We start from the raw sequence: 115,343 nt of genomic DNA, 5'->3' as shown, positions 1-115,343 counted from the left end.
TTCGTGGCGATCATGAACTGAACGAAGTGAAAGCAGAGAACCTTCCTCAGGTTGCAGCTCCACTGGAAATGGCATCTGAAGAAGAAATTCGTGAGCTTATCGGTGCTGGTCCTGGTTCTCTAGGCCCTGTTGGTCTTAAACTGCCGTTCATCGTTGACCGCAGCGTAGCGGTAATGAGTGATTTCGGTGCGGGCGCGAACATCGATGGCAAACACTACTTCGGCATTAACTGGGGTCGTGACACAGAGCTTGGTCAAGTTGAAGACCTACGCAACGTGGTTGAAGGCGATCCAAGCCCATGTGGTAAAGGCACTATCCAGCTTAAGCGTGGTATCGAAGTTGGCCATATCTTCCAACTTGGCAACGCTTACTCGGCAGCGATGAACTGTGGTGTACTTGGTCCTGATGGTAAGAACGTCATTCTAGAAATGGGCTGTTACGGCATCGGTATCACTCGTGTCGTAGCGGCTGCTATTGAGCAAAACCATGACAAATACGGCATCATCTGGCCAGATGCAATCGCACCATTCCAGGTTGCGATCGTTCCAATGAACATGCACAAGTCAGAAGAAGTAAAAGAAGCCGCTGAGAAGTTGTACGCTGAGCTAACGGCAATGGGCATCGAAGTCCTATTTGACGACCGTAAAGAACGCCCAGGTGTAATGTTCTCTGACATGGAGCTTATTGGTGTACCGCATACCATTATTATCGGTGACCGCTCAATGAAAGAAGGCAACTTCGAATACAAGAACCGTGCTACTGGTGAGAAAACGCCAGTCGCAATGACTGATATTATCGAGCACGTAAAGGCTCAACTAAAGTAAGCGCTCGACGGTTCTCATTTGAAGTAATTTCAAAATAATTAGTAAGGGTTGACTTCGGTCAGCCCTTTTTTATTACTGGGCAACCTTACTACTCCCCTTTAGATCTATTCACTTTGTTAATCTTTGGTTCAGCTTCTTGCTATTAAACTGATTTCATCATCTAAAGGAGGTCAGTTATGGATTTAAAAAGTCTTCTAAACCAAGCACTCAAATCAGACTTACTCAAGCAAGGGGCTGATGCGTTAGGTAAACAAACTAACAACATCAAATCCTCATCAAACTCAAGTAGCCTGAAAACGCTAGGAGCAGGCGCCGTTGGCGGAGGCCTTATCGGCATGCTGATGGGCTCGAAGAAAAGTAAAAAAATGACCAAGAAAATAGGCTCGGGCGCATTAAAAGTCGGTGGCGCTGCTGCGCTTGGAGCATTAGCCTACAAAGTTTATAACGACTGGCAAGCCAAACAGTCCGGTCAAGGTGTTCATGAGACCTTTGACCCCGATGACAGCAAACACAGTGTACTAATTTTAAAAGCAATGATTGGAGCCGCAAAAGCCGATGGCCATGTCGATGAAGAGGAAATGGCCCGCATCGAGCAAGCCCTCGCAGATATGGGCGCAGATGAGCACGTACGTCAGCTCGTTCAGCAAGAACTAAACAAACCGCTCGATCCTGCTGAAATTGCTAATCAGGCGACCTCTCCCCAGCAAGCGTCAGAAATTTATCTCGCATCTTTGATTGTTGCTGATGAGCAAAACTTCATGGAAAAAGCGTATTTGCAAGAACTGGCAAAACAGCTTCAGCTTTCACCAGAAGTCACTCAGCAGTTAGAAGTACAAATGCAGTGATTAAATCTCGCTCAAGCAACTCCTCAACTTGAGCCAAAACAACTCTGCACTTTGAGTTTCAAATCTGCTGTGTGTATATTGAGATAAGTTATCATTTAGTGGAAAGAAAACATGCAAGTATACGGCTGTTGTGAACTGGTTCGTGAGCTTTATGCTCAAATTGGTAGTGGCGATCAAGCTTACATTCCTCAGGCAATTTCATGTGCTGTTAAAGCGCTGAACGATGTTGCGGCGGATGAGTCTCTGCCTAAAGAAGTGCGTGAAAAAGCGGCATTTGCTGCAGCAAACCTACTGATTTCAGATTTTGAGGATAAGTAATGAATCTAGCTAACTTTGAATCCATGGATCCTGTCATGCTCATGAGCATTGTAAATATGAAGCTACGCGACGACTTCGGTGGTGACTTAGATAAACTGGTAGCTTTCTTCGATATCGATCGCACAGCACTAGAAGCAAAACTGGCTTCTGCTGGTTTTGACTTTCTTCCAGAAGCAGGACAATTCCGTTAACCCGCTGCAATCACCGCGGGTAACTGAAACTGGGAATAACCAACATGAAAAAGGGCTTGATGATCACTCATCAAGCCCTTCTCTTTTGTCCAATAGACGTTTCGATTAGCCGAATGAAGCCCAGATGACCGTAGCCACAAGAATTGGACATACAAACTTCACATACGCTGGCCATAACTTACCAAACCAACCTTGCGTAAACTCCGGGCAACCTTGCTCAAGCTCTTTGATTTTTGAGTTGCGATTCCATACCCAACCACCAAATAAGCAGAATAAGAGCGCAGCGGTTGGTTGTAGATACTGAGTAGCAACCGTCGCGACCATACCAAATAGAGCGCCAAAGTTATAAACAATCACCACACTGAACAAGGCGATGAGACCACCTAAAACCCAGCTCGTTGCGCTACGCTTGGTGTTGAAACGCTCACTCACTAACGCCACTGGACACTCTAACATTGAAATTGAAGACGTTAGCGCCGCAATCGTCAGCAATAAAAAGAACACAATAGAGAACAATTGACCAAGCAAACCTAAGCTATCAAACATCAACGGCAATACGGTAAATACCAACGTATCAGAGCTTAATAGAGAGCCATCTTCAGCATAGATTTGAACGCCTTTTTGCATCGCAACAAACATCGCTGGCATCACCACTAACCCTGCAATGAAAGCAACGGCAGTATCTACCATGGTCACGTTCATCGCCATCTTTGGTAGGTTCTCTTTCTTACTCAAGTAAGAGCCATAAATCAGCATTGAACAGCCACCGATCGTAAGCGAGAAGAAGCCCTGCCCCATTGCAGCAAGAATCAACTTGCGGTCCCATACCTTTTCGAAATCCGGTACCAAGTAATGCTTTAGCCCTTCCATCGCACCGTTTTGCGTCATGATGTAAGCAAACAGCAGGGCAAACAGAACAAACAATGCTGGCATCAAACGTGTGGACCACTTCTCAATACCTTGTTTTACGCCACCTTGTACGATGAGAATCGTTAGCACATAAAAAGTAATGGCTCCGAACAAGTTACGTTCAACGCTAAAGCCCTTTAGCCATTGAGTTGCAGCTTCTAACCCCATTAGATCTGTGATTGCACCCAGTAAAAAGCAGATCAGCCAACCACCGACTATAGAGTAAAACGCTAAAACAGCGCTTGGTACGCTTAAACCAATCCAGCCCACAATACCGCCGAGCTTTTTACCTACCGGATGATTGGTAAGCGAACGCATACTATCTACCGGATTGGCTTGACCATGACGACCAATCGCCATTTCAACCACCAGCATAGGAAATGCGACGATAAGAATCATCACCAAATAAACCAACAGGAAAGCCCCGCCGCCATTACTGGCAGCTTGGGTTGGAAAGCCCCAAATATTGCCAAGGCCAACTGCGGCACCTGCGGCTGCTAAGATGAATCCGAGACGAGAGCCAAAATGCTCACGAGGCTGAGAAGAGGTTTGCTGTGTCATACTACTCACACAAAATATCATTGAACTAGCTAACTAGTACACTATAGCAATATTCACTATTCAACAAGAGCGCTCCGGTTAAATACTCGACAGTTGAAACAATTCACAGTCATTCAGCTTGTAAATTTTAACGTACATCTCACATTCATCATTCTAAGACCTAGCGACTTTTGTCTTTTTCACACGCCTAGAATTTGTGCTTCTTCTATCGTGAAGTGAGCCGAAAAATAATGAGCTTTGGTGTAAGGAACGAATAGTTCCTCGTGATACTGTGTCGAAAAGCAGAATATTGTGCTTCGCTTTTTCCCCCTTATGTCTATTTATCAGCTAGTTATTACTCTGTTCTCATTTATATCCATGACTCAAGGAGAGGAAAATGAAGGTCACTCTACTTCACGGAGCGATGGTTGCAGCACTCAGCGTCAGCTACCAAGCTCAAGCCTATAACTGCCAAAGCCTACCCGACTGGGACAGCACTGCGACTTATACATCGGGCACTTTAGTAAAAACGCAAGGAGCCGCTTACGAGGCCGCGTATTGGACGCAAGGCAATGACCCTGTTACCAATTCAGGGGCTTGGGAGGCATGGAAAGCGTTAGGGCAATGTGATGGTGGAAGCAACAACCTAGAGCCAACAGTGTCATTCTCCTCTCCAACAAACAACGCACAAATTCCCGAAGGCAGTGCGATCACCTTGCTAGCCAACGCAGCCGACGAAGATGGTCAAATCACACAAGTTGAGTTTGTTGCAGGCAACCAAACGGTTGCTGTGGCAACTCAAGCACCATTCGAAGCATCTTGGACCGCTATTGAAGGTGTCTCGCAATTGACCGCAATTGCGACCGATAATGAGGGAGCCGTTACCACCACGACGATTTCTATCCAAGTTCAACCACAAGTCGAATTACCGCCACCAAGCATTTCATTGACAAGCCCAGTAGGCACAGAAGTGCTTAATGTAGGCGATAACCTAACCGTAGCCGCTCAAGCTGATGATATTGATGGTGTGGTCACACAAGTTGAGTTCTTCGTGAACAATCAATCCGTTGCGATTGATACCAGCGTACCTTACGAATATCAATGGACCGCGAATGCTGGTACACATTCGTTTAAAGCACAAGCGACTGATGACACATACCTCGCAACCATGAGCCAAGAAGTAACGCTTGTTGTTAGTAATTCAGAAACAGGGACGGGCGGATGTTCAGATGCAGTGCCTTACGCGGCGGGAACGAGTTATCAAGTTGGCGACCTGGTTTCTCACTTCAACCAAAAATATCGTTGTGATGTTGCGGGTTGGTGTTCCTCGGATGCGACATGGGCTTACGAGCCAGGTGAAGGGTTATACTGGCAAGATGCTTGGAGTGGCCTAGGTGCTTGTTCGACGCCACCGCAAGTTACCATTACGGCACCAACGGATGGACAAGTCGTGCTCGCTGGCAGCAATAACGAAATCACGGCTAACGCAAGCGATGCTGATGGCACAGTCACGCAAGTTGAGTTTTTTGCGAACAACACCAGCTTAGGGGTCACCACTCAAGCACCATATTCCGTTACTTGGAACGCCACACTTATTGGCGCTAACCAGCTTAAAGCCGTCGCAACCGATAATGATAACAACACGTCAGAGTCCTTGGTTGGTGTGGAAGTCAGCGATAAAGATTTGGTCGTCTCACTGACTTCACCAAGTAGCGGTCAAACCGTCGGCTTAGGCAAAAACCTCGCATTAAGTGCCGATGCAACATCTTTAACCTCAGGCATTAAACACGTTGATTTCATGATCAACGGCTCTATTGTTGCAACCGATACCACGGCACCTTACACAGCCAACTGGACACCAACTGCACTTGGTAACTTTACAGTTAGCGCCCAAGCTGTGGATTTGTCAGGAAGCAATGCATTGTCTGACGCAGCAGCAATAACGGTGGTTGAGCAAGCAGAGAAACGTCATAAACTCATCGGTTACTGGCACAATTTTGTAAATGGGGCTGGCTGTCCAATTCGTCTAGCGGATATGGCTGATGCGTGGGATGTGATTGATATTGCCTTTGCCGAAAATGACCGCAACAGTGATGGTACCGTGCACTTTAATCTATATTCAGGCGATATTTACAGCGATTGTCCAGCGCTCGACCCAGCACAGTTCAAACAAGACATGGCAGCGCTTCAAGCTAAAGGTAAAAAGTTTGTTCTCTCTCTTGGTGGCGCAGAAGGCACGATTACGCTGAATACCGATCAAGACGAAGCCAACTTTGTCTCTAGCCTAACAGGTCTTATCGCTGAGTGGGGCTTTGATGGTCTTGATGTGGATTTAGAGAGTGGATCTAACTTGGTTCATGGCTCGCAAATTCAAGCTCGCCTTGGTCGTGCTTTGCTTCAAATAGAGCAAAACATGGGTGGCGATATGTACCTAACCATGGCACCTGAGCATCCTTATGTTCAAGGCGGCTATGTGGCTTACAGCGGTATTTGGGGAGCTTACATTCCTGTGATTAATGAGACACGCAGCACGCTCGACCTGCTTCACGTCCAGCTATATAACAACGGTGGTTTGCCAAACCCATATCTGCCAGGCAGTGCACCAGAAGGCTCTGTGGATATGATGGTAGCGCAATCTAAAATGCTGATCGAAGGCTTTGAATTGGCCGACGGCACTCAGTTTGCACCACTACGTGATGATCAAGTCGCAATCGGCTTACCTTCAGGTCCTAGCTCAGCAAATTCAGGGCAGGCTCCGACACAGAATATTATCAGCGCACTAGATTGTTTAACCAAAGGCACTTCATGTGGCACCGTTAAACCAGCGTTCATTTACCCGAATTATGCAGGGATAATGACGTGGTCTATCAACTGGGATCAGCATGATGGTTTTAACTTCTCAAAACCTGTCGGCGATAAACTCACTCAGATGAACGCGCAGTAAGTTGTTAATGAGCAAACGAATAACATCGTCTTGCTTTCATTACTTGTTCAAGTATGTAAAAAACGAAAAGAGAGCACAATAGTGCTCTCTTTCTTTATACCATTGAGTTCTACTTTTTGAAGGGTAATTAAATCGTAAATACTCGGTAATCTTTTAGCTCAGGGATTTTCTTCAACAAATCGTCTTCTTGCCCTGCCATGTCATCCAACGAGTCACACAAGTCTTCTGCTTGTTGCTCTACCTCTTTCGAATGCTCAGCTAAACGCTCTTCTACTTTCGCGCTGAGTTCAGCCATACTCTCCGATAATGCAGTGAGGTTTATTCCCCCCTCTTCCTTCATTTTTTTCGATAAAGCATCCAACGAACTCGCTAAAAACTCTTTATTGAAGATCTCTTGTGCTTTTGCAAAGTCTTCAGTCCACCCTTGTGTCATGGACTCAAAACTTTCCGCTGGTAGAATGAAATCACCATCTTTGTAGTAACGTGATTCAACATCAGCGAAAAAGTCCTGTACTGCGACTTTGACGTTATCAAACGCGCCAGGTGCGTCTAGGCTTTCCGCGACATCATCGATGATGTCATTTGCAAGCGCTAAACCATCACTCGCCAACTGCTTTGCTTGTGGAATATACGCGTTCATTTTTTCGCGATAGTCTTCAATTGCCGCTTTCTGGTCGGCATTGAGTTCAATTAGCTCACCTTTGATGAAGAGGTTGTTATCCTCATCCACAACCGCTTTGTCACCCGTCGTTTGGCGAATTTCCAAGCTTTGCCCATCCATACGGACTTCATTATTGATGTCCACACGACACTGCGCTGCATAACCAGTAGCACTGACCATCAGCAATGAGAGTGTAAAAAGCTTTTTCATGTCATTCTCTTTTATTTAACATTACTCGTGTTAAACATAACACTGAGTGATACATGAGATGTCAGCAAACCGTCACGACTTCGTAACAAGTTGTTTTATCTCCTATTTTTACATCAATCTCATCGCCTTCTTCTTTCCCGAATAACGCTCGACCAAGAGGAGATTTTGCTGTTAAGACAAAAACTTCCTGAGCCTGATATTTAACAGTCAGACCACCAGAACAAGGGCCTACAAAGAAGTGCTTTTCAAGCAAATTCTCATCTGCGAGAACGACGTAAGCACCTACACCAACAGGTGCGCCTTTAAAGTCGCGAGTCACTAGAGCGCGATATTGACGCAGCTCGTCTTCACTCTCTTGGATTCGCATAGCTTGTCCATGAGCAAGATACGCGGCTTCAAGTGCTAACGTATCGTACTTATGCTCGGGAACAGTTTCTTCATCTGTCGCGGCATCAATGGCTCGCTGAGCAGATGCATGGGCCACTTGAAGTTTTTCTTCCAGATGTTGGATGATAATTTGGACTAAGTCAGCTTTGTTCATACTTTTAGGACGCGCGTTTGGCACTCAGGGTGTGTTAATGTACCTAAGTTTACCATCAAAGAAAGGTTTCCCTATTATGCAAAGTGACTCGCTGCATCAAACACTTCAATCCGTATTTGGTTTTGACTCATTACGCCAAGGTCAACAACCTGTTATTGAAGCGGTTATGAATGGTTACTCTGCTGCGGCCATCTTTCCTACGGGTTCGGGTAAGTCTCTCTGTTACCAATTGCCAGCAACCGTATTGCCCAATCTTACGTTGGTGATCTCGCCGTTGTTGGCGCTAATGAAAGATCAGCTGAACTTTTTGCAAAGTAAAGGGATCCCAGCCGCTTCTATCGATAGCAGTCAAAGCAAAGAAGAGTCACAACGCGTCATGGCAGGGGTAAAAAATGGACAGATCAAAATATTGATGATTTCTGTTGAGCGCCTAAAGAACGAGCGTTTTCGTGAGTTCATTCGCCAAGTGCCGATCTCTTTGATGGTGGTTGATGAAGCGCACTGTATTTCCGAATGGGGACATAACTTCCGCCCTGATTATCTCAAGCTACCGCAATATCAACGTGAACTGAACATTCCACAATCTTTGCTTCTCACTGCAACAGCAACGCCCGCAGTTATTGAAGACATGAAACAAAAGTTCGATATTGCCAGTGAACATATTACCGTTACAGGCTTCTACCGCCCCAATCTGGATATCTCGGTTATCCCATGCGAGGAAGCAACGAAACAAGAAAAGCTAAGTGAAATCATCGCCTCTTCTCCTAAGCTTCCGACTATCGTATACGTGACACAACAGCAGACAGCAGAGCAAGTAGCAAAATCACTAATCCATATTGGCATTAATGCTCACGCGTACCATGCAGGTATGAAAAGCGACATCCGTGAACAAATCCAACAGCAGTTCATGGATAGCCAAATTGACTGTATTGTTGCAACGATTGCATTTGGTATGGGGGTCGATAAATCTGATATCCGCCGCGTCATTCACTTCGACTTACCCAAATCGATCGAGAACTACGCACAAGAGATTGGACGTGCAGGCAGGGACGGGCAACGTTCTGAGTGCATTCTGCTGGGCAATACGTCCGGCTTAACGGTGTTGGAAAACTTTGTCTATGGTGACACACCTGAACTAACCTCAATTAACTATGTAGTCGAGCAAGCGAAAGAACATGCTCCACAATGGGAGGTAGTGCCACTGCGTTTATCGCGTGAAAGTAATATCCGCCAATTGCCACTCAAAACCTTGTTGGTTTATTTGGAGCTACATAAACTCATTGAAGCAAAATACAGTTACTTTGCGGAATATCGCTTTAAGTTTTTGCACGATCAGCAATTTATTGTGAATCAATTTCAAGGCGAGCGACGTCAATTCGTGGAGGCTATTTTCTCCTGCTCGCAAAAAGCCAAAGTATGGTGCCAAGTTGACCTAGAAGCGTTATGGATGAACTATCAATCGGAACGCAGCCGAGTTGTCGCAGCCCTCGACTATTTTCACCAGAATGGTTGGATAGAGCTAGAGAGCAAACAACTGACCGACGTGTACTCTGTTTTGCCAACCACACATAGTTCTGATGTTTTAATCCAACAACTGTATGAACTGTTCCAATCCAAAGAAAGCAAAGATATCGAAAGAATTCACACCATGCTGCGCTTGTTCCAGTCAGAGCACTGTTTGAGCTCACAATTGGCGAACTACTTTGCTGATCACAATGCACCAGAGCAATGTGGTCACTGCTCCGTGTGTCGTGGTCAAGTCGCTTCGTTCCCAGCACCACAAGGTGAGGATATTGAGCCACCTCAAGTAGCAATGTGGGTGCAGGAATTTATTCAGCTCTCCCCTTCAGCTATCAGCAATGATGCTGTCGCCCGCTTCTTGTGTGGCATTAGTACCCCTTTAATTAGCCAGCTAAAAGCTTCAAAACTGTCAGGTTATGGTGCGATGGCCAACACAAGCTTTGAGCAAGTATTAGATCAGGTAGAAGCAGTAAGAGCCTAGAAAAAGCTCAATTGACGCGCTTGGTTCTCGGGCTTGAGCATCACGTTCAAGCCTAAAAGGCGTATTTCCCGTCCGTTTTGGCGCTTAAGAATATCTCTTAACAAGATCTTGAAGTCCTCAAGCTCTAATTGCGGATGGATATGCTCAATTGTTGTCAGTTGAAAGTCGGCAAATTTGACTTTAATACCTTGTTTAATAATCGATTTATCTGGGCTTGCACGCTCTAAGCGTTTCTCGAGTTCAGGATAAAGTTTATCCTCGATCACTTGCCAACATTCATCATAGCTCGAGATATTCTGGCTGAATGTTCGTTCCACACCGACGGATTTTCTCTCTCGCTCAACGACGACCTCTCGATTATCAATTCCATGGCTACGCTGCCATAAAGATGCTCCCTGACGACCAAACTGTCTCAGCAATTCACGATAGTCGCTGTTTTTAATATCCTCACATCGATAAAAGCCCGCTTGATGTAGCTTCTCAAGACTCACCTTCCCAACACCAGGAATGTTTTCCAGCGGAAGTGTATCGATAACTTCCTGGACCTTATCTGGCGGGATAACAAACTGACCGTTGGGTTTATTCATATCAGAGGCGACTTTGGCAAGAAACTTAATCGGTGCAATGCCCGCCGATGCCGTCAGCCCAAGCTCATTCCAAATGTCGCGTCGAATAGACTCTGCGATCAACGTTGCGGAGCCACGACAAGCTGTAGAGTCCGTGACATCGAGGTATGCTTCATCTAATGATAGAGGTTCAATGATAGGCGTATAACGCTCAAAAATAGCACGAATCTGCTGAGAGACTTGTTTGTACACGTGCATTCGACCGGGAACGACTAGTAAATGGGGGCAGAGTTGCAATGCTCGCGCCGTTGACATTGCACTACGAACGCCATATTTGCGCGCCTCATAATTACAGGTGCTAATCACGCCACGCTGTTTTTCATGACCGCCAACGGCGAGTGCAATGCCACGGTAACTAGGATTATCTCTCATCTCAACGGCAGCATAAAAACAATCCATATCGACGTGAATGATTTTTCTGATTCGGTCTGACATAGCCATTAAACACTGTTCAAAAACACAGTATAAATTAAATCTGCCTTGATAGAAATGAGAGTTTGTAAACGTGCTTTAATCTCGTAACATCACATCAAGCTGATCGACCAACTCTGCCCAGTCTGCGTCTTCTTCAATGGCTTGTTTGAGAAATGTGGCCTGCGAACTTGTCCAAAAGCTGGCTTCATGCAGAGGGGCTGAAGCTCTTTTGTGCCGATGTTCGTTAATAAAGTCCTTTATCTCTTGAGGAGAGCTGCCGAGGCCTAGTTGTTGAAACAATTCAGCCATACCGTGTTGATGCATTTCCATATTTCCTCCTAAGTTGACGCGCTTTAGTTTGAGTATATAACCAAATAACAGTTAAGTACGGTGATTAAAGGGAAACGACTTGGCTGTGAAGTCTGCACCGACTTAAGCTTCCGGTCATCCTAGATTAAACGTAGCAAGCAAAGTATAAACTCTCAGAGAAGTAGAGCGAGAAATATAAAATAACCCAGCTTTGGCTGGGTTATTTTGTATTACTATTTGGATGATCGATACTTAAGCAATTCGATCTTTTTCCCATGCAGCCAATTTCTCAGCTCGCGCCGCTTCACGTGCTTCACGTTTCTTACGCGCGTCACATGGTTCTGGACAGTTACATACTTTCTCAATACCTACTGCACCAAGACCGCCACAGCTACCCTTCACTACTTTCTTCTGGAAGATGTAGCCAACAGCCATCGCTGCGATTACCGCAACAAAAACTGCAAACGTAATTAGAAATGTACTCATAAGAACATGCTCACTTCTGTTGTTATTTCTTCATGAACGGCTTGTATGCTTCCGAAGCCAGCTCTTTAAAACCATTTTCCGTCTTCACAATCATGAAAACAGGAATATTATTTTCGTTCGCAATTGCCATGCCTTTGTCTTCACCTAGCACCATAAGACCAGTTGCAAGACCATCAGCAGTCATCGACGATTTATCTAATACCGTTACAGACACCACTTTATGATGAATAGGTTTGCCTGTTCTTGGATTAATAATATGAGAGTATCTCACACCATTACTCTCAAAGTAATTACGATAGTCACCACTTGTTGCAATTGCCATGTCCCCTGGTTCAATAATTTCTTGAATTGAGCGCTCATCAATAGTCGGCTTTTCAATCGCTATGCGCCACGGCACGCCTTCACGATTCACGCCTTTGAGGCGCATTTCGCCGCCCACTTCTACCATGAAGTTATAAACCCCTTCAGATTGAAGGTAGTCAGCAACCACGTCAACCCCCCAACCTTTAGCAATAGTTGATAAATCGACATACAAGTTAGGAATATCTTTGGACAATTTATTGCCATCAACAGATAGGTGGTGAATGCCAGTATTGGCTTTGCGTGCCGCTAGCTCTTCATCTGTAGGAACGACATCAGGGCGAGCTTCTGGGCCAAAGCCCCACAGGTTAACTAAAGGGCCGACTGTCACATCCAATGCGCCTAAAGTAAGACCGTTGAGACGAATCGCTTCTTTGACTACGGTTGCTGTTTGTATCGATACAGTAAACGGCTCACTCGTTTGATGCTGGTTAAAGCGACTTAATTCTGAATCATCACGGTAAGTCGACATTTGATCATTAACCTCTTCCAGTAAGCGATCAATTTCCGTCTGCATCGCTTTTGGCGTAGGAATACCATCTTGCTCGATATACTTGATGTTATAAGAAGTCCCCATGGTAGGGCCACTTAGATGAATTTGATCTGCTGGCTGCTCACAGCCAGCCAAAATCAATAGAGAAGCGAATGCAACAAGCCACGTTTTCACTTGTTAACTCCCAATGTTGTTGAATTGATATGGGGAATGGGACCGATTACTTAAATCCAATTACCTATATCAACTGTTGAATATTATTTTTACTTCTACAAAAAATAATGGCTAGCTCTTAGAGAGCTAGCCATAGATTCAATCACTTGGAGGGATTAACCACCGAAGTCATCTAGTAGGATGTTTTCATCCTCTACACCTAGATCTTTTAGCATGCCGATAACAGCCGCATTCATCATAGGTGGACCACACATGTAGTACTCACAGTCTTCTGGCGCTTCGTGATCACGTAGATAGTTCTCGTAAAGAACGTTGTGAATAAAGCCAGTGTAACCATCCCAGTTATCTTCTGGAAGTGGATCAGACAGTGCACAGTGCCATACGAAGTTGTCATTCTCAGCTTGTAGCATATCGAAGTCTTCTACGTAGAACATTTCACGCTTAGAACGTGCGCCGTACCAGAAAGACATCTTACGCTTAGAATGTAGACGCTTAAGTTGGTCGAAGATGTGTGAGCGCATCGGAGCCATACCAGCACCACCACCAACGAATACCATTTCTGCATCTGTATCTTTCGCAAAGAACTCACCAAATGGACCAGAAATAGTACACTTGTCGCCTTCTTTTAGAGACCAGATGTACGAAGACATGATACCTGGTGGTACGTCTGGGTTGTTCGGCGGCGGAGTTGCGATACGAACGTTAAGCATGATGATACCGTGCTCTTCTGGGTAGTTAGCCATTGAGTATGCACGGATTGTCTCTTCGTTAACTTTAGACTCGTAACGGAAAAGGTTGAACTTCTCCCAGTCTTCACGGTATTCCTCAGGAATATCGTAGTCTGCGTATTTCACGTGGTGAGCAGGTGCTTCAATCTGGATGTAACCACCAGCACGGAAAGGTACTGATTCGCCATCTGGGATTTGTAGCTTAAGCTCTTTGATGAATGTCGCTTTGTTATCGTTAGAGATAACGGTACATTCCCACTTCTTAACGCCGAAGATTTCTTCAGGAAGCTCGATGTCCATGTCAGTTTTCATAGCAACCTGACACGCTAGGCGCTCACCTTCACGCGCTTCACCTTTAGTAATATGGTCAAGCTCGGTTGGTAGGATGTCGCCACCACCTGATTTAACTTTTACGCGACACTGACCACATGAGCCACCGCCACCACAAGCAGAAGATACGAATACGCCAGCACCGGCTAGAGCACTCAGTAGCTTACCACCTGGTTGTGTAACGATCGCCAGAGAAGGGTCATCGTTCACAGAAATTGTAATGTCACCTGTTGGTACAAGCTTAGACTTAGCGAAAAGAATCACTAGTACTAGTGCAAGTACGATCAGAGTAAACATCACTACACCAAGAATAATGTCCATTGACTATTCCTTAATTGTTGCGGTTTACCCGACTTACAGTTGAACACCAGAGAAAGACATAAAGCCTAACGCCATAAGACCTACAGTGATAAATGTGATACCAAGACCACGTAGACCTGGAGGTACGTCAGAGTACTTCATCTTCTCACGGATACCTGCAAGAGCAACGATTGCCAGCATCCAGCCCACACCAGAGCCGAAACCGTAAACGATAGATTCAGCAAAGTTGTAGTCACGTTGTACCATGAAAGATACACCACCGAAGATTGCACAGTTTACTGTGATCAGCGGTAGGAAGATGCCTAGCGCGTTGTACAAAGGTGGGAAGAAACGGTCTAGAACCATCTCTAGAATCTGTACAAGTGCTGCAATTACACCGATAAAGGTGATGAAGTTTAGGAAGCTAAGGTCCACGCCCTCAACTAACGCGTTCTCTCTCAGAACTAGGTTGTATACTAGGTTGTTCACAGGAACAGCGATAGTCAGTACTACCACAACTGCAACACCTAGGCCGAAAGAGGTCTTAACCTTCTTAGATACGGCAAGGAAAGTACACATACCTAGGAAGAAAGACAGAGCCATGTTTTCGATGAAAATCGATTTAACTAACAGACTAATGTAATGTTCCATGACGTCCTTACTCCTTCGCTTCTACTTGTTCTGGTTTCAGAATACGGATTACCCAGATAAGGAAGCCGATTAGGAAGAATGCTGATGGTGCTAGTAGCATTAGGCCGTTAGGCTGGTACCAACCACCGTTGCTCACTAGAGGTAGAACTTCTAGGCCAAATAGTTTGCCTGAGCCAAATAGCTCACGGAAGAAACCTACAGTGATAAGAACGAAACCGTAACCTAGACCGTTACCAATACCGTCAATAAGAGATGGTACTGGCGCAGACTTCATTGCGAATGCTTCAGCACGACCCATTACGATACAGTTAGTGATAATCAGACCAACGAATACAGATAGCTGTTTAGAGATATCGTATAGGTAAGCTTTTAGCACCTGGTCTACCACGATTACTAGCGATGCGATAATTGCCATCTGAACGATGATACGCACACTGTTAGGAATGTGGTTACGGATCAATGAAACAGAGAAGTTAGACAACGCAGTTACAAATGTTACCGCTAGCGTCATTACAAAAGCTGTTTCTAGTTTAGTTGTTACTGCAAGAGCAGAACATACACCAAGAACTTGTAGCGCGATTGGGTTGTTATCCAATACTGGCGCTAGAATGCTCTTTTTAACGTTTTGTGCACTAGACATTAGTTAAGTTCTCCGTCACGAACTTTTGCTAGGAAAGGACCAAAGCCCTTGTCACCTAACCAGAAGTCAAATGTGTGTTGAACACCATTACTAGTGAGCGTTGCTCCTGATAGGCCATCAACACCGTGCTCAGAACCTTGCGGTGCGCCGCCTTTCACGACCTTAATCGCTGGCTGATGATCTTCATTGTACAATTTCTTGCCAATGAATTGATCGCGCCATGAAGGGTTCTCTACTTCACCACCAAGTCCAGGAGTTTCACCTTGCTCGTAGTAAGTAATAGCAGACACAGTGTTACCATCAGTTTCCACGGCTACAAAGGCATACATCATCGACCATAGTCCTTTGCCGTGCATAGGCAAGATAACTTTTTGGACTTCATCTTGGTCTTTTACTAAGTACACCACTGCTGTATTCGCACGACGACGGATATCAGCGACGTCTTCTTCTGGTGTCAATGCGATTGAACGTTCTGCATCTTTTGATGCTTCACGCTGATCGTACGTAGATGCATTACCCTCAGTAAAGTTACCTGTTTCAAGGTCTACCAGACGAGGTTCGATGTACTCAGCAAATAGCTCTGGTACTTTCTTACCGTTCGCGTCAATGCCTGCAACTTCAACGATCTTTGATTGCTTATCTAGGACAGCGTTAGCTTTTTGCTTATCACGCAGACCTACTGCTGCTGTTGATACGATGATTGAACAAACAAGGCTCAACCCGATAACAACACCCAGCGTCTTTTTAATGCTGTCGTTATTACTTGCCATAGCGTGCTAGTCTCCGCTTGATGTTCTTCTCAATCACTACATGGTCGAACAGAGGTGCGAATAGGTTCGCGAATAGAATCGCCAGCATCATACCTTCTGGGTACGCCGGGTTAACTACACGGATCATCACACACATTGCACCAATCAGGATGCCGTACCACCATTTACCTTTGTTAGTAAATGACGCTGATACTGGGTCCGTTGCCATGAAGAACATACCGAATGCAAAACCACCTAGAACTAGGTGCCAGTGCCATGGCATGTTGAACATTGGGTTAGTGTCAGAACCGATCACGTTAAACAGAGTCGATACTGCAATCATACCGATCATTACGCCCGCAATGATGCGCCATGAAGCGATTCGCATGTAAACGATCATCGCTGCACCGATCATTAGAGCTAGAGTCGATACTTCACCAATAGAGCCAGGGATGTTACCGATGAAAGCGTCCATCCAAGTGATAGGAGAACCAGTTACTGTGTTAACTAGAGCACCGTTACCACCTTGAGCCCATTGGCTAAGAGCAGTTGCACCAGAGAAGCCGTCAGCTGCAGTCCATACTACGTCACCCGAGATTTGCGCTGGGTAAGCGAAGAATAGGAATGCACGACCTGCAAGTGCAGGGTTAAGGAAGTTACGACCTGTACCACCGAAGATCTCTTTCGCAACAACAACACCAAATGTGATACCTAGTGCCGCTTGCCATAGAGGTAGCGTTGGTGGAACGATAAGTGCGAACAAGATAGAAGTAACAAAGAAGCCTTCGTTTACTTCGTGCTTACGCACCATACAGAAAAGCACTTCCCAGAAACCACCAACAAGGAATACTGTTGCGTAGATAGGTAGGAAGTAGGTCGCACCTAGTAGCATCTTACTGCCAACCCCTGCATCAGCGGCAATCGTTCCGCCCAGCATTTCAGTTAGCCAGTAGTGCCAGTTACCAGAGATAACTGTCGCTAGTTGATCACCAGCGTACATGTGGTTAAGCGCTGCAATAGCTTGGCCACCTGCGTTGTACATACCCCAGAACATTGCTGGGAATACCGCAAACCAAACCATGATCATGATACGTTTTAGGTCAACGCTATCACGAACGTGCGAGCTTTTATTTGTTACGATACCTGGAGTGTAAAAAACTGTTGCTACAGCTTCGTACAGGGCAAACCATTTTTCGTGTTTACCACCAGGCTCAAAATGATGCTCGATGTCTTCAAGAAACTTTTTAAGAGCCATGAAAATTACCCTTCCTTCTCGATAGTATCTAGGCATTCACGAAGTAACGTACCGTACTCGTACTTACCTGGACATACAAAGGTACACAATGCTAGATCTTCTTCATCCAGTTCAAGCGCACCCAGTGCTTGAGCACTGTCTGTATCACCTGCACATAGATCACGAAGCAGCAGAGTAGGCTCCATATCTAGAGGCATTACGCGTTCGTAGTTGCCAATTGGAACCATTGAACGATCACTACCATTGGTCGTCGTTGTCATATTGAACAACTGACCTTTGAATACGTGACCAAGGAAAGAGCGAGTTACCGAGAACTTATTCTTACCAGGCATTGCCCAGCCAAATAGTTCTTTCTCACGGCCTTCACGTAATACAGAAACCTGTTGATGGTAACGGCCAAGGTATGCGTGTGGACCAGTTGCATGTGTACCTGTCAGTACAGAACCAGAAATCACACGAACTTCGCCAGGCATCAGCTCGTTATCTGTTAGGTCATCTAAGCTTGCACCGATTACGGTACGAACTAGACGAGGGTTATTCACAACCGGACCAGCTAGAGACACAACACGATCTGTGTATAGCTCACCAGTTAGGAACAGCTTACCGAACGCGATAACGTCTTGGTAGTTGATGCTCCATGCCACATTTTCTGCATTCACTGGGTATAGGAAATGCATGTGGGTGCCAGCAAGACCTGCTGGGTGAGGGCCATCGAAGACGTGTTCTTCTACGTTAGACTGTGAAGAGCGTGGCAAACTAGTGCCAGATTTACATACGTAAACCTTGCCTTCTGTCAGGGCTGAAAGAATGTCTAGACCAGCAATGAATGCTTCTTGTTGCTCATTAATGATCAACTCAGGCTTAGCTGCTAGTGGATTAGTATCCATTGCAGTTACGAAAATAGCCTTAGTAGAAGACTCGATTGCAGGAACCTTGCTAAACGGACGAGTACGTAAAGCGGTCCATAGGCCAGAGTCAACCAACTGAGTCTTGATCACTTCACGATCTAGACCTGAAAGTTGAGCGGCTTCGAACTTATCAAATGTCACCTGCTCTTCACCTGCCACTTCAATCACTACAGATTGAAGGACACGTTTAGCGCCACGGTTAACTTCGATCACTTTACCGGCTGCTGGTGCAGTAAATTTCACGCCAGGGTTCTTTTTATCTTCAAAAAGAACTTGCGCTTTTTTCACTTCATCACCAACGCGGACATGCATGGTAGGACGCATGCCAACGTACTCTTCGCCAAGCAAGGCGACTTTTTTGATGGTCTTACCATCATTAATCACCTGGGATGGAGTTCCTGCGATAGGAAGATCCAAGCCCTTCTTTATTGTAATCATACGCACTTGCACTACTTTTATCGGGAAAAAGATTCTTTTGATTGCGTAACTTTTAGACACGACATCAGTGTCCGGTTTTGATGTTGTTTTAAACATCAAAATCGCAACATCCTATTAAAAATCTCGTCACAAGGAATACGCGAGATTTATCAGGTGCCGTAGTCTAGCATTTTTTAGGAACTTGATGCCATGACCAATCATTAGAATAGAGGGGTTATTTCGGTAGAATCAGGTCTAAAAGGTCAAAGAATAGTCATAACTTTGACCGATCGCACAAATGCCATATTCCATACATATCTTATGGAAAAGTCATATTCATCGCCTGAAATATCCTGCAATTTCCATTCATTTGTTGAAACACTGTTAACACATTTTTTAACCAGAATTTGTGCCACATCAATGCCCCTAAAGAATGTAAAACGAAAAAAGATGGCCTTAGCCACCTTTTCTCTGCACCTTTATATTTTGCGTCTTTAGTGACCGCCACCCATACACATAGGGCTATCAGGAGCGCCATCTTGTTCTCGCTTCCACTCTTCATCAGTGTATGTATGAATAGCTAGTGCATGAATGTGGTTATCTAGCTCATCTGCCAAAATTTGATGAACTTGGCGATGGCGTCCAATCAAACGCTGTCCCGCGAACGAATCACTCACAACAATCACTTTGAAGTGACTCTCCGAGCCTGGTGGCACATTATGCATGTAGCTCTCATTAATCACTTTGAGATAGCTTGGTTGCAGCTCACTGTGTAGTTTCTTCTCTATGATTTCTTGGATCATATTCGTTCCTCATTGATGCGAATTCCATAAGTATATACCTAAGTAAAGCAGACGTGTATCACTCAAACATCACTCTCATTATTGATGCATTTTACGTTCAACTGATTTCAAAGCGCTTGACGCTATGAACATGCCTAGAGAGCGAGCACCACTGAACACGTAAAATTTGACAGCTTTTTGTATCTCGACACGTCATCATTTGCGACAATAACACTTAATTTCTAAATCAACTTACATTTAGCTATGAAAACCGAACTGAATCTTCACGAGCGAAGCCTAACACTTTATCGTTTCCCAAAACGCAGCAATGAAACTCTACAAGCGTGGGATGCCGGTGATGAGTATCTTATTAATCATGTTGAAGAACTTGCTTTGCCAAACAATCAAAACATCCTCGTGATTAATGACAGCTTTGGTGCCCTCTCCTGCTGGTTTTCAGAAAAGCACCATGTGACGCTAATGAGTGATTCTTTCATTTCTCATAAAGGTGTGCAGCAGAACCTTGAGCAAAACCAGTGCAATAAGGTAGCGTTTGCAACCACGATGGATCCCGTACCTTCCAATACTGATCTCGTATTGCTGCAACTGCCAAAAAGTAACCGTCACCTCGTTTGGATACTCAGTCAGTTAAGAAAAGCACTGCCTGCATCCTGCCCCGTCATTGCAGTTAATAAAGCGAAAGACATTCATACTTCAACGCTAAAACTGTTTGAAAAATATTTGGGTGAGACAAAAACCTCTCTGGCCTGGAAAAAGCACCGATTGGTATTTGCTCAAGCAACGGTTGACCCAACAATTGAAGTAAGCCCTTTCACGACTTGGCGCGTTGATGGCGAAGATATCGAACTCAAGAACATGCCAAATGTCTATTCAGGAGAAAGCTTAGATTTAGGTGCGCGTTTTATGCTTCAGCACCTACCTCAAGATCCATTGGTAGATAATGTTATCGATCTCGGTTGCGGTAATGGTGTTCTGTCTGTGAAGTTTGGTCAGCTGAATCCGAATGCTCGATTAACATGTGTTGATGAAAGCTTTATGGCGCTTGAGTCCGCGAAGCAGAACCTACTAGATAACCTTGGTAAAGATAGAGACATACAGTGTGTTGCAAACAATTGTTTGGACGGTTTTAAACACAACAGCTGCTCTATGATTATGTGTAACCCACCCTTTCACCAACAGCAGGCAATCACCGATCATATTGCTTGGCAAATGTTCTGTGATGCAAAGCAAGTATTAAGTGAAGGTGGTAAGTTACTGGTGATTGGAAATCGTCATCTTGGTTACGACGCAAAACTAAAACGGCTGTTTGGCGATAAGAATGTGAAACTTATCGCTTCCAACAATAAGTTTGTGATTTTACAGGCCACAAAAAATCCTGCTAAATTAAGCGCAAAATAAGCTTTAGCAAAATAGTTAAAAGGAATAATAAAATGAGAAAATTGGTACTTGCGGCTTCGGTTGCGTTGCTTGCTGCGTGTTCAGCTCCTCAACAGCCTCAGCTGAATTTGATGCCAGAAAGCACACTGAGCACCAATCCAATTGTTCAAGGCAAGACTTACAGCTTGACCAGCAAAGATGTACGTGCAGCGCAGTACGTGGCGTTGGTGGATAACGGCCGTTCGAACATTCTTCCTCTTCATGCTAAACAGAATTTACGTATTGCGTTAGAAGAAGCATTAGAGAAGCAGTTTTCATCTCAAGGCTTCCATGCCGATCTAAACAGCAACAATGCAATTGAATTAAACGTTCAAGAAGCATTAGTTAACGTAAAACATTCGGTGATGGAAAATGAGATGGATGCGAAAGTCGTGCTTGAAATCACCGCAGAAACACCAGAAGGTAAACTGGTCAAAACTTACACAGGCACTGCGAAGCGTTCTGGCACATTGAGTGCGTCTGATGCCGACATTGAGCAAACACTGAATGATGTAGTGACATTAACACTTAAAGAAATTGCCAATGATCCTGAGCTTCGTCAGTACATGCAGGAGCGTTTCTAATGTTACGCAAGGCAATTCTTTCTCTCGCGCTACTCAGCTGCAGCGTTTGGGCTGGACCAAAAGTGGCGTTTGAAACAACATTAGGTTCATTTACTGTCGAACTGAATGAAGAGAAAGCGCCGATTACGGTAGCGAACTTCCTGAAATATGTAGAGGACGGTAGCTATGAAGGCACTATTTTTCACCGCGTTATTCCAGGCTTTATGGCGCAAGGTGGTGGCTTTAACCAAGATATGCAAATGGTGAAGACTTACGCTCCAATCAAAAACGAGGGTAATAACGGTTTAAATAACGACCGTGCGACGATTGCAATGGCACGCACCAACGCGCCTGACTCTGCTACTCGTCAGTTTTTTATCAATTTAGTCGACAATGATTTTCTAAACTACGGCGCTCGTCCACCGGGTTATGCGGTATTTGGCGAGGTCACGGAAGGATTCGACATTATCCAAAAAATGGCAAAACAGCCAACTACGACGACTCGCGGTATGCGTGATGTTCCCGAGACTCAAATCGTCATCACTAAAGCAACACTACTTAAATAGCCAAAACGATAAGCCCTTTGAATAATCGAAGGGCTTTCTCTTTCAACGGCTTCATTTTATTGGATTGATTTATGTCTTCATTACCTTCCATCACTTGGTTGGAAACGGTAAAAAGTTACCTCGATAAACGACTCATGTGGGTTTTCATGTTGGGCTGCTCTAGCGGCTTTCCGTGGGTACTTATCGGTTCAAATATGTCTGGCTGGCTAAAAGACGCTGGTTTGACCCTATCCGCAATAGGCTACTTTGGTAGTGTCTTTGCGGTTTATGCAATTAACTTTCTCTGGGCGCCACTCGTAGACCGGGTGAAGCTACCAGTGCTCTATCGACTACTTGGACAAAGGCGTAGCTGGATTTTCTTCTGTCAAAGTATTGTACTCGTCGCGACGGTATTTATTGCGGGCGTGAATCCAGCAGAGAACTTGGTGTTTGCGTCTCTACTCGCCTTGTGTATTGCAACCGCATCAGCCACACAAGACATCGCGATAGATGCTTTTCGTATTGATACTTTCCCAAAATCAGAAGAATCTAAGCTGCCACAAGCTTCTGCAATGGCGGTCATTGGCTGGTGGACAGGTTATTCACTACCGGGTTATTTAGCGTTTGTTAATGCTGATAGCGTCGGTTGGAATGGCGTGTATTACGGGATGGCGGTGATAGTCGGCATTCTAATGGTCTTTACGATTTTAGTCGGTGAACCGAAGACTCAACGCGAACAACTTCAGTCTGCCGCTGAACAACGCCACAAAGAAGTGGTTGGTTCAAAAGTCGTGGCTTGGTTTACTGTGACTGTTGTAGAACCTTTCCTTGACTTCTTTAATCGCAATGGCGTCCGTGTCGCGATTACTCTTTTACTGTTCGTTTTCCTATTCAAAATTGGCGAAGCGTTTTTGGGCAGGATGTCGATCGCGTTCTATAAAGATATTGGTTTTAGTAACGAACAAATTGGTTATTACTCCAAACTGATCGGATGGGGAGCCACTATCTTCTTTACCTTTGTCGGAAGCATGTTCAACGTCAGGTTTGGTATTGTACGTGGATTAATGATCGGCGGTATTGCTATGTCTGCCAGCAACTTGATGTTTGCTTGGATTGCATCGGTAGGCCCAAATGAGCACCTGTATTTAGCAACCATTATTGTCGATAACTTTACAACTGCTTTCTCAACCGTCGCTTTTGTTTCATTTTTGACGATTCTAACCGGACAAGCATTCTCGGCAACTCAGTATGCGTTGCTTGCCTCTTTGGGGAACTTCGGACGAACGACTCTTGCTTCTTTCAGTGGAGAACTGGTTGACTACCTCAATGACTGGAGCACGTTCTTTGTGCTTACCGCTGTTATGGTCGTGCCAAGCTTGATTATGTTGTACTCGCTACGACATTACTTTGATGCTTTATTAGAAAAAGCACGTCACAAGCACTAAGAAGCGCATCAAAAAACCACCGAATTCGGTGGTTTTTGTTTTGCGAGATATGAGATAAGAGGTCTATGGGTATAGCCCTTTGCCAAACATATTAAATATACGTGCCACACCTTGAGTAAAGATCATCGGCTCGGTCAATACGGTTAAACACAAGCAATCTTCTCCGGCTTTAGTGTAAGGGCTGTGCTTCACTGAAGCGTCTCGAATCATCAAATCGCCCTCTTCATATTGGCCATCCTCATCACTAAACCCACCATGTAGGATCAATGTAGATTCTAAGCCTTTGTGCGTATGTTGAGGGATTTGCACATCTTCTCCGATGTACATTAAGCTAACACGAGCATCTTCCCCTAGATCAATCTGAGCACTGAAAACCTTGCCTCCGTAACTTCTCCATGACCCTACAAGGTCAGAGAAACGCGCTAAGGTTTTGGGAAGCTCAAAGCTCTTTCCTGCAACATTCACTGCGGCAGGATCTCGGATAACGATGTTATCTGTCGCTGGCTCCGCATTGATAATATCATTGAACATATCGTCGAATTCAGGGACATATTCAGAGGGGATGTCGCTCACGATATTCGCTTGGCTGGCTTCGACATGGTTCACATAAGCTCGGCACTTGGTACATGTTTCTAAATGGGTTGCGACCACAAGACCAGAAACTGCATCAATGCTTCCCGAAGCGTATGCTTCTAACAAGCTGTTATCTGGGTGTTTGTTCATAGTTGCTCCGTATGCATTGAATGCCTTAGCTTTTCTACTGCAAGCCTCAGCCTGGATTTTACGGTACCGAGGGGTATATCAAATAATTCAGCGACCTGCTGATGAGGTAGCTCTTCAAGATACACCGCTTGTAAGACGTCTCTCTGATTTTTCGGTAAAATATCTAAAAATTTAACCACCTGTTCTTTCAACATGTCTTGCTCTGGTGAATAGTGATCAACAAGATCTGGTGGATAATATTCTGACGGCCAAATGTCATCAGAATGAATGTGTAACTCCTTACCTTTCTGCTTTCTCAACAGATCAAAGCATAGGTTTCGGATTATGGTGTATATCCAAGTCGATAACGCGCTCTTTTCCCCATCATAGAGGTGCGCTTTCTGCCAAACTGTCGCCATGGTCTCTTGCACCATCTCCATAGCAACTTGCTCATTACCAACATGTTTGTAAGCGAATTGCTTCAGCTTGGGTGCGTAAAAACGGAATACAAAAGCGAACGCGTCTTTATCTCGAGCCTTCACTTTGTCCATGTAATCGTTCCAATCACTGCGCCCCAGTTTTTTTGGGCTATCACTCATCATAATCGGCCTTAATTTTAGGGAGGAGTCATCTCCTCCCATTCGTCCTAATCGGTAACGTCATCAACCAACAAGTTGAAGCCACCGTTGTTCCCATCATCAATGGCAACCACCTGATACACAACACCATTCATCACATTGACTGGTGCTGAATCAACAGCAACCGTACTTGGATCGCCTGCCACTGTCACGGTTACATAATAGGTACCTTCAGCGACATATAATCCCTGAACGCTATCTTTGTACGCAAAATTAGCAATAGTTGGATCACTTCCATCTATTCCAGCGCTTGTAGTGAGATAAATATCCACCATTTCCGCTACGGGATTCGCCGCCGCATGTGTCACATTCAGCGTCGCGCTAGTTGCCACTGCACGTCTCATGTCTTCAACAACTAGAGGTTCGATATCAATCGTTGGGCTAACAACACCGACTGCGTAAACACTGTAATCCATTCCGCCCGCAACCATTAATCCGTCAACATCGATAATAGGGTTGGTTGTTGTGCCATCCACATAAACGTCAATATCGTAAGCGCCAGCATCGAGATCCAAATAACCACGAATCTCTTTGAACGCTAAGTCGGCAAGAGGACCGAAGGCCGCCCCGTTAACGTTGACATCGACGATTGGCGCTCCATCAACAAGATGTCCAACTCTTACTTCAGCTTGGCTGCCCATATCCTCGATTATAGAAGATCCTGAACCATCCAATACCAACAACTTAACTGGTGACGTGCTATTTGAATCTCCGGTACCGATAGCGGCAATCGTCAAGTTTGAATTAGCAGCAAGAGATATTGTGCCCGAATCAAAAGCAACGCTATCCCCAACAGCAAGTCGAACTTGGTACTCACCAGCGGGAATGTTCAATACGTCTGTAGATGCTTTATATGCAAGATTCATAAGCGGTGTCGCGCTAGCAAGATCAGCCCCTGGCTCGGTGACGTAGAGATCAACGGCAGGAACGCCAGACGCTGCATGAACAACTTGAACATCTAAACTATTGGCATCAGCCATTGAATCGGCGCTGCGAGTCACAACTAAAGGTTCTACTGGGTTTGGCGAACCATCGACATCACCAACAACGAACACGTTGTAATTGAGGTCTGAATCGAGATCTAATTCTGTTTTAGGTATTACAGTCGCGGTTTCATCGCCTGGAAGTTGAACATCAACTTGAATTGAGTTCATACCCTCACGTAACTTCATGTAACCAGAACCCATACCATAATCAACACCTGTCAATGATGATTTATCGTTTATCCACACATTTGCAAGCGGCGCATCAGAAGACGCATGTACTGCTTGCAAATTGGAATACTCGATGGTGTCGCTGTCGGAGCCACACGCCACCAGTCCTAATGCCGCCACCATAGTTAGCGCAGCTCTGCTAAATCCTTTCATATCCTTGCCTCTTTGTTAGTCGGGGCTTCTATGGCTTCTGTCAGAAATTGCAACGCAGGAATGCAGTTCTCTGCGCCAACCAGCTGTTCGAACAGATTGCAGTCTAAAGGAAGTAATTCAAGCCAGCGCTGGGTCACCCAAGCTGAGTCATCGTAAAAACAATGCTGGTAGAGATTTCCAAGTTGAGGAAACTCTTCATAAACATGGGATAACTGCTTGCTTAAATAGAAGAAATCTGGTGAGTTGTCTGGATGTTGCCAATTTTCTAACCATTCGACCTCTGCATGGCGTAAGCCGTCCGCATCTGCACGAACTCGTTTGACAACAAAGCGTTTCTCACCAGCGACTGTAATACCAAGAAGACCATCACTGAGTGTTTCAAAATCAACGATCCTGACCAAAGTTCCGATAGATGAAACATTTCCCACGTCTTTAGGGTCACCTTCATTACCTACTAGGCAAACTCCAAAACCCACATTTTGTAGGCTGCATTCCTTTACCATTCGCTTATATCGTGGCTCAAAAATGCGCAGATTCATTTTACCTTCAGGGAGTACAACTGAAGTGAGCGGGAATAACATGACTTCTTTCATTCAAACGTCCTCTTTGATTCACCGATACATACGAATCCCTTATCACTCCGATCACTAACGATTTATGTTGGTTAATCGACTGGCTTAAAAAGTCATAAAATCGCTTACGCAAACGATCCAAATCACATATTTATTGCAATCAAATGCAACAAACAAAAAGTTCCGTAAATAAAGATAATTTCGTGACGCAACTCACCAAAAACGTTCAATTTTGCACCCTTTATCACTTTCATTTGGGATTTTTATCGCTATTATTCCCGCCAATTGGAAAGCGCAGCACAGATTGCGTGTTCTGAATCATTACAAACATAGAGAGTCCCCTTATGCGTAAATCACTTTTAGCTCTTAGCCTTCTAGCGGCTACTTCAGCTCCAGTTATGGCGGCAGATTACTCTGACGGCGATATCCACAAAAACGATTACAAGTGGATGCAATTTAACCTAATGGGTGCATTCAACGAGAAAGGTTATGCTGAATCTTCTCATGATTACCTAGAGATGGAATTTGGCGGTCGCTCTGGTATTTTCGATCTATACGGCTACGTTGACGTATTCAACCTAGCTTCTGATCCAGGCAGCGACAAAGCTGGTGGCGAGAAAATCTTCATGAAATTTGCTCCACGTATGTCTCTAGATGCGGTAACTGGTAAAGACTTATCTTTCGGTCCAGTTCAAGAGCTATACGTTGCAACTCTAATCGAGTGGGGTGGTAACTCTGATGTTAACTCTCAAAAAATCGGTCTAGGTTCTGACGTAATGGTACCTTGGTTCGGCAAAGTTGGCCTAAACCTTTACGGTACATACGATGGCAACAAAAAAGACTGGAACGGCTTCCAAGTTTCAACTAACTGGTTCAAACCATTCTACTTCTTCGAGAACGGCTCATTCATTTCTTACCAAGGTTACATTGATTACCAATTCGGTATGGATGACGACAAAGGCAATAAGTTCAACACTACAGCATCTAACGGCGGTGCTATGTTCAACGGCATCTACTGGCACTCTGACCGCTTTGCTGTTGGCTACGGTCTGAAGCTATACAAAGACGTATACGGCTTTAAAGATGGCGAAGCTCTACCATGGGGTCATAAGCCAGAGTCTTCTGGTGTAGGTCACTATGTAGCTGTAACTTACAAGTTCTAATTGAACCACTAAGTTTCATCAAAAATGGCGCCTCTAGGCGCCATTTTTATTTGCTTTCCTTTTTTCCCTCATTATCCTTGCAGCAAACCTTTTTAATGAGAGCATTTGGTGAATATCCTTATCCTCGGTCCAGGTGCGGTGGGCTCACTCTGGGCAACAAAATTTCAGCTTGCCGGGCACAATGTTTCATTGTGGGGAAGAAGTTCAGAGAGCCAACAATCACTTCAGTTGGATGACACACCCGCAATCGTATTCAGTAATCAAGATATTTCCTCCGTAAATCAAGCGGATCTCATTTTGATCACGGTAAAAGCTTGGCAAGTGGAAGACGCCATTCAGCCTTTACTGCCTCATATCAACGCAGACACGATTATCATGCTGATGCACAATGGTATGGGTACCGCCTCTGGCGTGGAGAAGGCTCTGCCAAACAATCCGATAGTGCTCGCCACAACGACGCACGGCGCATACAAACCAGATAACCAACACGTACTGCATACTGGTCACGGAACAACGCAAGTGGGTGGTTATAATGACAAGGGAATGCAGTGCGCTTTTCTGCAAGATGTTATGCATCATGCCCTTCCAGAGGCCATTTGGAATCCACACATCCAATCTGCGTTATGGACTAAGTTAGCAATTAACTGCGCGATTAACCCACTGACTGCGATTCACCAGTGTAAGAATGGTAAGCTTGCGCAGCCCGAGTTTAAGATACAACTCGAAAGCATCACTCAAGAACTGGTTGAAGTAATGAGTAAAGAAGGTATTGCTATCGAGTTTCGCTCTCTTTTCGATACGGTAATGCAAGTGGTGAACGCCACAGCTGAGAACTATTCTTCAATGAGACAAGACGTATTCCATCAGCGTCGAACGGAAATTGATTTTATAACCGGATACTTGTTGAAGGCTGCCGAGAAACATCGCATCAATACGCCTGAGAATTTAAAACTTTACCAACGCATCAAACAAATAGAACAAAGCTGGACAGAACAATGAGTAAGAAAATCTTAGTGCCAATCGCTCCGGGCACCGAAGAAATGGAAGCCGTCACCGTTATCGACATGATGGTTCGCGCGGGTTATGACGTTACGGTAGCGAGTGCTGCTTTTGATGGCTCATTGACGATGAAAGCTTCTCGCGGAGTCACACTAACAGCCGATTGTAAGCTGGTCGATATCGCTGATGATGAGTTTGACGCCATAGCGCTTTCTGGTGGTGTTGGTGGTGCAGAAATTTTTCGTGATAGCACGGTGATGATAGAAATCCTTAAGCAGCACATCTATGAGGGAAAATTGGTCGCTGCTATCTGCGCAGCACCGGCGTTAGTATTGCAACACCATGATCTTTTCCCACAATCACTGATGACCTGTCACCCGAGCTTTCAGTCACATATCCCGGAAGAGAAGTGGCGCAGCAAACGCGTGACCTTTGATATCAATCACAACCTGATCACCAGTCAAGGTCCGGGCACTGCTTTAGAGTTCGCAATGGAAGTAATCATTCAACTCTCAGGTAAAAAACACGCATGGTCAGTTGCTGAACCAATGATCCCTCTGCCTACTCTGCATTACCATAAGCTTGGTGAAGAATAATGTTTGACGTAAATGCTGTACGTGAGCAATTTCCCGCTCTAAATCAATCCGTCAACGATACGCCCTTAGTGTATCTAGATAGCGCAGCGACAACGCAAAAACCGCAATGTGTGATTGATGTCATCAGTCATTACTACAGTGCGCAAAATGCCAATGTTCACCGTGGCAGTCATAGTTTAACGGCTAATGCCACCAGCCAATTTGAAGCGGCACGAGAACGAGTGGCAAACTTTATTGGTGCAAACAGCTCTAAAGAGATCATTTGGACACGGGGCGCAACCGAAGCATTGAACTTAATTGCTCAGACTTACGCCCGCAGCACGTTACAACCGGGTGATGAGATCTTGATTAGCGAGATGGAGCACCACGCTAACATCGTGCCTTGGCAAATCGTGGCAGAGCAAACGGGCGCCAAAGTCATAAAAGTTCCAATGACATCAGATTGCCAGTTCGACATCAGCGCATTTGAGGCGCTTCTGTCTGACCGCTGTAAAATTGTTGCTTGTGCGCAAATCACCAACGTCACGGGCACACGACAACCTATCGAAAAAATCACTGAACTAGCGCACAGCGTTGGCGCGGTTGTTGTGATTGATGGCGCTCAAGGCATCGTCCATGAGCAGCTTGATTTATCGGTATCAGATATCGATTTTTACGTTTTCTCAGGTCACAAACTTTATGCGCCAGCAGGTATTGGCGTTTTATACGGCAAGCTTGAACTTTTGGAAGCCATGCCACCATGGCACGGCGGTGGTAAAATGGTTGAACGCGTTTCGTTCGAGAAAACGACGTTTTCTGCACTTCCTGGTAAATTTGAAGCGGGCACACCAAACGTTGCGGGCGCGATTGCTCTAGCGAAAGCCATTGAGTGGTACCAAGGTTTTGACCATCACGAAGTAGAGGATCATCTCCATGTGCTTCAGGATAAGGCCTACCAAGCACTAAGCGCGTTGGATGACATTCATATTCTAGGCTACCAACCGAACGCCTCTGTACTGACATTCGTCATGGACGGCGTTCATCACCAAGACATGGCGACGCTGCTCGATCAACAAGGCATTGCGGTACGAGCAGGACACCACTGCGCTCACCCATTGATGGATGCGCTAAACGTTAAAGGCACGGTACGCGTTTCTTTTGGTATTTATAACACGGCTGAAGATGTGGATAGACTCATCGCCGCCGTAGAAAAAGCCGTCGACATGCTATAACCCCAACGGTTTGATTTGGAGTAACCAACAAGGTTACTCCATCTGCCTATCCAGAGTCGCCACGCAATTTCTGCCATTTCTTTTCGCAGCATAAAGCGCTTTATCTGCATGCGCATACAAACGTTTGGTGGTTTCATTTCTGCCTATTTCCACCACGCCTACACTCACCGTGACCGGAATTTCAATCTTTTCAAATTCGAACTGACAATTTTGAATGTGGGAACGTACTTCCTCTCCTACCTCTTTCGCCGCCGACAGAGAAGTTTCTGGCAAAATAATCGCAAACTCCTCCCCTCCGACTCTTGCGAAAATTTCGTCTTTGACGAGTAAGTGAGAAACCAAATCAGCTAACGTCTCTAAGACATAATCCCCCGCATCATGACCACGTTTATCATTGATGACTTTAAAAAAATCCAAATCAAATAATAACAACGCGGAGTGATAATCCGGAGCTTGGGATTTAATAACTTCTTCTGTGAGCTTTTCGAAAAAGACACGTCGATTGTAGATGTTGGTAAGAGCATCAATTTGGCTTTGATGGCGAAGAAGGGTTTCAACTCGGTGGCGATTGGAGATGTTGCGTGTAAGAATAAGGACAACGCGACGACCTCGGTATTTTATAGCGAGTGGGCAGATCTTGCCTTCGTAGTATAGGTCGCCTCTTGGCCCACTGTTAGCATCTATTCCCTGAATGCTGTCGGCGCACATCTTGTACTCGATCGTCACAATACTGTCTTGTTTCAGTGACCGATTTATCTGTTCGATAAACCAGTCAGCTTTATCTTTCTCAAGTACGCTGTGCAGCGTCTCACCTATCAAATTACTTCCATCGTGATAGGCTTTTTTATCTGTTCCTCCAAAAACATCAATATAGATACCATCTTCACTCAGAATAAAAGTGGGGTCTGGCATTCCGGATAACACGTCTTGCGCATGTTCCAAGGTGAATTGCATATAGGGAGGTTCCTAGCATTTGTATCTAAGTAACCCAATCGCTTCCAAGTGTGTTTCCACATTGGGGAATAGGAGCGAATGGGGCATATGTCTATTATCTAATATAGACAAATTTTAAATACAATTGAGTTTATAAAAACCAAGTGGGCAATATAATGAACCAGGATCAATAGAATGGTTAATTAACGCTAAAATAGTCGACCATTTGCATACTTTTTATCCACATGCAAAAAATATCTCAACTCAGATACAAAAAACGCCAAACAGCTAGGCTATTCGGCGTTTTTTTTAAATTGGGAAAATGACTCGTTACACGGCGGTTTGCTTAATCTGCTCTACAATAGCTTTCAAACCATTACCACGTGACGGGCTTAAATGGGAGACAAGCCCCAGTTGATCAAAATAAGCATCAATATCAAATGCTTGAATTTGATCGGCCGTTTTTCCGTCATAAGCCGCCATCACCAAGGCAATCAATCCACGGACGATACGCGCATCGGAGTCCGCACAAAAATGCCAAACGCCATCTTGATCTTGGCTCACTAACCACACCAAGCTTTCACAACCCGAAACGGTAACTTGTTCTGATTTCAGCTCTTCTGGCATTTGTGGCAGCTTTTTACCCCACTGAATAACCTGACGGTAACGATCTTCCCAGCCTTTAAATTGCTGCATAGTCGCTACAATGTCTTCGCTGGTGATATCTGTACCAAATGGAGAAACGGGAAAATCTGTCATGATGCGCTCTTCTTCTAGTTTACTTCTTATATTTTGAAATCAACTTCTCAACGATTCGCGATACCGCGACAAAGCCAAACGTTGCAGTTACGACAGTCGCCGCACCAAAACCGCTAGCGCAATCCATACGTTTTGGACCTTCCGCTGTCGACTTCACACCACACACTGAACCGTCTGCTTGAGGGTACTTCAGCTGCTCGGTTGAAAACACGCAATCAATACCAAACTTACGAGCCGGATTCTTAGGGAAGTTATGATGACGACGCAAGGTGTCTTTGATTTTCTTCGCTAGAGGATCTTGGATCGTTTTCGTTAAGTCAGCGACCATGATCTGCGTTGGGTCAACCTGACCACCAGCGCCCCCCGTAGTGATCACTTTGATCTTGTTGCTGCGGCAATACGCCAACAAAGACGCCTTCGCTTTTACGCTGTCAATCGCATCTAGCACGTAATCAAACTCTTTGCTTAAGTACTCATGTTGATTGTCTGGCGTGATGAAATCATCAATCAGGTTGACTTTACACTCTGGGTTGATCAATTTGACACGCTCGGCCATCACTTCAATTTTGCTTTGGCCAACGGTGCCCGTCATCGCATGAATTTGGCGGTTAATGTTCGTGACACAAACATCGTCCATATCAATCAGAGTTAGCTCACCGATCCCTGTACGAGCCAGCGCTTCCACCGCCCATGATCCCACGCCACCAATACCAATCACACAAACGTGTGCAGCGCGAAGAATGTCCACTTCGCTGTTGCCATAAAGACGACGAGTGCCGCCAAAGCGTTGATTGTAGCTGTCAGATGCTGGGGTATCGAGTTCACGCATATTGAAGTCCAGATGATCGATAGAAAAACAAAGAGTGCGATTTATACGCACTCTTTGATGAAATGTCTAGATAAGAGAGTGTTCCTCTCTCTTGGACGACTATTGTAGCTTTTCTGGCGGTAAAGCCCAAGGCGCTTGAGTTGGTGAGTTTTCTAACCCAAGTTTCCACACTCGACCAAAATGCTTGTAGTGCCCTGCTTCCGTTCCTGCTCTCGCACCAATGCCATGATACAGATCCAAATGGTTCTGTTTTACCGCACCACCAGTGTCTAAAACGATCAGCATTCGCAGTTGATGCGCACCACTCCACGTACCATCAGCATTCAACAGTGGCACTTCCGCCAAGATTGGCGTACCCATTGGTAAGATAGAACGGTCACCCGCGACAGCGGCCATTGGCAACAACGGAATACCAGCCGAGCCTGTTACTGGCGCTTCTGCTTTTGGCGCAAAGAAAACGTAAGAAGGGTTTTGCTCCAACAACTCGCGCACTGTCGCATCGTCGTTGTCCATCACCCACTCTTTGATTGCTTTGAGGGACATTTTTTCACGCGGGACTTCACCACGTTCAATCAAAATGCGGCCAATGCTGACGTAAGCTTTATTGTTTTTACCCGCGTACGCAAAGTACTCCAACGTATCATCATCTTCAAAATGCACGTAGCCACTGCCTTGCACTTCCATCATAAATGGGTCGATACGATTAGGCGCGTAACCTAGCACCAAACCTTGTCCATCTAGTGCTCCATTGTAGATCTCCGCGCGAGTCGGACAATCTGATGAGCAGTTTGGCTTGCCATAAACTGGGTACTTAAAAATGTCGTTTGGTGTATGACGCAGTTCCATCACGGGAGAAAAGTATCCGGTAAACAACACATTACCTTTTTTATCACCACCACCCAATTGCGCGGCTTGAATGCCAAACGCACTCAACGCACTGGTATCTCCGCTCTGTTGCGCCCACTCTCTTAATCGTTGATATAACGGTTGGTACATCTTCGCCATGGATGGTGACTTTATCACCACTTGCTCAGCTTGCTTGTTAAATTCAGTAAAATCGCGTGGTTTGTTAGACTCAACCACATCCACTTGATTGAGGATCTGAGGAAACTCACCATCAAGATATTGCTGAGCACGATCATTTTGTTGAGCACAGCCAAAGAGTAGGCTCAAAGAGATAATAGGAAGGAGTTTTTTTAACACGTGTCTTTTCCGTAAAAGAGAATAGCAAAAGGATGGCAAACAAATGCATACGACGCAATTGAAAAGCAACGACAAAATGTTTCAACGCTAAGCCAATCCGTTTACTCGTTGTGAATTCATTCAGTTAATGCAACATGATAACAGCGGAAGAATTACGGAATTGTCCGGATTATGTTTGAAAGTAAGATTTACTGATTGAGAGATGAAATTGTGATCATCCATGTGACTCACAGACGCAAGGACTCTCTGCTTAAAAGACAATGATAAAAACGACTATCTTACCGCAATCCTTGCACGCCCCTCTAAACGGAATACAGGTAGATAATGTGCATTGGCATCCAGCTTCATTTCTGCATGCTGCTTACCCACAAAATTGAAGTGCCGCTCATTTGAACCCACTCGATACGAAAACGAATCCCCATCGAATTCAAAACTGGTCGCCACTGTAGAACCATTTACAGTAACACCGTGCTCACTCAACACAAATTCTTCACGAGCATAAGGCGCAACATCTTGCTCAACCCAGCGGCCATAAATAGTCGATTTAGGAATAGGCGGATTAATGGTTCGAGTAATCAAATCACTATACAGCATGCACACGACAACGGTTCCAACTATCGCTATAAGCATAAGAGAACGCTCTAGCCACTTACGAAGCATTGATTTAGATGACGTTTTTGACAGATTTGAAGCAGTGATCGCAGCATTCTTATTAACAGCAGAAGACATGAGGTTCACGTATTGAGAAAAGACGCGCTCATTGTAACTCTCCCCTTCAACGGGACCAAGAACCTACCTCAATATGTTTGTGCTTTATTCCAAAATTTCACCTTGCCACTAAGTGAATAAAAAGGCATTATTTTAACATAATTAAACAAAGGAATGGCTGTAGTGAAAATTCGTAGTACTGCTCTCGTAAAAGGATTCCGTCAATCAACACCTTATGTCAATGCTCACCGCGGAAAAACCATGGTGATCATGCTGGGCGGAGAAGCCGTCGCACACAAAAATTTTGGCAATATTATTAATGATATCGCACTCATGCACAGCCTCGGAATCAAAGTCGTGGTGGTGTATGGTGCACGTCCTCAAATTAATCAGCTGCTAAAAAAACAAGACCTCACTACGCCTTACCACAAAAATATCCGCATTACCGATGAATCGGCTTTATCTGTTGTTATGCAAGCTGCCGGACAACTTCAGCTTGCGATTACTGCGCGCCTATCAATGAGCCTCAACAATACTCCGATGGCAGGTACCCAGCTCAATGTCGTTAGCGGCAACTACATCATTGCTCAACCACTCGGCGTTGATGATGGTGTGGACTATTGCCATAGTGGACGTATTCGCCGCATTGACACCGATGCTATCAACCGCACTCTTGATCAAGGCTCTATTGTGCTACTTGGCCCCATTGCGAGCTCTGTGACTGGCGAGTGTTTTAACTTACTTTCTGAAGAAGTTGCGACACAACTGGCGATCAAATTAGGCGCAGACAAACTGATTGGTTTCTGTTCAGAACAAGGGGTCATTGATGACAACGGTAATGCTGTCGCCGAGTTGCTGCCAATTGAGGCGGAGCATGTCATCAAAACGCTCTCTGAAAATACGTCTCCTGACCTAGATTACAACACTGGGACACTGCGCTTTCTTAAAGGGTCTATTGCCGCTTGCCGTGCCGGAGTACCTCGCAGCCACTTGATCAGTTATAAAGTAGATGGAGCCCTAATTCAGGAGTTGTTCTCTTTCGACGGTATCGGAACCCAAGTCGTTATGGCGAGCGCTGAACAAGTGAGGCAAGCCAATATTGACGATATTGGCGGTATCTTAGACCTCATTCGTCCTTTAGAAGAACAAGGTGTACTCGTTAGGCGCTCTCGAGAGCAGCTAGAGCAAGAGATTGGAAAGTTTACCATTATCGAAAAAGACGGTCTGATTATTGGCTGTGCAGCCCTTTATCCATACCCAGAAGAGCGCAAAGCAGAGATGGCTTGCGTAGCGATTCACCCTGACTATCGTGATGGGAACCGAGGTTTGTTACTGCTCAACTACATGAAACATCGTTCTAAATCCGAAACCATTGATCAAATCTTTGTCCTCACGACACACAGTCTGCATTGGTTCAGAGAGCAAGGTTTTTACGAAGTCAGTGTCGACTATTTGCCCGGAGCCAAACAAGGACTATATAACTTCCAGCGTAAGTCAAAAATCTTAGCGCTAGATTTGTAGCTTAACCTTAAATCACGAAGCAAAATTTAACGTTCCGCTATACCAACACCTCAAGGTGCGGGATTCTGCTCATTGACGCTCAATCCTGCACATCAAGTTTGTTTTGGAGTAAGGCCTCACATAAATCCTGCTTCGAGCTAGCGAGTCATCATGTAAACACCAACTTAGAAATGCGCAAACCATTGCTTAATTTTCGTTCCAATTTTATCTTTTAAATATACATTTGGTTGGCTATACTCTGCTCGCTAGTGATTGGTTTTTAACCAATACGAATGGATCTAGGTGATGAAATGTAGCCTTCACCCTAAAATACTGGGCAATTGAAAAACTAGTTAGCTCCGTATTGCGTACCAAGGACAGTTGTTAATCTGACTTTAAATAAGCCGAGACGAGCACTGTTATGAGAACAATCATTTGTAATTCGCTTCAAAGCTTCTGGGATATGGCTGACAATCAGTTTTTAGAAGGCCTAGACGTCCACTGTGTTTTCCCCGTAAATGACGCTATCCGAGATTTTATTCTTGCTTATCAACAGCAATACAAAATACGCAGCGTATCTTTTACCAATGCGTTTGCAAAACATGCATAAAAGAAGACCGAGCCATAAGCTCGGTCTTCTTGTTTTAGTTGGTAAGCCGCTTTACTAACCCACTCGCACGAGCCGTTTTCACTTTAATGCCTCGCTTCAGAACATTGAGTTCGGCGTAAAGAGCTAAGCGCTTTTTCGCGCGGGTAATGCCTGTGTAAATCAACTCACGGGTTAATATCGGGCTAAAGTCTGGTGGTAATATCATCAGAGTGTAGTCAAATTCACTGCCTTGCGATTTATGGATGGTCATGGCGTAAGCCGTTTCATGTTCAGGTACTCGGCTTGGCAAGACCGATTTCACACTGCCGTCAGGTAACTCGAAAAAGACTTTCAAACGTGGTTCTTCTTCACTGTCATCTCGCATGCAAATACCGATATCACCGTTATACAAACCTAGACCGTGATCATTACGCGTAACCATGACGGGTCTGCCGTGATACCAAATTTCATCCTGAACCTGAATTAACTTGCGCGCCGCGAGTGCTTTCTCAATACGCTGGTTTAGTCCCGCTACACCAAAGTCACCTTCACGGATCGCGCACAGCAGTCGGCATTGGTTGAAAGTATCTAACACCGCTTTGGCTTTGTGCGTTAGCGACTCTGGCTCTCCGGTTTTAGGATCGATTTCTTGTTGTCCAATGCGTTTGAGGTAACGACCGTATTCCTGCACCAACGTCTGCATCATTTGGTTGTAATGTTGGCTACTTAGCGCGAAATGTTCGATGTCAGAAAAATCTTTCGCCCAGACATTATCTACGCTCGCAGCAGAACCTGAGTTAACCGCTTTTGCCAACTGACCAATGCCTGAGCGAGCATCAAATCGGTAGCTCTTTTGCAGCATACATAAACTATCGGCAATGCTAGATGCACTGTTACCCGTATGCGCTAAAGTATCGAAACCCGTCAGTTTTGCGATGGCTGATGCCTGCTCTTTGCCATAGCCCAATGCATGGAACGAACAGATATCACCCAACACTGCCCCTGCTTCAACTGAGGCAAGTTGATCTTTATCACCTAACAAAATCAGCCGCGCATGTTTCGGTAAGGAATCGACCACTTTGTACATCATTGGTAAATCAACCATCGACGCTTCGTCGATAACTAAAATATCCAAATGCAGTGGATTTTGCTTGTTGTGACGAAATTCTGCGCTATTAGGAATCGCGCCCAGCAACCTATGTAAGGTACTCGATTCAGTCGGAATTTTAGCTTTTAGCTCCGGAGAAACTGGCAGTTCTTGCACTGCTTTACCAATGGACTCGGTTAATCGCGCCGCCGCTTTCCCCGTCGGGGCCACCAGCTTGATGGTTAGATTTTTCTCGTGCGTCGCCTGTTCAATCAAAGCGGCAAGCAATTTGGTTACCGTCGTCGTTTTACCCGTACCTGGGCCACCAGAAATCACAGCAAATCGACGAGTTAACGCAACTGCCGCCGCGACTTTTTGCCAGTTCACGCAAGCCGAGAGTGGCACAAGTTCATTCAGTGTTTGCAAGTCCTGAACCTTGCGCGCATTGCTAAGCACGGAATCAATGGCGTGCCAATCCAACGATTCGCTTGCGACCACATCAAGGTGGTCACACACCAATTGTTGACGCAACACTTGGTTGCTGTTTCCCGCTTCTACTGCTTTGCCTAACGCGTTAAACAGAAAATAGTATTGGCGTGCAAACAAATGGTTGAGCAACTCGGATAATCGCGAAAACTCTTGCGCTTGCAAGTTAACTGCGGCGCCCAACTGGTTAAGCTTTTCCGCCAGTGTCACTTCATAATGCCAATAGCGGTGCAGATACAGACGCTCGCCATCGAACATCAGCGGTAAGGCTTCTCCTTGCGCGCCGACCAAGCTGGAATTTTGTAATACTTGAATCCAGTCTATGCCTTGCAACTGTGTATTGAGCGCCAATGCCGACTCACCAAACAGCCCTAACTTACTGGCTAAATCCGCAGATTGCCCTTGCGCATCGAACAGAGACAGACAGATATGTCCTTTGCCAAGCTCACTACTGGCAACACCAGCGATAAACGCCAGTGCTTGGCTGTCCGACGATTCATCATGCGTTTGAGAATCAATAAAACAGGCGAATTGGTAGTCGAGCTGACGAATAGCACCTTTGTGCGCCAAGCGTTCCAGCACTACCAATAAACTATCTTGGCCAGAATGAAGATTGTGATTTGTAGTCATTAAAGTAGCTCCATCTGCCCGGCTTGAGTTGAGCGCGTTTCAAGTGCTTGACCATCAATCAAACGATCCACCTCTTGTAAGAACTCTAAGGTTGGTTTCGCGGCAAAAATGCCGTGGTCACTCTGCCCATCCATGCCGCGCAAGAACAAGTAATACACGCCACCGAAGTGATGATCATATTGATAATTCGCCAATCGGCTGCGTAGGAAACGATGCAGTGCTAATGCATAAATCTGGTACTGCAAATCGTAGCGGTGATCAGCCATGGCCGATTTCAGAGCCTCACCATGGTAGTGCGTCACATCGTCGCCAAGATGATTCGATTTCCAGTCAAGCACATAGTATTTACCTTGATGTTCAAACACCAAGTCGATAAAACCTTTGAGCATGCCTTGCACGGTTTGGAAACCTAAATCCCCCGCTTTCGCCGACAACGGATCGTGACGTTGAATGACTCGGTTTAACGCCGGTGCAGACAAAACTTCAATCGGCAACAAAAATTCCATCTCCACCAAACGTTGCGACGGTGCTTTTTGATTCAGCAGCAAAGACTTACCATCCAATGGCGTTGCGAGTACGGTATCAATCAATTGCTGTAAAATGGGTAACCACTCTTCATCGAGCTGTTCGCTTTCCATCAAACCAAGGATGATTTGTGTATTCTCTTCCGTCGTGGCTGGCTGAGTAAATTCAATTTCCTCAAACAGGCTGTGCAGGAACGTACCCGGACGCGCACCACGAGGGAAGATAAAAATAGAGCGCTCTGGCTCCACCAAATCCGCTTCGTCTTGCTCTTCAGATGAGTCGATATCAAAACCCGTAATCTCAATCGTGGCATCATGCTCGGCGTGATGAGAGCCTTGCTTGACCAAGCCAGAATAACTGGTGATGCGCCAGTTTCTGTCGATAGGGTTTTGCAGTTCTTTCGCGCTAAGATCGTGTATTTCTTCTTGTGGCGCTACGTACTTCTCTTCGAGTTGCTGCGGCGGATCGGCCACAACGACACAATCAAGCTCGTCTTGTTGCTTTGTTAAACCTTGGTGCAAATCGTTAATGCCACCTTCTTGACCATTCTGAATCAAATAGCCAATCGCACTGCGGTGTACGCCAGTTGGCTCTTTGGTCGAACGACCATTGCGCAAAGGCGAGGCTCCAATAAAACACGCATACACAGCTCGCGTTAGTGCCACGTATATCAAGCGTAAGTCTTCCGCCAAACGCTCTTTATCCGCTTGCTTCATGGACGCATCGTTGCCAGTGATATCCAGTACCGTGCGGTCATTGGCTGCATCGTAATATTTGGCTTCACTGGCTTCTCGATAGCTGAACACAAACGGCAGAAATACGAGGTCATACTCCAAGCCTTTTGATTTGTGAATAGTTACGATCTGCACTAAGTTACGTTCCGATTCTAAACGTTGGATTTGGTCATCACTGCCACCCAAACCGTTTTCCGCATCACTGATAGACTGAGCGAGCCAACGCAGCAGGCCGTGGTCGCTATCCAGTTCATTACTGGCTTGTTGCAGCAGTTCACCGATGTGCATTAAATCGGTAAGTACTCGCTCACCATTCTCACCCTGTGAACTCGCACCTTCTTCTAGTAATCGCTCGGCAATATGGCGTTTACTGATCACCGCGCGCAACATCGGCAGCACACCACGCTGAACCCAAAGTTTGCGATACTCTTTGAATTCGTTAACGGCGTTTTCCCACACAATTTCATCGTTATTAAGCGCATCCAAACTTGCTGCATCGAGGGCAAACAGCTCAGAGGCAAGACTTGCACGCAGCGCACGGTCATTTTCTGGAGTCAGCACTGCTTGTAGCAAACGCTGTAAATCCTGTGCCACCGAACTGGTAAACACACTGTCTCGGTTAGACAGGTACACGCTGGCAATGCCTTGATCAGCCAACGCTTGTTTGATCATTCGACCTTCACTACCTGTTCGAACCAACACCGCGATATCGCCCGCTTGAACCGCTTTCTGTTTTTCGCCATTCACCAGACACGCTTGCCCCTGTTGAGCCTGCGTCAAAATGGTTTGGATTTGGCTTGCGGTCGCCTCTGCCATTCGAGTCAAATACTCGCCTTTTGGTAGCGGTTTATCGTCCGCTTCTTGCAACCAATAAGTCAGCGCTGGTTGCTTTTGGCCACCCATAGTCCAAATGCGTTTTTCGGCATTGGGACTGTACTTAACGGGTAAGAACGGAATATCCGAATCGTAGATAAATGGACTGTCTGGCAAAGCAAATACTTGGTTTACCGCCTGCACCATATCTGCGCTAGAACGCCAGTTGGTTCCTAACGTGTAGTGGGCACTTACTTGGTTACGCGCTTTGATATAAGTGAAAATGTCTGCGCCACGAAAGCCATAAATCGCCTGCTTGGGGTCACCGATCATAAACAAACCACATTCCGGGTTGTTCAGATAAATACGGCTGAAAATACTGTATTGAAGCGGGTCGGTATCTTGGAACTCGTCAATCATTGCGACAGGATACAAAGTACGAATACGCGCCGCTAAAAGCTCGCTTTCGTCCGTATCGATAGAAGCAGAAAGTTGTGTCAGCAAATCATCGAAAGAGAGCCACTGTTTTTGATTTTTCGCGTTGGCCAGCATCACACGACAATGCTCAATCGCATGAGCAAGCAGTGGCGCTTTTAAGCTGATTGGATTGGCAAGAAATGTTTCAATGGCTTCAAATACCGCATGCTGCGGCGCACTGCCTTTCGGTGTTTTTTCCAACAAGACGTTTTGCGCGAATTTCTCCAGCTTGTCTGGATAATCGTATCCTGTGGTTTCCGTTGCTGCCCAAGCATTCACCGCCTCCAACCACGTCGGCAGAGACTTTTTGGTGTAGCTGCGCTTGTTAATATCTGAATCTGAAATCAGCGTTAAGAAGTCATCTTGGCTTTCTCGCCACTGTGCTTTTAATTCATCAATTTTTTTCAAATTTTCAGTATGAAGATCAGCCAAACTGCCTTTCATTGCAGGAACAGAAAGGCTTAAAGGCGCACCGGTTAAGTAATTGCTGATGTCAGACAACAACGCAGATGGAGAGCCCCATAGCTGGCGAATTTCTCCAGCCAAGGTAAATGGCAACGGGTAAAAGTTGCGGCGCCAGTAATCGGCTACAACTTGCGCTTTTAGGTGACTTTCATCGGTCACAAACTCGTTATTAAATCGGCTGCCAGATTCAAACGCATTTTGCGTTAGCATACGTTGGCAAAAACCGTGAATGGTGTAGACCGCCGCCTCGTCCATCTGACGCTCTGCCTGCAATAAAATTTCTGCGGCTTGCTTGTGCTCGTCAAACTCATTAAGCAAAGGTTGGATCACCGGATCGGAACTCTGTCCACGCGCAAACGCGATTCGCGCGTCATGGATCCTTGCCCTGATACGATCGCGCAATTCCGCAGTTGCCGCTTCGGTAAAGGTTACGACCAGAATTTGGTCGACCGTAAGCGGTACGCGATGTCGAGTTTCCTCGCAGCCGTGACCAAGCAAAAGGCGCAGATATAAACCTGCAATAGTGAAGGTTTTACCTGTGCCTGCTGATGCCTCGATTAACCTCGCACCATGCAGAGGAAACGTCATCGGTTCTAGTGGCGTTGGTTGAGGTTGCTCTGTGCGGTCTAACGTATGTAGAGGACACTCTGCACCTGACATTTGATCCATAACGCTGAATCTCTCCGGATTATTTACTAGGACGTATCACCTAATAAATGTGATCTATAGTTAAAAATTCTATTAATATGTTTAACAAGTTGGATAATTTAGAGCTTTGTGAGATCTTTCTCACGGTTATCCATAAGACGTACCGTTAGTATGCGCCCCACGAGATAAGCCAAACCTTTTTGGCGGCACAACTCAAATGAATTAAACAAAAGTATCATGGTCCCTCTGACCTTGTGGCCGTACAGCGAACGCCCTACAAAAAATAATGATTTTCTGGCGGCCACCCTACTCTTCCTTCTCTTTATCCAACTGTCTTTATTACGCTTTTACGTCATCAGCGTCTTGAATCGCTAAGCGCGCACCTTGCAAAACTAATGCTGTCAGCAAACGAACTTCTGAGGCCAACTCATCATTCCAAGCTGACCAAATTCGAGAGATGTACGCATTATTGCCTTCACCCGGGCTCATGAAGCCATCATTGAATGCGTCAGCCATTTTCTTCAAAGATTTCTCTTCGTCATCGACCCACTGACCGCGGCTAAAGCCCGCTTCAACACAAGCCAACGCCGTTTTCGGGAAATAAGGCAAAGGCTTAGTCATGCCTTCGAAGAATAAGCGAACTAATTCAGTCAGTAGCTGTTTGGCATACTGCGCATCGGCAATTTCTGGGTAGATCAAATGCAGCGCGCCTTCTTTACGATCGTAACCAATGATGTGGGTTTTCTTAGCATGACCCGACGCCGACATGGCAAGGTGGTCGATCCACGCAGCAAGGTAATCCTGCGAGCGAATCTTACCGCTTCTATAGCGAATCAAACCGGATTGGTAGCATTGAGTTAGCCAACCTGTTAGGCGAACGTTTTTCTCTTCGCCTTCATTTCGCTCAAACAAGGAATCAAACGTCAGGTCGATTTCCAAATCGTCTTGAGGCGCACCAGATAAAAACGCCAGTTTATCCACCAGCTCTTCCGCCTGAACTCGGTTGGTTTCAAATTCGATATCACCAAACGCTCCCACCGGCAGTTTGCCTTGCGCGCGCTGTTGACTCATAAAGTGTTTAAGCACCTCTGCTTTTTTCTCTGGCTGCATCAATGTCGTTTCAAGCAAGGTTTCTAGCAGCTCATCACGCATTTGATAGCTTTCCAAACCACCTAAAACAAAGGGTTCGTCGTCTTCCATCACCGGCAGTGGCGGTTCAAAGATTACTTTTAAGCGACGATTGAAAAAATACTGCACCGGTAAGCGCCAGAAACGTTGCAATTCGACTAAGTCGAGCTCAAGTGGGAACGTCGCTCCTAACAGATAGTCGTCTAATGCACGGTTAAAATCACGACGAACATAGCCTTGCGATTGACTACTTTGAGTCAATGCCGCTGGAATCCATTCTTTCGCGTAGCTGGCATGCATGCCTTGGAACGCACTTGGGCTAAACGGCACCATGGCGTGGGTATTCACCAACGCGTTTAACAAGTTGTCGCCAGACTCATCAACGGGCAACGCTTCATCACCACTTAAACAATAGTTTTGGTGGCAGTATTCCATCAGCTCAGAAACCAATACCGAGGGCACTCGCTCGGTGTTGTCTTGGATTGAACGGCCAACATAACTGATGTAGAGCGTTTGCTGTGCAGACAACATCGCTTCGAGGAATAGGTAACGGTCATCATCTCGGCGCGAACGATCGCCCGGTTTGGTTCTTCCCGTCATCAAGTCAAAACCTTCCGGCGGCATGGAGCGTGGGTACACGCCGTCATTCATCCCCAGTAGACAAACGGTTCTAAACGGAATAGAGCGCATCGGCATCAGGGTACAAAAGTTCACTTGACCAGCAAGGAAGCGCTGGCTGACTCGTGTGCCAGATAATTTGTTTTGAAGGTATTGGCTGATGATCGACGGCGATAACGCATCATCAAATGCGGCATCAGCTAATTGCTCTTTGACTTGGCTGAGCGTATCGCGAATGGATTTGAGCGCCATTTCGCCTTCTAACTCAACTGAGAAGAAGTCATCCAGCAGTAAAACTAAAGTCTCTCGCCAACCATCGATAGTTTGAACATGAGAAAGTTTGCTTCGATAAGTGCTAATTTGTTGGATAAAGTGTGCCAACTTGCCCGCCAGCTCTGCGCCCATGCCTTGCACTTCGTTGTACGGAGACAAACTGCCTTGCTCGGTTTCAAACAAACCTGCGGATTCTGGCATCGCGTAGCCAAGCAACATTCGTTGAATACCAAATTGCCATGTGTTTTGACGGGTTTCCGGCAGTTCAAATTCGCGTCCGGTATTGGCATCCAACCCCCAGCGAATTCCCGATTCCTCAACCCATTGTTTGGCTTGTAAGAAATCATCTTCGCTGAGTTCAAAACGCTTTAATATCGCTGGAGTTTCCAGAAGTTCGAGTAGTTCTGATGCCAAACAGCGCGTATTGGGTAAGTTCACCAACTGCATAAATGCAGCCAGAATTGGGCTCTCTTGATCGGCAGTTCGGTCAGAAATCGAATATGGAATAAAACGCTCACCCGGCGCGTTACCAAAGACCGCCTGAATCGCAGGGCTGTAAGCGTTGATGTCCGCGACCATCACGATAATATCGCGCGGTTTTAACGTTGGGTCAGCATCGAACATCGCCAACAGTTGATCATGCAGCACTTCCACTTCACGCATCGGGCTGTGACAAGCGTGTAGGCTCAGTGATTTATCACCCAAGCTAACCACTTGTTTGTGATGACTGTTTTCAATCTGTTGGTCATCTTGATGTTCTTCAAGATTGAGAATATCCGCTTGCAATTGATGGAGCAGACTGTCGCGCTCAACATCAACAAAGGCTTCAATTTCATGAGATTCCAGCTGAGACAACAGATACATATTGTCGCGCCCGAGTTTACCCATGGATGCCAACAGACTGTTTCCGACCACATCGGTGTGCAGCTCATCGATCACATTATCTTCCAGTGAACCTTTCAGTTGCTCAGTTTCACCTTGCACTTCCGAGTGATCGTCCTGCCACACAACATGCTGACGATGTTTCGCCGCCAAACGAGCCAGATATTTGCGATCTCGAACTTCACCCCAGTAATAACGACAAGGGTTGGTGAACATCAGATGCACGTCGATGTGTTCACCAATTGCTTTTAGCGCATCCATATAGCGAGGCGGCAACGAAGAAATGCCAAAAACAAACAAACGCTTGGGTAAATGGTCAAAATTGCCGTTAAAACTCGCTAACGTGTCGATAAAGTGCTCATAAAGGTTGGCGCGGTGATATGGAGACTGCCCTAACGACACAGTGTGATCGTACAACGCTTGCCATAAGATCGGCTGCCACGGATGCTCATCTTCCAGCTCTGGCACACTCTGCCCGGCTTCCCAACTTGCGATCCATTCCGGACGATACACCAAGTAACCATCGAAAATATCGGCAATTTTCTCAGCCAGCTGATACAGCTTAGAGTGATCACTGTCATCTTTGAGGTACTGCGCTAACGGCGAAAACACGTCTTGGTTGAGAAGCCCCGGCAGCAGATGCATCAACTTCCACGTCATAGCTTCTTTGTTAAACGCACTGCGTTTTGGCACGTCTGGCAACACCTGCGTAAACATTTCCCAAATGAAGGTAGCAGGAAGCGGAAAATCAATGTTCGCGGCAACACCAAACTCTTTGGCCAATTCCATTTTTAGCCATTGAGACATGCCCGGACTTTGAACCAGAATTTGTTCTTTTTCGAACGGGTTTTCCAGCGGACTGATTCGAATCAGTTCGACAAGGAGTGATTTAAGAACGTCAACTTGGTTGGAGTGATAAACAGTAAACAAATTGGGAATACCGAGCGCCGATTGAAACTGTTAGCTAGCTTAGCACAGCCCCATTTAAACCCGCAGTGATCTCGCGTTCGGAAAAAACAAAAGGTTATATATCACTCAAATAGAGTATGAATCTTCTTAATTTTCACATGTCAATCAAGTCTGACACCTCCATACAAAATGTGACATTCGTCGCAACTATTCCATAATAAAAAACACTGTTTTATACTCCCTCTACCCATAATTTATAAACAAACAAAAAGTATGTTTCGCAAACTGTCTTCCAACAGCGCTTGGCTGATTGCTTTTTTTGCTTGCTTTGCAGTGTATCTGTCGATCGCTTGTTATCCTTTTGTGTTGTCTAACAATCTGAATGAACCGCTAACCTTGTTGCAAGGTTACTATTTGGTTTCGACTCAATATGGCTGGCTGGGCTTGATCGCTCTTCCATTTATGTTGTTGAGTTTATTGCTCTCTTTTCTACCGACTCGAGCATTCAAAGGCATCGTGGTCGCTATTGCGATCTGTCTATTGGTCATGTTTAAAGTCGATATCCTCGTTTTTCAGCAATACAAACTTCACATCAACGCTCTATTAATCCGTATGTTTTTCGAAGGTGGCGGTGATGTCTTCGATATTTCTTGGATGAGTTGGCTAATCTTCATCAGTGAAGTTGCCGTTCTGGTGATCGGGCTCGCTTGTACCGTTTGGGTAAGTAATCAACTGGCACAAAGCCGAGCTAAGTTCGTTTTGATCAGCGTCTGGTTTGCTGTATTGCTCAGCACACAGATGATTCATGCGTACAAAAACGCGCTTTACGACGATGAAGTCAGTCAGTTTTCGAATAACTGGCCACTTTACTACCCGCTGACGGCTCGTAAATTTATTTACAAACACGACCTAGTGGATGAGAACATTGCATCAAAGAACCGCGTAGAGTTAACCAACATTGAACGTAGCTCACTCAACTACCCGCTTGCGCCGATTCAAGTGCAAAGCAAAGAGAAACAGCCCAATGTTTTGTTTATCTTGGTTGACGCGTGGCGCTACAGTGATGCGACGCCGGAAATCATGCCAAATGTCAGCAAGTTCTCCGAAAAGACAGTGAATTTCACACAACACATGAGCGGCGGCAACTCAACTCAAGCGGGTATTTTCAGCCTGTTTTACAGCTTGCCAGCGACCTACTGGGAAAGCTTTTACGCAAGCCAACGCTCTCCTGTTTTTATGGATACGCTGCAAGCAGAAGGCTACCGCATGGGCATTTTTGGCTCAGCACCGCTCACCAGCCCACCACTTTCTCGCACGGTATTCAAAAAAGTGTCGGACTTGACTCTGAGACAAACTGGAGAAACGGCCGTCGAGCGCGATCAGCAGATCACAGACAAGTTCATCGAGTTCCAAAAGCAGGACAGCGACAAACCGTACTTTGGTTTTCTGTTCTACGATGCCGCCCACGGCACAGTATTTCCCGAACCTGAATTTGCGAAATTCAAACCATACTGGGAACGCGTTGACCACATTTTGCTCAACAACGATTTTGACGCTTCGCTTTACCACAATCGATACAAGAACTCGTTGTACTACATCGATAGCTTGATTGGCGATGTACTGAAAAACGTCGACTTAGACAACACCATTGTGGTGATTTCATCTGATCATGGTGAAGAGTTTAACGACCATAAGATGAACTATTGGGGCCACACGGGTAACTACAGTGACGTACAAGTGCATGTGCCTCTTTACGTGTACATACCAAATCGTCAACCAGACCAAATTGATTACCGCACGACCCATTTCGACGTCGTGCCAACCATGATGAATACGCTGTTTGACGTTCAAGGCACAACGAGTTCATACAGCGTTGGTCATAACTTGTTCGATAGTTCTGCCCCTCGCGATTGGTATATTGCTGGCAGCTACTACAACTATGCATTGGTCGGCAAAGAACTGATGCTTGTGGTCAATCCTGGCGGGCACTCTCAGCAACTGAATCGCCAGTTAAAAGTCGAGAAAGAACAGAAAGTTCCTGTCGATATCATTCGTCATTCTCTGGATGAGATGTCGCGATTTTACAAAAAAGGCTAGCGTCCAACATCGACGCCGATTGAAATAAAAAAGCCTCTTGGCTGTAAGACCAAGAGGCTTTTTCCTATCTGCTATTTAAGCGTGATGAGCGTGCATCAAGCGTGGCTGAATCAATAAGTTGTTGATGTACTGTAAAGCCACATAAGAGACAACAAATGTTGCCACAATCAACTCAAGACCAGCTAAGCCTCGCACTTGTTGAACATAGTGCGCAGCCAATCCTTGCAACTCCATCCAATTCGCCATTTTAAACAGCGCCGTCGCACCGATCACCATCGGGAAAGTGAACGCCGCATAGCCTGGGCTAAATGGCAGTCTAAGCAATTTAAAGAATGCGAGGTAAATGATGGCTGTCATCAATACCGCGATACCAAATAGCATAGCGATGATCACTGGTGATGGTGTCGCAGTGACCGTTAAGTACCCTGCCAATGATAGACTTGCTGGCGCTGCCATGATTGCCATTGTTGGTTTCGCTGCATCCGGAATTTCATGGGTAAACATGAAACGGTAAATCATCATCGGCAACATGATCGCGTACGCCACCATCCCAAACATCAATGCACCTTGTGCTACTGGTGCTAACATCGGGTTTCCAGAGAAAGACACATCCGCAACGATGATACCCACAGGCGGTACAAACCAACTAGGAACCATGTGGTGCAATTCAAAATCTTTGGCGCGATGGTAAACAAAGCTCACCAAGAACACGATGTGCAGAACCACTGCAATCAGCCAAAGCACATCACCAGCCAATGGGTAAAAATGGCCGAGAGAGTTCGATACCACCATAGTGCCCATCGCAAAAGTCGGAACCACGCTGCCCACAACCGGATGAGCAAGATCTTGTCTCAATAGATGGTTATGTAGCAAAAACTTGGTTGCCAATATAGCCAACAATACGCTCGCGATACCCGCACTAATCCACTGTCCGTAGCCATGTAATTCGGCGAAGTTTTCCCAACTCCAGCCTAAGCTTGCAATACCAAGAGCCAAACCCGCCATCGGAGTTGGTGCTCCCATTACTTTTGCTTTTGTTCTTTGAATCATGATGACCTCAACCAGACTCACTCTTGATGGAGCGTATAATACGCTTGCACTTCGTTCCGATATATCTAATTATTTAAAACAAACGTTCAAAATTACTTAACGGTGGGGTATGGCAAGTCACATTTCTCTTAAACAACTGAAAGTGTTTACGACGATCACGCAGCACAAAACGCTCACAGCAGCTTCTGATAGTCTCTTTTTATCGAAAGCCGCAGTGAGCATGGCACTCTCAGAATTAGAAAAACAGATCGGCCATCACTTGTTTGATCGTGTTAATAACCGACTGATTTTGAACCAAGAAGGTCAAAAGCTGTTGCCACTGGCGGATGAATTACTCAACCGAGCCAAAGACATCGAGAGCATTTTCGATGGTGACCAAGCGCTATCGGGACAACTTCGCATTGGTGCCAGCGACACCATTGGCAACCAAGTCGCGCCCTATTTGCTTAGCGAATTTCGTCAACAAACGAACCATCGTTCCCAAAGCCTGTTCATTTCTAACTCTGCACAAATCTGCGACATGCTGACCGATTACGAGTTAGACATTGCCCTCATTGAAGGCAAAACACTTCACCCTGAATTGCAGTCCACCCAGTTTAGCGAAGATGAAATGTGCGTGATTTGCGCGCCAGATTACCCAGCCGCGCACGAAGGGCCAATAAACTTAACCGAGCTAGAAAACAGCGAATGGATATTGCGAGAGGCGGGGTCTGGCTCACGCGAATTCTTTATGCGCGTTGTCGCGCCGCGCTTGGAACATTGGCATGAAGCTTTTCAGCTCAATACCACCGAAGCGTTGATCAACTCAGTATCTGCTGGGCTGGGCTTAGGTTGCTTGTCACGTTTGTCTGCAGAACCTGCTATTCGTGACGGCCGCGTAAAACTGCTCGACATGCCTTTAGATATGAAACGTCGCTTCTGGTTACTGGTTCATAAAGAGAAATATCAAAGCCCATTGCTCAAAACGTTTATCGAATTTTGCCAAGATTGGGAACGACCAAATAATCTTTATCTAGAGAATACGCCCTCCAAGTGAAACGGAGATAGTTTAAATGCTGGTCAGTTAGTTGTACGTGTCTCTCATTCTTAGGCTTGTCGCTAGACTTAACTGGTCAAAAACTGTATAAAAAGCCAGTATCAATACACCAAGTTAGGGGACCAACCATGGCTGTAATCGTCAAGTACGTGGTAGAACGCAATGGAGAAGAGAAAATGACTTTTACCTCTAAAGCGGAAGCTGACGCATACGATAAAATGCTAGACATGGCAGACGAACTATTCACGCTGCTAGGTAAAAGTGAACTTCTAGAAGACGAAGGTAAGCAAGAAGATCTTGCGATGTACCTCGCTCAAAACAAAGAAGAAGTGCTTTACGCACTGGGTGCAAAACGCAAACCGGCACCAAAGAAAGCAAAAAAGCTTGAATCTGTAGAAGAAGACAAGCAAGAAGACGCTGCATAAGCCTCTCATTTGTTAAAGAAACGCCGCATCATGTGGCGTTTTTTGTATCTGAAGGCACACATCATCATGGAAAGATCGCCCTTTCTTTCGAGCACAGATACGACAAATCGCCTTCTTTCATTTCAACAAACACCCGCTAATTGACCACCTCACAACCACATTTCTCATCAGACAGACATATCTCCCAAAAGACAAAAGGTATCCATCTACGGACTTTCTCCATTTCCCCTCTTTAAACTCCCTAGCACTCTCATTATGATGACTGACAACTTAATTATTTCTTGTCAGTGAACAGACGAGACACAAGACTCAACACATGGAGATCAACTATGGCTTTCTTTTCTCTAGCCTTTGGTACAGCGACTAAAAACCGCGATGGCAAAATCATTGAAGCGTTTTTTCCAAACCCAGTTCTTAACCCAAGCGACGCACTTGTTAACGCACTAGCAGCAGTAGCAGGTTACGAACAAGGCAACCAAGCTATCGAGATCTCTGCTGCACAAAGCGCAGAACTTGCGGCGGCTTTCGAAGCAAACGGCGATGCAGCAAACGCATCTTTCGCAACCAAAGCAGCAGAATCAGCACAGCCGCTTGTACTGGTTATCCTAGCTACGGATGAACAACCACAATCTGTTGCTGAAGGCTTCCTAAAACTTCAACTTATCTCCAACCGTCTAGTCAAGCCACACGGCACCGTACTGGATGGCATCTTCGGTCTACTACACAACATCGCATGGACTAACGAAGGCCCAATCGACCTACCTGAACTGGCTGAGCGTCAAATCGAAGCTCGACTAGCTGGTCGTACGCTAAGCGTAGATTGCGTAGACAAGTTCCCTAAAATGGTGGACTACGTGGTTCCAACTGGCGTTCGTATTGCAGACACTTCTCGCGTACGTCTTGGCGCACACGTTGGCGAAGGCACTACAGTCATGCACGAAGGCTTCATCAACTTCAACGCAGGTACGACTGGCGTGAGCATGGTTGAAGGTCGTATCTCTGCTGGCGTAGTGGTTGGTAACGGTTCAGATATCGGCGGCGGTGCATCTATCATGGGTACGCTATCTGGCGGCGGTAAAGTAGTGGTTTCTATCGGTGAAAACTCACTACTCGGCGCAAACGCAGGTCTTGGCTTCCCAATGGGCGACCGTTGTACTATCGAATCAGGTCTGTACGTAACCGCTGGCTCTAAAGTGCGCATGCTAGATTCTGCAGGTCAAGAAGTAGAAGTATTGAAAGCACGCGACCTTGCTGGTGTTTCTGACCTACTGTTCCGTCGTAACTCTGTGACTGGTCAAATCGAGTGTCTTGCAAACAAGAGCGCGGTTGAATTGAACAGCGAACTGCATAAAAACAACTAATAAGAATACGAAAAATCCCCCAGCAGGAAACTGTTGGGGGATTTTTTAGCTTAAAGCAGCATGCATAACGTGCTGATTACTGATTTAAAAAGCTGACCGCTTTGTCTGGAAAGTCAGTAAATAAACCATCGACCTTCACTTGGTTATAAAACACATCCATCATGCCATCAAAACTATCCGTGTAAGCTGGAATGCGTCCCGGGTCTGCTCGGAACGTGTATGGATGAACCTGCAAGCCAGCGTCTTTTGCCGCCTTCATTAGCGGCTTGATGATGATGTTGTCTTTGGTTGATTTATCATCCACCAGCATCGGTTTCCAAGGACCAATCCCTTCGGCGTAACTCGCCACTTTCTTCATACCTTCAGCTTCGAACATCCAGTCATAACTGTATGGTGTTGCGGTATCACCTTGGTACACCATGGTTTCGTTCCAATCGGTGTAAGCCATGAGCTGAACGAGCTTTAAATCCATGTCCATTGCTGGCATCAACTCACTATTGATGCGTTGCAGTTCATTCGCATCAAAACACTGTAAGTACACGTTGTCATCTTGCGAGTCGTAACCGTACTGTTTCAACACGTTAAGCACCGCTTTAGAAATGTCCTTGCCTTCGTGACGGTGGAACCAAGGCGCTTTAATCTCTGGATAAATCCCAATGTCGTAGCCCAGCGTCTTGTTAAGACCTTGGATCAGTTCAATCTCTTCGGCAAACGTCGGAACAGTGAAATCAGATTTCCACATGGGGAATCGAGTCGGGTAACCTGCTACTTTGTTGCCGTCTTCGTCGATATTGAACCCTTCGGTAACTCGCAGAGATTTGATTTCTGCCAGAGTAAAGTCAATCGCGTAGTAACGACCATCTTCACGTGCGCGATCAGGAAAGCGCTCAGCAACATCCGTGACGCGATCCAAGTAATGGTCATGCAACACGACCAAATGATCATCTTTCGTCATCACGACATCTTGCTCGATGTAGTCAGGTTTCATTGCGTAAGCAAGCGCTTTGGCTTCTAGCGTGTGCTCAGGCAAGTAACCCGATGCGCCACGGTGTGCAATTACAAGCGGTTTCGCAATCGCACCAGCTGAGAGGCTAAGTGCTAAAAAAGTAAGACATACTGACTTGGTTTTCATTGTTATTTCCTTGATAAAGCGAAGAGGCAGTATTCCACTGCCTCTTTAAATAAATATTACGCTAGCGCTTCCTTTTCGCGCTCTTTTTGCTCGTGGTGCGCACGCTCACCTAAGAAGGCGTACATCAAACACACAATAGAAGTAATACAAGAACCCACTAAGATGATAAAGCCACCATCCCAGCCAAAGTGGTCTACCGTGTAGCCCAGAATCGCGTTTGCGGCAACTGCCCCACCTAAGTATCCAAATAAACCAGTAAGACCAGCAGCAGTACCAGCGGCTTTCTTCGGAGCGAGTTCAAGTGCGTACAAGCCAATCAGCATAACCGGACCATAGATTAGGAAGCCAATTGCAATCAGTGCCATCATGTCCACCATTGGGTTACCAGCAGGGTTAAACCAGTAAACCATCACTGCAACGGTCACTAGCACCATAAATAAGATGCCAGCAGGTGCACGACGACCTTTGAACAATTTGTCTGAAATCCAACCACACAATAATGTGCCTGGAATGCCGGCCCATTCGTATAAAAAGTAAGCCCATGACGATTTATCTACCGAGAAATCCTTCGCTTCTTTTAGGTAAACAGGTGCCCAGTCCAGTACGCCGTAACGAATTAGGTAAACAAATGCGTTTGCAATTGCAATCGACCAAAGCAGCTTGTTGTTGAATACATACTTAAAGAAGATTTCCTTGGCTGTCATTTCTTGTTCGTGCGACTTGTCATAGTCATCAGGATAATCGTCTTTATACTCTTCGATCGGTGGCAAACCACAAGATTGAGGCGTATCGCGAACCGTCATCCAAACAAACACAGCAACCAACGTGGCGAAAAATGCAGGAACATAAAATGCAGTGCGCCAATCATCGTTAAATGCCCACAGGCCAAGAATAAATAGTGGACCAATCAAACCGCCACCCACGTTGTGTGCCACGTTCCAAACCGAAACGATCTCACCACGCTCTTTACGTGACCACCAGTGCACCATGGTTCGTCCACATGCGGGCCACCCCATGCCTTGGAACCAACCGTTCAAGAAAAGCAAAATGAACATCGCAGTGACGCTGCCAGTCGCCCATGGCATAAAGCCAAAGCAAAACATCACTAATGCAGACATCAGTAGGCCGCCACTAAGGAAATAGCGAGGGTTGGAGCGGTCAGAAACGCTGCCCATTAGAAATTTAGAGAGACCATATGCAATGGAAACAGCTGCCAGCGCGACACCTAAGTCACCGCGGCTAAAGCCTTGCTCGATAAGATAAGGCATCGCCAAACTGAAGTTTTTACGAACCAAATAGTAACCGGCGTAGCCAACAAATATACCGATAAAGAGTTGCCAACGGAGGCGAGAGTAGGTGCTATCGATACAGCCTGGGGACAGACGATCAATGTGCGCCTTAGGTTTGAATATTCCAAACATAGGAACCTCATTATTTTGTATGCGATGGTAAAAAAACACAAAAGGAGCGAACGAAACAAAAAAACCTTCGTTCGAAAGTTCATGAATTGTATTGAGTTAGGATTTTATTTCTGTGACAAATGTTGCACATGAATTAAATATAAGTAAATACAGTAAATTAGAGCGCATTAATTAGACCATCGTTCAACTTTACTCATAATTAGTTAATATGAAACTGATGTTTCAACCTCTCATTTGAGCATTCCAATTCGAAACCAATGAAACAAAGGCTCGAATAAGAACACAAATTAACCGTAAAAAGGGTGTTTCACATCCATCCTTGTTACGCGAAACCACTAAATAACTAAAAAGATGAAAAATGTTCGCGCTTAGTATCAAACGAAATAACAAAACTAATGTTATCTGAACTCAAACCTAGACAGTGATTCACGAACACAAGACATAAACCATATTTATTTTCCTCTCCATTTTCATAATTAACACTAATTTGGATAACAAGTTCCTCTCGAGATATAAACATAGCAACGCATTTTCTTATATCACCGCTAGTCCTTGATGTACTTGACCTCACCTTACCTCTTTAGGGTTAATTACTACGCAAAATCTGAGTAATAAATCCCCAAGCACGTAGCAGCTTCACAAAACTCCTCTTACCAGTTGTGCATTCTTTTTCACATCGGTAATTTGAGCGCTTCCAAAACACACTTCGTAGCAAAGAAGTTCTTTTCGTTGTTTTCTTTTTCGATTAAAAGATGCGCCATTTAACAAAAACGAAGACTTTGATTAACAATTTTATGCTCAAACGCTCATTTTTAACGCGCGTTTGTTTTCGCAAACGTTTATATGTGCACAATAGTATCGTGCTAGACAGGCAAAAATGATCAAAGGACTTTTAACATGACAACGAACAAACACCCCTCTCTGCTCGGAGAATGTTTGGCCGAGTTTATCGGTACAGGACTACTTATCTTCTTCGGCGTAGGCTGTGTCGCAGCCTTAGTTCTAACAGGCGCATCATTTGGACAATGGGAAATCAGTATTGTATGGGGCCTAGGTGTCGCCATCGCTATTTACTGTACTGCCGGCGTTTCAGGCGCGCACATCAACCCAGCGGTAACCATCGCACTCGCTATGTTTCATGGTTTTGATAAGGCGAAAGTGGTGCCATACATCATCGCCCAAATGCTTGGCGCATTCTGCTCTGCTGCGTTGGTTTACAGCTTATACAGCAACCTTTTCACCGACTACGAAATCGCACATAACTTCGTCCGCAGTAGCCAAGATGCACTAGCAACCGCTGGTATCTTCTCAACCTATCCACATGCTTCCCTCTCTTTCTTTGGCGCTTTTGCTGTGGAATTCGTTATCACTGCCGTGCTGATGTTTGCGGTTTTGGCTTTGGGCGATGAAAATAACGGCGCTGCACGAGGTGCAATGAACCCGCTGTTAATCGGTATTTTGATTGCCGTGATCGGTGGTTCTCTTGGTCCACTAACTGGCTTCGCGATGAACCCTGCGCGCGACTTTGGACCGAAACTGTTCGCTTACTTCGCAGGCTGGGATTACGCTCTGACAGGTGCTAAAGACATTCCTTACTTTATCGTGCCTTTACTTGCTCCGATTGCAGGCGCGTGTTTTGGTGGTTGGTTGTATCCAAAAGCGATTGCGGCTTACCTTCCACAACAAGGCCACGGCTGTACAATTCCAAACCAATGTGAGACGGAAGAAGAAACAGAAGAAGCTAGAGCTTAAAACTGACGCAACTCGAACATTTACTAAAATATAAATAACGAAACAAAAGGATTCTTACCATGACTGAGCAAAAATACATTGTTGCCCTAGACCAAGGTACGACAAGCTCTCGCGCAGTAATTCTTGATCATGACGCGAACATCGTAAGCGTCGCACAGCGCGAATTTACTCAGATTTATCCAGAGGCAGGTTGGGTAGAGCATGACCCAATGGAAATCTGGGCAACACAAAGCTCTACGTTGGTAGAAGCTCTAGCTAAGTCTGGCATCCGTAGCGACCAATTGGCGGCTATCGGTATTACTAACCAGCGTGAAACTACCATCGTCTGGAATAAAGAAACAGGCAAACCCGTTTACAATGCAATCGTATGGCAATGTCGCCGTACTGCTGACATCTGTGAAGATTTAAAAGCGCGTGGTCTAGAAAACTACGTACGTGACAACACAGGTTTGGTGCTTGACCCTTACTTCTCAGGAACCAAAGTGAAATGGATTCTGGACAATGTTGAAGGCGCGCGCGAAGACGCAGAAGCAGGCAAATTGTTGTTCGGTACCGTCGATACTTGGTTAGTTTGGAAGATGACTCAAGGCCGCGTTCACGTGACCGACTACACTAACGCATCGCGTACCATGCTATTTAACATCAACGATCTATGTTGGGATCAGAAAATGTTAGATGAGCTTGGTATCCCAGCATCTATGATGCCAGAAGTAAAACGTTCATCGGAAGTTTACGGTAAGACCAACATTGGTGGTAAAGGCGGTACTCGTATTCCTATTTCTGGTATTGCTGGTGACCAACAAGCTGCGCTTTACGGCCAAATGTGTGTTGAAGCGGGTCAGGCGAAAAACACTTACGGCACGGGTTGTTTCTTGCTAATGAATACGGGCCAAGAAAAAGTCACTTCGACGCACGGCCTACTGACAACTTTGGCTTGTGGTCCGAAAGGTGAGCCTGCTTATGCGCTTGAAGGTGCCGTATTCATGGGTGGTGCTTCTATCCAATGGCTACGTGATGAATTAAAAATCCTGAACGGTGCAGAAGACTCTGAATATTTCGCAACCAAAGTGGATACCTCAAACGGCGTTTATGTCGTGCCTGCCTTTACTGGTTTAGGCGCACCATACTGGGATGCCTACGCACGTGGCACGATTGTCGGCCTTACTCGCGGCGTGAACTCAAACCACATTATCCGTGCGACTTTGGAAGGCATCGCTTACCAAACTCGTGACGTACTGGATGCGATGCAAGCCGACTCAGGAATTAAACTTGCGAATCTTCGCGTCGATGGCGGTGCGGTAGCGAACAACTTCCTAATGCAGTTCCAATCCGATGTATTGAATACAGAAGTACACCGCCCTCAAGTAACAGAGGTTACCGCTCTTGGTGCAGCCTACCTTGCAGGTCTTGCCGTGGGTTACTGGGACAGCATTGACGAGTTGCAGAATAAAGCGGTGCTTGATCGCACCTTTGAGCCGCACGATGATGAAGAAAAACGCAATCGTCGTTACAAGGGTTGGAAACGCGCAGTGAAATGTGCGCAAACCTGGTCTGAGCTTCACGACGAAGAAGATTAATCTCACCTCCATACGAAAAAAGAGCGCCATTTGTGCGCTCTTTTTTGCGCTTTGCCCCTGATTCCTGAACTCGCTTACTTCTCACAACGCGCAAATTCGAGCACAATAGAGCTTCGAATTTGAAGCATTGGCCGTTACCAATGCACAAGGGAGTGGTAAGTGAAGCAAATACCTCGACACCAACAGATTGTTGAGTTGGTGAAAAAACAAGGCTATGTCAGCACGGATGAGTTGGTAGAAAGATTCAATGTCAGCCCACAAACCATCCGACGCGATCTTAATGAACTCGCCGACGACAACAAAATTCGTCGTTATCACGGTGGTGCAACCATCCCTCTCAGTTCTGAAAACACATCTTACAACACGCGTAAAGCGCTCAACTTCAATGAAAAAGATGTCATTGCAGACGAGGTGGTCAAGCACATTCCTGATGGCGCGACTCTATTTATTGATATCGGCACCACACCAGAAGCGGTTGCGCGAGCGCTCAATAAAAACCATAAACAGCTACGCGTGGTTACCAACAATATCAACGTGGCAACCATTCTCTTCCCCAACCCAGAGATCAAAGTCATCTTAGCTGGCGGTGAAGTTCGAAGTCGCGATGGCGGTATTGTTGGAGAAGCCACTCTCGACTTCGTTAAACAGTTCCGTCTCGACTTTGGCATTCTTGGCATCAGTGGTATCGACTTTGATGGTTCACTGCTGGATTTTGATTATCACGAAGTAAGAGTCAAACAAGCGATCATCGACAACAGCCGCAGTGTATTTCTTGCCGTCGACCATACCAAGTTCGGGCGCAATGCCATGGTGAAGCTAGGCAATATCGCTCAGCTCAACATGATCTTTACCAACAAGCAGCCACCAGAAGAAATCTTGTCGATTTTAAAAGAAGCTTCAATTCCACTTGAAGTCGTTGAAGCGAACGAGACAAACTTCGAAAACGAGTAGTTTCAATCACTAATTTGCCTCTCAAATGACCTCTGTCTTAATTAGGCAGAGGTTTTTTTTGTGCCTAAATCACACAAAACGCTCACAAACGAAAATAATAGATGATCACAAACGAAACCTAAGCTAGGATTAGATCATGTTCTAAAATGCTCGTTCGCTCACCAAGAGGTCAAATTTATGAGTATACAAAAAAATGCTTCCACTACTAGCTCATCCACTACCTTAGACTTGATCGTAATTGGTGGCGGCATCAACGGGGCTGGTATTGCGGCAGACGCAGCTGGCCGCGGTTTGAGTGTTGGCTTATACGAAGCAAATGACTTCGCGTCCGCTACTTCTTCGGCAAGTTCTAAACTGATCCACGGCGGTTTACGCTACCTTGAACACTACGAGTTTCGTTTGGTTTCGGAAGCGCTCGCAGAACGTGAAGTTATTCTTCGCAAAGCGCCTCACGTTGCCCTACCAATGCGTTTCCGTTTGCCTCATCGCCCATTCCTACGTCCAGCTTGGATGATTCGCTGTGGTCTGTTCCTTTACGATAACTTGGGTAAACGTACGACTCTGCCAGGCAGCAAAACAGTCAACTTAGCGAAATCGGGCTTGCTAAAACCAGAAATGAAAACCGGTTTCGAATACTCTGACTGTTGGGTTGATGACGCGCGTTTAGTATTACTTAACGTTCTGGCTGCTCGTGAAAACCATGCAGAAGTACGTAACTACTGCCGCGTAGAAAAAGCACACCGTGAAGGTGGTATCTGGCATGTCACAATTCATGACGTGATGACAGACCAACGTTTCGAACGCAAAGCAAAAGCACTAGTAAACGCAGCTGGCCCTTGGGTAAAACAGTTCTTTGATGATGGATTAGAGCAAGCCTCTCCTCGTAACATTCGCTTAATCAAAGGCTCGCACATCGTTGTTCCTCGTATCCACAACGAACCGCAAGCCTACATTCTTCAAAACAAAGACAACCGCATCGTATTTATGATTCCTTACTTAGATAAGTTCTCAATCATTGGTACAACAGATGTGGAATACAAAGGTGACCCACGCGAAGTGGCAATCTCAGATGACGAAGTCGATTACCTCATCGACATCGTAAACCAACACTTTGTCCACCAGCTGACTCGCGAAGATGTGGTTTGGACATACAGCGGTGTTCGTCCTTTATGTGACGATGAATCTGACTCTCCGCAAGCGATCACACGAGACTACACGCTAGAACTCGATGCGGAATACGACCATGCACCTCTGCTTTCTGTCTTTGGTGGTAAGCTGACGACCTACCGTAAGCTGGGTGAAGCGGCAATGAAAAAGCTGGCTCCTTTCCTACCAGAGATGGGAAGCGACTGGACGGCAAATCAAACCCTACCTGGTGGTAACTTCAGCTGTAGTCGTGAACAATTAGCTAAACAAATTCATGCTAAATACGCTTGGGCGCCAGAAGCATTGATTCTTCGTTACGTGACACAATTTGGTACCCAAACGTGGAACTTAATGGAAGGCACAGCAAGCGAAGCTGACCTTGGACACGCGTTCTCATCGCAAGCCGGCGGTGTTTACCAACGTGAGATCGACTACTTAATGAACCATGAAATGGCAATGACCGATGAAGACATTTTGTGGCGTCGTACCAAGCTTGGTCTGTACATGAACGATGAAGAAAAGCAGGCTTTATCGGACTATTTAAAAGAAAAGCTACAACAGAAAGTGGTTAATCTTTCTCAAGTTGGCTAACTGCTCCTCCCCTCCCTACTAGAAAGCCTGCCTCGTTGCAGGCTTTTTTATTTTGCTGTTTTTACACCACACTTTGGCTTGCTTCACTTGATTACAAATAAGAGCAACTATTCATAGACATTTAGCGTTAAATGCAATCATACTCATTTAAATAATTATCCCTGAATAACTTCATGGAGCTAGGTTCAGAACGTTATCACTGATGCATTTCACGGAAAATAATGCAGCGGAAGAGCACAGGCTCTTTCCGAGTTATTTGGGGAAAGGCTCAGACAAGGAAAAGAAAATGGGTTTTATGATTGAACATTGGGATTTTTCAACCCCAGAAGCAACTCAGCAATCCACAACGGCGGAGCAGATTCAAGCCAAACATTGGTACCATTGTGAACGGCTGCATCCCGATATTCGTGGCTGGCTAGAGCAAAACCAAGTACCACGTGCCACTGTTGATCACCTGTTAGCCGACGAGAGCCGACCGTCTTTCCACCCTTTGGATGACGAGAACTTCATGTTGATTTTACGAGGCGTCAATATGAATGGCGATGCTTCACCAGAAGACATGCTCAGTATTCGAATTCTCTATTTTCAAGGCGCACTGATTTCAACACGTAAGATCCCATCGCGTGCCATCATGGAAATTCGTCAAGCATTGGCGGAACACAAAGGTCCGAAAAGCCTTGCTGGTTTACTTCATCAGATTATTGAAGGATTAAATAGCAAAATAGACGTTTACCTCGATACGATTGAAGAGACGTTAAACCAGTTTGATGTGAATGATGAATCGACGTACAAGCATATGGCGACTCAAAAAGCGCTTATCTCCATCAAACGTTTTATTCGCCCTCAGCAATATGCTATTCGTGATCTCGTTGAATCAGAGTCCGAGTTGGTGGCTTTAAGGCCCCATCAATATCGCTTCGCCCACAATAATATTACGCGCATAAATGAAACACTTGAGTTTTATCTTGGAGAAGTCGCTCTCTTTCAAGAAGAAATCAAACATCATCGTGACGAGAAAACTAATAAAAACAGTTATCTATTTACCTTGGTGGCGACTATTTTCTTGCCAACCAGCTTCCTAACAGGTTTGCTTGGCATCAACATTGGCGGTATGCCAGGCGTGGAATCTGCCATGGCGTTCACCTGGTTCTGTATCGCTTTAATTGTCATCTTTGCTCTAGAGTGGTGGCTATTCAAACGTTTGGGGTTCACGAATAAAACGGACGACGAATAAGCGCTAATCCTATAAAGAACAAAAATCAAAAGAGGAGCGTGCTGCTCCTCTTTCTCTACTCACATTAGCGCCCTATCCGGGATAACCATCAACGCGAGGGGTAATAAGCATCACGCCAAAGCGCCACACAAACAGGCCAAATGCGACAATCCATAACCCGCCGCTGATATCAATCCACAGCATCATATTGGCAGGATCAAATATCACGGCAAAACTGCGAACCAAAGCTGCCGCGGTAATCGCCGCAAACGCAAGGCTCATGTTCGGACCTTTGTAGATCATGCGACCAGTATGTCCCATCGTCACGCGTGCGATCATCGCTAAAATCAAGCCGCCTAATGCACCTATCGCAAACAGGTGAATCAGGTTATGGCTGGCAAATGCATCTCCCCAAGTGCCTCGCAAAATTAAGCTTAGTGGCAAACACAAATACGCAGCATGCAGCGACCACACTAAAGGCTCGCTCAGGGTTAACCAAGGTTTCCAGCGAACAAAACGCACCAACTGAGCAACTCCTGCAAACAGCATCAACGGATTGCCTAATTCTGCAAACGTCACAGGGAAAAAGCTCAGCACAAATAGCATTACCAACGGCAAGTTCGCGAACCATTCTAACCAAGCCTGTGGTTGCGCTTTTTCGAAATTAAATCGACGCGCAGTAAAGAATGGAATCACACGTCCGCCCATGATCGACAATAACAGCGTAAACCACCACAACATCGCCTGCCATACAGCAGAAGAGCTAAACGGCGGCATGCCTTTTATTGTTGCGTAGCTTGCAAAGTTCGCAAAAATGGCCAAAAGAAACAGCGGCACAAAAAACAGATTACGCCAACCTTTGGCTCGATAAACACGAATGCCTACCTCATAGGCAACAAACAACAAAAATACCGCTTCAATGCTGCTGGTTAACCATAACGGCGCTGGCGTCCAGAGCAATATTCTAGGTGCTAACCACAAGCCAAATAAGATCAAAAGCGTGTAATGCTTGGTGCCACTAATGCCAGTCCAGTTTTGTACTGCGGTCAGTACAAAACCAACCACAATCACCATCGAAAAGCCGAACAACATTTCATGAACGTGCCACCATAATGCCGGTACAGTTAATGCGTTTGGCTGTCCGCTCTGGAACATCCACACCCACAACGCGATCGCAACAATGGCGTAAATCGATCCAAACAGAAAAAACGGCCGAAAGCCTAATCGCAGCCATGCGGGGATTTTTTCTTCCACTTTTTTATCGGTGATATTCAGCATTATCTTGCCCTCAAGCGTCTCTTGATGCTGGTTAACTCAACTACAATATTGATGCTACCACAAACATGCATAAAAAATACATGTTAATAGTTAAGATTATACTTAAGAGGTAAAGTTGTGCTTCAGAGGCGGGTTAGGTATAAACGGTGAGAGACACAACCATCAGTTAAGGGATGCAACGAAGATGTACATATTTGGCTATGGCAGTTTGATTAATTCTGCGTCGCGTAAGTTAACCGGACAAACGGGAGAAGCCATTCCCGTCATTGCTCATGGACTGGTGCGATACTGGGGAAAGATTGATGACAGCTACACTCTGTCTCCTCTGGTTGTAAACCAAGGCGATGGGCAGGTCAACGGCGTTTTACTCGAAGTGAATGAAGAGGCTCTCGCAGAATTCGATCGCCGTGAGCGTGGTTATCATCGTATTCAAATTCAGCCAGATCAAATCGAATCGGACGCGAACTTTAACCAAGAACATAGCATCTGGGTTTACGTAAAAGACGAGCCATTACCACCGTGCGTAAAAAGCCCAATCATGCAAAGCTATGTCGATACCGTGCTAGCAGGTTGCTTGGAAGTATCTCATGCGTTTGCAGAGCATTTTGTGCGTCACACCATTGGCTGGCAACACGCAAAAGAAAATGACCGCCACCAACCTAAATATGGCAACCTTGCAGGCGTGCAAGAGCATCATTACGAGTTGATTGATAATCTGATTGCCCAAAATTCGTAGCTCAATCCCATCTGTAAAAACAGCTCTAAACTAAGAGCTGTTTTTACAGTAGAGCGACCAGTGAACTGATTAAACAATTCTCACCCCAGTCGGCATCGCTCTTTCTGGCGTAAGCAACACACTTTCGGATTCATCATCCGTTTCTGCGCACAACAACATACATTCTGAGGTTTCGCCGCGCATTTTGGCTTTGGCAAGATTACACAACACGACCACTTGTTTGCCCATCAACTCTTCCTCGGTGTAATAAGGTACTAAGCTGGTTACGGTTTGCAGTGTTTTTTCACCAATATCAATTTGCACAATGTACAGCTTGTCTGCATTTTGATGACGAGCCACTTCAATGATTTTTCCGGTACGAATTTCCAGTTTGGCAAAATCAGAGTAAGCAATAGTTTCCATAATTAAAACCTCAGTAAAGTTTTACTAAAAAGATAACGTTTACACTATCAGTAAGCTTAATAAATACAAGTGGTAAAGATCTCATTTCCGAAAGCAAATCTTCTATCAAATTGCACTTATTACACAATGGGTGTTTAATACTTCCAGTCAAAATTTTTAGCCACTAAAGGTTCTATATGGCAACGATCAAGGATGTCGCGAAAGAAGCCGGTGTTTCGGTCGCAACGGTTTCTCGCGTGATCAACAAGTCCCCAAAAGCCAGTCAATCATCGGTAGAGTCGGTCACCAAAGCAATGAGCAAATTGGGTTACAGACCCAATGCCGCAGCTCGCGCACTGGTGAGTCAAAGCACAAATACCATGGGTGTGTTGGTGAGTGATGTGTCCGATCCTTTCTTCGGCACGCTGGTCAAATCCGTCGATAATATCGCGCGCGAAAATGGCAAACATATCTTGATTGGCAACGGGTATCACAATCCAGATGATGAGCGTCAAGCCCTAGAATTGCTGATCAACAGCCGTTGCGATGCAATAGTCATCCACTCGAAAGGCTTATCTGATGAGGATCTAATTGGCTACGCCCAAGAAGTGAAAGGTATGGTGCTTATCAATCGACATATCCCAGAGCTTGCTGAGCGCTGTATTTCCCTTGATAACCGCAAGGGGGCATTCCTCGCGACAGAATATTTGATTCGTCACGGGCATCGCAAAATCGCTTGCATTGCCTCATCCCACGATATCGAAGATACCGATGAACGCTTGCAAGGTTACCAAGCCGCATTGAAAGAACATGGTATTGAACTCTCCAAAAGCTACATCGAATACGGTGAGCCCAACAGTGATGGGGGCGAAGTTGCGATGACCAACCTGTTAACCAAATCTTTGGAGATTACTGGAGTGGTGGCCTACAACGACTACATGGCCGCTGGCGCATTGGCAGCGTTAGATCAAAATGGCATTGACGTACCAAGTAAGGTTTCTATGGTCGGGTTCGATGATGGCTTGATCGCCCGCTTTGTTCACCCTAGCTTGACCACTATTCGCTACCCAATCGAGATGATGGCAGAACGCGCCGCCCGTTTGGCTTTGGCGCTATCTCGTGACGAAAAAGTTGAAGATGAAACCATTATTTTTAGCCCAACGTTAGTACGAAGAAACTCTGTCGAGCGTTGTTGATGTACGCGTTAAATGTTAGCGCGAAGCATTAACTAAAACATGTAATGGCGCAGATGAAAGGCCAAACAAGCAATTAATCTGTGCTAGATATAGTTCGGCAGTCGCTATCGCATCATTTAGTGCGTTATGGGCTTGATATGTTGGTAGGTTGAGTTCCTTTCGAATTGAACTTAACCGCCAGTCAGACCGAGTAGGTCTCAGTTGGGTGCGATATTGCTCGATTTTTAATGTATCTAACCATATTAATGGCAACTTCAAATTCTGGTACTTTATCTTGATGTATTGCTCTAAAAACCTCTGCTCCATAATGCAGCCATGTGCAACAAGAATTTTACCAGCAATTACATCCAGCAACTGAGTGAAAGCAGCTTGTTCTGAAATCCCCGATACATGCAACGTTTCAGGCCTAATATGGTGAACTTTGACTGACTCATGACAAATATCAATTGCATGATTAATGAAGACATGACGTGCACTATTTAGACGAATATTGCTGTTTCGAATTTCTACCCATCCAATACTGATTACTCTATCTACTTCAGGATTAAATCCTGTCGTTTCAAAGTCCAAGACTAACGTGTCTAACTCTCTAGCATCCGATAAAGCGCCAGGTAGAGGCGTATTTCCTATAGAGTTAAATACATCTGGCAAGCTAGATTTTTCTAGTTCTCTGCGCACCTGTTCTAGATGTTCAATTGACTGGAATGAGTAGCCAAACATACTAAGAGCCAAATTTCATTTTTAACGTGTCTTGATAACCGCGTATTATGCGAAAAGCATCTTTGAGGTGTTGTCTTTCAAAGCTGCCAAAATGCTCAGGAAATATAGCATTCGTTACTGGCTTTCCACCTTGTAAGCATTGCAGCTGATGTGAGTAACGTAATTGCGTTACATAACGATAAGTCCCTATCAAGTCTTGATGTGAAGTGCTATTAATCAATCCTGTATCATACGCAAAATCGAATCTTTCTTCCGTTGACAACATTCCTCCGCCTTTATGAAGAGCATAAATTCTAGCGATATCGACCAACAGACCAACCGCAGACTTTTTAATATTCAGCGATTTCTCGTTGTGACCATTGTTTTCTAACACTAAGTTATTGAATATCCCTAGTGGTGGACGGTGTGATATTAAATTTCTAACTAAGGCTGCGATTAAATGAGGGTTATTTTTGGTACACCGCTCGCGTTCACTATTTAGTTCATCAAATAGTGACCTATCCCCGGAAATAAAGCGCACTTCAAGAAAGACATTAAGATTTAGTAACATATTGTATTCTGGATTGTTTGCCCATTTTCTGTAGAGCTGCTTCCAGATGAATAATGGCTGATTCCACGTTGGTGTAGCCGCCATAAAACGCCCATTACACAAAGGGTACCCGCATTCCGCTAATCCTTTACATATATACATAGCAAAATGTCGAAAATAAATTCGGTCACTTTCTGTTGCTGAGTCATCAAGTACTAAAGCGTTATCTTGATCAGAACCTAAGTGAACCTCTCCTCTCGCATGCGAACCCGCCGCTAACCAAGCATAATTACAAGGAGGTAAACCCACGTTTCTTTCTGCCAATTTAATCAATCGACAGGTAAAGGCATCATAAATCATCATTAAAACTTGCCCAACTACATTGGCTGGCAAATGCGATTCTATCATCGCCTCAAACACTGCCTGACGTTCTTTTACTAACAATGAAAGCGACTCTAAGCTATTACACTTACTGATTTTTTCAATCAAAAAAACAGCCTGGATGCCATGCCTCTGAACTAACTCTTGAGGGCTAATCAAACCTAAAACTTGTTTATTTTTGTCAAGAACAGGGATGTTACGAATATTGTGTTTCATCATCAGATTGAACACAGAAATCACGGGCTCATTTTGGTCAACACTCTGAGGATGAGCGTTCATAATATCCTCAACAGGTCTATAGATATTAAACGCCTCAGCAACCACTCTACTTGTCATGTCAGTCTCGGTAACCACTCCAACCAATGCATTGTCATTGGTAACCAAGGCACAAGTGCAGCCTTTTTTACTCATGATTTGTGCCACTTGCTGGATACTTTGGTTTTTATGCACCACCACAACATTATGATTGGCTAAATCTTTAGCCCTTTTAAAAAACAGGCTTTTTTCTGCTTGTGAATACTGTGCATTAATACTTGAAGTGAGACGTTGACTTGCACGGATTGCAATCTGGTTAACAACATTTTCAAAATTCGAAACTTCTTTTAGTAAGAACGCATAATTAATTTTATATATTAAACAATTTTCAATGGTTTTTACTTTATATTTATCCTGTTCTAAATTAAATCCAAATACATCATTTTCGCCTAATCTAGCTCTTAATTCACCATTAGGAAATCTCTGTTCGATAACTCCAGCTCGAATAATATATAAATTTTTTCCTTCAGGCATAACTAAGGAGACACTCTCTCCCTTTCCCCAATAAACAATATCTGTGTTCGTAGCGATAGCATCAAGAACATGGTCAGGAAGTAAATGAAATGGCTCTATCGTTTTAAAAAAAGAAACGACATTTGGCAGCAAGGTTGAATCCATATGACACTCTTTTAATTAGAAAAACTCCGCTCAAAAAAGAGCGGAGTATAATAAAGAATGTTTTTACCAGAACAATGTATATAACACTGCCAAAACAATCATTATGCCGTAAGAAGCGATATTAAAGCTTCGATCTGTTACAAACATCGATGATGTAACACTAATACCTTTAGGATCATCATCATTAATTGATGTGCTCAAACTTGTAAATGCGATAACAACCATTGTAAACAATAATGTGTATAGCATTTGATCCATAAATGGCATGGAAAGTGGCATAAATTTCAAGAACAAGGCAAATGGTATTGATGCTACTACACCAATAATAGCCCCTTTACTGGTTGTTTTCTTCCAAAATAAGCCAAGTAAGAATACAGCCAAAATTCCAGGGCTAACTAAACCTGTATATTCTTGGATGTATTGGAATGCTTGGCCAATACCACCTAACATTGGAGCAATTAGGCAGGCAATAATTAGTGCCACCACAGCTGCAGTACGCCCAACATTCACCAACTTGTGGTCACCTGAGTCAGGAGAGATATACTCTTTGTAAATATCCATAGTGAAGATAGTGGCTGTTGAGTTAAGCATTGATGCTAGTGAAGAAACAATTGCAGCAGCAAGAGCCGCAAAAACAACACCTTTAACACCAACAGGCAAGAACTGAGTTAGCCAAGGGTATGCTTTATCCGCATGAGCAGCACTTGGAAGGTTTGTTGCTGCAATATCACCAAGGCTTGCCATTAGTTTTGGGTCCGAAGTAATAACGTAAGCGGCAATACCTGGCAATACCACCAGAAACGGAACGATAAGTTTCAAAAATGCAGCAAAAACAATACCTTTCTGAGCTTCCGATACTGATTTTGCAGCAAGCGTTCTTTGAATAATGTACTGGTTAAATCCCCAATAGTATAAGTTTGCTACCCAAAGACCACCAATTAATACGGCAATACCAGGAAGGTTCATGTATTGTGGATTACTTTGATCCAAGATCATCTCAAAGTGGCCTGGAGCGGCATTGACCATTTTAGACAACCCAGCGAACCAACCGTCCGTACCACCAATAAAGCTCACTGCCATGTAGGTAGTCATAAAACCACCCAAAACTAAGAAGAACACTTGAATGACATCGGTCCATACTACTGCCGATAAACCACCGTAAATTGAGTACACCAACGCAAACAGCGCAAGACCTAGAATTGAGTACATCAACGGAATACCCAAAATGGTTTCGAGAGCCAAACCACCTAAATACAGTACTGAAGTTAGGTTTACAAAAATGTACAAGGAAATCCAAAAAACGGCCAAAATTGTTTTTAGTTTTTTATTGAATCGTTTTTCAACAAATTCAGGAATGGTATAGATTCCTTTTTCAATGAAAATAGGTAGAAAGTACTTACCAACAATAATCAATGTTATTGCCGACATCCATTCATAAGATGCGATAGCCAAGCCGATTGAATAGCCTGAACCAGACATTCCTATAAATTGTTCCGCAGAAATATTTGCAGCAATTAGCGAAGCACCGACAGCCCACCAGGGCAAAGATTTTCCCGCCAAGAAATAATCTTCCGTACTTTTCTGAGTGCCTTTTTTATCACGAGATACCCAAAGTCCGACCCCAATGATAATTGCGACATAAATGGCGAAGACCATTATGTCGATAAAGCTTAGACCATGTTCTATATTCGACATCAGTTTCATCCTGTAGTTTTGTTTACGCCGCAAAGTGTAAACGTTACCACCCAAATGAAATGCAACTCAAATCACACATATTGATACATATTACGCTAAAAACCTTATAACGAGCTAAAGATCACAAATATTAAGAGAAGTGTCATTTAATTAAAATACTCTAAAATCAACAAAAATGTAAACGATAACAAAAAAGGTAAAACGAAGAGTAATAAGTAGGAAATTACGGGGAGCATCCACCGTACAGTATTGTGTCGAAAGTGAGGTAAGTGATTTAAACTTCCTAGTAAAAATACATATCAAAAACAAAAAAGGTGGGCATGTAGCCCACCATAACACCCAAAGTCGTTGGAGTTGCAGCATCGCTGCCGCTGCAAGTTCAAAGGGCAGAAGTGCTATCTAAAATTCAAACTGATAAGTAGTTTGATGCTGATAGCAATCCCCAGAGACCAACACCCCATTGTTGAGTCCCCATTCTGGTTTGTTTGGCCCGTCTGGAAAGTATTGCGTTTCCAATGCTAGGCCGTCATAGCGTTCGTAAGTTTTACTTGCACCTGGCGTACCGGCTAAGAAATTACCTGAATAAAACTGGATGGCAGGCTTGGTGGTTTTCACCTTCATCACCACATCTTCTTTTGGTGCAATTAAAACCGCAGCGACAGACACGCCATCGGTCACTTCAGGCATGAATACAAAGGCGTGATCGTAGCCACCAGCGGTTTTCTGATCTTGCTCAGCAAGAAATTCTTGGCCAATCGATTTTGGCTCAGTGAAGTCGAAACTGGTACCCGAAACTGGTTTTTGTTCACCGGTAGGAATTAACCCCGCATCCGTTGGCAAGTAATGCCCAGCATTGAGCTGTAAAGTATGATCCAAACTTTTCGCGCGACTCGCCTCACCAGCCAAGTTAAAGTAGGCGTGATTGGTTAAATTCACTGGCGATGTTTTGTCGGTCTTAGCATCATAGGCGATAGCTAATTCATTCTCATCAGTGAGCGTGTACGTCACCTTCACATCGAGATTTCCCGGATAGCCTTGGTCACCGTCCGGGGAGCGAAGTGAAAAAGTGACCTGTTGCTCATTTTGCTCTTCAACCTTCCAGCGGCGTTTATCAAACCCTTCCAGCCCACCGTGCAGTGAGTTTTCACCGTTATTGATACCAAGTTGATACTTCTCTCCGTCTATCTCAAACTGCCCCTTCGCAATTCGGTTAGCAAAGCGGCCAACAATGGAACCGAAATAAGCGTCTTGCTTCATGTGTTCAGCCATATTTGGTGAGCGCAACAACACTTCACGGTTTTCACCATTTACCGGTAATGTGCAACTCAACCACGTCGCACCGATATCCATAAACGACGCCGTCATGCCACTCGCGTTGGTCAAATGAATCAGAGTCGCAGTTTGGCCATCAAACGACGGCGTTTGCGCCATCGCTTGTTCTAGTTGTTGAAAATAGGCTTTCATCATCATTCCTTACAGCACTTCAACCAAACCCGCACCATTTTTGGCTTGGCAAACATAAATCGACTCTTTTAAGCCCGTAGCCGCTTGGTACTTCGCTTCAACTGCCGCTTTCACATCATCAACCAGTGCTGGCGGTACAAGTGCCACGATGCAACCACCAAAGCCACCGCCAGTCATGCGCACGCCGCCTTGATCGCCGATCACCTCTTTGACTATCTCCACCAGCGTATCGATTTCTTTTACCGTGATTTCGAAATCATCGCGCATCGAGGCATGAGACTCGGCCATCAGCTCACCCATGCGCTTCATGTCGTGTGCTCGTAGCGCTTGTGCCGCTTCCACCGTACGATCGTTTTCTGTGATGACGTGACGGGCACGTTTTGCCACCATTTCATCCAGCTCAGCGACTTTCTCGTTGAACAGCTCAATCGTCACATCACGCAAAGCTTTCACACCGAAAATGCGCGCCGCTTCTTCACATTGTTGACGACGAGTGTTGTATTCACTGTCGACCAAACCACGTTTTTTATTCGAGTTGATGATCACGACGGCCATCTCTTCTGGCATGGAAACCGATTCCGTTTCTAGGCTACGGCAGTCCAATAGCATCGCGTGATTTTCATGCCCTTCCGCTGAAATCATTTGGTCCATGATGCCGCAGTTACAACCGACGAATTCGTTCTCAGCTTGCTGACCGTTTAACGCGATTTCGGCTTGGCTGATCTCAAGATTGAACAACACTTTAAACGTTTGACCGATCACCACTTCCAATGCCGCCGATGAGCTCAAACCCGCGCCTTGAGGTACGTTGCCGCTGACTGAAATATCCGCCCCAGTAAACTGGTAGCCACGCGCCAGAAGACACTTCACCACGCCGCGAATGTAGTTCGCCCATATTTTGTCTTGCTGGAAGGTAATGGCTTGCGTGATATCGAATTCGTCCATTGCGTTACCGTAATCGACCGACACCACACGCACGATATTGTCTTCACGCTTTGCCGCCGCCACGACCGTTTGGTAGTTAATGGCACACGGTAGGACAAAACCATCGTTGTAATCGGTGTGCTCACCAATCAAGTTCACACGACCAGGCGCTTGAATAATATGGCTAGGTGCGTAGCCCAACATTTGCTCAAATGACGCTTTCACATTTTGGATAAGTTCAGACATAGGGACGTTCTCTTAAAATAGTAATTTGTGTGGGATAGCGCGTTGAGCCTAACTTTCTATCTGTAAAGTCGCGCTATCCCGTTATTCGTAATCAGTCCAATTTAAAGACTTAGCATTCTTTGTAGTGGACATCACTCACATCACGCAGACGCTGCGCCGCTTGCTCTGCGGTAAGGTCACGTTGGCTTTCTGCCAGCATTTCGTAGCCCACCATGAACTTACGAACCGTGGCACTGCGCAGTAGTGGCGGATAAAAAAGTGCATGAAGCTGCCAATGGTCGATGTCTGTGCCTTGGTCAAAAAACGGCGCGTAGTGCCAGCCCATTGAGTAAGGGAAAGAGCATTGGAATAAATTGTCGTAACGGCTGGTCAGCTTCTTAATCGCTAGCGCTAAATCGTCTCGTTGCTCATCGCTGAGTTCGCTCATGCGACGAATGTGCGTTTTCGGCAACAACATGGTTTCGAACGGCCAAGCAGCCCAGTAAGGCACCACCGCCAGCCAGTGTTCGGTTTCCACCACAATGCGTGAACCGTCTTTGAGTTCCGCTTGTACGTAATCCACCAGCAAGTTGCTGCCGTGCTCTTGGTAGTACGCTTTTAGGTTGTGCTCTTTGCTCTCAATTTCATTGGGTAAGAAGCTGTTCGCCCAGATTTGACCGTGCGGATGAGGCTGAGAACAGCCCATGATTTCGCCTTTGTTTTCGAACGCCTGAACCCAAACGTACTCTTTGCCGAGCTCTTCAATTTGCTCATTCCATGTATCAATCACGCCACGAATTTTATCCACTGGCAGCTCCGGTAAGGTTTTACTGTGATCTGGCGAGAAGCAAATCACTCTGCTCAAACCGCGCACGCCTTGCGTTTTGAATAACGGGTTGTTTGACTCCGGTGCATCTGGTGAATCCACCATTAGCGCAGCAAAATCGTTATTGAACACATAGGTGCCTTGGTAGTCTGGATTGACATCGCCAGAGATACGTTCGTTGGTTGGACAAAGGAAACATTTACCGTCATAGCTTGGTAGCTCATCCAATGCGGGCTTTTCATCTGCGCCGCTCCAAGGGCGTTTTGCACGGTGAGGTGAAACCAAAATCCATTGCCCAGTCAGAGGGTTGTAACGGCGGTGTGGATGATCCACTGGGTTAAATTCGACATTCGACATGTTACTTACTCAACTCTTTAAAATTCTTCAAACTCAGCTTCCCAAAACCGTGAGAAGCGCAGATGGCAACGCGGCGACTGCAATTACTCCGGGGAATAGCCACTAGGGTTATTTGACTGCCAGTTCCACGTATCGGCGGTCATTTCAGCTACCGTGCGTGTTGCTTTCCAGCCTAGTTCACGCTCGGCTTTTTCCGTGCTTGCCCAACATTCAGCAATATCCCCAGGACGACGCGGGCATAACTCGTAAGGCACTGGTTTACCGCAAGCGGTCGCGAACGCATCCACCATCTCAAGTACGCTCGAGCCTTTACCTGTACCTAAGTTGTAAATGTGCAAACCCGATGTTTCCCCCACCGATTTCAAAGCCGCAATATGGCCGTCGGCCAGATCCATCACATGGATGTAATCACGCACGCCAGTGCCGTCAGGGGTTGGGTAGTCGCTACCGAATACCGCGAGTTTTTCTCGGCGGCCAACAGCGACTTGGGCGATAAATGGCATCAGGTTATTGGGAATTCCTTGTGGGTCTTCCCCCATGCTGCCCGATGGGTGCGCGCCAACTGGGTTGAAGTAACGCAGTAAGGTGATGCTCCAGTCGTTTTCAGCATGGAACAGATCGCTTAAGCATTGCTCCACCATATATTTGCTGCGTCCGTATGGGTTGGTGGTTGCGCCTGTTGGTGAATCTTCCGTAATCGGCACTATTTCAGGGTCACCGTAAACCGTTGCCGATGAACTGAATACGATGCTTTTCACGCCCGCTTTACGCATGCTGCGCGCTAACACCAATGAGCCATTGACGTTGTTGTCGTAGTACTCAAGTGGTTTTGCCACCGATTCGCCAACCGCTTTGAGGCCAGCAAAGTGGATCACGGCTTGGATTTCGTGCTGCGCGAATACCGTATCCAAAAAGGCTTCGTCACGGATGTCACCTTGGTGGAACGCAGGCTGTTTGCCAGTCAGCGCTTCAATACGGTTTAACACTTCCAGTTTGGCGTTACACAAGTTATCAACGATGATAGGTTCCATTCCCGCTTCAATCATCTGAACGCAAGTGTGACTACCGATGTATCCCATACCGCCTGTGACAAGAACTTTCACTTTTTGCTTCTCCACGTTTGCTGCTTTCTGTTCACACCTCACTCTGATGCGCTAAAAGCCAATCGCCATTGCATCGAATCGGTACGCCCATTTCTTAACTGGCTAAAAGTCTAGCAACCAATCTCGATCCAGATCCGTGATCGAATTCAAATTGTGTAAACGTTTTCACAAAATTACACAAAAGCCTTATTTTAGATGCTGACTTTAGTTAAATTAAACCAGGAGGATGATGAGCAGTGAAGATGAGTCGAGCAGATACCGCTCTCTTTCGTGGATCGCACGATTTTACTAAAAGTTTGTGCATCCCTAAGTAGCTGTTTACAATAGCCAGATTATTGAGTTCTCACTTGGACTGTGAGCAATGCCAACGGGAAATGTACATGGCAACACTAAAAGATATCGCCACTGAAGCGGGCGTCTCACTTGCAACCGTATCGCGAGTTTTGAATGACGATCCGACGTTGAGCGTTAAAGAAGAAACCAAACGCCGCATTTTAGAAATCGCAGAAAAGCTGGAGTACCGCACCAGCAGCTCGAAGAAAGCCACCAAAGAAGCCAAGCAAAAACATCACTTTTTGGCCTTGTACAATTACAAACAAGAAGCAGAAGTGAATGACCCGTACTACTTGTCGATTCGTCATGGGATTGAAACTCAGTGCGACAAACTCGGCATTACGCTAACCAATTGCTACAACAGCGAAGTTGATGTTGAAACGCAAAAGATCACGGGTGTCCTTTTAGTCGGGAAAGTCGACCAAAAGGTGGTCAATAAGTTACCTAAACGCCTAGCCGATAGCATCTGTTACATCGACTTTTCAGATCCAACTAGCCCTTACGATTGCGTTGATATCGACCTTGTAAGAATCAGCAAGCAAGTGGTTGATTTCTTTGTACAACAAGGCTACGAGCGCATCGGATTTATTGGTGGACAAGACGAGCCCAACACCGCAGACATTCGTGAAAATGCGTTTGTGGACTACGGCAGCCTAAAAGGTGTGGTTTCTGAAGACGACATTTATCGTGGCGATTTCTCTAGCTTGTCCGGTTATGACTTAGCGAAAGAGATGCTGGCCAAAGGCGATTTCCCAAAAGCGATGTTCATTGCTTCGGACTCCATTGCGATTGGTGTGTTACGAGCAGTGCATGAGTTTGGTTTAAACATTCCTGATGATATTGCGCTGATCAGCGTGAACGACATTCCTACCGCGCGCTTTACCTTCCCACCTCTATCTACCGTTCGTATTCATTCTGAAATGATGGGTATTCAAGGCGTGAACTTGTTAGTAGAAAAATACCGTGACGGACGCGCACTGCCCCTTCAAGTGTACGTTCCAAGCAAGCTCAAGCTACGCGGCACAACTCGATAAAAATACCTTCAAAACTGTTCAAATAAAGCACTGAATTTTCAGTGCTTTTTTATTTCTCCTTTTATTTTCTACCGAATTTTTACTGTTTTTACTTTCCCAAACAATCTAGATTTCATTCCTTTACGCTGATCACATCTTGCTCAACACTGGTCATTTAAAACGTGACCAAGTTAAAGTAAAACGTTTTCACCAATTTATTTTAGTAAAACTTTTACTAATATATTTCCCAGATTATTCATAAGCATTTTTCACAATACATCGGCCGTTGTTTTTGCACTGATGTTGAGCCGCGATGAAACCAATCCGCACTCCAACATAAGCGCACCAAGCCGAGGGGAGATCAAAACGTGAACAATTGGGAAAACTTCCAACACTTACACGAGAATCGTATGGCACCGCGTGCGTACTTTTTCTCCTACGACTCTGTTCAGAGCGCACAAACCTTTCAACGTGAACTGAGTCGCCGCTTTATGTTACTCAGCGGCCAATGGAGATTCCGTTATTTCACCAACCCAATGTTGGTACCTGATGAGTTTTACTCACAAACAATGAACGACTGGGGACACATTACCGTCCCAAACATGTGGCAAATGGAAGGCCACGGCGATCTGCAATACACCGATGAGGGCTTCCCATTCCCGATCGACGTCCCGTTTGTACCAACCGACAACCCAACGGGCGCTTATCAACGCACATTTACACTTGGTCCACAGTGGGGTAACCAACAAACCATCATCAAGTTCGACGGCGTGGAAACCTACTTTGAAGTGTACATAAACGGCGAGTACGTCGGCTTTAGTAAAGGCAGCCGACTCACAGCGGAATTCGACATTTCCAAGTTCGTCCAACAAGGCGAAAACTTACTCTCTGTACGCGTGATGCAGTGGGCCGATTCCACTTACATTGAAGACCAAGACATGTGGTGGACGGCGGGGATATTCCGTGATGTTTACCTAATCGGAAAAGAGAACATTCACGTCCAAGACCTAACAATTCGCACCGATTTCGCCGACGATTACCAAAGTGCGACGCTCAGTGCTCAAATCGAATTGGAAAACCTTTCCACCGCTATCGCGTCTGGCTATACGCTGGAATACGCGCTGCATGACAAAGGCACTGTCGTAGCCAGTGGTCAATGCGATTCACTGACTATCCAAAACCACCACTCAACAAGCTTTGCGATTGATATGGTGAGCCCAACGCATTGGACGGCTGAAAATCCTTACCTTTACCACTTGTTCATTACCTTAAAAGATCACCAAGGCAACGTAGTGGAAGTGATCCCACAACGCGTGGGTTTCCGTGACATCAAAGTGCGTGATGGCCTGTTCTACATCAACAATCAATACGTGATGCTGCATGGTGTAAACCGTCATGACAACGACCACCTAAAAGGTCGCGCAGTGGGCATGGACCGCGTGGAAAAAGATCTGATTTTGATGAAGCAACACAACATCAACTCGGTTCGCACCGCACACTACCCGAACGACCCACGCTTCTACGAGCTGTGTGATATTTACGGCCTGTTTGTGATGGCAGAAACCGATGTGGAAACCCACGGCTTTGCCAACGTTGGCGACCTGAGCCGTATCACCAATGATCCAGCATGGGAAGCGGTGTTTGTTGATCGCGCAGTGCGCCATGTGCACGCACAGAAAAACCACCCTTCTATCATCATGTGGTCACTCGGTAACGAATCGGGTTATGGCTGTAACATCCGTGCGATGTATACCGCGACCAAAGCAATTGATGACACCCGTTTGGTTCACTACGAAGAAGACCGCGATGCTGAAGTCGTCGATGTGATTTCGACGATGTACTCACGCGCTCAACTGATGAATTACTTTGGCGAACACCCACACGAGAAGCCACGCATCATCTGCGAATACGCACACGCGATGGGGAACGGGCCGGGTGGTTTAACCGAATACCAAAACGTGTTCTATGCGCACGACCACATTCAAGGTCACTACGTTTGGGAATGGTGTGATCACGGCATTCTAGCGCGTGATGAGCACGGCCAAGAGTTCTACAAATACGGCGGCGATTATGGCGACTACCCAAACAACTACAACTTCTGCATGGATGGTCTGATTTACCCAGATCAAACCCCGGGCCCTGGCCTGAAAGAATACAAACAAGTCATTGCACCGGTGAAAATCCGCGCCGTTGAAGGTTGCCATGATCGCTTCATCATTGAGAACAAATTGTGGTTCACCAACCTCGATGATTACACCATTAATGCTGACGTGCGTGCCGAAGGCGAAACCCTGCGTAGCGTGCAATTCAAAGTCGAAGCTTTGGTCGCCAACAGCGAACGTGAAGTGACCATCGACTTGCCAGAATTGGATGAGCGCGAAGCCTTTGTTAACTTCACCGTACGCAAAGACAGTCGCACGCTTTACAGCGAAGCCAACCATGAAATTGCGGTGTATCAGTTCCAACTGAAAGAAAACACCGCGACGTTGCCTGCGCTGGTCAACCACAATATTCAACCCTTGGCGCTTGAAGAAAGCCGCCTAGAGCACGTGATCACAGGTCATAACTTCGCGCTTACTTTCTCGAAAGTAAACGGCAAGCTGACTTCTTGGCGCGTAAATGGCGAAGAGATCATTCAATCAGAGCCGAGACTGAACTTCTTCAAACCGATGATTGATAACCACAAACAAGAGTATGAAGGTTTGTGGCACCCAGCGCATCTGCAAATCATGCAGGAGCACTTCCGCACACTTGCTGTGGAGGCAACCGATGATTCCGTCTTGATTACGACCACCAGCATCATTGCGCCGCCGGTCTTTGATTTTGGCATGCGTTGTACCTATCGCTATCAAATCAATGCTCAAGGCCATTTGAACGTGGAACTGAGTGGCGAACGATACGGCGACTACCCTCACGTGATTCCGGTCATCGGCTTGGATTTGGGCATCAACGGCAGCTTTGATCAAGTGAGTTACTACGGCCGTGGCCCAGAAGAAAACTACCAAGACAGTTGCCAAGCCAACCTCATTGATGTTTACCACAGCACCGTAAAAGACATGTTCGAGAACTACCCGTTCCCGCAAAACAACGGCAACCGCCAACACGTGCGCTGGGCCTCGCTCACCAACCGTCATGGCACAGGGTTATTGGTGAAACCTCAGCAAGAAATCAACTTCAGCGCGTGGTTCTACACCAACCAAAATCTGCATGAAGCACAACATACGATCGAGCTAGAAAAGAGTGGCTACATCACCCTTAACCTTGACCATCAAGTGATGGGGTTAGGCTCGAACTCATGGGGCAGCGAAGTGCTCGACTCTTACCGCGTGTACATGGACGAGTTCCGTTACGGTTTGACGCTGATGCCACTGCAAGCAGGCGATTGCAACGCACACGTGATGGCAAACCATGATTTCGACAACGCATTTTTCACTCAAACCAATACTCAATCAGTCAACGAGGCGTAACCCATGATCGTGTTAGACAGCTTAGAGCAATTCAAACAGGTATATCGCAACGGTCGTAAATGGAACCGCTGTGTGGAAGCCATTGGCAACATCGGAAACATCAAAGATGGCGTGATGCACTCGATTGGCGATTCACTGGTTTACATGGTTGAAGATGGCATCGCGAAACAAACCGAAATGTTCATCGGTAACCGTCGTTACTTCGATGTGCATTACTACCTCGAAGGCCGAGAAAGCGTTGAGTTCGCGGATAAAACCGCGTTAACACTAGAACAAGCTTATCGTGATGAAACCGACCGCGAGTTTTTTTCTGGTCAGGGTGAAACACGTGAGCTTTGCGAAGGCCAAGTGGCGATTTTTGAAAACAGTGAAGCGTACCGCTTCCACGGAGACAACCGCGTAAGAAAAGTCGTGCTCAAAGTGACCATCGAAGATGGCTACTTCCTAAATAAATAAAACAAGAGAAGGGCTGTGGTCACAGCATTACAAGCCCTTCCTCCCTACAATTCCAACGTGATTCACCGGAGATAGAACATGTCTGAATCCAAACGTAATACGATAGGCAAATTCGGGTTGTTGTCCCTCACCTTTGCTGCAGTATTTAGCTTTAATAACGTAATCAATAACAACATCGAGATCGGTCTAGCTTCTGCGCCAATGTTCTTTCTGGCGACCATTTTTTATTTCATCCCTTTCTGTTTGATCATCGCAGAATTCGTATCTCTGAATAAAGATTCTGAAGCGGGTGTCTACGCATGGGTAAAAAGCTCACTCGGCGGTCGCTGGGCGTTTATCTCTGCCTACACTTATTGGTTCGTTAACCTATTCTTCTTCACGTCTTTGCTACCGCGCGTTATCGCTTATGCGTCTTACGCGTTCTTAGGCTATGAATACATTCTGACGCCATTCACCACTACCGTGCTCAGTATGATTTTGTTTGCGTTTGCGACCTACGTATCGACAAACGGCGCGAAAATGTTGGGGCCAATTACGTCGGTGACCTCCTCCCTCATGCTGCTACTGACAATGTCGTACATTTTACTGGCTGGCGCAGCGTTGATCGGCGGCGTAGAACCGGCTGACCCAATTACTGTAGAAGCGATGATCCCTGATTTCAGCTGGGCATTTTTAGGCATTACTACATGGATCTTTATGGCGGCAGGCGGTGCGGAATCGGTCGCGGTTTACGTAAACGATGTGAAAGGCGGCTCGAAATCGTTTGTTAAAGTCATCATCATCGCAGGTATCTTTATCGGTGTGCTTTACTCAGTCGCGTCTGTTTTGATTAACGTGTTTGTTCCTAGCGAAACCCTAAAATACACGGGCGGATCGGTTCAAGTATTTGAAGGTTTGGCTGCGTACTTTGGTTTGCCAGAAGTATTGATGAACCGCTTCGTAGGCTTGGTATCCTTCACCGCTATGTTTGGCTCTCTACTGATGTGGACAGCAACGCCAGTGAAAATCTTCTTCTCTGAGATTCCAGAAGGCATTTTTGGTAAGAAAACCGTAGAGCTGAACGAAAACGGCGTACCAGCTCGCGCAGCTTGGTATCAGTTCCTTATCGTTATCCCATTGATGATCATCCCAACATTAGGTTCTAACACCGCTCAAGATCTGATGAACACGGTGATCAACATGACCGCAGCGGCATCCATGCTGCCACCACTGTTCATCATGTTGGCGTACCTGAATCTGCGCTTGAAACTGGATCACGTCGAGCGTGATTTCAAAATGGGCTCACGCAAAATGGGCATCGCTACCGTATCGGTACTGATCGCTATCTTTACAGTTGGTTTCTTAGCATCGACCTTCCCTACTGGGGCCGACATCATGACCATCATTTTCTACAACGTTGGCGGTATCGTGATTTTCCTTGGCTTTGCTTGGTGGAAGTACAGCCAATACGAAAAATCATTGAATCAGGAAGAGCGTATAAAAGAAGCCGCGCCAGCTTCGCAAGCGGTATAACACAGGCTCTCAATGACAAACATTCTGGGCACCCTTTGGTGCCCTTTTTATATGTGAGAGGTAATGGTCGAAGAAACTAATTCGCGTAGCCAAATCCCTTTATCTTCATTGTTTCGGCTGGAATGCCACAGCATGGCAATATCAAAATCCGCAACGGCGATCGGCGGCTTAACGGTAATGAGATCGTCCGAAAAGCCCTCCGCCAACGCCATTTTTTCTGGCACGATGGCAATGAGATCGCGCTTTTTCAATAGATGCCGAATAGTGAGAAAGTTGCGCGACGCCACGGTAACTTTACGGCTTAAGCCATGTTCTGCGAGCTTTTGGTCTACTTGTGTCTTTAAGCTCCCATCGGGACTTACCAGAGCTTGCTTTATGTTCGCGAACGCTTCTAGAGACAGCTGTGTTTCCCCTTGCAATACCTGTTTATCACACATACACACGTGTTTTTCCGTGTACAAGTACAAGCTCTCAAAGTTGTCATCCAACACTGGCATGCTGCCAATAATGACATCGAGCTTTTCGTGCTCAGTTAATGCCACGTAATTGCTACGATTGACGTTAATAAAACTGATCTGGGCCTCTGGTGCGCGCTGGCGTATTTCGTCATAAAGCCGAGGAGCAAAAATAAACTCGGCATAATCCGTTAACCCAATGCGACATACACCCGCGTAATTTTCAGGCTGGAAGGCAGACTTAGTGAGCAAGTCTTTGGCGATAGAGTCCAGCAAATGATGCACGGTTGGCGCGATGTGGTGAGCGTGCTCGGTGGGCTCCATCTTGTGCCCTTTTCGCTCAAAAAGCGGGTCATCAAACAACAACCTTAAACGAGACAAACTATGGCTCATCGCCGACTGGCTAACGTAACTTTTCTCTGCCGCGATGCTAACGCTTCGATGGCGATACAAGTAAGAAAACGTCACCAATAAGTTCAAGTCAATGTTGCGCCACTGAATGTCCTCTTTCACCTCAGCCCCCTTATCCCATTTCATTCATAAATGAAATTAAATTTATCAATTTGAGTCATTTTAGAGCATCCGATAAATTAGCAACAATGCTTTTTAGATAAACAGGCTCGACATGTTCACCATCTTCAAAACTTTTTTCTGGCTGGGTTGGTTCAGCTTCGGCGGCCCTGCGGCTCATATTGGTTATTTTCGCCAAACCTTTGTTGAGAAACTGAAATGGCTTGATGACAGCGAGTACGCACAAATCGTCGCGCTCAGTCAGTTTTTGCCGGGACCCGGCTCAAGCCAAGTCGGCTTTGCTTTAGGTTATAAACGCGGCGGTTTAGGTGGCGCATGCGCAGCATTTGTCGGATTCACGCTTCCTTCGGTGATCATCATGTTGGCGCTGGCGATGGTGAGCAGCCAAATCACCGACACCGCAGTGTTCCAAAACATCGTTCACGGTCTAAAACTGCTCGCTGTCGTCGTCGTGGCGGATGCGACTTGGGGCATGTACAAAAACTTCTGCCAAAGCAAACTGACCGCGGGTTTGTGCGTCGCGACTGCGATTGCGTTGCTGGTGGCACCAAGCATCATGACTCAAATGTTCGTGTTGCTCGCAGCAGGTTTTGTCGGCATGCGATATCTGAAGAAAGACTCCGCGCCATCAGCCGAGCCGTTTAAACCGTCTATCGTGCCATTGGCTCTATTTGCGGTGCTTTTACTCGGCTTGCCGTTAGTAGCTCATACGTTGCCTTTGCTTGGGCTGTTTAGTGATTTTTTCCAAGCTGGTAGCCTAGTGTTTGGTGGCGGTCATGTGGTGCTGCCGCTTCTGCAAAACATTGTTGGTGACCAGCTTAGCCAAGATGCATTTTTAACAGGCTACGCCGCTGCACAAGCTGTACCGGGGCCAATGTTCACCTTTGCGACTTTTATCGGCTATGAGCTTTCGGATACGCCAATTTTAGGCGCGCTGATCGCAACGCTTGGCGTATTCCTCCCAGGGTTTCTTTTACTGCTTGGCGTTCTTAAAAACTGGCAAGCACTGGCAGGCAAACCGCTGGTCTCCGGCGCCATCAACGGTGTAAATGCCTCGGTAGTAGGGTTGCTACTCGCGGCACTTTACCAGCCAGTATTTAGCAGCGCAGTTGTTGCTCCCATCGACATGGCGTTAGTGGTTGCGGGTTTCTATCTACACAAAAAGCTCAACCTTTCGGTACTATGGATGATCGTGTTTTTTGTGGCAGCAGGCCTTGTCACGGGCATGATGTAGCCTGCTGATACGCCAACTATTGAATCTAGATAAACCACGGGCACTCAAATACGAGTGCCCTTGCTTAGATTAGATAGTGAAAACGGAACAGACCCCGATAAAAAGAGCATCACAAATTATGACTTAACTTCTCTCGGTTAAGCCATTGTTCATTCTTACCAACTTAACCGCATCATGACGAGAATGGACATCGAGTTTTTTGTACAACTTGTATATATGGCTTTTCACTGTACTTTCAGACAAGAAAAGTCTTGAAGCAATTTGTTGATTTGAAATGCCGTACACAAGTAGCTCTAGAATCTGTTTTTCTCTGCATGTTAACTCATCATGCTGCTGTTCTTCGGACAAATTTGCATGCCGATAATTGAGGACTAACTTCTCTAGGTACATTCTTGGTAGCCACAACCCACCTTTCAGTACGTATTCCGCGCCATCACATATATGTGTCACTGATGCACTTCGGAGCAAAATTCCTTTTAACAACTTCCAGTGCAGTAAGTCCGTTTGTACTTTTTCACAAGGGACGTTGTGAAGCATAAAGGACCACCCAAATAGATCAAAATCTGGTAACTTTTCTTGTACTTCAAGCTGACGCATAAAATCGTAATCAATAAACATCAAATCGATACTGAGTGAGTGACTTCTGAACACCACTTCATCTGGTTGCATTATCTTTACATCGACATCATGAATGGAAGACAGCTGTTTTTTTATTAAGTTACTTTGTAAATTACTCTCGGCTAGCAGTATCAAGTGCTTCTTTTCCATAGTCCCACCACATTAACTTACCTGTTTCACCAACCCCCGTTAGAAAATTAATTAGGGATAGCAAAGAGAATTTATCTTCATTTTAAGTAGAAAATATAGCACTTCAGAATGATATCGCATTGCTTTTCAGCACCGAAAAAGGCTTAAAAAGTATGAACCTGTTATATTTTTATCCATACTTTTCAACCTGTGTTAGCATAAGGATATGATTTATAATATTAAATAATAAAGATAATAATTGGATAAAATACCATTTATAAAAAATGGATGACTGCTCCGCTCAGTGCGATAGAACGAACTACTTCTTTATATTGGCTTCATTTCATACTTGATGAGTACTTAAAGTAAATACAAAAAATAACATTCTGATTATGTTATTTTTTTCTTTAATACCTTAAAGAGACGCACCTAAATACTCCCTTTCAGCCAGAATTATTCTCAATAATGAGAACAGGTTTCACTAATCCTTTCTTATAATTTCATCGCTTCCCACAACATTTGAAGGAAGCAGCAAGAAGTTAAGTGCAGTCATTTTTAATCAGGAATAACAGGAAATGGAGTAATCGTTATGACTCTAAACAAAACAGGGCTTGCTTTAGCAATGTCAGCAATTTTATTTAGTGGCTCTCTAATCGCGAATGAGATCGATGATGGAGACGACAACATGCAATGGACTGACAGCGCTAATACTGCTATCGGTTTATCAGGCAGCTTTAACGACAACAGTGACAACAGTGCTTCATTGGGTGTGGGCGATAGCTTTAACGACAACAGTGACAACAGTGCTTCACTGGGTATCGGTGATAGCTTTAACGACAACAGCGATACTGACAACAGTGCAACTCTTGGCGTTGATGACAGCTTTAATGACAACAGCGACAGTTCAAACTCGAGCATGAACACAGCTCAAAGCCACAACGACAATAGTACGTCTAACGCTAACGACAACAGTACCAGTGCTGATCTTGATGTGAGCCTAAATAGTGATAGTAGTGATTCAAGTACTAACACAAATAGAAGCCACAACGACAACAGCGACTCTAGTACTACTGTAAGACGTAGCAACAATGACAACAGTGACTCTAGTATCAACAGTAGCTTTAACGATAACAGCGATAATCGTAATCAAAGCGACAACCGTAACCAGAGTGATAACCGTAGCTACGCTGATTCAAGCACAACAAACTCGAACAGCTTTAACGACAATAGTAACTATCAAAGTGACTCGAGCTCAACAAATGTTGATAGCTTCAATCAAGTCCATATGGATACAGATATGGTTGTTGCGAGCTCAAGCCTAATGGGTGGTGTTACAGGTGCATCAGTTATTTATGCAACTAACGCGGATGATACTCGAGTTCGAGTTGAAAACATGAACACCCTTGGTGGTCTTGGTGGTGCAGCTGGTATTACTACCGTTGGTCAGAATGCTGGTTCAAATTCACTTGTACAACAATCTGTTACAACTAATGCAAGTGTGTTTACTGGGGGTGAGTAACCGACTAGTAGGAGAAAGCGATGCGTTTGGCAATCTGTACTTTGAGTATGATAGTTGCCTGCACTGCACTCGCTGATGACATTGCATTATCTGGCGGAGAAGTTAGCTTGGATATCATGAATGAATCAAGAGGTGGACAAAATGTTGAACTCGACTTGGTTTATGCAGAATCAGATATCAATGGTATTTCGTCAGATAATGTCGCGTCAAACACCGTGAGTGGTAACAATATACTATCAAGTGGAGCGTTCGCAGACAGTTCGGGTATATCCAACGTAATTCAGAACAGCGGAAACAACGTTTTAATCCAGAACTCTACCGTCGTTAACCTGACACTCAAGTAAACAATATGAAAGTATTAAATAACTTAATTTGGCTGATGCTCGTTTATTCAGCATCAGCCATTTCATTAGAACTACTACCTTACCGAGCACATTACTCTGTTCCTGTTAAAAGCTACAAAGAAATAGTGTTTGGTGATGTTTTTCGCCAACAGTATGACTTCAGCTGTGGCTCTGCCGCCCTGGCTTCTCTTCTCACTTTTCATTATGCAACAGAGTCATCCGAACAAGATATCTTCAAAAGCATGTTTGAAAAAGGTGATAAAGAAAAAATCAAAGAGAAAGGTTTTTCTTTGTTGGATATGAAGTTTTACTTGGATTCCATAGGGTTACGTTCTGACGGCTTTCAAGTAGGACTGGAGAAAATTAAAGAAGTCGGCGTCCCTGGGATTACTCTCGTTAATTTCGATGGGTATATGCATTTTGTTGTAATCAGAGGTATAAACAATCACTCAGTTATTCTAGGAGACCCTTCTAGAGGAACCATGATAATGAAACTGGATGAGTTTGAAAAATATTACCAAGGAATTGTGTTACTGGTCCGTAACGAAGCGGAAATGGGACGGTCTAGCTTTATTACCAATGATAATTTCACTGTATATCAAAGATCACCACTAAAAACAGGTGTGTCTAGAGATTCGTTGGGGGTATTTAGCATTACTCTCCCAGTTTCCGGTGAAAATTAATATAACATTGTTTTAAATAACTTTAATAATTTAATTACCTGAAAGGCCAGCATTATGAACTACAATAAATTTTTGTTAATTCTTTGTATGTTAATACCTCATTTTAATGTGGATGCTAAAGATGTTGGTCTACAAAAACTTACTCCTCTTTCAAATTCATCTCTAGAAGAATATCGAGGTGGTTTCCAAGTTACGGATGAGTATATTATTAATATTGGATTAAGCATTACTACGACTATAAATGGCGATGATATATTGAACACAAACATTGCCAACTTAGTAATTGAAAATGGCAATTTAAAAAACATTAGCGCAAATAGTGAAAATCAAAGTGGAGATGTTTTCAACCAGGGTATTGTTAACATCATACAATTTGGTGAAGGAAATATTATTGGAGATGATTCTATAGATTCCCCTCAAATGCCTTCGTCTCAAAATCCTAATATAATAAGTTCAGACTTTATAAACTCAAGCATTATCAATATTATTCAAAACACGAAAGATAACAGTATTATTGGACTTAGCACGCTCGTAGACATTGATGCTCAAGTAAATGGGGTAATACGGGAAATAAAAGCAAACCAACAATTAGAAGACGCCTTATTGAATCACCTTCAATGAGCATTTCCATTTTTATCCGATTTTTATCCGAAAAGTTATCACGTTAAGCTTCTTTGATATTAGCAACGACTGATATCTATAATCACCGACTAAAAGAAAGGTCGAAATATCAATCGGCCACCATCATTTTTAGAGTATATATCTACTTTATCCAATATAATCCAATTAATTTATAATGCGAACACTAGATGCTAACGGTAGATTAGGCCCAAAAATCAAGGGCCTAATACCCATTTTACAAATTAAAAGGTACTCGTACTGTTAATTGAAAGTCGGGAGTATCTTCTGTAAGACCGGCTTGAGCACTAACATTGATAGATGAGCGTTCACTAAACGCATAGTTTATGCCAAAAGTTAATGCATCTAATTGAAGCAACTTAGCATCATCTGCCGATCTGCCATTTACTTTGCTTTTTAAAATAGTTTTATGGCTAAGTCCTAAAGAGAATGAAAGATCAGGATTCACCGCAAACCCCATTCCTCCTGAAAGAGAAATAGTGTCTCCAAGTTCAACATCAGCTTTTGTATCGCCAACTGTAACAGTATCCTCTAAGTTATAAATGTAACTTAGACTAGCGAACAAGACCGCTGGATCAACAGGGTGAATAAGAGATAAATTAGGCTCAAAACTCCAAAAACCCGAGCCAGTAGGGACATCACTAAATGAGTTGCTTCCATCTTCAATAGAAACATCATAAGGCGATCGTCCTGTATCCGACTTGACTCTAAGGCCACCTACCCAGTATGGCGCAGACTCAAAGTTAAACTGGTGCCTCAATGCGAACTCTACATCACCAAGCCCTCCGCCATCCACCGTGGTGTTTACTACTTCACTGTTTGAACCATCCTGAATGGGGCGCGTAGAAACTTGGTCATTACGATACACATATGGCACTCTAACTTCTAACTCTGTGGCGTTTGTTAAACCGTACCGAGCAGTTAATCCAACGGTTACGGTAGTCCTATCCGAATCACTCACTTCAATTCGCCCAACAATCAGAGTTGGTAAGACTGTATACCCAACAACAGATACTTTGTTTGAAGAGTTTTGTGTATAGCTTAAAGACGAATCAAATGACCATTTACCTTTAGGTGTGAGAACGCCTGGGCGCTCAATAACATCACCAACCGTTTGGGCGCGCTGAGGAATATCATCTCCTTCAGCACCATATGCATTCCCCGTAATGAATAAACTACAAAGATAGGTACCCAGTAAAGTCTTCCGTAACATCACATCTTTCCTTTTGCTGATGATCGTACCCAAGTAATCTCAGGCAATAGCTTGAGGTGAAGCTCCTAACTTTCCAAAGTAAGATTAGTATAGTTACTTCAAAACCACGACATACCTTTAAGTTTGGCGCTTTGAAGAAATTAGGAGACATTTATACTTATCTTCAACACTAAGCCACTAGTTAATAAATAATTAGGATAGATTCTATGTTTTCGCAATATTATTAATAAAATAAATTGCTTACCTGTGCTCTTAGTATGAAGTCGATATGACATAACAGCTGAAAAGCCAGTTCTCTTTTGCGTAGCATCAATCACATTGCTTTTTAGATCGAGTCGCTCCGACTTCAACCATAACTAACGCTATCTTCCCCACATATTTCATCAAAATGCATTCCCGTGTCGCGATTTAACATGCTAAAGTTAACAATGCGTTAACAATTATAAATACAATGAGAAGACATGGAGTCACTTAAAATGAATCAGCCGAATCTAAATAGCGCTGCTGGTTGCGCTCTCCCACCACCAAATGAAATGATCCTCAAATGGGCTCAAGAGCGTCCAAATGAGGTCTATCTAAAACAAATTATTAACCGAAAATTTGTTGAATACACGTTCGCTGATGTTGCCGATCAAGCCTTAAAACTCGTCAGTGCACTAAGCAACCTCGGAGTACAGCCTGGCGACAAAGTCGCGTTAGTATCTAAAAACTGTGCAGAATGGTTTATTTGCGATCTTGCTATGATGCTTGGTGACTATGTCAGTGTGCCAATCTTTCCTACCGCCGGTGCAGACACCATCGAATACTGTGTGACTCATAGTGAAAGTAAAGCGATCATTGGCGGAAAACTCGATGATCCCAAAGCAACTCAGCAAGTCATTGATGCTATGCCTGAACTCATTAGTATCGCTCTACCTTATGACACGGCACCAAAGTGTAAGCACGAATACCAAGCGCTCATTGCTGATGCAGTGCCAAGTGAAGAGCGTCCGCAGCATTACGATGACAAGCTAATGTCGTTGGTGTATACCTCAGGCACATCAGGGTTACCGAAAGGCGCGATGCTAACTTACGGCGCATTCAGTTGGTCTGTTCAGCAACTGATCAATCATATTGGTATCCAAGAAAACGACCGATTGTTCTCTTATTTACCGCTCGCTCATATTACAGAGCGTGTTTATATCTTCGGTTCATCGATTATGGGTGGCGTGCCAACAGCATTTCCAGAGTCACTGGACACTTTTATCGAAGATGTGAAGATGCACCGACCAACTCTGTTTATCTCCGTCCCACGATTATGGACGCTATTCCAGCAACGTATTCAAGACAAACTTCCACAGAAGAAGCTCAATATTCTGTTGAAAATACCATTCGTCAATTCTTTGATAAAGAAAAAGCTAGCAGATGGTCTAGGTTTAGATCAGGCTCGAGTATTAGGCTGTGGCTCCGCACCTGTATCACCAGCACTATTGGAATGGTACCACTCAGTGGGCCTTGATATCACAGAGGCTTGGGGGATGACAGAATCATTTGCTTACAGCACATTAAACTACCCATTTAGAGCTGACAAAATCGGTAGTGTCGGTAATGCAGGGCCAGGCATCGAGTTAAAAATCGCAGCTGATGATGAAATTATGGTGCGTGGCAAAGGGCTATTTTCTGGCTACTATAAAAATGACATTGCCACCCAAGAGTCTTTTGATTCAGAGGGCTGGCTACACACAGGTGATATCGGCGCTATCGATTCAGATGGTTATCTAACGATTCAAGGCCGTAAAAAAGATAACTTCAAAACCGCCAAAGGTAAGTTTGTCTCTCCAGTTCCTATCGAGAAAAAACTTTTCGAATACAGTCGCGTAGAGATGATGTGCCTCATCGGTTTAGGGCTACCAGCCCCGATTCTTTTGGTTGTGCCACATGATTTCCCTAACTTTGATCGAGAGCGGTACGCACGAACCACCCGCAAAGTCATTGCAAAAATGAATCAAGAACTCGCCTCTCATGAGCAAATCAAAGGCGTATTAATGATTAAAGAGCCTTGGAGCATTGAAAATGGCGTATTGACGCCAACACTCAAAATTAAACGTCATGTGCTTGAGCAAAAGTATCATGAAATTGGTCACAACTGGCCGAAAGGTGAATTGGTTGTGTGGGAAGAAGACTTATAGCCTTGTTTGCACTCCTCAATATCATTGGGGAGTGCAGTTTAATTCTGAGCTTGAATCAAACTCATAAACTACTCTCTCCAAAAAGGCTTCCTCACTTCACTATTAATCTCCTTTTCATCTAATCCAATATCGTCCCAAAGATGCTCTGGTAACTCTCTCAAGTGACGACGTGTCTTGTAGTTTCTTCTCCAACTAGCAAGTTTAGAATAAATTAACTGTAATCCGGTCTGATGGTCAGCTGATAAAGTGCGCTCACAAGTGTGTGTCATGTTTTCCATGTAACCAACTCCTATAACAATGTTGACCACTTAATAATTAGCGACTAGGCTGATATCCTCAAACGATAGAATCTGCCATTGAGTTAAGGAAAACTAATGTGAAAGATCGAATGCCTCCTTTACAGGGCTTGTATTACTTCTTCGTTGCAGCAAAGGAAGGAAGCTTTAAAACAGCGGCAAAAGAATTGTTTGTTACGCCAGCTGCCATTAGTCAGCAAATTCGTCATCTTGAAGAGTTTTTAGGAACGGACTTATTTGTTCGCCAGCACAGAAAAATCGTGCTCACACCTGAGGGAGAGCTGCTGTTTACTCAGGCTGAAAGAGGGTTTGCTCATTTGCAGCAAGGGGTTAGATTGGTTAATCAAGATCCTAATCCTAACCACCTTTCGATATCAACACTCCCCTCTTTCGCTCACCATTGGTTAGTCCCGAAAATTACGGCTTTTCGTCAGCGTCACCCTGATATCGCCTTACTATTAGAACCAACCAATGATTTGGTGTCTTTTCAAGATAGTCAGATCGATTTGTGTGTCCGTTACGGTTTAGGAAAATACCCTAATTTAGAATCACAATGGCTAATGGATGAAGCTTTTTATCCTGCCTGTCACCCGGTATATCAGAAAGAGCACGGCATCTATCGCATTGAAGATTTAAGCAAAGCAGAGCTCATCGAAGACGTTTGGCCAGATCTGGACTGGAACATGTGGTTAGCGAGACTTGGTCATTCAGCGGCAAAGCCTGCTTTAAAATACAGTGGCTCACACTTAGTGTTAGAAGCGGCGTTATCACTACAAGGCGTAGCGCTCGTCAAACACAGTTTAGCTCATCAATATTTCCGTTCAGGCAAACTGGTCCGAATTGGTGATATAGCCATTAAACCCAAATTTGCGTATTACCTGTGCGCTCCAAAAGGCTACTTAAAGCGACCTAAAGCCCAATTGTTTGCACAATGGTTGAGAGAAGAAATAGAAACATTTGAAAAGTCAGTGATACCAGATTTTAAAACCATCGACCTCAATGTTAGTAATACTGGCTCAGCTTCAGAATAGTCGGTAAACAACACCAAAGACGTATATCAGCGAAACAAAAACGCGCTGTGTATAAGCGGTTAGATACAAAAAGCCCCGCACTAGGCGGGGCTTTCAAGTTATAGAGTTAACTTAAGAATTACTTCTTAGCGTTACGCTCTTTAACGTCAGCAATTACTTGCTCAGCAACGTTTGCTGGACATGGTGCGTAGTGTGAGAACTCCATAGAGAACTGACCACGACCAGAAGTCATAGTACGTAGAGTACCGATGTAACCAAACATTTCTGATAGAGGTACATCACCCTTGATACGTACGCCAGTAGACGCAGCTTGTTGGTCTTTGATCATACCACGACGACGGTTAAGGTCACCGATTACGTCACCAACGTGATCTTCTGGAGTGAACACGTCAACTTTCATGATTGGTTCAAGAAGTTGCGCGCCAGCTTTAGGCATAGACTGACGGAATGCGCCTTTAGCAGCGATTTCGTAAGCGATAGCTGAAGAGTCAACTGCGTGGAAACCACCGTCGAATAGTTCAACTTCAACGTCTAGAGTTGGGAAGCCAGCTAGAACACCGTGCTCCATCATTGACTCAAAGCCTTTCTCAACTGCAGGCCAGAATTCTTTAGGTACGTTACCACCAACAACTGTTGATTTGAACGTGAAGCCAGAGTTTGGCTCACCTGGTTTGATACGGTAATCGATCTTACCGAACTGACCAGAACCACCAGACTGTTTCTTGTGCGTGTAGCTATCTTCGATTGCTTGAGTGATAGTTTCACGGTAAGCAACCTGTGGAGCACCTACTTCTAGCTCAACGCCGTAAGTACGCTTAAGGATATCTACCTTGATGTCTAGGTGAAGTTCACCCATACCTTTCAGGATAGTTTCGCCTGAATCTTCATCAGTCTCAACTTGGAATGATGGATCTTCTGCAACCATTTTACCGATCGCGATACCCATCTTCTCGCTGCCGCCTTTATCTTTAGGCTTAACTGCGATAGAGATTACTGGATCTGGGAAGATCATTGGCTCAAGAGTACATTCGTGCTTAGGATCACATAGAGTGTGACCAGTTTGAACGTTCTTCATACCAACTACAGCGATGATGTCACCAGCTTGTGCTGAATCGATCTCGTTACGCTCGTCTGCGTGCATCTCAACCATACGGCCGATACGCTCTGTTTTACCAGTTGCAGAGTTAAGTACTGTGTCACCTTTCTTCATCTTACCAGAGTAGATGCGGATAAAGGTTAGAGCACCAAAACGGTCGTCCATGATCTTAAATGCAAGCGCACGTAGTGGCTCGTCTGCAGATACAGTCGCAACTTCACCAGTTGGCTCACCAGTCTCTGAATCAGTTAGAGGCTGTGGATCAACTTCTGTTGGAGATGGTAGGTAATCAATTACCGCGTCAAGAATAAGTTGGATACCTTTGTTCTTGTACGCTGAACCACAGTAAGTTGGGAAGAATGCTAGATCACGAGTACCTTTACGGATACAACGTTTGATGTCTTCTAGAGATGGCTCTTCGCCTTCTTCTAGGTAAGCCATCATTAGATCTTCGTCTTGCTCTAGAGCAGTTTCGATTAGCATTTCACGGTATTCAGCAGCTTTTTCTACCATGTCTGCTGGAATATCTTGAACTTCGTAGTTCTCTGGCTGGCCAGAATCGTCCCATACGTAAGCTTGTTGACTTAGTACGTCTACAACACCTACGAAATCTTCTTCGATACCGATAGGTAGAGTCATAACTAGAGGTGTAGCACCTAGTACGTTTTGTACTTGATCTACAACTTTGTAGAAATCTGCGCCCATACGGTCTAGTTTGTTAACGAAGATCAGACGTGATACGTGTGATTCGTCAGCGTAACGCCAGTTAGTTTCTGACTGAGGCTCAACACCACCAGAACCACAGAATACACCGATACCACCGTCAAGTACTTTTAGAGAACGGTAAACTTCGATAGTGAAGTCAACGTGTCCAGGAGTATCGATGATGTTTAGACGGTGATCGTTCCAGAAACAAGTTGTTGCTGCAGACTGGATTGTGATACCACGTTCAGCTTCCTGCTCCATGAAGTCAGTTGTAGTTGAACCGTCGTGTGTATCACCGATCTTATGGATCTTACCAGTTAGCTTTAGGATACGCTCTGTAGAGGTAGTTTTACCCGCGTCTACGTGAGCAAAAATACCAATGTTTCTGTATTTTGATAAATCAGTCATTGTCTTACTCTGTTAATAAGGTATAAAGTGCGCGCAGAGTATATCACATTCTGTCAATACTGATACCCTTGCGTGCGGATGGAAGAAAAAAAATTTTAACGTGAAATTTCCGTCCCCAAAGCATAGTCAAACACAGCAATTTATGTACTTTATTCGCATTTTATTGAGGACGGATAGAACAGTTTGTGATTACACAAATACCATTCTTATGAGCATTACAGCTCGTCAAAAGCCTCTATGGCTTCCGACAATTTCTTAACGCCGTGAATTTGCATGCCAGGAATGCCGCCTTTCGGCATGTTGGCTGCAGGCACAATGGCTTTCTTGAAACCATGTTTGAACGCTTCATTCAAACGTTCTTGCCCACTTGGCACAGGACGGATTTCGCCTGCAAGCCCGACCTCACCAAAAATAACCACATCTTTGGGTAGTGGACGGTCACGAAAACTCGATAAAAGCGCCATAACTAACGCAAGATCGGCACTCGTCTCCGTCACCTTAACACCGCCAACCACATTAACAAAGACATCTTGGTCTGCCATTTGTAAGCCACCATGCTTATGCAACACAGCGAGCAAAAGTGATAAACGGTTCTGCTCCAAACCGACCGCAACACGGCGAGGGTTTGCCAATTGGGAGTAATCCACCAACGCTTGAATCTCTACTAATAGAGGACGCGTACCTTCCCAAACCACCATAACAGAAGAACCTGATGTTTCTTCTTCACCACGAGAAAGGAAAATCGCGGATGGGTTACTCACTTCTTTCAACCCTTGGCCTGTCATTGCAAAAACACCGAGCTCATTCACAGCGCCAAAGCGGTTTTTATGACTACGCAATGTGCGAAAGCGGCTATCAGTACCACCATCAAGCAGCACTGAACAGTCTATAATGTGCTCAAGAACTTTAGGGCCCGCAAGGGTACCATCTTTTGTTACGTGACCAACAATAAATACCGCGACGTTATTCTGTTTTGCGTATCGTGTCAGAGCTGTCGCAGATTCACGTACTTGAGCAACACTGCCCGGTGACGATTGAACATCTGAAACGTGCATTACCTGAATCGAGTCAATCACCATAATGCGAGGTTGCTCTTTTTCGGCGATTTGGCAAATTTTGTCGACGTTCGTTTCCGATAGCATTTTTAAATGATCTTTCGGCAACCCTAGTCGAGAAGCACGCATCGCCACCTGCTGCAACGATTCTTCACCTGTTACATAGAGCGTTGGCATTTGCGCAGACAAACTACACATGGTTTGCAGCAGCAAGGTGGATTTACCCGCGCCAGGGTTACCACCAATCAAAATAGCGGCGCCGGGTACAACGCCCCCACCTAATACGCGGTCAAGTTCTTTAAACCCGCTGGTGAAGCGTGGCACTTCCTGCAGATCAATTTCAGATAACGTTTGAACTGTAGCTTCTGTTGCGGAGCCCGCGTAGCCGGATAAACGTTCATTACGAGCAACCGTTGGCGATGCAGCGATACGGACTTCTGTTATCGTATTCCACGAACCACATGCGTTACACTGCCCCTGCCAACGGGGAAAATCCGCGCCACAATCATTACAAACATACGCTCGTTTTGCTTTCGCCATGATGCCTCGATTTTTTCTACAAATGTGACTAAGCACAGCCAAGTCAGACCTTAACTGAAATGAACTATTGATATACTTAAGTTTTACTTCGCTTAGCCGATACAATTTAAAGTAACGACATACTCTAACAGAAATAATGCAGCAATCTGAAATTCTCTCGATCGCAGAACGACTCATTCCCGTTTACGGTTCGGATGACTTTGACTTTGTCCTTGGCCAATTGACCGAGGAAGAGCCGCCTTCGGCCAAAATCTTAGTGAAAATGGAACTTAACCGCTTGATGGCTCCGTGCAAAAAAAGCATCGATTTGCGCGGTCGCGTCCAAGGTGAATGTCGCGAGTATATTTTGGATGGTATTTCACATTGGTTAGATGACGTTGCTTTCAACGCTTACCATAAAAACATCAAAAAGTTTGGCGGCTACACTGAGGGAATGTGGGAAGCTTTGGTCAACACACGGAATAACTTTCGCGTAATGAGCAAACGTCTTACTCAACAAAAAACGCAATCGTTAACGGATCCTAAAAGCCCTTTCTTAGCGGAGCCTGTTCACCTCGGCTATGACTTAAAGCGCCAAGAAAAGCGCTTGAAAGTCCAATCTCAAGTCGAGATTTGCCGATCTAAAGGGCAACTTCTGCATGGGTTAAGCATTGACTTATCCTGCTCTGGCGCAAAGTTCAAAGTCCCAAGTGCGTTTAAATATAACCTTGGGGAGATTATTCAGGTCACGTTTACTGAATTTGCCAGCAAATCTCAGGTTGCCGGAATAGAGAAACCGCTGGCGTACCGCATACTTGCGGTTGATGACTGTTACGAGAATGACTCAGTTCGATACCTCAGAACCATACGTTTAACTGAAACCAATGTCGTTACTCGAGTGATCGATGAAGCGCTCAACAGCGCAGCGAAAAGAGCTCGTCACGATAATCAAGATAAGATCATTCGAGCTCGAACTCGTGGTTATGAGCACATCGCGCTTAAGCACACCAGCAGCTTACCTCTATTCTTTGATGGCAGTGAGCTGAAACTCGCTATGTTGACGCCAAACAATCAAAAGCTTTGGCAGTACTGGCATGATGAAAGGAACCAGCAAATGTTTGGATCCTTATTTAATGAGAAGCGAGTCGCGTCACTCATTAAACCTGGCGTTAAAGGCACCACAAACGTCCTTTATTCATTTACTCACGAGCACGAAAACCGAACCTATTTCTATTCGATGCTTCGTCCTGAGGCCACTCGTGAACAACGCCAGCTATTTTGGCATTTAGGTGCTAAACGTGAAAGTTGGCGCGCGTTTAGAATTTCGATATTTGAACTGTCAGAGCAAGAACAGGAAGACTTAGCCGCTTTCTCTCCGGAGTTGGCTGAAACGTCCCAATCATTGACTCATATTGGCATCTTGCAAGAAATTGCTGATGAAAAATCAGGGCAGGATTATCTGCTCACTGAAAAGCCGCGCTTACCCGCGAATACGTTAAATGCATTTCGCCATCCGAGAAGAATTATAGGCAACCCGAAAGGCATTTATTTTGATGCCAAGTCTCGTCGTAAAGAGCCACGTTACCGATTTAAGACCCCAATAGAACTACGTTCTGGGCCCGTCACAGCGATCGGCAGCACCGTCGATATTTCAAAGCGAGGGCTCGGCATTAAACTGGACGAACCTACTATGTTGCGCTCTGGGCAAGAGGTTCAGATCAACTTCCGAGAGTTACAGCTCTACGACAAAAAGCTGCCTTTAACGTCGGTGCCATACCGGGTAATTCGTGTTAGCCCAGATGGCTGTAGCGTACAGCTAGTTATTGATGAAAGCAGCCACACCATTAAAGTGATCGCCTTTTTCAACAGCATTATCGAGCACAATCAAGATAAGTTGATCCCGCAAAAAGAAATGCTACCGAGTAATGCGTTACTTGAAAGACTGCACAGCATGTTGCTCTCTCGAACTCTGAGCACACCCATTTTTATCAGTAAAACTGCGTCGTCTTCAATCAAAACCCCCGTTATTGGGGTGAATTTGCCGCTACCTAAGCACATTGAGCTTTTTGCCCGCCTTGGGCACGATCAATTGTTGTCACTTGAACCTATCTTTAAAGGTCGAACAAGCACATTAATCGCAGAGCCGATAAAGCGTGTAGAGGGAGCTCAAGCAAGGCATCAGGATATCTACATTAGCGCAGCCAAAGTCGGCAATAAAATTACAGGCATTGAGTCTAAGCTTCATCAAGAGTTCAATAGCGTAAAAGAACGGATTCAATTTATAAAGAAAGCGCGAATGATGGGGGACTTCTACGTGATTCGCTTATCTACAGCCCCAATTTTCGATCCGATGACATCGTTGCTGCAACAAGATTTAAGTGACTTAACCCAATTTGGTGTACATCAAGCGAGCAAATTAGAAAAGGAGCTGACCGCTTTGGTCGGTTACAGTGAGTTTGAAGACATTACGGAAGAAGTTGTAATTAGATTGGAGTTGACCGAGTAAATTTAAAGCCATACCAAGTCAACGAAAAACACCGCCTTTCTGGCGGTGTTTTTGAAAGGATAAATTAAGGTTTTGCTTTCCAGCTAACCTTTTGCTGCTTCACCAGTGCACCAGATAAAATACAGAGCACACCGCCTAAGCCTGCAAAGCGAATCGCAGATTGCGCTTGAGCTTCCACTTTAGGTTTTGCGTGGTACGCGATACCTAAGCCCGCCACCGACATCATCACAAGATCGTTAGCGCCATCACCGACAGCAACCGTGTTGTGCTGCTCAATTTCGTATTCATCCACCAACTCCACCAGGATATCTGACTTCATCTGCGCGGTAACCACATCGCCAAGTACGTTCCCCGTAAGCTTACCATCAATGATTTCTAACTGATTAGAGCGAGCAAAATCTAAATCGACTTTATCTTTGATGTAGTCCGAGAAGTAAGTAAAACCACCGGAAGCAATCGCTGTTTTCCAGCCTAGTGCTTTTAACGTTGCGATTAACGCTTCAAAGTCCGGCATAAATGGCAATTGGGAACGAACTTGTTCAAGAATTGATTCATCAGCACCTTTGAGCTTGCCTACGCGTTGACGCAAACTTTGCTCAAAATCCAGTTCTCCTTGCATCGCACGTTCAGTAACTTCTGCCACCTCATCCCCGACTCCGGCCAATTTTGCGATTTCATCAATACACTCTATCTGGATTGCCGTTGAGTCCATGTCAAATACAATCAAACCTTGGGTTGAGAGATCTGGAACTTCATTAAGCGAGGCGTAATCCAAGTTGAGGCTTTGTAAGATCGTTTCGTGTTGAGGGGTCAACTCTCCTGCCATCAAGGCGACTTCATATTGGCCAACTTTCCACGTTTCTAACACGGGGTTGTAGACCCCTGTGAAGAAATCAATGTCTTCAAAATGACGTGGCGAAAGGTATTCTGCAAACACTATCCAGTTTGCTTTTGCTTTATCTAGTTGGGAGGCAAATCGAGTCTCGGGTAATCGTTTTAAAAGTGTCGTATGTTTTCTGATAGGCAAGCTTTTTGACGCGTCCATGTATATAATCCCTTATGACTTTGCTAAAACGTTACCTCAACAAACTAAAAAGGCAAGTCTTTGTTTTATTTTAAATGGATGAGTAAAGAGCATGAGTGAATCCTTGTTCTCAGTAAGGAATGCCCTAAGAATTCTGGCACTAGTCCTACTGTGTGTGATGTTGTTTATCACGATCAAAAACAGTGTTGTGATCAGTAAGGGCAACGAGAAAATTCAAGCACAGCAGCTTGAGACACTCACCAAAGTTTTGATTTCACAGGCGTCTCTTTCTGCCAGTGAAATGATTTTGACCAAAGATCAAGAACGCTTACTTAAGCTGACAAACCAGCTAGCACAAGACCGTTTGGTGTTTGATGCGACAATATATGATGCACAAGGCGTACGTTTAGCGTCTAGTGAAGATGCGCTATCGGTACGCGAAGTTTTAGGCTTAGACACGCCCTTGGCAACAGCTTCCATTGGCCGCCAGCAGTTGGTTGAGCCAGTATTTGCCGATGAAGCACTCATCGGTTTTGTTCGCGTTACCTTTGAGACAGGTCGTGTAACCGCGATTTCTGACCACCACTATCGTAAGAGTGATCGCTACATGTACATGATGGTGCTAATGAGTTTTGTGTGCGGCATGTTATTCATTATGATTTTGCGTAGACAGCCTATCCGCCGTAAAAAAGCGCAAAACCTACTGCTAACCAAATAGTCAGTCGGTAATCAACATCTAATACAAAAACAGCCCGCATTGTGCGGGCTGTTCTTTTAGTTCTTAATGTCAAGAAACTAAGATGACTCTTTGTCGCTTATTCTTCGTCGCCTAGCAATACTGAATCTAGTGCGATTAGCATCATGTCGTTGAATGTTGTTTGACGCTCATCAGAAGTTGTTTGCTCACCCGTTTTGATGTGATCTGAAACCGTACAGATTGTCAGAGCTTTTGCACCGTATTCTGCCGCTACGCCGTAAATACCCGCCGCTTCCATTTCAACACCAACAATGCCGTACTTATCCATTACGTCGAACATTTCTGGATCAGGCGTGTAGAAAAGCTCCGCTGAAAATAGGTTACCGACTTTCACATCAATGCCACGTGCTTTTGCTGCGTCTTCTGCCGCGCGAACCATTTTGTAGTCTGCGATTGCTGCAAAGTCATGACCTTTAAAACGGATACGGTTCACTTTAGAATCCGTACACGCGCCCATGCCGATCACAACATCACGCACTTTGATGTCTTCGTTTACTGCGCCACAGCTACCAACACGGATAATTTTCTTCACGCCGAAGTCTTTAATTAGCTCCGTTGCGTAAATCGAGCATGATGGGATACCCATACCGTGGCCCATTACCGAGATCTTACGGCCTTTGTATGTGCCTGTGTAACCGAACATATTACGCACATCACACACTTGCACAACGTCTTCAAGGAAGGTTTCTGCGATGTATTTTGCACGTAGCGGGTCACCCGGCATCAGTACGACGTCTGCGAATGCACCCATTTCAGCATTGATATGTGGAGTTGCCATTTTCTTTTCCTTAACCTTTCTCTAGCGCTCCGCGCTTAAGGCGATATAAGCCAGAGTATTCTCATTTCCGACAAGCAGTACTTGCATACTGCAAACATAAAACTAGGAGCATTCAGCTCCTAGTTTTCAATATCCTAATTATAGGAAATTCTTACCGTAATCCATTGGAGAAGTACCGAAGTAGCTCGCCAATGTTTGGCCGATGTCTGCGAATGTTTCGCGGCGGCCAAGAGAGCCTGCTGGCACTTTTTGACCGTAAACCAATACTGGGATGTGCTCACGAGTATGATCAGTACCTGGCCATGTTGGGTCACAGCCGTGGTCTGCTGTTAGGATAAGCACGTCATCTTCACCCATCAGTTCTAGCACTTCGTTGATGCGACCATCAAAGTACTCAAGCGCTGCAGCGTAACCCGCCACATCACGACGGTGACCGTAAGCTGAATCGAAGTCGACGAAGTTAGTGAATACGATGGTGTTATCACTCGCTTCTTTGATCGCTTCTTTCGTTGCTTCAAATAGTGCTGGAATGCCTGTTGCTTTGGTTTTTTTAGTGATCCCACAACCAGCATAAATATCTGAAATCTTACCGATGGAATGAACCTGACCGCCCTTCTCATCAACTAACTTTTGTAAGATAGTCGCTGATGGTGGCTCTACAGATAGGTCACGACGGTTACCCGTACGCTCAAATTGACCTTTACCCGGGCCAATGAATGGGCGCGCGATTACACGGCCGATGTTGTAATCTTCTAGTTCTTCACGCGCAATTTGGCAAAGCTCTAGTAGACGGTCTAGACCGAATGTCTCTTCGTGACAGGCGATTTGGAATACAGAGTCCGCAGAGGTGTAGAAGATTGGCTGCCCAGTCTTCATGTGCTCTTCACCCAAGTCATCAAGAACTTGAGTACCAGATGCGTGGCAGTTACCTAGGAAACCGTCAAGACCCGCGCGCTCAAGGATGCGATCCGTCAGCTCTTTAGGGAAGCTGTTTGCTTTGTCTGTGAAGTAACCCCAGTCAAACAGAACAGGAACACCTGCGATTTCCCAGTGACCAGACGGCGTATCTTTACCAGAAGAAAGCTCTGCTGCGTGACCGTACGCACCAATGATTTCTGCATCTGCGTCTAGGCCAGGAGCAAAGCGACCTGTTGATTCTTTATGTGCCATTGCCAAACCTAACTTAGATAGGTTTGGAAGGCGAAGTGCGCCTTGACGTTGGTCGTTATCTGCTAAGCCTTTTTCGCATTGTTCTGCGATGTGGCCTAGTGTGTCTGAACCTACATCACCAAATTTCTCAGCGTCAGCGGTTGCACCAATACCGAATGAGTCTAGTACTAAAATAAATGCTCTTTTCATTGCTCGTTCCTTAGGCCCACTCGGCTTTTTATTATGGTTGAGTAGGCCTTGTGTAATTACTTGTTCTATTAAATATCTTCTGCACGAATTTGGCGGTAAACCTCTGGAGTTGGTGTGTACTCACCACCTACTTTGATTGCACTGCGCAGTGCTTTTGCCGCTTCTTCCCACTGCTCTTCACTGCGAGCGTGGATAACGGCAAGAGGTTTATCGCTATCTGCAACTTCACCCAAGCGGATGAACTCGTCGAAACCTACGGCATAGTCGATTTCATCAGTAGCAACACGGCGACCACCACCCATAGCAACGACAGCCATGCCAATCGCACGCGTGTCCATTGCTGAAACAATACCCGTTTCCGTCGCGTAAACAGGCTTGATGATTTCCGCTTTTTCTAGGTAGTTATCGTAGTTTTCTACGAAGTCTGCTGGGCCGCCAAGACCCGCAACCATCTTGCCGAAGCATGCTGCTGCTTTACCGTTGTCTAGTGCTTCCATCAACTTCGCACGTGCATCTTCTGTGTTCTCAGCCAGTTTGCCAAGTACCAGCATTTCTGCACAAGAAGCCATGGTGACTTCAAGTAGGCGTGGGTTACGGTATTCACCCGTTAGGAAACGAACCGCTTCACGAACTTCCACCGCATTACCTGCCGAAGAGGCCAATACTTGGTTCATGTCTGTCAAGATTGCAGTGGTCTTAGTACCCGCACCGTTTGCTACTGCAACGATTGATTTCGCTAGCTCTTCAGACGCTTCGTAAGTTGGCATGAATGCACCAGAGCCGACTTTAACGTCCATCACTAGCGACTCCAGGCCCGCCGCCAATTTCTTAGAAAGAATGGAAGCCGTGATCAGAGAAATGTTGTCTACGGTTGCGGTAATATCACGAGTCGCGTAAACACGCTTATCCGCTGGAGCAAGGTCACCAGTTTGACCGATGATCGCCACACCAGCGTCTTTAGTTACTTGCCCAAACACATCGTTGCTTGGTGTGATGTTGTAGCCTGGAATAGACTCAAGCTTATCTAGCGTGCCGCCTGTGTGGCCAAGACCACGGCCAGAGATCATTGGTACGAAACCGCCACATGCTGCCACCATAGGGCCAAGCATCAAAGACGTTACGTCACCCACACCGCCAGTAGAGTGTTTGTCGACAATTGGGCCACCAAAGTTCATGTGGCTCCAGTCGATAACCATGCCCGAATCACGCATTGCACACGTTAGGGCGATGCGCTCATCCATGGTCATTTCATTGAAGAAAATCGTCATAGCAAACGCCGCGATCTGACCTTCAGATACGGTGTTATTTGCTACGCCTTGAATAAAGAAGTTGATTTCGTCTGCGGTAAGTACTTCACCGTCACGTTTTTTACGAATGATTTCTTGTGGTAAATACATTAGTGCCTCCCATGCTCTCGTGAGCAATGGTTAAGTAGGATAGAAGAGGTTTGGTAGCACCCGTTTAGGTGCTACCGTTCAGACATATTATTGGGATTAGTACGCTGCTGGATCAGCAGTTTCGTCTGTCACTTCTAATGTATTTAGTAGGTTAGTTAGCAGGCTAGACGCACCGAAACGGTAGTGACGGGCATCAACCCAGTTGTCACCTAGGATTTCGTCAGCCATTGCTAGGTATGCAGCTGCGTCTTCAGCAGTGCGCACACCACCTGCTGGTTTGAAACCAACAGTTTCTGCAACACCCATGTCGCGAATCACTTCAAGCATCATGCGTGCATATTCTGGTGTTGCGTTTACTGGCACTTTACCAGTTGAAGTTTTAATGAAGTCAGCACCTGCTTCAATACAGATTTGAGATGCTTTCTTGATTAGTGCTTCTTCTTTTAGTTCACCTGTTTCGATGATCACTTTAAGAAGAATGTCACCACAAGCTTCTTTACATTGCTTAACTAGCTCGAAGCCTACTTTCTCATCACCTGCCATTAGCGCGCGGTAAGGGAAAACAACGTCAACTTCGTCTGCACCGTAAGCAACCGCCGCTTTTGTTTCAGCAACTGCGATTTCGATGTCGTCGTTACCATGTGGGAAGTTCGTTACTGTTGCAATACGAACCTCTGGCGTACCTTGCTCACGAAGTGTCTTCTTAGCAATAGGAATAAAGCGAGGGTAAATACAAATTGCAGCTGTGTTGCCTACTGCTGTTTTCGCGTCATGACATAATGAGATCACTTTTGCATCAGTGTCATCGTCATTCAACGTAGTTAGGTCCATAAGTTTAAGTGCACGTAGCGCTGCTGCTTTTAAATCGCTCATTTCTATCTCCGATCAATATTCAAAAAATTCACTACTCAGCCTTACATCACGTCTCTAACTATAATCAACAAGTCGAGACAATGTGAGTAAATGGCTAAACAGTCTATTAATGAACGGACTTGGTTCCCTGAAGACTCGGCATATACAGCGAAAATTTCATATGCCAATTGCTATCCTTGTCACCGCACAGTACCAGTTTGGCCTATGGCACAACAATCTATGATTGCGGTGTCTTTAATATCACATCACACAGCAAAACGCCTATTAGATCTGATATTGCTGGGCAAGTCATTTGCCCATTGATTATGTAATATTCATTACGTGATTAAGTATCAACCTTAACCACTATCCTGTGATTAATACATTATAGAGTTTCACCGCAAAACTGTAGCACCAAATAGAGCGCAAACGGTTTGTATCTCAAAATTTCCTAGCCCCTATTCCATCGGCTGCGTAACTCCTAGACTGAGGTCGACACCCGGTGAGATTTTAGAGCCCGAAAAACGAAAAATGCCCCGCAGCAATCTCTTGCTACAGGGCATGATGTAAAACGGCGTCTATATATTAAGAACCGATTCTAATTATAGTGCTGCAAGGCTTAAGCAGAAGCCTGCAATTGTCGCTGCCATAAGGTTAGACAACGTACCTGCAAGCACAGCTTTAACACCCATGCGAGCGATGTCACTACGACGGTTTGGTGCAAGGCTACCTAGACCACCAAGTAGAATCGCGATAGATGAAAGGTTCGCGAAACCACATAGTGCGAATGAGATGATAGCTGTTGTCTTCTCCGACATTACTTCACCAGTTGCCGCGATTACTTGAGCGTTTTCACCTAGGTATGGTGTGAAGTTCAAGTAAGCAACGAATTCGTTCACTACGATTTTCTGACCGATGAATGAACCAGCAGTTACTGCTTCAGCCCATGGAACACCGATTAGGAATGCTAGTGGAGAGAATGCGTAACCTAGGATTAGCTCTAGCGTTAGTTCTGGCATGCCGAACCAACCACCGATGCCACCTAGCATACCGTTGATCAGCGCGATTAGACCAACGAATGCGATTAGCATTGCACCTACGTTAAGCGCAAGTTGTAGACCAGAAGCCGCACCACCCGCAGCTGCGTCGATTACGTTTACTGGTTTGTCGTCGCCGCCGTCCATCGCTTCTTCGATACTTTCGTGAGGCTGGTCAGTCTCTGGGTGAAGGATTTTAGCGAATAGTAGACCACCTGGTGCCGCCATGAATGATGCTGCTACTAGGTACTCTAGTGGAACACCCATTGAAGCGTAGCCCGCTAGTACACCACCAGCAACAGAAGCTAGACCACCACACATTACCGCGAATAGCTCTGATTGAGTCATTTTTGGAACGAACGGACGAACAACTAGAGGTGCTTCTGTTTGACCTACGAAAATGTTTGCTGCTGCTGACATTGATTCCGCACGTGAAGTGCCCAGCGCTTTTTGTAGTGCGCCACCAAGAATCTTGATAACCCATTGCATAACGCCAATGTAGTAAAGAACTGAAATCAGTGCAGAGAAGAAGATCAGTGTAGGAAGAACACGGAATGCGAAGATGAAACCGCCGCCGCCGAATACTTCGAACATCTTGTCAGAAACAAGACCACCGAACAGGAATGATGAACCATCGTTACCGTAGTTGATAACGTTAGAAACACCTGAAGAGAAACCGTTTAGTAGATCACGGCCCCAAGGTACATACAGAACAAATGCACCTAATGCGAATTGGATAGCGAATGCGCCACCCACAGTTCTTAGATTGATAGCTTTTCGGTTATTAGAAAATGCAAATGCAATAGCAAGAAGCACTACCATACCGATTAGGCTCATAAACAGGCTCATAGTTTATGACTTCCTTATAAGTTATTTATTGGCGTGTTACAAAATGGAGCTATAAAGCGGGAGCAATTATACTCATGCAGAATCAATTAAAGTAATGCCAGCCTCACACTTTCCTATAAGATTCATGATTGATTCAGCCAGCTTTGTGAGTTAATTCACAATAAGCAGGAAAACGTTTTCTATTTCAAACCACATCTTTAGATTTTATTCACATATCGAGAAAGCAAAATTGCTATTTTCCCATAACTGAGAGGCAATCGATTGCTTTGAGCCTTTATGCAACTCTACGAGCTCATTAAAGACGTGAATGAGTTTGGCTGGGTGATTCGACTCCCCTTGATATCCAAGTATAGGCATATCCGGTGCATCTGTTTCGATCACGAGATGTTTGAGTGGTAATTTTTGAATTGCGTCGCGCGTTTTCTTCGCTCTTGGGTAGGTGATGGTTCCTCCTACACCGATAAAAAAACCTAATTTGACCCACTCCATTGCTTGCTGATAACTCCCAGAGAAAGCATGTAGCACACCGCCCCGAGGGAGCTTCGCCGCTTTAACCATTTGAATAAGGCGATTGTGCGCTTTTCGGCTATGTAAAATAACTGGGAGTTCGAAGCGTCTAGCCAGTTCAAATTGAACTTCAAGTGTCTTTTCTTGCAACTGTGGGTCAACATCAATGGCAAAATCTAGCCCACACTCTCCTATGGCCACGCACTGGGGAGCATTTTGTTTTAGATAATGTTCCAATTCAGCAAAGTGCTGCTCGACGTTATCTTCAAGAAAATACGGATGAAACCCAAGGGCATAATACAAATTGGCATGTTGATCTGCCAAGGTTTGAATACGAGCCCAGTTTTGAGGTCCCACTGAAGGAATCAGAATTCTTGTCACGCCTTGCGTTTGAGCTAGCTGAAGTTGATGTGCAAAGTCACCTTGGAATACATCAAAGTCAAAGTGACAATGGGTATCAAAGAGCTTCATCTTGAGACTTTTTATCTGTACCGACAAACTGAGAATCAGAAAATAGCAGAGATTCACTGTTCTCTTCATTTTGATGGGCAGGATCTTTTCGATACGGAACGCAGCTGCGTTTTTGATCGGGCGTTAGTCCCATCTCCTTGCACCAGTCGTCGTAACGCTTCAATCCTCGTTTAAACCAGTTCATATCTCATCCTTATAAAAAACGCCCTTGGCTAAGTTTATAGCCAAGGGCGTTTTAAAATCTAGTTTGCGTTAAAGCTTACCCAAACCGCTTTTTGATTAGTGCTCACGCGTCGCACGGAAATCAATATCAGGGAAACGCTCTTTCGCCAAGTTTAAGTTAACCATTGTTGGTGCAATATACGTTAGGTTATCACCACCATCCAATGCTAAGTTTGCTTGGTTCTTACGTTGGAACTCATCCAGTTTCTTCGCATCATCACACTCAACCCAACGCGCAGTTGCAACGTTGATGCCTTCATAAATAGCTTCAACGTTATATTCAGACTTCAAACGAGCCACAACAACATCGAACTGAAGTACACCAACGGCACCAACGATCAGATCGTTGTTTTGTAGAGGACGGAATACCTGTACCGCACCTTCTTCTGATAGTTGCACCAAGCCTTTTAGTAGCTGTTTCTGCTTTAGTGGATCTTTCAAACGAATACGACGGAACAATTCAGGCGCAAAGTTTGGAATACCAGAGAACTTCAGTGACTCACCTTGCGTGAAAGTATCACCAATTTGAATAGTGCCGTGGTTATGCAGACCAATGATGTCACCCGCGTAAGCGTGTTCTGCACGTGAACGGTCACCAGCCATAAAGGTTACTGCATCAGAGATACTCACCTGCTTGCCAAGACGAACGTGGTTCATCTTCATACCCTGCGTGTAAGTACCCGATACAATACGCATGAATGCGATACGGTCACGGTGTTTCGGGTCCATGTTTGCTTGGATTTTGAATACGAAACCAGAGAACTTCTCTTCTGTCGCTTCAACTTCACGCTCAACCGCCTGACGCGTTTTCGGTGCTGGCGCCCACTCTGTTAGACCATCTAGCATGTGGTCTACACCGAAGTTACCTAATGCGGTACCGAAGTAAACTGGCGTCAGGTCACCTGTTAAGAACATTTCCAAATCAAACTCAGGGCAAGCACCCATAACAAGCTCAAGCTCTTCTCGAACACTTTCCGCAAGGCCTGCACCGACTTTTTCATCAAGCTCTGGGTTATCTAGACCTTTGATGATTCGAACTTCTTGAATCTCATGACCGTGACCAGATTCGTATAAAATCGTTTCATCACGGTGAATGTGATACACACCTTTAAACTCTTTACCACAGCCGATTGGCCACGTGATAGGCGCACACATCATGCCCAATTCGTTTTCTACTTCGTCCAATACTTCCATTGGATCACGAACGTCACGGTCAAGTTTGTTCATAAAGGTCACGATTGGCGTATCGCGTAGACGGGTTACTTCCATCAGCTTACGAGTACGATCCTCGACACCTTTCGCAGCATCGATAACCATCAAACACGAGTCGACTGCCGTTAGAGTACGATATGTATCTTCCGAGAAGTCTTCGTGTCCAGGAGTATCAAGTAGGTTTACCAGGCAATCATTGTAAGGGAACTGCATCACAGACGTGGTTACCGAGATACCACGTTCCTTTTCCATTTCCATCCAGTCTGATTTTGCGTGCTGTGCATTACCACGACCTTTAACCGTACCTGCTTTTTGAATCGCGTTTCCGAATAAAAGGACTTTTTCAGTAATGGTGGTTTTACCCGCATCCGGGTGAGAAATAATAGCGAACGTTCTACGTTTAGACACTTCGCTTAGAAAAGGTGTATTTGACATGAAACTGGTCTTCTTTGATGTCTGAATGCTTGCTCGAAAAGCAAACACGCTTTTTAGATTCAATATTGCGCGGTATTCTCGCTTATTATTGCCTCAGGGGCAACTGATCGCTTTAGGGGCGACTTCCCTTATGGGATGCGTTAACGTTAGTGAAAGAAGAGATAACTCATAATGATCGCATCTTCTTTTCCCGTGCCAGTTTTCGCAGGGTAATAGTTATGACGTCGATCAACTTCATTGAATCCAGCTTGTTCATAAATATAAATAGCAGGCTTATTACTCTCTCGCACCTCAAGCCAAGCACTCTCCGCTTTTGATTGCTCACAATGTTCTAAGAACGCATCCAACAGTTTTTGACCATAGCCTTTACCCTGAAGATGCGGCGCGATAGCAATATTCAGCAACGTAACTTCACCGACAATATTCTGCGCATAGAAGTAGCCAATCACCATCTCGCCATCGAGCATCACATGATGACATGCTCCACGGCTGGATAAATCACGTACCAAAGACTCTGCCCACGGATGCGAGTGTGCTTGCTGCTCAATTTGCCAAACTTGATCTAAGTGCTCAGCGCACATTGGTAAGATTTTAGTTGTCATTATTTACCTAGGGGTTCATATGCAATACCAATTGCAGTAAAACGGGGATTAATGCTTATTTGCTCGAATTGTTGTAAGAACAAATCTGTTGCCAAAGTGCACGTTTTTGTTGGGTATTCCCATCCACATCTTGCAACAATGGCGATGTCAGCGGTTTAGTGTCAGGCAATACTTCGGCTTCACACCCAGCAAACCAAACCCACTCAAGCTCGTGCTGGCCAAGTAATGGAAATCGCTCTGGCTCAATATGTAACGCTTGGTCAAGCGTTAACTTCATACTCTTTAGGATGTTTTCAAACAAAACCGCCGTCTCATTCTCTGGACATACCGGAGAGATCAACAGGAGTTTGCAAGAACTTTGCAAATCGATTTTTGGCGATTGGTAACCTGCCAATCTATCTGGGTGTACCAGCTCCCATGTGCTGATGCCCATTTCGTGTAAATACTGTTTCTCGTTAATTGACATTTTCCGTCACCTATTTGAACGAGGGCAATCCTAACAAATAATCGTGATTATACCTAAAGGACTTCAAGGAACACCTCAATACATTGGAATGATTGAACTGTTCTGCCTATGACAATGGCCATACCGTAGGTATAACATATGAGGTACATTATGAAATTCTTACCTACACTGCTGCTTTGCGCACTGGTAGCCGCCACCAGCATGAGTGTTTTTGCTAATAGCAGCGATGAGTGGGAGCTGATTGCAACGAAAACCGTCAAATTCCAAACAGAAACGGATACCGTGACACCAAATAGCCTATTTCGAAATCGCAGCTTCAGTAAAATTAAACTGAAATGTGTGCAGGGCACGGTAGACATTAACGACTTAAAAGTCTTGATGACGGACGGTAGTGAGAAAAAGCTAACCTCTATGGGTGTGCTAACAAGTGGATTATCGACTCGTGCATGGAGCCTTCCTGGCTCAAAAGAAGCGAAGCTAAAACAGATTGAAATGACTTACAGTAGTTGGGGCAGCAGAAAACTCAATGTTTTAGGGCTAAGTAAGAAAGCAAAAATAGAGGTTTGGGGTAAGAAGAAAAGTGACCAGTCATCTTAATCTCCCTATCTCAGTTTTCAATGAACTAAGAAAGAAGCCCACTGAGTTAGTGGGCTTCTTTCATTTACAGTTCAGAGAACTCTGGCGCGTAATCTATGCGTCCGGAGCGTCCGGCACATTGACCTTCGACCAACTCTGCGATACGAAATGCACCTTTAGGAACATCGCAAGCGCATTCGAATCCCATCTCGTCGCATGATTGAAAGCCCTGGCGCGCGTAATAATCAGGATCGCCCAACACCACACACACTGGATAGCCAAAATCACGCAGTGAATCAAAACCTTCTTTGATCAACTCTGCAGCGATGCCTTGGCGACGGTAATCTTCATGAACAGCCAATGGCGCCAGCCCTTGCCACGACAAATCTTCACCATTTAAGGTCACTGGGCTAAATAAAGCATGGCCTATCACCTCTCCCTCATCTGTACACGCGACTAAGGAAAGTGTGAATTTGCTGTTTTCGCGCAAACGCATCACAAGCTTAGCTTCAGCTTCCGTCGGGAAGGCGTGTTTCAATAAGCGGTCAATGGTAAGAATGTCCGCAGGGGCTTCAGTTCGAATAAGCATTCGCTACTCCGGTTGGTTGTGCTGGCGCTTGAACCCCTTTCTGAACAAAATCAGCCAATTGATTCAAAGCGACTTGCATTGCTTTCGGTAACTGCTCTAAGTCGACACTGTCCATTAAGTTTTTCACTTCTAAGCCAAGCTCAGTATCGCCTTCAATTGAAAGGCGACGTTGGAAGAACAGTGTGTCAGGGTCTTCTTTACGACCAGCAATCAGTACTAGGTCGTTTAGATTACCACTAAAACTCACATCTTCCTGAACTGGTTTTTCAGCTACCACTAATTTTTCGTCTTGATAGCTGATGTACCATGCTAAGTTCAAGTCTTTAATCGCAACTTTTAACCACTTGTCTTCAAGGAACTCAAAGTCACCATCTTCCAAGGCTTCTTTAAACACCATTTTTAGCCCCTCCAGCAATGCTTTTTGCTGAATTGGCTGTGGTAATAACTGGACTGGAGAACGCAAAATGTTAGCTGCGTTCTTTACTAGTTGACTGCGAATCTTGTTTAACACGTTCATTATCCGTTACTTTGTCATTAGGTTGCCTATATTAAGCAATCGTGGCAATGAGATTACTGTTATGTATCAATAAAGTGCTTATTTTAGATTGGTGGATTATTGTTCACTAACGCTTCTTTTTTTGAAGTTACGTGTATTATTGATGCGAACAGGTGGATAAACACTTTTACAACCGAATTTTCAAAGTTATAGTTATCTGAGCGTATCCATGTGATTGTCGACTGTAAAGTTAAAACCGCGAGCCCTTTAATGGCAAGCGATACTGGACTTGATAGTAGACCGCCGCAGGCTTATCAGGGTGTCGCTTTTTATACACGGACGAATAATCTGGCTCATTGGAGATCGGTAATACCCTAATGCCTTCCCAGCAATTAAAACATTGGTTTGCCACGCTAACCTCAAATAGCCCTTTCTTCTTTGCCATTCTTGATAAAAAACACAATTATCGAATGGTAAGTGACCGTTACTGCGATATCGCAGGTTTAAGTCATGAGGAAATCATCGGCTTAAACGATTGCCAGGTACTGGGTGAGCAGTTTTATAAAAAGCTGGCCCCTTACTATCAGCGTGCATTCAAAGGAACGCATGTCGAAGCCGAAATCACCCTCGATGAAACCGACCTTGAAACCAGCCTGCACTTTAGTCTGTCACCGGTTTTTGAAGGTAACGAAATTCGCTTTGTCGTTTTTCACGCCGTGGATACTTCAGAAAAGCAGATCCTCGTACGCTCCTTAGAGGAGTCCGAAAGTAAGTTTGCGAAATTAACACAACTACTGCCTGACGGTCTGCTGCTTATCGAAGATGACATTATCATCTCTGCCAACCCTGCATCAGCACGCCTTCTGGGACTGAACTCTCCCCATGAGTTGCTAGGCGAAGAGCTCAGCCGTTTATTCATCGATGAAAACAGCAAGAAAGTGTTTAGTCATCGTTTGAGTACATTAATTTCTGAAAAGCCTTTTGTTTGCTTAACCAGCGCGAGATGTGGCTTTGAACGAAAAGTTCAGTTACACGCAGATTCTACGGCGATATTAGGCAGCGAGTCTCAAATCATCTTGATCCAAGACGCTGACGATACACCTAAGAATTTGTCTTCTGCATCGAATGAAGACATACATATTGATTCGCTCACCAAACTGTACAACCGCTTTGGTTTTACCAAACGTTTGGAACAGCTGATCAAAAAGCAAACGCCGCTTCTGGTGTTCTATTTGGATATCGATAACTTCAAAAACATTAATGACTCACTTGGTCACCACATTGGCGATAAAGTGATTCAAGAGGTATCGGCCCGTCTTAAACGATTACTGCCAAATCAAGCGATTATTGGTCATTTGGGTGGCGATGAGTTTGGCGTCATTCTGCCAGAACCAGAAAATACCCGCATGGCTGAAATTTTGTCAGATCGCATTATCTCGTTGATCAACCAGCCTTTCGACTTGCACCACTTCAGTAAACGCCTTGCGTGCTCAATTGGTAGCGTTCGTTACCCTGAAGACGGGCAAGATGCGCGAATCCTGCTACAAAATGCTGATACTGCGATGTATGAAGCCAAAGATCGTGGCCGAAATCGCCTGATCAAATTTAATGACCAGATGAACAAAGAAGCGCGCATGCGTTTGTGGCTTGAAATCGAACTGCAAAAAGCATTGCAGCAGAACGGTTTAGAAGTGTGGTATCAACCAAAGGTTAACGCGCGTGACTTCAGCATTAACGGTGCCGAAGCGCTCGTTCGTTGGAAACACCCTGTCGAAGGTTACATTAGCCCAGGTTCATTCATTCCTGTCGCCGAGCGTGCAGGGTTAATCGAACACCTTGGACGCGTCGTGATGCGTGATGTTTTCAATACGGTAAAACGTTGGAAACAACAAGGCATACTGCCAGGTCGTGTCGCTATCAACCTCTCTCCCGAGCAATTTGGTAATCCACAGCTGATCGACTTTATGGAAAAGTTGCTTCGCACTACCGAGCTTGATCCAAGCTGCATTACCTTCGAGCTAACCGAAAGTGCCGTGATGAGTGATAGCGAACATACACTGCAAATGCTGAATGCGATTAAGAAACTGGGCTTCGCCCTCTCTATCGATGACTTTGGTACCGGTTACTCTTCCCTTTCCTACTTAGCGCGCTTCCCTATCGACGAGCTGAAAATCGACCGCGCGTTTATTAACGATATCGACACGCTACCCAAACAGGTCACTGTGATTGAAAACATCATTAAT

99 protein-coding genes (2 of these 99 running past the window's edge) are annotated in these 115,343 nt (G+C 45.1%); 42 read left to right on the top strand and 57 right to left on the bottom strand.

The window, feature by feature from the left end:
* From D8S93_RS01650 to D8S93_RS01635, 4 genes are all read left to right on the top strand, one after another.
* Nucleotides 1-824 carry the 3' portion of a proline--tRNA ligase gene (locus D8S93_RS01650; protein WP_152811736.1) on the top strand. It extends 892 nt beyond the left edge of the window, so 824 of the gene's 1,716 nt are visible here — the last part of the coding sequence; the start codon falls outside the window, past its left edge; its stop codon occupies nucleotides 822-824.
* Between the two features lie 176 nt (nucleotides 825-1,000).
* Nucleotides 1,001-1,669: a tellurite resistance TerB family protein gene (locus D8S93_RS01645; RefSeq protein ID WP_046874978.1), complete on the top strand. Its 669-nt coding sequence runs from the start codon at nucleotides 1,001-1,003 to the stop codon at nucleotides 1,667-1,669.
* A gap of 111 nt (nucleotides 1,670-1,780) precedes the next feature.
* A complete protein-coding gene (locus D8S93_RS01640) occupies nucleotides 1,781-1,987 on the top strand; it encodes a YaeP family protein (protein ID WP_005391765.1) in 207 nt (68 codons plus the stop codon).
* Nucleotides 1,987-2,178 carry a DUF4250 domain-containing protein gene (locus D8S93_RS01635; protein WP_012841490.1) on the top strand — a complete coding sequence of 64 codons (192 nt, stop codon included), beginning with the start codon at nucleotides 1,987-1,989 and terminating at the stop codon, nucleotides 2,176-2,178. Before D8S93_RS01640 ends, D8S93_RS01635 begins: the two co-directional genes overlap by 1 nt.
* A gap of 105 nt (nucleotides 2,179-2,283) precedes the next feature.
* Here D8S93_RS01635 and D8S93_RS01630 read toward each other — a convergent pair whose 3' ends face one another.
* Nucleotides 2,284-3,648 (bottom strand): sodium-dependent transporter, encoded by a 1,365-nt coding sequence (locus D8S93_RS01630; RefSeq protein WP_046874979.1) that lies wholly within the window; start codon nucleotides 3,646-3,648, stop codon nucleotides 2,284-2,286.
* Nucleotides 3,649-4,024: 376 nt separating this feature from the next.
* On the opposite strand from D8S93_RS01630, the gene D8S93_RS01625 reads away from it, so the two are divergent.
* Nucleotides 4,025-6,571, top strand: coding sequence for an Ig-like domain-containing protein (locus D8S93_RS01625; RefSeq protein ID WP_152811734.1), 2,547 nt, complete (start codon nucleotides 4,025-4,027; stop codon nucleotides 6,569-6,571).
* Nucleotides 6,572-6,698: 127 nt separating this feature from the next.
* Here D8S93_RS01625 and D8S93_RS01620 read toward each other — a convergent pair whose 3' ends face one another.
* The gene (locus tag D8S93_RS01620) at nucleotides 6,699-7,442 is read right to left on the bottom strand and encodes a YggN family protein (RefSeq protein WP_005385316.1); all 744 of its coding nucleotides are present in this window, start codon (nucleotides 7,440-7,442) and stop codon (nucleotides 6,699-6,701) included.
* Nucleotides 7,443-7,503: 61 nt separating this feature from the next.
* Nucleotides 7,504-7,983: a GreA/GreB family elongation factor gene (locus D8S93_RS01615; RefSeq protein WP_054867209.1), complete on the bottom strand. Its 480-nt coding sequence runs from the start codon at nucleotides 7,981-7,983 to the stop codon at nucleotides 7,504-7,506.
* A gap of 76 nt (nucleotides 7,984-8,059) precedes the next feature.
* Here D8S93_RS01615 and D8S93_RS01610 point away from each other — a divergent pair, with 76 nt between their 5' ends.
* A complete protein-coding gene (locus D8S93_RS01610) occupies nucleotides 8,060-9,985 on the top strand; it encodes an ATP-dependent DNA helicase RecQ (protein WP_193621567.1) in 1,926 nt (641 codons plus the stop codon).
* On the opposite strand, the gene dinB is transcribed toward D8S93_RS01610, so the two are convergent.
* The 11 genes from dinB to bolA form a co-directional block, all read right to left on the bottom strand.
* Nucleotides 9,982-11,046, bottom strand: coding sequence for a DNA polymerase IV (gene dinB, locus D8S93_RS01605; RefSeq protein ID WP_053809828.1), 1,065 nt, complete (start codon nucleotides 11,044-11,046; stop codon nucleotides 9,982-9,984). The two genes, D8S93_RS01610 and dinB, sit on opposite strands and share 4 nt — an antisense overlap.
* Before the next feature lie 75 nt (nucleotides 11,047-11,121).
* A complete protein-coding gene (locus D8S93_RS01600; protein ID WP_012841486.1) occupies nucleotides 11,122-11,355 on the bottom strand; it encodes a DUF2789 domain-containing protein in 234 nt (77 codons plus the stop codon).
* Between the two features lie 231 nt (nucleotides 11,356-11,586).
* Nucleotides 11,587-11,820, bottom strand: a complete 234-nt coding sequence (gene nqrM / locus D8S93_RS01595; RefSeq protein WP_005436655.1) for a (Na+)-NQR maturation NqrM — start codon at nucleotides 11,818-11,820, stop codon at nucleotides 11,587-11,589.
* 22 nt (nucleotides 11,821-11,842) lie between these two features.
* Nucleotides 11,843-12,847, bottom strand: a complete 1,005-nt coding sequence (locus tag D8S93_RS01590) for an FAD:protein FMN transferase (RefSeq protein ID WP_319802947.1) — start codon at nucleotides 12,845-12,847, stop codon at nucleotides 11,843-11,845.
* 155 nt (nucleotides 12,848-13,002) lie between these two features.
* Nucleotides 13,003-14,226, bottom strand: a complete 1,224-nt coding sequence (gene nqrF / locus D8S93_RS01585; RefSeq protein ID WP_005380271.1) for an NADH:ubiquinone reductase (Na(+)-transporting) subunit F — start codon at nucleotides 14,224-14,226, stop codon at nucleotides 13,003-13,005.
* A gap of 33 nt (nucleotides 14,227-14,259) precedes the next feature.
* Complete coding sequence (nqrE, locus tag D8S93_RS01580; RefSeq protein ID WP_005380270.1) at nucleotides 14,260-14,856, bottom strand: NADH:ubiquinone reductase (Na(+)-transporting) subunit E; 597 nt, start codon at nucleotides 14,854-14,856, stop codon at nucleotides 14,260-14,262.
* 7 nt (nucleotides 14,857-14,863) lie between these two features.
* Nucleotides 14,864-15,496 carry an NADH:ubiquinone reductase (Na(+)-transporting) subunit D gene (locus tag D8S93_RS01575; protein WP_005380269.1) on the bottom strand — a complete coding sequence of 211 codons (633 nt, stop codon included), beginning with the start codon at nucleotides 15,494-15,496 and terminating at the stop codon, nucleotides 14,864-14,866.
* Nucleotides 15,496-16,266: a Na(+)-translocating NADH-quinone reductase subunit C gene (locus D8S93_RS01570; protein ID WP_006742550.1), complete on the bottom strand. Its 771-nt coding sequence runs from the start codon at nucleotides 16,264-16,266 to the stop codon at nucleotides 15,496-15,498. Before D8S93_RS01570 ends, D8S93_RS01575 begins: the two co-directional genes overlap by 1 nt.
* Nucleotides 16,256-17,500, bottom strand: coding sequence for an NADH:ubiquinone reductase (Na(+)-transporting) subunit B (locus D8S93_RS01565; protein ID WP_006742551.1), 1,245 nt, complete (start codon nucleotides 17,498-17,500; stop codon nucleotides 16,256-16,258). Before D8S93_RS01565 ends, D8S93_RS01570 begins: the two co-directional genes overlap by 11 nt.
* Nucleotides 17,501-17,505: 5 nt before the next feature.
* Nucleotides 17,506-18,846: a Na(+)-translocating NADH-quinone reductase subunit A gene (locus D8S93_RS01560; RefSeq protein ID WP_041853022.1), complete on the bottom strand. Its 1,341-nt coding sequence runs from the start codon at nucleotides 18,844-18,846 to the stop codon at nucleotides 17,506-17,508.
* A 473-nt stretch (nucleotides 18,847-19,319) separates the two neighbouring features.
* Nucleotides 19,320-19,628, bottom strand: coding sequence for a transcriptional regulator BolA (gene bolA / locus D8S93_RS01555; RefSeq protein ID WP_005380262.1), 309 nt, complete (start codon nucleotides 19,626-19,628; stop codon nucleotides 19,320-19,322).
* Between the two features lie 243 nt (nucleotides 19,629-19,871).
* On the opposite strand from bolA, the gene D8S93_RS01550 reads away from it, so the two are divergent.
* From D8S93_RS01550 to D8S93_RS01535, 4 genes are all read left to right on the top strand, one after another.
* Complete coding sequence (locus D8S93_RS01550; protein WP_152811730.1) at nucleotides 19,872-21,026, top strand: methyltransferase; 1,155 nt, start codon at nucleotides 19,872-19,874, stop codon at nucleotides 21,024-21,026.
* 32 nt (nucleotides 21,027-21,058) lie between these two features.
* Nucleotides 21,059-21,628, top strand: coding sequence for a YajG family lipoprotein (locus D8S93_RS01545; protein ID WP_012841484.1), 570 nt, complete (start codon nucleotides 21,059-21,061; stop codon nucleotides 21,626-21,628).
* Entirely contained in the window at nucleotides 21,628-22,173 is a 546-nt protein-coding gene (locus tag D8S93_RS01540) for a peptidylprolyl isomerase (RefSeq protein ID WP_012841483.1), read from the top strand. The genes D8S93_RS01545 and D8S93_RS01540 overlap by 1 nt, the downstream gene beginning before the upstream one ends.
* Nucleotides 22,174-22,244: 71 nt before the next feature.
* Nucleotides 22,245-23,597, top strand: coding sequence for an AmpG family muropeptide MFS transporter (locus D8S93_RS01535; protein WP_006742554.1), 1,353 nt, complete (start codon nucleotides 22,245-22,247; stop codon nucleotides 23,595-23,597).
* Nucleotides 23,598-23,660: 63 nt separating this feature from the next.
* Here the strand turns inward: D8S93_RS01535 and D8S93_RS01530 are convergent, their stop codons facing one another.
* From D8S93_RS01530 to D8S93_RS01515, 4 genes are read right to left on the bottom strand one after another with little or no spacing between them, the layout of a single operon-like run.
* On the bottom strand, nucleotides 23,661-24,320 hold the full coding sequence (locus tag D8S93_RS01530) for a ChrR family anti-sigma-E factor (protein ID WP_104970869.1): 660 nt from the start codon (nucleotides 24,318-24,320) through the stop codon (nucleotides 23,661-23,663).
* Complete coding sequence (locus tag D8S93_RS01525) at nucleotides 24,317-24,901, bottom strand: RNA polymerase sigma factor (RefSeq protein ID WP_005380255.1); 585 nt, start codon at nucleotides 24,899-24,901, stop codon at nucleotides 24,317-24,319. Before D8S93_RS01525 ends, D8S93_RS01530 begins: the two co-directional genes overlap by 4 nt.
* A gap of 44 nt (nucleotides 24,902-24,945) precedes the next feature.
* Nucleotides 24,946-26,304, bottom strand: coding sequence for a DUF4397 domain-containing protein (locus D8S93_RS01520; protein WP_152811728.1), 1,359 nt, complete (start codon nucleotides 26,302-26,304; stop codon nucleotides 24,946-24,948).
* Nucleotides 26,301-26,897 carry an LON peptidase substrate-binding domain-containing protein gene (locus tag D8S93_RS01515; RefSeq protein WP_152811726.1) on the bottom strand — a complete coding sequence of 199 codons (597 nt, stop codon included), beginning with the start codon at nucleotides 26,895-26,897 and terminating at the stop codon, nucleotides 26,301-26,303. Before D8S93_RS01515 ends, D8S93_RS01520 begins: the two co-directional genes overlap by 4 nt.
* A 323-nt stretch (nucleotides 26,898-27,220) precedes the next feature.
* On the opposite strand from D8S93_RS01515, the gene D8S93_RS01505 reads away from it, so the two are divergent.
* The 4 genes from D8S93_RS01505 (at nucleotide 27,221) to csdA (ending at nucleotide 30,845) form a co-directional block, all read left to right on the top strand.
* Entirely contained in the window at nucleotides 27,221-28,039 is an 819-nt protein-coding gene (locus D8S93_RS01505; RefSeq protein WP_006742558.1) for an outer membrane protein OmpK, read from the top strand.
* A 108-nt stretch (nucleotides 28,040-28,147) separates the two neighbouring features.
* Nucleotides 28,148-29,038: a 2-dehydropantoate 2-reductase gene (panE, locus tag D8S93_RS01500; RefSeq protein WP_319802946.1), complete on the top strand. Its 891-nt coding sequence runs from the start codon at nucleotides 28,148-28,150 to the stop codon at nucleotides 29,036-29,038.
* On the top strand, nucleotides 29,035-29,634 hold the full coding sequence (locus D8S93_RS01495; protein WP_006742560.1) for a DJ-1 family glyoxalase III: 600 nt from the start codon (nucleotides 29,035-29,037) through the stop codon (nucleotides 29,632-29,634). The genes panE and D8S93_RS01495 overlap by 4 nt, the downstream gene beginning before the upstream one ends.
* Nucleotides 29,634-30,845: a cysteine desulfurase CsdA gene (gene csdA, locus D8S93_RS01490; protein WP_152811722.1), complete on the top strand. Its 1,212-nt coding sequence runs from the start codon at nucleotides 29,634-29,636 to the stop codon at nucleotides 30,843-30,845. Before D8S93_RS01495 ends, csdA begins: the two co-directional genes overlap by 1 nt.
* A gap of 33 nt (nucleotides 30,846-30,878) precedes the next feature.
* On the opposite strand, the gene D8S93_RS01485 is transcribed toward csdA, so the two are convergent.
* The 5 genes from D8S93_RS01485 to D8S93_RS01460 all read right to left on the bottom strand — a co-directional run bounded on the left by D8S93_RS01485 (nucleotide 30,879) and on the right by D8S93_RS01460 (nucleotide 35,298).
* Nucleotides 30,879-31,799: a GGDEF domain-containing protein gene (locus D8S93_RS01485; RefSeq protein WP_046874992.1), complete on the bottom strand. Its 921-nt coding sequence runs from the start codon at nucleotides 31,797-31,799 to the stop codon at nucleotides 30,879-30,881.
* 309 nt (nucleotides 31,800-32,108) lie between these two features.
* Nucleotides 32,109-32,537, bottom strand: coding sequence for a cysteine desulfurase sulfur acceptor subunit CsdE (csdE, locus tag D8S93_RS01480; protein ID WP_152811720.1), 429 nt, complete (start codon nucleotides 32,535-32,537; stop codon nucleotides 32,109-32,111).
* 19 nt (nucleotides 32,538-32,556) lie between these two features.
* A complete protein-coding gene (gene tcdA / locus D8S93_RS01475; protein ID WP_005380241.1) occupies nucleotides 32,557-33,366 on the bottom strand; it encodes a tRNA cyclic N6-threonylcarbamoyladenosine(37) synthase TcdA in 810 nt (269 codons plus the stop codon).
* Nucleotides 33,367-33,465: 99 nt separating this feature from the next.
* Nucleotides 33,466-34,569, bottom strand: a complete 1,104-nt coding sequence (mltA, locus tag D8S93_RS01470; protein ID WP_319802945.1) for a murein transglycosylase A — start codon at nucleotides 34,567-34,569, stop codon at nucleotides 33,466-33,468.
* A 273-nt stretch (nucleotides 34,570-34,842) separates the two neighbouring features.
* Nucleotides 34,843-35,298, bottom strand: coding sequence for a DUF2850 domain-containing protein (locus D8S93_RS01460; RefSeq protein WP_041852897.1), 456 nt, complete (start codon nucleotides 35,296-35,298; stop codon nucleotides 34,843-34,845).
* 162 nt (nucleotides 35,299-35,460) lie between these two features.
* Here D8S93_RS01460 and argA point away from each other — a divergent pair, with 162 nt between their 5' ends.
* A complete protein-coding gene (gene argA, locus D8S93_RS01455) occupies nucleotides 35,461-36,798 on the top strand; it encodes an amino-acid N-acetyltransferase (RefSeq protein ID WP_053809817.1) in 1,338 nt (445 codons plus the stop codon).
* Between the two features lie 400 nt (nucleotides 36,799-37,198).
* Nucleotides 37,199-37,387 carry a hypothetical protein gene (locus D8S93_RS01450; protein ID WP_005380230.1) on the top strand — a complete coding sequence of 63 codons (189 nt, stop codon included), beginning with the start codon at nucleotides 37,199-37,201 and terminating at the stop codon, nucleotides 37,385-37,387.
* Nucleotides 37,388-37,421: 34 nt separating this feature from the next.
* On the opposite strand, the gene recD is transcribed toward D8S93_RS01450, so the two are convergent.
* The 3 genes from recD to recC all read right to left on the bottom strand — a co-directional run bounded on the left by recD (nucleotide 37,422) and on the right by recC (nucleotide 47,062).
* A complete protein-coding gene (gene recD / locus D8S93_RS01445) occupies nucleotides 37,422-39,569 on the bottom strand; it encodes an exodeoxyribonuclease V subunit alpha (RefSeq protein WP_152811714.1) in 2,148 nt (715 codons plus the stop codon).
* Nucleotides 39,569-43,243: an exodeoxyribonuclease V subunit beta gene (gene recB, locus D8S93_RS01440; RefSeq protein WP_193621566.1), complete on the bottom strand. Its 3,675-nt coding sequence runs from the start codon at nucleotides 43,241-43,243 to the stop codon at nucleotides 39,569-39,571. Before recB ends, recD begins: the two co-directional genes overlap by 1 nt.
* 327 nt (nucleotides 43,244-43,570) lie before the next feature.
* On the bottom strand, nucleotides 43,571-47,062 hold the full coding sequence (gene recC, locus D8S93_RS01430; RefSeq protein ID WP_152811709.1) for an exodeoxyribonuclease V subunit gamma: 3,492 nt from the start codon (nucleotides 47,060-47,062) through the stop codon (nucleotides 43,571-43,573).
* A 252-nt stretch (nucleotides 47,063-47,314) separates the two neighbouring features.
* Here recC and D8S93_RS01425 point away from each other — a divergent pair, with 252 nt between their 5' ends.
* On the top strand, nucleotides 47,315-49,138 hold the full coding sequence (locus D8S93_RS01425) for a DUF3413 domain-containing protein (RefSeq protein ID WP_152811707.1): 1,824 nt from the start codon (nucleotides 47,315-47,317) through the stop codon (nucleotides 49,136-49,138).
* 75 nt (nucleotides 49,139-49,213) lie between these two features.
* Here D8S93_RS01425 and D8S93_RS01420 read toward each other — a convergent pair whose 3' ends face one another.
* Complete coding sequence (locus tag D8S93_RS01420) at nucleotides 49,214-50,188, bottom strand: TDT family transporter (RefSeq protein WP_005484954.1); 975 nt, start codon at nucleotides 50,186-50,188, stop codon at nucleotides 49,214-49,216.
* Nucleotides 50,189-50,297: 109 nt separating this feature from the next.
* Between D8S93_RS01420 and D8S93_RS01415 the strand changes: the two genes are divergently transcribed.
* From D8S93_RS01415 to dapD, 3 genes are all read left to right on the top strand, one after another.
* Nucleotides 50,298-51,224, top strand: coding sequence for a LysR substrate-binding domain-containing protein (locus tag D8S93_RS01415; RefSeq protein WP_152811705.1), 927 nt, complete (start codon nucleotides 50,298-50,300; stop codon nucleotides 51,222-51,224).
* Nucleotides 51,225-51,352: 128 nt separating this feature from the next.
* Nucleotides 51,353-51,649, top strand: coding sequence for a YebG family protein (locus D8S93_RS01410; protein ID WP_041852896.1), 297 nt, complete (start codon nucleotides 51,353-51,355; stop codon nucleotides 51,647-51,649).
* A 329-nt stretch (nucleotides 51,650-51,978) separates the two neighbouring features.
* On the top strand, nucleotides 51,979-53,010 hold the full coding sequence (gene dapD, locus D8S93_RS01405) for a 2,3,4,5-tetrahydropyridine-2,6-dicarboxylate N-succinyltransferase (RefSeq protein ID WP_152811703.1): 1,032 nt from the start codon (nucleotides 51,979-51,981) through the stop codon (nucleotides 53,008-53,010).
* Nucleotides 53,011-53,086: 76 nt separating this feature from the next.
* On the opposite strand, the gene glpQ is transcribed toward dapD, so the two are convergent.
* On the bottom strand, nucleotides 53,087-54,142 hold the full coding sequence (glpQ, locus tag D8S93_RS01400) for a glycerophosphodiester phosphodiesterase (RefSeq protein WP_152811701.1): 1,056 nt from the start codon (nucleotides 54,140-54,142) through the stop codon (nucleotides 53,087-53,089).
* Between the two features lie 56 nt (nucleotides 54,143-54,198).
* A complete protein-coding gene (glpT, locus tag D8S93_RS01395; RefSeq protein WP_152811699.1) occupies nucleotides 54,199-55,563 on the bottom strand; it encodes a glycerol-3-phosphate transporter in 1,365 nt (454 codons plus the stop codon).
* Between the two features lie 897 nt (nucleotides 55,564-56,460).
* Between glpT and D8S93_RS01385 the strand changes: the two genes are divergently transcribed.
* From D8S93_RS01385 to D8S93_RS01365, 5 genes are all read left to right on the top strand, one after another.
* The gene (locus D8S93_RS01385) at nucleotides 56,461-57,315 is read left to right on the top strand and encodes an MIP/aquaporin family protein (RefSeq protein ID WP_152811697.1); all 855 of its coding nucleotides are present in this window, start codon (nucleotides 56,461-56,463) and stop codon (nucleotides 57,313-57,315) included.
* A 59-nt stretch (nucleotides 57,316-57,374) separates the two neighbouring features.
* Nucleotides 57,375-58,892 (top strand): glycerol kinase GlpK, encoded by a 1,518-nt coding sequence (glpK, locus tag D8S93_RS01380; RefSeq protein WP_006742415.1) that lies wholly within the window; start codon nucleotides 57,375-57,377, stop codon nucleotides 58,890-58,892.
* A 159-nt stretch (nucleotides 58,893-59,051) separates the two neighbouring features.
* A complete protein-coding gene (locus tag D8S93_RS01375; protein WP_006742414.1) occupies nucleotides 59,052-59,843 on the top strand; it encodes a DeoR/GlpR family transcriptional regulator in 792 nt (263 codons plus the stop codon).
* A 177-nt stretch (nucleotides 59,844-60,020) separates the two neighbouring features.
* On the top strand, nucleotides 60,021-61,580 hold the full coding sequence (gene glpD / locus D8S93_RS01370) for a glycerol-3-phosphate dehydrogenase (protein ID WP_047008912.1): 1,560 nt from the start codon (nucleotides 60,021-60,023) through the stop codon (nucleotides 61,578-61,580).
* Nucleotides 61,581-61,866: 286 nt separating this feature from the next.
* Nucleotides 61,867-62,814 (top strand): CorA family divalent cation transporter, encoded by a 948-nt coding sequence (locus tag D8S93_RS01365; RefSeq protein ID WP_152811695.1) that lies wholly within the window; start codon nucleotides 61,867-61,869, stop codon nucleotides 62,812-62,814.
* Nucleotides 62,815-62,886: 72 nt separating this feature from the next.
* On the opposite strand, the gene D8S93_RS01360 is transcribed toward D8S93_RS01365, so the two are convergent.
* Nucleotides 62,887-64,071, bottom strand: coding sequence for an NnrS family protein (locus tag D8S93_RS01360; RefSeq protein WP_152811693.1), 1,185 nt, complete (start codon nucleotides 64,069-64,071; stop codon nucleotides 62,887-62,889).
* Nucleotides 64,072-64,255: 184 nt separating this feature from the next.
* On the opposite strand from D8S93_RS01360, the gene D8S93_RS01355 reads away from it, so the two are divergent.
* Nucleotides 64,256-64,807: a gamma-glutamylcyclotransferase family protein gene (locus tag D8S93_RS01355; protein ID WP_134647118.1), complete on the top strand. Its 552-nt coding sequence runs from the start codon at nucleotides 64,256-64,258 to the stop codon at nucleotides 64,805-64,807.
* A gap of 69 nt (nucleotides 64,808-64,876) precedes the next feature.
* Here the strand turns inward: D8S93_RS01355 and D8S93_RS01350 are convergent, their stop codons facing one another.
* Complete coding sequence (locus D8S93_RS01350; protein WP_005494151.1) at nucleotides 64,877-65,209, bottom strand: tRNA-binding protein; 333 nt, start codon at nucleotides 65,207-65,209, stop codon at nucleotides 64,877-64,879.
* Nucleotides 65,210-65,385: 176 nt separating this feature from the next.
* On the opposite strand from D8S93_RS01350, the gene D8S93_RS01345 reads away from it, so the two are divergent.
* On the top strand, nucleotides 65,386-66,384 hold the full coding sequence (locus D8S93_RS01345; protein ID WP_152811691.1) for a substrate-binding domain-containing protein: 999 nt from the start codon (nucleotides 65,386-65,388) through the stop codon (nucleotides 66,382-66,384).
* 15 nt (nucleotides 66,385-66,399) lie between these two features.
* Here D8S93_RS01345 and D8S93_RS01340 read toward each other — a convergent pair whose 3' ends face one another.
* The 7 genes from D8S93_RS01340 to galE all read right to left on the bottom strand — a co-directional run bounded on the left by D8S93_RS01340 (nucleotide 66,400) and on the right by galE (nucleotide 75,541).
* Complete coding sequence (locus tag D8S93_RS01340; RefSeq protein WP_152811689.1) at nucleotides 66,400-67,104, bottom strand: 3'-5' exonuclease; 705 nt, start codon at nucleotides 67,102-67,104, stop codon at nucleotides 66,400-66,402.
* Nucleotide 67,105: 1 nt separating this feature from the next.
* Nucleotides 67,106-68,947, bottom strand: coding sequence for a DUF294 nucleotidyltransferase-like domain-containing protein (locus D8S93_RS01335; protein ID WP_152811687.1), 1,842 nt, complete (start codon nucleotides 68,945-68,947; stop codon nucleotides 67,106-67,108).
* Between the two features lie 63 nt (nucleotides 68,948-69,010).
* On the bottom strand, nucleotides 69,011-70,696 hold the full coding sequence (locus D8S93_RS01330; protein WP_227483953.1) for a sodium/sugar symporter: 1,686 nt from the start codon (nucleotides 70,694-70,696) through the stop codon (nucleotides 69,011-69,013).
* 345 nt (nucleotides 70,697-71,041) lie between these two features.
* A complete protein-coding gene (gene galM / locus D8S93_RS01325) occupies nucleotides 71,042-72,106 on the bottom strand; it encodes a galactose-1-epimerase (protein WP_193621562.1) in 1,065 nt (354 codons plus the stop codon).
* 9 nt (nucleotides 72,107-72,115) lie between these two features.
* Nucleotides 72,116-73,276 carry a galactokinase gene (gene galK / locus D8S93_RS01320; protein ID WP_152811685.1) on the bottom strand — a complete coding sequence of 387 codons (1,161 nt, stop codon included), beginning with the start codon at nucleotides 73,274-73,276 and terminating at the stop codon, nucleotides 72,116-72,118.
* A 109-nt stretch (nucleotides 73,277-73,385) separates the two neighbouring features.
* Complete coding sequence (locus tag D8S93_RS01315) at nucleotides 73,386-74,438, bottom strand: UDP-glucose--hexose-1-phosphate uridylyltransferase (protein ID WP_152811683.1); 1,053 nt, start codon at nucleotides 74,436-74,438, stop codon at nucleotides 73,386-73,388.
* An 83-nt stretch (nucleotides 74,439-74,521) separates the two neighbouring features.
* Nucleotides 74,522-75,541, bottom strand: a complete 1,020-nt coding sequence (galE, locus tag D8S93_RS01310; protein WP_319802956.1) for a UDP-glucose 4-epimerase GalE — start codon at nucleotides 75,539-75,541, stop codon at nucleotides 74,522-74,524.
* 380 nt (nucleotides 75,542-75,921) lie between these two features.
* Between galE and ebgR the strand changes: the two genes are divergently transcribed.
* The 4 genes from ebgR (at nucleotide 75,922) to D8S93_RS01285 (ending at nucleotide 82,322) form a co-directional block, all read left to right on the top strand.
* Nucleotides 75,922-76,908 (top strand): transcriptional regulator EbgR, encoded by a 987-nt coding sequence (ebgR, locus tag D8S93_RS01300; protein WP_025591165.1) that lies wholly within the window; start codon nucleotides 75,922-75,924, stop codon nucleotides 76,906-76,908.
* Between the two features lie 347 nt (nucleotides 76,909-77,255).
* Entirely contained in the window at nucleotides 77,256-80,354 is a 3,099-nt protein-coding gene (gene ebgA, locus D8S93_RS01295; protein WP_319802944.1) for a beta-galactosidase subunit alpha, read from the top strand.
* A 3-nt stretch (nucleotides 80,355-80,357) separates the two neighbouring features.
* A complete protein-coding gene (locus D8S93_RS01290) occupies nucleotides 80,358-80,810 on the top strand; it encodes a beta-galactosidase subunit beta (protein WP_152811681.1) in 453 nt (150 codons plus the stop codon).
* A gap of 78 nt (nucleotides 80,811-80,888) precedes the next feature.
* The gene (locus D8S93_RS01285; protein WP_006742400.1) at nucleotides 80,889-82,322 is read left to right on the top strand and encodes an amino acid permease; all 1,434 of its coding nucleotides are present in this window, start codon (nucleotides 80,889-80,891) and stop codon (nucleotides 82,320-82,322) included.
* 47 nt (nucleotides 82,323-82,369) lie between these two features.
* Here D8S93_RS01285 and D8S93_RS01280 read toward each other — a convergent pair whose 3' ends face one another.
* Nucleotides 82,370-83,290, bottom strand: a complete 921-nt coding sequence (locus tag D8S93_RS01280) for a LysR family transcriptional regulator (RefSeq protein ID WP_413743267.1) — start codon at nucleotides 83,288-83,290, stop codon at nucleotides 82,370-82,372.
* Between the two features lie 112 nt (nucleotides 83,291-83,402).
* Between D8S93_RS01280 and chrA the strand changes: the two genes are divergently transcribed.
* Nucleotides 83,403-84,542, top strand: coding sequence for a chromate efflux transporter (gene chrA, locus D8S93_RS01275; protein WP_152811677.1), 1,140 nt, complete (start codon nucleotides 83,403-83,405; stop codon nucleotides 84,540-84,542).
* Between the two features lie 123 nt (nucleotides 84,543-84,665).
* Here the strand turns inward: chrA and D8S93_RS01270 are convergent, their stop codons facing one another.
* Nucleotides 84,666-85,310, bottom strand: a complete 645-nt coding sequence (locus D8S93_RS01270; RefSeq protein WP_152811675.1) for a helix-turn-helix transcriptional regulator — start codon at nucleotides 85,308-85,310, stop codon at nucleotides 84,666-84,668.
* A 568-nt stretch (nucleotides 85,311-85,878) separates the two neighbouring features.
* Here D8S93_RS01270 and D8S93_RS01265 point away from each other — a divergent pair.
* From D8S93_RS01265 to D8S93_RS01250, 4 genes are read left to right on the top strand one after another with little or no spacing between them, the layout of a single operon-like run.
* Nucleotides 85,879-86,808: a dentin sialophosphoprotein gene (locus D8S93_RS01265; RefSeq protein WP_152811674.1), complete on the top strand. Its 930-nt coding sequence runs from the start codon at nucleotides 85,879-85,881 to the stop codon at nucleotides 86,806-86,808.
* A gap of 20 nt (nucleotides 86,809-86,828) precedes the next feature.
* Complete coding sequence (locus tag D8S93_RS01260) at nucleotides 86,829-87,152, top strand: hypothetical protein (RefSeq protein WP_005380167.1); 324 nt, start codon at nucleotides 86,829-86,831, stop codon at nucleotides 87,150-87,152.
* Nucleotides 87,153-87,157: 5 nt separating this feature from the next.
* Nucleotides 87,158-87,835, top strand: coding sequence for a C39 family peptidase (locus D8S93_RS01255; protein WP_005380165.1), 678 nt, complete (start codon nucleotides 87,158-87,160; stop codon nucleotides 87,833-87,835).
* Nucleotides 87,836-87,889: 54 nt separating this feature from the next.
* The gene (locus D8S93_RS01250) at nucleotides 87,890-88,456 is read left to right on the top strand and encodes a hypothetical protein (RefSeq protein WP_152811672.1); all 567 of its coding nucleotides are present in this window, start codon (nucleotides 87,890-87,892) and stop codon (nucleotides 88,454-88,456) included.
* A gap of 235 nt (nucleotides 88,457-88,691) precedes the next feature.
* Here the strand turns inward: D8S93_RS01250 and D8S93_RS01245 are convergent, their stop codons facing one another.
* Nucleotides 88,692-89,687: a transporter gene (locus D8S93_RS01245; protein WP_152811670.1), complete on the bottom strand. Its 996-nt coding sequence runs from the start codon at nucleotides 89,685-89,687 to the stop codon at nucleotides 88,692-88,694.
* Nucleotides 89,688-90,163: 476 nt separating this feature from the next.
* On the opposite strand from D8S93_RS01245, the gene D8S93_RS01240 reads away from it, so the two are divergent.
* Nucleotides 90,164-91,855 (top strand): AMP-binding protein, encoded by a 1,692-nt coding sequence (locus D8S93_RS01240; protein WP_193621561.1) that lies wholly within the window; start codon nucleotides 90,164-90,166, stop codon nucleotides 91,853-91,855.
* A 68-nt stretch (nucleotides 91,856-91,923) separates the two neighbouring features.
* Here the strand turns inward: D8S93_RS01240 and D8S93_RS01235 are convergent, their stop codons facing one another.
* The gene (locus D8S93_RS01235) at nucleotides 91,924-92,133 is read right to left on the bottom strand and encodes a DUF1127 domain-containing protein (protein ID WP_047008935.1); all 210 of its coding nucleotides are present in this window, start codon (nucleotides 92,131-92,133) and stop codon (nucleotides 91,924-91,926) included.
* 98 nt (nucleotides 92,134-92,231) lie between these two features.
* Here D8S93_RS01235 and D8S93_RS01230 point away from each other — a divergent pair, with 98 nt between their 5' ends.
* Nucleotides 92,232-93,182, top strand: a complete 951-nt coding sequence (locus D8S93_RS01230; RefSeq protein WP_065645470.1) for a LysR substrate-binding domain-containing protein — start codon at nucleotides 92,232-92,234, stop codon at nucleotides 93,180-93,182.
* A gap of 118 nt (nucleotides 93,183-93,300) precedes the next feature.
* Here D8S93_RS01230 and fusA read toward each other — a convergent pair whose 3' ends face one another.
* Both fusA and radA read right to left on the bottom strand, forming a co-directional pair.
* Nucleotides 93,301-95,391 carry an elongation factor G gene (gene fusA, locus D8S93_RS01225; RefSeq protein ID WP_152811666.1) on the bottom strand — a complete coding sequence of 697 codons (2,091 nt, stop codon included), beginning with the start codon at nucleotides 95,389-95,391 and terminating at the stop codon, nucleotides 93,301-93,303.
* 215 nt (nucleotides 95,392-95,606) lie between these two features.
* A complete protein-coding gene (gene radA / locus D8S93_RS01220; RefSeq protein WP_012841458.1) occupies nucleotides 95,607-96,986 on the bottom strand; it encodes a DNA repair protein RadA in 1,380 nt (459 codons plus the stop codon).
* Nucleotides 96,987-97,122: 136 nt separating this feature from the next.
* Between radA and D8S93_RS01215 the strand changes: the two genes are divergently transcribed.
* Nucleotides 97,123-99,471, top strand: a complete 2,349-nt coding sequence (locus D8S93_RS01215; RefSeq protein ID WP_152811664.1) for a PilZ domain-containing protein — start codon at nucleotides 97,123-97,125, stop codon at nucleotides 99,469-99,471.
* Between the two features lie 64 nt (nucleotides 99,472-99,535).
* On the opposite strand, the gene serB is transcribed toward D8S93_RS01215, so the two are convergent.
* Nucleotides 99,536-100,516 carry a phosphoserine phosphatase gene (gene serB / locus D8S93_RS01210; RefSeq protein ID WP_152811662.1) on the bottom strand — a complete coding sequence of 327 codons (981 nt, stop codon included), beginning with the start codon at nucleotides 100,514-100,516 and terminating at the stop codon, nucleotides 99,536-99,538.
* Between the two features lie 91 nt (nucleotides 100,517-100,607).
* Between serB and D8S93_RS01205 the strand changes: the two genes are divergently transcribed.
* Nucleotides 100,608-101,213 carry a YtjB family periplasmic protein gene (locus tag D8S93_RS01205; RefSeq protein WP_104970905.1) on the top strand — a complete coding sequence of 202 codons (606 nt, stop codon included), beginning with the start codon at nucleotides 100,608-100,610 and terminating at the stop codon, nucleotides 101,211-101,213.
* 97 nt (nucleotides 101,214-101,310) lie between these two features.
* Here the strand turns inward: D8S93_RS01205 and deoD are convergent, their stop codons facing one another.
* The 10 genes from deoD to D8S93_RS01155 all read right to left on the bottom strand — a co-directional run bounded on the left by deoD (nucleotide 101,311) and on the right by D8S93_RS01155 (nucleotide 111,439).
* Nucleotides 101,311-102,030, bottom strand: coding sequence for a purine-nucleoside phosphorylase (deoD, locus tag D8S93_RS01200; protein WP_006742381.1), 720 nt, complete (start codon nucleotides 102,028-102,030; stop codon nucleotides 101,311-101,313).
* 138 nt (nucleotides 102,031-102,168) lie between these two features.
* The gene (locus D8S93_RS01195) at nucleotides 102,169-103,389 is read right to left on the bottom strand and encodes a phosphopentomutase (protein ID WP_152811660.1); all 1,221 of its coding nucleotides are present in this window, start codon (nucleotides 103,387-103,389) and stop codon (nucleotides 102,169-102,171) included.
* 68 nt (nucleotides 103,390-103,457) lie between these two features.
* Entirely contained in the window at nucleotides 103,458-104,786 is a 1,329-nt protein-coding gene (deoA, locus tag D8S93_RS01190; RefSeq protein WP_048625940.1) for a thymidine phosphorylase, read from the bottom strand.
* 96 nt (nucleotides 104,787-104,882) lie between these two features.
* Nucleotides 104,883-105,659, bottom strand: coding sequence for a deoxyribose-phosphate aldolase (gene deoC / locus D8S93_RS01185; RefSeq protein WP_006742378.1), 777 nt, complete (start codon nucleotides 105,657-105,659; stop codon nucleotides 104,883-104,885).
* A gap of 581 nt (nucleotides 105,660-106,240) precedes the next feature.
* Nucleotides 106,241-107,524, bottom strand: a complete 1,284-nt coding sequence (locus tag D8S93_RS01180; RefSeq protein ID WP_047008943.1) for a NupC/NupG family nucleoside CNT transporter — start codon at nucleotides 107,522-107,524, stop codon at nucleotides 106,241-106,243.
* 204 nt (nucleotides 107,525-107,728) lie between these two features.
* On the bottom strand, nucleotides 107,729-108,502 hold the full coding sequence (locus D8S93_RS01175; protein ID WP_152811658.1) for a TatD family hydrolase: 774 nt from the start codon (nucleotides 108,500-108,502) through the stop codon (nucleotides 107,729-107,731).
* Nucleotides 108,489-108,686: a DUF5363 family protein gene (locus D8S93_RS01170; protein ID WP_104974844.1), complete on the bottom strand. Its 198-nt coding sequence runs from the start codon at nucleotides 108,684-108,686 to the stop codon at nucleotides 108,489-108,491. The genes D8S93_RS01175 and D8S93_RS01170 overlap by 14 nt, the downstream gene beginning before the upstream one ends.
* A gap of 95 nt (nucleotides 108,687-108,781) precedes the next feature.
* Nucleotides 108,782-110,371 (bottom strand): peptide chain release factor 3, encoded by a 1,590-nt coding sequence (gene prfC / locus D8S93_RS01165; protein ID WP_012841453.1) that lies wholly within the window; start codon nucleotides 110,369-110,371, stop codon nucleotides 108,782-108,784.
* Nucleotides 110,372-110,517: 146 nt separating this feature from the next.
* Nucleotides 110,518-110,973 carry a ribosomal protein S18-alanine N-acetyltransferase gene (gene rimI / locus D8S93_RS01160; protein ID WP_005394641.1) on the bottom strand — a complete coding sequence of 152 codons (456 nt, stop codon included), beginning with the start codon at nucleotides 110,971-110,973 and terminating at the stop codon, nucleotides 110,518-110,520.
* Nucleotides 110,974-111,028: 55 nt separating this feature from the next.
* Nucleotides 111,029-111,439 carry a DNA polymerase III subunit psi gene (locus D8S93_RS01155; RefSeq protein WP_005394642.1) on the bottom strand — a complete coding sequence of 137 codons (411 nt, stop codon included), beginning with the start codon at nucleotides 111,437-111,439 and terminating at the stop codon, nucleotides 111,029-111,031.
* A 150-nt stretch (nucleotides 111,440-111,589) separates the two neighbouring features.
* Between D8S93_RS01155 and D8S93_RS01150 the strand changes: the two genes are divergently transcribed.
* Nucleotides 111,590-112,036 carry a hypothetical protein gene (locus tag D8S93_RS01150; RefSeq protein WP_053809238.1) on the top strand — a complete coding sequence of 149 codons (447 nt, stop codon included), beginning with the start codon at nucleotides 111,590-111,592 and terminating at the stop codon, nucleotides 112,034-112,036.
* 64 nt (nucleotides 112,037-112,100) lie between these two features.
* On the opposite strand, the gene D8S93_RS01145 is transcribed toward D8S93_RS01150, so the two are convergent.
* On the bottom strand, nucleotides 112,101-112,604 hold the full coding sequence (locus D8S93_RS01145; protein WP_152811656.1) for a GNAT family N-acetyltransferase: 504 nt from the start codon (nucleotides 112,602-112,604) through the stop codon (nucleotides 112,101-112,103).
* Nucleotides 112,588-113,115, bottom strand: a complete 528-nt coding sequence (ubiT, locus tag D8S93_RS01140; RefSeq protein ID WP_005394645.1) for a ubiquinone anaerobic biosynthesis accessory factor UbiT — start codon at nucleotides 113,113-113,115, stop codon at nucleotides 112,588-112,590. Before ubiT ends, D8S93_RS01145 begins: the two co-directional genes overlap by 17 nt.
* 362 nt (nucleotides 113,116-113,477) lie before the next feature.
* Between ubiT and D8S93_RS01130 the strand changes: the two genes are divergently transcribed.
* A protein-coding gene (locus D8S93_RS01130; protein ID WP_152811654.1) for a bifunctional diguanylate cyclase/phosphodiesterase crosses the window boundary here: on the top strand, nucleotides 113,478-115,343 show its 5' portion. 174 nt of this gene lie beyond the right edge of the window; 1,866 of the gene's 2,040 nt are visible here — the first part of the coding sequence; it begins with the start codon at nucleotides 113,478-113,480; its stop codon lies off the right edge, out of view.

Origin of the sequence: Vibrio sp. VGrn 2 (assembly GCF_009361695.1) — a bacterium.
In the GTDB taxonomy this organism is placed as follows: domain Bacteria; phylum Pseudomonadota; class Gammaproteobacteria; order Enterobacterales; family Vibrionaceae; genus Vibrio; species Vibrio diabolicus.
This window is presented reverse-complemented; position numbering and strand designations above follow the sequence as displayed.

What these genes read in the sequence shown, in the direction of transcription:
- D8S93_RS01645 (WP_046874978.1), top strand. Translation starts at nt 1,001, where the DNA reads ATGGATTTAAAAAGTCTTCTAAACCAAGCACTCAAATCAGACTTACTC.
- D8S93_RS01640 (WP_005391765.1), top strand. Translation starts at nt 1,781, where the DNA reads ATGCAAGTATACGGCTGTTGTGAACTGGTTCGTGAGCTTTATGCTCAA.
- D8S93_RS01635 (WP_012841490.1), top strand. Translation starts at nt 1,987, where the DNA reads ATGAATCTAGCTAACTTTGAATCCATGGATCCTGTCATGCTCATGAGC.
- D8S93_RS01630 (WP_046874979.1), bottom strand. Translation starts at nt 3,648, where the DNA reads ATGACACAGCAAACCTCTTCTCAGCCTCGTGAGCATTTTGGCTCTCGT.
- D8S93_RS01625 (WP_152811734.1), top strand. Translation starts at nt 4,025, where the DNA reads ATGAAGGTCACTCTACTTCACGGAGCGATGGTTGCAGCACTCAGCGTC.
- D8S93_RS01620 (WP_005385316.1), bottom strand. Translation starts at nt 7,442, where the DNA reads ATGAAAAAGCTTTTTACACTCTCATTGCTGATGGTCAGTGCTACTGGT.
- D8S93_RS01615 (WP_054867209.1), bottom strand. Translation starts at nt 7,983, where the DNA reads ATGAACAAAGCTGACTTAGTCCAAATTATCATCCAACATCTGGAAGAA.
- D8S93_RS01610 (WP_193621567.1), top strand. Translation starts at nt 8,060, where the DNA reads ATGCAAAGTGACTCGCTGCATCAAACACTTCAATCCGTATTTGGTTTT.
- dinB (WP_053809828.1), bottom strand. Translation starts at nt 11,046, where the DNA reads ATGTCAGACCGAATCAGAAAAATCATTCACGTCGATATGGATTGTTTT.
- D8S93_RS01600 (WP_012841486.1), bottom strand. Translation starts at nt 11,355, where the DNA reads ATGGAAATGCATCAACACGGTATGGCTGAATTGTTTCAACAACTAGGC.
- nqrM (WP_005436655.1), bottom strand. Translation starts at nt 11,820, where the DNA reads ATGAGTACATTTCTAATTACGTTTGCAGTTTTTGTTGCGGTAATCGCA.
- nqrF (WP_005380271.1), bottom strand. Translation starts at nt 14,226, where the DNA reads ATGGACATTATTCTTGGTGTAGTGATGTTTACTCTGATCGTACTTGCA.
- nqrE (WP_005380270.1), bottom strand. Translation starts at nt 14,856, where the DNA reads ATGGAACATTACATTAGTCTGTTAGTTAAATCGATTTTCATCGAAAAC.
- D8S93_RS01575 (WP_005380269.1), bottom strand. Translation starts at nt 15,496, where the DNA reads ATGTCTAGTGCACAAAACGTTAAAAAGAGCATTCTAGCGCCAGTATTG.
- D8S93_RS01570 (WP_006742550.1), bottom strand. Translation starts at nt 16,266, where the DNA reads ATGGCAAGTAATAACGACAGCATTAAAAAGACGCTGGGTGTTGTTATC.
- D8S93_RS01565 (WP_006742551.1), bottom strand. Translation starts at nt 17,500, where the DNA reads ATGGCTCTTAAAAAGTTTCTTGAAGACATCGAGCATCATTTTGAGCCT.
- D8S93_RS01560 (WP_041853022.1), bottom strand. Translation starts at nt 18,846, where the DNA reads ATGATTACAATAAAGAAGGGCTTGGATCTTCCTATCGCAGGAACTCCA.
- bolA (WP_005380262.1), bottom strand. Translation starts at nt 19,628, where the DNA reads ATGATCCAAGAAATCATAGAGAAGAAACTACACAGTGAGCTGCAACCA.
- D8S93_RS01550 (WP_152811730.1), top strand. Translation starts at nt 19,872, where the DNA reads ATGAAAACCGAACTGAATCTTCACGAGCGAAGCCTAACACTTTATCGT.
- D8S93_RS01545 (WP_012841484.1), top strand. Translation starts at nt 21,059, where the DNA reads ATGAGAAAATTGGTACTTGCGGCTTCGGTTGCGTTGCTTGCTGCGTGT.
- D8S93_RS01540 (WP_012841483.1), top strand. Translation starts at nt 21,628, where the DNA reads ATGTTACGCAAGGCAATTCTTTCTCTCGCGCTACTCAGCTGCAGCGTT.
- D8S93_RS01535 (WP_006742554.1), top strand. Translation starts at nt 22,245, where the DNA reads ATGTCTTCATTACCTTCCATCACTTGGTTGGAAACGGTAAAAAGTTAC.
- D8S93_RS01530 (WP_104970869.1), bottom strand. Translation starts at nt 24,320, where the DNA reads ATGAACAAACACCCAGATAACAGCTTGTTAGAAGCATACGCTTCGGGA.
- D8S93_RS01525 (WP_005380255.1), bottom strand. Translation starts at nt 24,901, where the DNA reads ATGATGAGTGATAGCCCAAAAAAACTGGGGCGCAGTGATTGGAACGAT.
- D8S93_RS01520 (WP_152811728.1), bottom strand. Translation starts at nt 26,304, where the DNA reads ATGAAAGGATTTAGCAGAGCTGCGCTAACTATGGTGGCGGCATTAGGA.
- D8S93_RS01515 (WP_152811726.1), bottom strand. Translation starts at nt 26,897, where the DNA reads ATGAAAGAAGTCATGTTATTCCCGCTCACTTCAGTTGTACTCCCTGAA.
- D8S93_RS01505 (WP_006742558.1), top strand. Translation starts at nt 27,221, where the DNA reads ATGCGTAAATCACTTTTAGCTCTTAGCCTTCTAGCGGCTACTTCAGCT.
- D8S93_RS01495 (WP_006742560.1), top strand. Translation starts at nt 29,035, where the DNA reads ATGAGTAAGAAAATCTTAGTGCCAATCGCTCCGGGCACCGAAGAAATG.
- csdA (WP_152811722.1), top strand. Translation starts at nt 29,634, where the DNA reads ATGTTTGACGTAAATGCTGTACGTGAGCAATTTCCCGCTCTAAATCAA.
- D8S93_RS01485 (WP_046874992.1), bottom strand. Translation starts at nt 31,799, where the DNA reads ATGCAATTCACCTTGGAACATGCGCAAGACGTGTTATCCGGAATGCCA.
- csdE (WP_152811720.1), bottom strand. Translation starts at nt 32,537, where the DNA reads ATGACAGATTTTCCCGTTTCTCCATTTGGTACAGATATCACCAGCGAA.
- tcdA (WP_005380241.1), bottom strand. Translation starts at nt 33,366, where the DNA reads ATGCGTGAACTCGATACCCCAGCATCTGACAGCTACAATCAACGCTTT.
- D8S93_RS01460 (WP_041852897.1), bottom strand. Translation starts at nt 35,298, where the DNA reads ATGTCTTCTGCTGTTAATAAGAATGCTGCGATCACTGCTTCAAATCTG.
- D8S93_RS01450 (WP_005380230.1), top strand. Translation starts at nt 37,199, where the DNA reads ATGAGAACAATCATTTGTAATTCGCTTCAAAGCTTCTGGGATATGGCT.
- recD (WP_152811714.1), bottom strand. Translation starts at nt 39,569, where the DNA reads ATGACTACAAATCACAATCTTCATTCTGGCCAAGATAGTTTATTGGTA.
- recB (WP_193621566.1), bottom strand. Translation starts at nt 43,243, where the DNA reads ATGTCAGGTGCAGAGTGTCCTCTACATACGTTAGACCGCACAGAGCAA.
- D8S93_RS01425 (WP_152811707.1), top strand. Translation starts at nt 47,315, where the DNA reads ATGTTTCGCAAACTGTCTTCCAACAGCGCTTGGCTGATTGCTTTTTTT.
- D8S93_RS01420 (WP_005484954.1), bottom strand. Translation starts at nt 50,188, where the DNA reads ATGATTCAAAGAACAAAAGCAAAAGTAATGGGAGCACCAACTCCGATG.
- D8S93_RS01415 (WP_152811705.1), top strand. Translation starts at nt 50,298, where the DNA reads ATGGCAAGTCACATTTCTCTTAAACAACTGAAAGTGTTTACGACGATC.
- D8S93_RS01410 (WP_041852896.1), top strand. Translation starts at nt 51,353, where the DNA reads ATGGCTGTAATCGTCAAGTACGTGGTAGAACGCAATGGAGAAGAGAAA.
- dapD (WP_152811703.1), top strand. Translation starts at nt 51,979, where the DNA reads ATGGCTTTCTTTTCTCTAGCCTTTGGTACAGCGACTAAAAACCGCGAT.
- glpQ (WP_152811701.1), bottom strand. Translation starts at nt 54,142, where the DNA reads ATGAAAACCAAGTCAGTATGTCTTACTTTTTTAGCACTTAGCCTCTCA.
- glpT (WP_152811699.1), bottom strand. Translation starts at nt 55,563, where the DNA reads ATGTTTGGAATATTCAAACCTAAGGCGCACATTGATCGTCTGTCCCCA.
- D8S93_RS01385 (WP_152811697.1), top strand. Translation starts at nt 56,461, where the DNA reads ATGACAACGAACAAACACCCCTCTCTGCTCGGAGAATGTTTGGCCGAG.
- glpK (WP_006742415.1), top strand. Translation starts at nt 57,375, where the DNA reads ATGACTGAGCAAAAATACATTGTTGCCCTAGACCAAGGTACGACAAGC.
- glpD (WP_047008912.1), top strand. Translation starts at nt 60,021, where the DNA reads ATGAGTATACAAAAAAATGCTTCCACTACTAGCTCATCCACTACCTTA.
- D8S93_RS01365 (WP_152811695.1), top strand. Translation starts at nt 61,867, where the DNA reads ATGGGTTTTATGATTGAACATTGGGATTTTTCAACCCCAGAAGCAACT.
- D8S93_RS01360 (WP_152811693.1), bottom strand. Translation starts at nt 64,071, where the DNA reads ATGCTGAATATCACCGATAAAAAAGTGGAAGAAAAAATCCCCGCATGG.
- D8S93_RS01355 (WP_134647118.1), top strand. Translation starts at nt 64,256, where the DNA reads ATGTACATATTTGGCTATGGCAGTTTGATTAATTCTGCGTCGCGTAAG.
- D8S93_RS01350 (WP_005494151.1), bottom strand. Translation starts at nt 65,209, where the DNA reads ATGGAAACTATTGCTTACTCTGATTTTGCCAAACTGGAAATTCGTACC.
- D8S93_RS01345 (WP_152811691.1), top strand. Translation starts at nt 65,386, where the DNA reads ATGGCAACGATCAAGGATGTCGCGAAAGAAGCCGGTGTTTCGGTCGCA.
- D8S93_RS01340 (WP_152811689.1), bottom strand. Translation starts at nt 67,104, where the DNA reads ATGTTTGGCTACTCATTCCAGTCAATTGAACATCTAGAACAGGTGCGC.
- D8S93_RS01335 (WP_152811687.1), bottom strand. Translation starts at nt 68,947, where the DNA reads ATGGATTCAACCTTGCTGCCAAATGTCGTTTCTTTTTTTAAAACGATA.
- galM (WP_193621562.1), bottom strand. Translation starts at nt 72,106, where the DNA reads ATGAAAGCCTATTTTCAACAACTAGAACAAGCGATGGCGCAAACGCCG.
- galK (WP_152811685.1), bottom strand. Translation starts at nt 73,276, where the DNA reads ATGTCTGAACTTATCCAAAATGTGAAAGCGTCATTTGAGCAAATGTTG.
- D8S93_RS01315 (WP_152811683.1), bottom strand. Translation starts at nt 74,438, where the DNA reads ATGTCGAATGTCGAATTTAACCCAGTGGATCATCCACACCGCCGTTAC.
- ebgR (WP_025591165.1), top strand. Translation starts at nt 75,922, where the DNA reads ATGGCAACACTAAAAGATATCGCCACTGAAGCGGGCGTCTCACTTGCA.
- D8S93_RS01290 (WP_152811681.1), top strand. Translation starts at nt 80,358, where the DNA reads ATGATCGTGTTAGACAGCTTAGAGCAATTCAAACAGGTATATCGCAAC.
- D8S93_RS01285 (WP_006742400.1), top strand. Translation starts at nt 80,889, where the DNA reads ATGTCTGAATCCAAACGTAATACGATAGGCAAATTCGGGTTGTTGTCC.
- chrA (WP_152811677.1), top strand. Translation starts at nt 83,403, where the DNA reads ATGTTCACCATCTTCAAAACTTTTTTCTGGCTGGGTTGGTTCAGCTTC.
- D8S93_RS01270 (WP_152811675.1), bottom strand. Translation starts at nt 85,310, where the DNA reads ATGGAAAAGAAGCACTTGATACTGCTAGCCGAGAGTAATTTACAAAGT.
- D8S93_RS01265 (WP_152811674.1), top strand. Translation starts at nt 85,879, where the DNA reads ATGACTCTAAACAAAACAGGGCTTGCTTTAGCAATGTCAGCAATTTTA.
- D8S93_RS01260 (WP_005380167.1), top strand. Translation starts at nt 86,829, where the DNA reads ATGCGTTTGGCAATCTGTACTTTGAGTATGATAGTTGCCTGCACTGCA.
- D8S93_RS01255 (WP_005380165.1), top strand. Translation starts at nt 87,158, where the DNA reads ATGAAAGTATTAAATAACTTAATTTGGCTGATGCTCGTTTATTCAGCA.
- D8S93_RS01250 (WP_152811672.1), top strand. Translation starts at nt 87,890, where the DNA reads ATGAACTACAATAAATTTTTGTTAATTCTTTGTATGTTAATACCTCAT.
- D8S93_RS01245 (WP_152811670.1), bottom strand. Translation starts at nt 89,687, where the DNA reads ATGTTACGGAAGACTTTACTGGGTACCTATCTTTGTAGTTTATTCATT.
- D8S93_RS01240 (WP_193621561.1), top strand. Translation starts at nt 90,164, where the DNA reads ATGAATCAGCCGAATCTAAATAGCGCTGCTGGTTGCGCTCTCCCACCA.
- D8S93_RS01235 (WP_047008935.1), bottom strand. Translation starts at nt 92,133, where the DNA reads ATGGAAAACATGACACACACTTGTGAGCGCACTTTATCAGCTGACCAT.
- fusA (WP_152811666.1), bottom strand. Translation starts at nt 95,391, where the DNA reads ATGACTGATTTATCAAAATACAGAAACATTGGTATTTTTGCTCACGTA.
- radA (WP_012841458.1), bottom strand. Translation starts at nt 96,986, where the DNA reads ATGGCGAAAGCAAAACGAGCGTATGTTTGTAATGATTGTGGCGCGGAT.
- D8S93_RS01215 (WP_152811664.1), top strand. Translation starts at nt 97,123, where the DNA reads ATGCAGCAATCTGAAATTCTCTCGATCGCAGAACGACTCATTCCCGTT.
- serB (WP_152811662.1), bottom strand. Translation starts at nt 100,516, where the DNA reads ATGGACGCGTCAAAAAGCTTGCCTATCAGAAAACATACGACACTTTTA.
- D8S93_RS01205 (WP_104970905.1), top strand. Translation starts at nt 100,608, where the DNA reads ATGAGTGAATCCTTGTTCTCAGTAAGGAATGCCCTAAGAATTCTGGCA.
- deoD (WP_006742381.1), bottom strand. Translation starts at nt 102,030, where the DNA reads ATGGCAACTCCACATATCAATGCTGAAATGGGTGCATTCGCAGACGTC.
- D8S93_RS01195 (WP_152811660.1), bottom strand. Translation starts at nt 103,389, where the DNA reads ATGAAAAGAGCATTTATTTTAGTACTAGACTCATTCGGTATTGGTGCA.
- deoA (WP_048625940.1), bottom strand. Translation starts at nt 104,786, where the DNA reads ATGTATTTACCACAAGAAATCATTCGTAAAAAACGTGACGGTGAAGTA.
- deoC (WP_006742378.1), bottom strand. Translation starts at nt 105,659, where the DNA reads ATGAGCGATTTAAAAGCAGCAGCGCTACGTGCACTTAAACTTATGGAC.
- D8S93_RS01180 (WP_047008943.1), bottom strand. Translation starts at nt 107,524, where the DNA reads ATGAGCCTGTTTATGAGCCTAATCGGTATGGTAGTGCTTCTTGCTATT.
- D8S93_RS01175 (WP_152811658.1), bottom strand. Translation starts at nt 108,502, where the DNA reads ATGAAGCTCTTTGATACCCATTGTCACTTTGACTTTGATGTATTCCAA.
- D8S93_RS01170 (WP_104974844.1), bottom strand. Translation starts at nt 108,686, where the DNA reads ATGAACTGGTTTAAACGAGGATTGAAGCGTTACGACGACTGGTGCAAG.
- prfC (WP_012841453.1), bottom strand. Translation starts at nt 110,371, where the DNA reads ATGTCAAATACACCTTTTCTAAGCGAAGTGTCTAAACGTAGAACGTTC.
- rimI (WP_005394641.1), bottom strand. Translation starts at nt 110,973, where the DNA reads ATGACAACTAAAATCTTACCAATGTGCGCTGAGCACTTAGATCAAGTT.
- D8S93_RS01155 (WP_005394642.1), bottom strand. Translation starts at nt 111,439, where the DNA reads ATGTCAATTAACGAGAAACAGTATTTACACGAAATGGGCATCAGCACA.
- D8S93_RS01150 (WP_053809238.1), top strand. Translation starts at nt 111,590, where the DNA reads ATGAAATTCTTACCTACACTGCTGCTTTGCGCACTGGTAGCCGCCACC.
- D8S93_RS01145 (WP_152811656.1), bottom strand. Translation starts at nt 112,604, where the DNA reads ATGCTTATTCGAACTGAAGCCCCTGCGGACATTCTTACCATTGACCGC.